Annotated in this window: 109 protein-coding genes, 1 tRNA gene and 3 pseudogenes (2 of these 113 only partly in view); 52 read left to right on the top strand and 61 right to left on the bottom strand. The window is 50.6% G+C overall.

The genetic code is table 11. From position 1 onward, the window contains the following. Window positions 1–114 carry the 5' portion of a ribonuclease PH gene (rph, locus tag BCM14_RS02160; RefSeq protein WP_106226359.1) on the bottom strand. It extends 633 nt beyond the left edge of the window, so the window shows 114 of its 747 coding nt (coding positions 1–114); it begins with the start codon at window positions 112–114; its stop codon lies beyond the left edge, outside the window. A 33-nt stretch (window positions 115–147) separates the two neighbouring features. Here rph and ggt point away from each other — a divergent pair, with 33 nt between their 5' ends. Together ggt and BCM14_RS02170 are read left to right on the top strand one after the other, a co-directional pair. Beyond that, a complete protein-coding gene (gene ggt / locus BCM14_RS02165) occupies window positions 148–1,950 on the top strand; it encodes a gamma-glutamyltransferase (protein ID WP_106226360.1) in 1,803 nt (600 codons plus the stop codon). Then, window positions 1,947–2,888, top strand: a complete 942-nt coding sequence (locus tag BCM14_RS02170; RefSeq protein ID WP_106226361.1) for a YicC/YloC family endoribonuclease — start codon at window positions 1,947–1,949, stop codon at window positions 2,886–2,888. Before ggt ends, BCM14_RS02170 begins: the two co-directional genes overlap by 4 nt. A 12-nt stretch (window positions 2,889–2,900) precedes the next feature. Here the strand turns inward: BCM14_RS02170 and BCM14_RS02175 are convergent, their stop codons facing one another. After that, the gene (locus BCM14_RS02175) at window positions 2,901–3,656 is read right to left on the bottom strand and encodes an SDR family oxidoreductase (protein WP_106226362.1); all 756 of its coding nucleotides are present in this window, start codon (window positions 3,654–3,656) and stop codon (window positions 2,901–2,903) included. 59 nt (window positions 3,657–3,715) lie between these two features. Next, window positions 3,716–4,594, bottom strand: coding sequence for a sulfurtransferase (locus tag BCM14_RS02180; RefSeq protein ID WP_259673381.1), 879 nt, complete (start codon window positions 4,592–4,594; stop codon window positions 3,716–3,718). Between the two features lie 49 nt (window positions 4,595–4,643). On the opposite strand from BCM14_RS02180, the gene gmk reads away from it, so the two are divergent. From gmk to BCM14_RS02195, 3 genes are all read left to right on the top strand, one after another. After that, window positions 4,644–5,270, top strand: coding sequence for a guanylate kinase (gene gmk, locus BCM14_RS02185; RefSeq protein WP_106226363.1), 627 nt, complete (start codon window positions 4,644–4,646; stop codon window positions 5,268–5,270). Between the two features lie 97 nt (window positions 5,271–5,367). Beyond that, a complete protein-coding gene (rpoZ, locus tag BCM14_RS02190) occupies window positions 5,368–5,571 on the top strand; it encodes a DNA-directed RNA polymerase subunit omega (RefSeq protein ID WP_106226364.1) in 204 nt (67 codons plus the stop codon). A 13-nt stretch (window positions 5,572–5,584) separates the two neighbouring features. Continuing rightward, window positions 5,585–7,873: a RelA/SpoT family protein gene (locus BCM14_RS02195; protein WP_106226365.1), complete on the top strand. Its 2,289-nt coding sequence runs from the start codon at window positions 5,585–5,587 to the stop codon at window positions 7,871–7,873. A gap of 15 nt (window positions 7,874–7,888) precedes the next feature. On the opposite strand, the gene dctP is transcribed toward BCM14_RS02195, so the two are convergent. Both dctP and BCM14_RS02205 read right to left on the bottom strand, forming a co-directional pair. After that, window positions 7,889–8,929 (bottom strand): TRAP transporter substrate-binding protein DctP, encoded by a 1,041-nt coding sequence (gene dctP / locus BCM14_RS02200; protein WP_106226366.1) that lies wholly within the window; start codon window positions 8,927–8,929, stop codon window positions 7,889–7,891. Between the two features lie 83 nt (window positions 8,930–9,012). After that, entirely contained in the window at window positions 9,013–9,735 is a 723-nt protein-coding gene (locus BCM14_RS02205; RefSeq protein WP_106226367.1) for an ABC transporter ATP-binding protein, read from the bottom strand. Window positions 9,736–9,811: 76 nt separating this feature from the next. On the opposite strand from BCM14_RS02205, the gene BCM14_RS02210 reads away from it, so the two are divergent. Then, a complete protein-coding gene (locus tag BCM14_RS02210) occupies window positions 9,812–10,450 on the top strand; it encodes an arylesterase (protein ID WP_106226368.1) in 639 nt (212 codons plus the stop codon). Here the strand turns inward: BCM14_RS02210 and BCM14_RS02215 are convergent. Next, window positions 10,419–12,386 carry a SurA N-terminal domain-containing protein gene (locus BCM14_RS02215; RefSeq protein WP_106226369.1) on the bottom strand — a complete coding sequence of 656 codons (1,968 nt, stop codon included), beginning with the start codon at window positions 12,384–12,386 and terminating at the stop codon, window positions 10,419–10,421. The genes BCM14_RS02210 and BCM14_RS02215 overlap by 32 nt on opposite strands. Window positions 12,387–12,445: 59 nt before the next feature. Between BCM14_RS02215 and ugpQ the strand changes: the two genes are divergently transcribed. Beyond that, window positions 12,446–13,189 carry a glycerophosphodiester phosphodiesterase gene (ugpQ, locus tag BCM14_RS02220; protein WP_106226370.1) on the top strand — a complete coding sequence of 248 codons (744 nt, stop codon included), beginning with the start codon at window positions 12,446–12,448 and terminating at the stop codon, window positions 13,187–13,189. A 38-nt stretch (window positions 13,190–13,227) separates the two neighbouring features. Continuing rightward, window positions 13,228–14,085, top strand: a complete 858-nt coding sequence (locus tag BCM14_RS02225; RefSeq protein WP_106226371.1) for a 23S rRNA (adenine(2030)-N(6))-methyltransferase RlmJ — start codon at window positions 13,228–13,230, stop codon at window positions 14,083–14,085. 20 nt (window positions 14,086–14,105) lie between these two features. On the opposite strand, the gene BCM14_RS02230 is transcribed toward BCM14_RS02225, so the two are convergent. Next, a complete protein-coding gene (locus BCM14_RS02230) occupies window positions 14,106–14,834 on the bottom strand; it encodes a pseudouridine synthase (RefSeq protein ID WP_106226372.1) in 729 nt (242 codons plus the stop codon). A gap of 42 nt (window positions 14,835–14,876) precedes the next feature. Between BCM14_RS02230 and BCM14_RS02235 the strand changes: the two genes are divergently transcribed. Beyond that, a complete protein-coding gene (locus BCM14_RS02235) occupies window positions 14,877–15,419 on the top strand; it encodes a chorismate--pyruvate lyase family protein (protein ID WP_106226373.1) in 543 nt (180 codons plus the stop codon). A 23-nt stretch (window positions 15,420–15,442) separates the two neighbouring features. Here BCM14_RS02235 and BCM14_RS02240 read toward each other — a convergent pair whose 3' ends face one another. Together BCM14_RS02240 and BCM14_RS02245 are read right to left on the bottom strand one after the other, a co-directional pair. Continuing rightward, a complete protein-coding gene (locus BCM14_RS02240) occupies window positions 15,443–15,781 on the bottom strand; it encodes a P-II family nitrogen regulator (RefSeq protein ID WP_106226374.1) in 339 nt (112 codons plus the stop codon). Window positions 15,782–15,836: 55 nt separating this feature from the next. Then, window positions 15,837–17,483, bottom strand: coding sequence for an NAD+ synthase (locus tag BCM14_RS02245; RefSeq protein ID WP_106226375.1), 1,647 nt, complete (start codon window positions 17,481–17,483; stop codon window positions 15,837–15,839). A gap of 84 nt (window positions 17,484–17,567) precedes the next feature. On the opposite strand from BCM14_RS02245, the gene argH reads away from it, so the two are divergent. Continuing rightward, complete coding sequence (gene argH / locus BCM14_RS02250; RefSeq protein ID WP_106226376.1) at window positions 17,568–18,995, top strand: argininosuccinate lyase; 1,428 nt, start codon at window positions 17,568–17,570, stop codon at window positions 18,993–18,995. Window positions 18,996–19,002: 7 nt separating this feature from the next. Here the strand turns inward: argH and BCM14_RS02255 are convergent, their stop codons facing one another. Further along, entirely contained in the window at window positions 19,003–19,914 is a 912-nt protein-coding gene (locus BCM14_RS02255) for a DMT family transporter (protein ID WP_106226377.1), read from the bottom strand. Between the two features lie 24 nt (window positions 19,915–19,938). On the opposite strand from BCM14_RS02255, the gene BCM14_RS02260 reads away from it, so the two are divergent. Further along, complete coding sequence (locus BCM14_RS02260) at window positions 19,939–20,391, top strand: histidine kinase (RefSeq protein WP_106226378.1); 453 nt, start codon at window positions 19,939–19,941, stop codon at window positions 20,389–20,391. A gap of 53 nt (window positions 20,392–20,444) precedes the next feature. Here the strand turns inward: BCM14_RS02260 and BCM14_RS02265 are convergent, their stop codons facing one another. Genes BCM14_RS02265 through surE form a run of 6 tightly spaced genes read right to left on the bottom strand, consistent with a single transcriptional unit; the run spans window position 20,445 to window position 25,357 of the window. Beyond that, window positions 20,445–21,062 carry a response regulator transcription factor gene (locus BCM14_RS02265; protein ID WP_106226379.1) on the bottom strand — a complete coding sequence of 206 codons (618 nt, stop codon included), beginning with the start codon at window positions 21,060–21,062 and terminating at the stop codon, window positions 20,445–20,447. 37 nt (window positions 21,063–21,099) lie between these two features. Then, window positions 21,100–22,422 (bottom strand): 23S rRNA (uracil(1939)-C(5))-methyltransferase RlmD, encoded by a 1,323-nt coding sequence (rlmD, locus tag BCM14_RS02270; protein ID WP_106226380.1) that lies wholly within the window; start codon window positions 22,420–22,422, stop codon window positions 21,100–21,102. Between the two features lie 10 nt (window positions 22,423–22,432). Further along, a complete protein-coding gene (locus BCM14_RS02275) occupies window positions 22,433–22,930 on the bottom strand; it encodes a Spy/CpxP family protein refolding chaperone (RefSeq protein ID WP_106226381.1) in 498 nt (165 codons plus the stop codon). Between the two features lie 17 nt (window positions 22,931–22,947). Continuing rightward, on the bottom strand, window positions 22,948–23,790 hold the full coding sequence (locus BCM14_RS02280) for a peptidoglycan DD-metalloendopeptidase family protein (protein WP_106226997.1): 843 nt from the start codon (window positions 23,788–23,790) through the stop codon (window positions 22,948–22,950). 17 nt (window positions 23,791–23,807) lie between these two features. After that, window positions 23,808–24,587: a protein-L-isoaspartate(D-aspartate) O-methyltransferase gene (locus BCM14_RS02285; protein ID WP_106226998.1), complete on the bottom strand. Its 780-nt coding sequence runs from the start codon at window positions 24,585–24,587 to the stop codon at window positions 23,808–23,810. Window positions 24,588–24,610: 23 nt separating this feature from the next. Further along, window positions 24,611–25,357 carry a 5'/3'-nucleotidase SurE gene (surE, locus tag BCM14_RS02290; RefSeq protein ID WP_106226382.1) on the bottom strand — a complete coding sequence of 249 codons (747 nt, stop codon included), beginning with the start codon at window positions 25,355–25,357 and terminating at the stop codon, window positions 24,611–24,613. Between the two features lie 155 nt (window positions 25,358–25,512). On the opposite strand from surE, the gene plsY reads away from it, so the two are divergent. After that, window positions 25,513–26,142 (top strand): glycerol-3-phosphate 1-O-acyltransferase PlsY, encoded by a 630-nt coding sequence (gene plsY / locus BCM14_RS02295; RefSeq protein WP_106226383.1) that lies wholly within the window; start codon window positions 25,513–25,515, stop codon window positions 26,140–26,142. A gap of 33 nt (window positions 26,143–26,175) precedes the next feature. Here plsY and tsaD read toward each other — a convergent pair whose 3' ends face one another. Together tsaD and BCM14_RS02305 are read right to left on the bottom strand one after the other, a co-directional pair. Then, entirely contained in the window at window positions 26,176–27,252 is a 1,077-nt protein-coding gene (gene tsaD / locus BCM14_RS02300; protein ID WP_106226384.1) for a tRNA (adenosine(37)-N6)-threonylcarbamoyltransferase complex transferase subunit TsaD, read from the bottom strand. 16 nt (window positions 27,253–27,268) lie between these two features. Then, complete coding sequence (locus tag BCM14_RS02305) at window positions 27,269–28,873, bottom strand: ABC-F family ATPase (RefSeq protein ID WP_106226385.1); 1,605 nt, start codon at window positions 28,871–28,873, stop codon at window positions 27,269–27,271. A gap of 151 nt (window positions 28,874–29,024) precedes the next feature. Between BCM14_RS02305 and BCM14_RS02310 the strand changes: the two genes are divergently transcribed. The 5 genes from BCM14_RS02310 to BCM14_RS02330 all read left to right on the top strand — a co-directional run bounded on the left by BCM14_RS02310 (window position 29,025) and on the right by BCM14_RS02330 (window position 35,376). Further along, window positions 29,025–30,362 carry an alanine/glycine:cation symporter family protein gene (locus tag BCM14_RS02310; protein ID WP_259673382.1) on the top strand — a complete coding sequence of 446 codons (1,338 nt, stop codon included), beginning with the start codon at window positions 29,025–29,027 and terminating at the stop codon, window positions 30,360–30,362. 115 nt (window positions 30,363–30,477) lie between these two features. Then, window positions 30,478–31,677: an ABC transporter substrate-binding protein gene (locus tag BCM14_RS02315; protein ID WP_106226387.1), complete on the top strand. Its 1,200-nt coding sequence runs from the start codon at window positions 30,478–30,480 to the stop codon at window positions 31,675–31,677. Between the two features lie 124 nt (window positions 31,678–31,801). Further along, the gene (locus BCM14_RS02320) at window positions 31,802–32,680 is read left to right on the top strand and encodes a branched-chain amino acid ABC transporter permease (RefSeq protein ID WP_106226388.1); all 879 of its coding nucleotides are present in this window, start codon (window positions 31,802–31,804) and stop codon (window positions 32,678–32,680) included. Between the two features lie 4 nt (window positions 32,681–32,684). Further along, window positions 32,685–34,625 (top strand): branched-chain amino acid ABC transporter ATP-binding protein/permease, encoded by a 1,941-nt coding sequence (locus tag BCM14_RS02325; RefSeq protein ID WP_106226389.1) that lies wholly within the window; start codon window positions 32,685–32,687, stop codon window positions 34,623–34,625. A 28-nt stretch (window positions 34,626–34,653) separates the two neighbouring features. Beyond that, on the top strand, window positions 34,654–35,376 hold the full coding sequence (locus BCM14_RS02330) for an ABC transporter ATP-binding protein (protein ID WP_106226390.1): 723 nt from the start codon (window positions 34,654–34,656) through the stop codon (window positions 35,374–35,376). 31 nt (window positions 35,377–35,407) lie between these two features. On the opposite strand, the gene BCM14_RS02335 is transcribed toward BCM14_RS02330, so the two are convergent. The 3 genes from BCM14_RS02335 to BCM14_RS02345 form a co-directional block, all read right to left on the bottom strand. Next, entirely contained in the window at window positions 35,408–36,322 is a 915-nt protein-coding gene (locus tag BCM14_RS02335; protein ID WP_106226391.1) for an LD-carboxypeptidase, read from the bottom strand. A gap of 71 nt (window positions 36,323–36,393) precedes the next feature. Continuing rightward, the gene (gene tadA, locus BCM14_RS02340; RefSeq protein ID WP_106226392.1) at window positions 36,394–36,861 is read right to left on the bottom strand and encodes a tRNA adenosine(34) deaminase TadA; all 468 of its coding nucleotides are present in this window, start codon (window positions 36,859–36,861) and stop codon (window positions 36,394–36,396) included. 45 nt (window positions 36,862–36,906) lie between these two features. After that, window positions 36,907–37,767 carry an HAD family hydrolase gene (locus tag BCM14_RS02345; protein ID WP_106226393.1) on the bottom strand — a complete coding sequence of 287 codons (861 nt, stop codon included), beginning with the start codon at window positions 37,765–37,767 and terminating at the stop codon, window positions 36,907–36,909. 113 nt (window positions 37,768–37,880) lie between these two features. Between BCM14_RS02345 and BCM14_RS02350 the strand changes: the two genes are divergently transcribed. Together BCM14_RS02350 and BCM14_RS02355 are read left to right on the top strand one after the other, a co-directional pair. After that, window positions 37,881–38,735, top strand: coding sequence for a class I SAM-dependent methyltransferase (locus BCM14_RS02350; RefSeq protein WP_106226394.1), 855 nt, complete (start codon window positions 37,881–37,883; stop codon window positions 38,733–38,735). A gap of 14 nt (window positions 38,736–38,749) precedes the next feature. Beyond that, window positions 38,750–39,628: an NAD-dependent epimerase/dehydratase family protein gene (locus tag BCM14_RS02355; protein ID WP_106226395.1), complete on the top strand. Its 879-nt coding sequence runs from the start codon at window positions 38,750–38,752 to the stop codon at window positions 39,626–39,628. Window positions 39,629–39,698: 70 nt separating this feature from the next. Here the strand turns inward: BCM14_RS02355 and greB are convergent, their stop codons facing one another. The 7 genes from greB to BCM14_RS02390 form a co-directional block, all read right to left on the bottom strand. Beyond that, window positions 39,699–40,250: a transcription elongation factor GreB gene (greB, locus tag BCM14_RS02360; protein ID WP_106226396.1), complete on the bottom strand. Its 552-nt coding sequence runs from the start codon at window positions 40,248–40,250 to the stop codon at window positions 39,699–39,701. 12 nt (window positions 40,251–40,262) lie between these two features. Next, window positions 40,263–41,120: a PHP domain-containing protein gene (locus tag BCM14_RS02365; protein ID WP_106226397.1), complete on the bottom strand. Its 858-nt coding sequence runs from the start codon at window positions 41,118–41,120 to the stop codon at window positions 40,263–40,265. Further along, complete coding sequence (locus BCM14_RS02370) at window positions 41,113–42,045, bottom strand: alpha/beta fold hydrolase (RefSeq protein ID WP_106226398.1); 933 nt, start codon at window positions 42,043–42,045, stop codon at window positions 41,113–41,115. Before BCM14_RS02370 ends, BCM14_RS02365 begins: the two co-directional genes overlap by 8 nt. A 58-nt stretch (window positions 42,046–42,103) precedes the next feature. Next, entirely contained in the window at window positions 42,104–44,608 is a 2,505-nt protein-coding gene (locus BCM14_RS02375; RefSeq protein WP_106226399.1) for a DNA internalization-related competence protein ComEC/Rec2, read from the bottom strand. A gap of 95 nt (window positions 44,609–44,703) precedes the next feature. Then, window positions 44,704–45,561 carry a TatD family hydrolase gene (locus BCM14_RS02380; RefSeq protein ID WP_106226400.1) on the bottom strand — a complete coding sequence of 286 codons (858 nt, stop codon included), beginning with the start codon at window positions 45,559–45,561 and terminating at the stop codon, window positions 44,704–44,706. 2 nt (window positions 45,562–45,563) lie between these two features. After that, entirely contained in the window at window positions 45,564–46,247 is a 684-nt protein-coding gene (locus tag BCM14_RS02385) for an ABC transporter ATP-binding protein (RefSeq protein ID WP_106226401.1), read from the bottom strand. After that, window positions 46,240–47,520 carry a lipoprotein-releasing ABC transporter permease subunit gene (locus BCM14_RS02390; RefSeq protein WP_106226402.1) on the bottom strand — a complete coding sequence of 427 codons (1,281 nt, stop codon included), beginning with the start codon at window positions 47,518–47,520 and terminating at the stop codon, window positions 46,240–46,242. Before BCM14_RS02390 ends, BCM14_RS02385 begins: the two co-directional genes overlap by 8 nt. A 77-nt stretch (window positions 47,521–47,597) precedes the next feature. Between BCM14_RS02390 and BCM14_RS02395 the strand changes: the two genes are divergently transcribed. The 6 genes from BCM14_RS02395 to BCM14_RS02420 all read left to right on the top strand — a co-directional run bounded on the left by BCM14_RS02395 (window position 47,598) and on the right by BCM14_RS02420 (window position 54,492). Then, entirely contained in the window at window positions 47,598–48,575 is a 978-nt protein-coding gene (locus BCM14_RS02395; protein WP_106226403.1) for a hypothetical protein, read from the top strand. Then, entirely contained in the window at window positions 48,557–50,266 is a 1,710-nt protein-coding gene (gene recJ, locus BCM14_RS02400) for a single-stranded-DNA-specific exonuclease RecJ (RefSeq protein ID WP_106226404.1), read from the top strand. Before BCM14_RS02395 ends, recJ begins: the two co-directional genes overlap by 19 nt. Window positions 50,267–50,312: 46 nt before the next feature. After that, a protein-coding gene (gene prfB, locus BCM14_RS02405) for a peptide chain release factor 2 (RefSeq protein ID WP_106226405.1) occupies window positions 50,313–51,417 on the top strand; the annotation gives its coding sequence in 2 pieces (ribosomal slippage) (window positions 50,313–50,393 and window positions 50,395–51,417; 1,104 coding nt in all). A 2-nt stretch (window positions 51,418–51,419) separates the two neighbouring features. Beyond that, window positions 51,420–52,187 carry an SDR family NAD(P)-dependent oxidoreductase gene (locus tag BCM14_RS02410; protein ID WP_106226406.1) on the top strand — a complete coding sequence of 256 codons (768 nt, stop codon included), beginning with the start codon at window positions 51,420–51,422 and terminating at the stop codon, window positions 52,185–52,187. 3 nt (window positions 52,188–52,190) lie between these two features. Continuing rightward, window positions 52,191–53,705: a lysine--tRNA ligase gene (gene lysS / locus BCM14_RS02415; RefSeq protein WP_106226407.1), complete on the top strand. Its 1,515-nt coding sequence runs from the start codon at window positions 52,191–52,193 to the stop codon at window positions 53,703–53,705. A 424-nt stretch (window positions 53,706–54,129) separates the two neighbouring features. Further along, complete coding sequence (locus tag BCM14_RS02420; RefSeq protein ID WP_146129713.1) at window positions 54,130–54,492, top strand: COG4705 family protein; 363 nt, start codon at window positions 54,130–54,132, stop codon at window positions 54,490–54,492. Between the two features lie 6 nt (window positions 54,493–54,498). On the opposite strand, the gene BCM14_RS02425 is transcribed toward BCM14_RS02420, so the two are convergent. The 11 genes and pseudogenes from BCM14_RS02425 to uvrB form a co-directional block, all read right to left on the bottom strand. After that, the gene (locus BCM14_RS02425; protein ID WP_106226409.1) at window positions 54,499–55,335 is read right to left on the bottom strand and encodes a TauD/TfdA dioxygenase family protein; all 837 of its coding nucleotides are present in this window, start codon (window positions 55,333–55,335) and stop codon (window positions 54,499–54,501) included. An 88-nt stretch (window positions 55,336–55,423) separates the two neighbouring features. Continuing rightward, window positions 55,424–56,203: a hydroxypyruvate isomerase family protein gene (locus BCM14_RS02430; protein ID WP_106226410.1), complete on the bottom strand. Its 780-nt coding sequence runs from the start codon at window positions 56,201–56,203 to the stop codon at window positions 55,424–55,426. Between the two features lie 17 nt (window positions 56,204–56,220). Further along, window positions 56,221–56,559, bottom strand: a complete 339-nt coding sequence (gene fdx, locus BCM14_RS02435; protein WP_106226411.1) for an ISC system 2Fe-2S type ferredoxin — start codon at window positions 56,557–56,559, stop codon at window positions 56,221–56,223. Between the two features lie 2 nt (window positions 56,560–56,561). Beyond that, window positions 56,562–58,421, bottom strand: coding sequence for a Fe-S protein assembly chaperone HscA (gene hscA / locus BCM14_RS02440; RefSeq protein ID WP_106226412.1), 1,860 nt, complete (start codon window positions 58,419–58,421; stop codon window positions 56,562–56,564). A 32-nt stretch (window positions 58,422–58,453) separates the two neighbouring features. Next, on the bottom strand, window positions 58,454–58,972 hold the full coding sequence (gene hscB / locus BCM14_RS02445) for a Fe-S protein assembly co-chaperone HscB (protein ID WP_106226413.1): 519 nt from the start codon (window positions 58,970–58,972) through the stop codon (window positions 58,454–58,456). A 3-nt stretch (window positions 58,973–58,975) separates the two neighbouring features. Further along, on the bottom strand, window positions 58,976–59,299 hold the full coding sequence (gene iscA / locus BCM14_RS02450) for an iron-sulfur cluster assembly protein IscA (protein WP_106226414.1): 324 nt from the start codon (window positions 59,297–59,299) through the stop codon (window positions 58,976–58,978). Between the two features lies 1 nt (window position 59,300). Beyond that, a complete protein-coding gene (gene iscU, locus BCM14_RS02455) occupies window positions 59,301–59,684 on the bottom strand; it encodes a Fe-S cluster assembly scaffold IscU (protein ID WP_106226415.1) in 384 nt (127 codons plus the stop codon). Window positions 59,685–59,723: 39 nt separating this feature from the next. After that, on the bottom strand, window positions 59,724–60,935 hold the full coding sequence (locus tag BCM14_RS02460; protein ID WP_106226416.1) for an IscS subfamily cysteine desulfurase: 1,212 nt from the start codon (window positions 60,933–60,935) through the stop codon (window positions 59,724–59,726). Window positions 60,936–61,096: 161 nt separating this feature from the next. Then, window positions 61,097–61,522: pseudogene (locus tag BCM14_RS02465) on the bottom strand (Fe-S cluster assembly transcription factor); the annotation flags it as partial. A gap of 160 nt (window positions 61,523–61,682) precedes the next feature. Then, a complete protein-coding gene (locus tag BCM14_RS02470; protein ID WP_106226418.1) occupies window positions 61,683–62,174 on the bottom strand; it encodes a low molecular weight protein-tyrosine-phosphatase in 492 nt (163 codons plus the stop codon). A gap of 233 nt (window positions 62,175–62,407) precedes the next feature. Further along, complete coding sequence (gene uvrB / locus BCM14_RS02475; RefSeq protein ID WP_106226999.1) at window positions 62,408–64,516, bottom strand: excinuclease ABC subunit UvrB; 2,109 nt, start codon at window positions 64,514–64,516, stop codon at window positions 62,408–62,410. A gap of 163 nt (window positions 64,517–64,679) precedes the next feature. Here uvrB and BCM14_RS02480 point away from each other — a divergent pair, with 163 nt between their 5' ends. Together BCM14_RS02480 and lexA are read left to right on the top strand one after the other, a co-directional pair. Continuing rightward, window positions 64,680–65,879: an amino acid aminotransferase gene (locus tag BCM14_RS02480; protein WP_106226419.1), complete on the top strand. Its 1,200-nt coding sequence runs from the start codon at window positions 64,680–64,682 to the stop codon at window positions 65,877–65,879. 179 nt (window positions 65,880–66,058) lie between these two features. Then, entirely contained in the window at window positions 66,059–66,754 is a 696-nt protein-coding gene (gene lexA, locus BCM14_RS02485; RefSeq protein ID WP_106226420.1) for a transcriptional repressor LexA, read from the top strand. A gap of 48 nt (window positions 66,755–66,802) precedes the next feature. Here lexA and BCM14_RS02490 read toward each other — a convergent pair whose 3' ends face one another. From BCM14_RS02490 to BCM14_RS02515, 6 genes are all read right to left on the bottom strand, one after another. Further along, entirely contained in the window at window positions 66,803–67,189 is a 387-nt protein-coding gene (locus BCM14_RS02490) for an Hsp15 family ribosome-associated heat shock protein (protein ID WP_106227000.1), read from the bottom strand. Window positions 67,190–67,215: 26 nt separating this feature from the next. Further along, window positions 67,216–69,669 (bottom strand): endopeptidase La, encoded by a 2,454-nt coding sequence (gene lon, locus BCM14_RS02495; RefSeq protein WP_106226421.1) that lies wholly within the window; start codon window positions 69,667–69,669, stop codon window positions 67,216–67,218. A gap of 183 nt (window positions 69,670–69,852) precedes the next feature. Further along, window positions 69,853–71,157 carry an ATP-dependent Clp protease ATP-binding subunit ClpX gene (gene clpX, locus BCM14_RS02500; protein WP_106226422.1) on the bottom strand — a complete coding sequence of 435 codons (1,305 nt, stop codon included), beginning with the start codon at window positions 71,155–71,157 and terminating at the stop codon, window positions 69,853–69,855. A gap of 53 nt (window positions 71,158–71,210) precedes the next feature. Then, on the bottom strand, window positions 71,211–71,879 hold the full coding sequence (gene clpP, locus BCM14_RS02505) for an ATP-dependent Clp endopeptidase proteolytic subunit ClpP (protein WP_106226423.1): 669 nt from the start codon (window positions 71,877–71,879) through the stop codon (window positions 71,211–71,213). Further along, entirely contained in the window at window positions 71,880–73,190 is a 1,311-nt protein-coding gene (gene tig / locus BCM14_RS02510; protein ID WP_106226424.1) for a trigger factor, read from the bottom strand. A gap of 82 nt (window positions 73,191–73,272) precedes the next feature. After that, window positions 73,273–73,359 (bottom strand) — tRNA-Leu (locus BCM14_RS02515). An 86-nt stretch (window positions 73,360–73,445) separates the two neighbouring features. On the opposite strand from BCM14_RS02515, the gene dapC reads away from it, so the two are divergent. From dapC to BCM14_RS02545, 6 genes are all read left to right on the top strand, one after another. After that, window positions 73,446–74,645, top strand: a complete 1,200-nt coding sequence (gene dapC / locus BCM14_RS02520) for a succinyldiaminopimelate transaminase (RefSeq protein WP_106227001.1) — start codon at window positions 73,446–73,448, stop codon at window positions 74,643–74,645. A gap of 85 nt (window positions 74,646–74,730) precedes the next feature. Beyond that, the gene (gene dapD, locus BCM14_RS02525; RefSeq protein WP_106226425.1) at window positions 74,731–75,552 is read left to right on the top strand and encodes a 2,3,4,5-tetrahydropyridine-2,6-dicarboxylate N-succinyltransferase; all 822 of its coding nucleotides are present in this window, start codon (window positions 74,731–74,733) and stop codon (window positions 75,550–75,552) included. A gap of 33 nt (window positions 75,553–75,585) precedes the next feature. Continuing rightward, on the top strand, window positions 75,586–76,494 hold the full coding sequence (gene prmB / locus BCM14_RS02530) for a 50S ribosomal protein L3 N(5)-glutamine methyltransferase (protein WP_106226426.1): 909 nt from the start codon (window positions 75,586–75,588) through the stop codon (window positions 76,492–76,494). Beyond that, window positions 76,491–78,446, top strand: a complete 1,956-nt coding sequence (locus BCM14_RS02535; protein ID WP_106226427.1) for an ATP-binding cassette domain-containing protein — start codon at window positions 76,491–76,493, stop codon at window positions 78,444–78,446. The genes prmB and BCM14_RS02535 overlap by 4 nt, the downstream gene beginning before the upstream one ends. Window positions 78,447–78,525: 79 nt before the next feature. Further along, window positions 78,526–79,782: a dicarboxylate/amino acid:cation symporter gene (locus tag BCM14_RS02540; RefSeq protein ID WP_106226428.1), complete on the top strand. Its 1,257-nt coding sequence runs from the start codon at window positions 78,526–78,528 to the stop codon at window positions 79,780–79,782. Then, the gene (locus tag BCM14_RS02545) at window positions 79,782–80,231 is read left to right on the top strand and encodes an acyl-CoA thioesterase (RefSeq protein ID WP_106226429.1); all 450 of its coding nucleotides are present in this window, start codon (window positions 79,782–79,784) and stop codon (window positions 80,229–80,231) included. The genes BCM14_RS02540 and BCM14_RS02545 overlap by 1 nt, the downstream gene beginning before the upstream one ends. Here BCM14_RS02545 and BCM14_RS15400 read toward each other — a convergent pair. From BCM14_RS15400 to purN, 5 genes and pseudogenes are all read right to left on the bottom strand, one after another. Then, window positions 80,228–80,413, bottom strand: a pseudogene (locus BCM14_RS15400) (hypothetical protein); the annotation flags it as partial. The gene BCM14_RS02545 and the pseudogene BCM14_RS15400 overlap by 4 nt on opposite strands. Window positions 80,414–80,520: 107 nt before the next feature. Then, window positions 80,521–82,495: pseudogene (locus BCM14_RS02550) on the bottom strand (UvrD-helicase domain-containing protein); the annotation flags it as partial. Beyond that, the gene (locus BCM14_RS02555; protein WP_106226431.1) at window positions 82,492–83,712 is read right to left on the bottom strand and encodes a DesA family fatty acid desaturase; all 1,221 of its coding nucleotides are present in this window, start codon (window positions 83,710–83,712) and stop codon (window positions 82,492–82,494) included. The pseudogene BCM14_RS02550 and the gene BCM14_RS02555, both read right to left, overlap by 4 nt. Before the next feature lie 95 nt (window positions 83,713–83,807). Further along, the gene (locus tag BCM14_RS02560; RefSeq protein ID WP_375318463.1) at window positions 83,808–85,118 is read right to left on the bottom strand and encodes an RsmB/NOP family class I SAM-dependent RNA methyltransferase; all 1,311 of its coding nucleotides are present in this window, start codon (window positions 85,116–85,118) and stop codon (window positions 83,808–83,810) included. Window positions 85,119–85,227: 109 nt separating this feature from the next. Continuing rightward, a complete protein-coding gene (gene purN, locus BCM14_RS02565; RefSeq protein WP_106226433.1) occupies window positions 85,228–85,887 on the bottom strand; it encodes a phosphoribosylglycinamide formyltransferase in 660 nt (219 codons plus the stop codon). A 107-nt stretch (window positions 85,888–85,994) separates the two neighbouring features. On the opposite strand from purN, the gene BCM14_RS02570 reads away from it, so the two are divergent. The 6 genes from BCM14_RS02570 to dut all read left to right on the top strand — a co-directional run bounded on the left by BCM14_RS02570 (window position 85,995) and on the right by dut (window position 92,510). Further along, the gene (locus BCM14_RS02570) at window positions 85,995–86,933 is read left to right on the top strand and encodes a bifunctional riboflavin kinase/FAD synthetase (RefSeq protein ID WP_106226434.1); all 939 of its coding nucleotides are present in this window, start codon (window positions 85,995–85,997) and stop codon (window positions 86,931–86,933) included. After that, on the top strand, window positions 86,923–89,772 hold the full coding sequence (gene ileS / locus BCM14_RS02575) for an isoleucine--tRNA ligase (protein ID WP_106226435.1): 2,850 nt from the start codon (window positions 86,923–86,925) through the stop codon (window positions 89,770–89,772). The genes BCM14_RS02570 and ileS overlap by 11 nt, the downstream gene beginning before the upstream one ends. Next, window positions 89,769–90,242 (top strand): signal peptidase II, encoded by a 474-nt coding sequence (lspA, locus tag BCM14_RS02580; RefSeq protein WP_106226436.1) that lies wholly within the window; start codon window positions 89,769–89,771, stop codon window positions 90,240–90,242. Before ileS ends, lspA begins: the two co-directional genes overlap by 4 nt. After that, entirely contained in the window at window positions 90,223–91,422 is a 1,200-nt protein-coding gene (gene coaBC / locus BCM14_RS02585) for a bifunctional phosphopantothenoylcysteine decarboxylase/phosphopantothenate--cysteine ligase CoaBC (RefSeq protein ID WP_106226437.1), read from the top strand. Before lspA ends, coaBC begins: the two co-directional genes overlap by 20 nt. 32 nt (window positions 91,423–91,454) lie before the next feature. After that, complete coding sequence (locus tag BCM14_RS02590) at window positions 91,455–91,997, top strand: DedA family protein (protein ID WP_106226438.1); 543 nt, start codon at window positions 91,455–91,457, stop codon at window positions 91,995–91,997. A 63-nt stretch (window positions 91,998–92,060) separates the two neighbouring features. Next, window positions 92,061–92,510 carry a dUTP diphosphatase gene (gene dut, locus BCM14_RS02595; protein ID WP_106226439.1) on the top strand — a complete coding sequence of 150 codons (450 nt, stop codon included), beginning with the start codon at window positions 92,061–92,063 and terminating at the stop codon, window positions 92,508–92,510. Window positions 92,511–92,524: 14 nt separating this feature from the next. On the opposite strand, the gene BCM14_RS02600 is transcribed toward dut, so the two are convergent. The 5 genes from BCM14_RS02600 to clpS all read right to left on the bottom strand — a co-directional run bounded on the left by BCM14_RS02600 (window position 92,525) and on the right by clpS (window position 98,696). Continuing rightward, the gene (locus tag BCM14_RS02600) at window positions 92,525–93,136 is read right to left on the bottom strand and encodes a PqiC family protein (RefSeq protein WP_106226440.1); all 612 of its coding nucleotides are present in this window, start codon (window positions 93,134–93,136) and stop codon (window positions 92,525–92,527) included. Next, a complete protein-coding gene (locus BCM14_RS02605) occupies window positions 93,133–94,695 on the bottom strand; it encodes a PqiB family protein (RefSeq protein ID WP_259673383.1) in 1,563 nt (520 codons plus the stop codon). Before BCM14_RS02605 ends, BCM14_RS02600 begins: the two co-directional genes overlap by 4 nt. A gap of 98 nt (window positions 94,696–94,793) precedes the next feature. Then, on the bottom strand, window positions 94,794–95,936 hold the full coding sequence (locus BCM14_RS02610) for a paraquat-inducible protein A (RefSeq protein WP_106226442.1): 1,143 nt from the start codon (window positions 95,934–95,936) through the stop codon (window positions 94,794–94,796). 15 nt (window positions 95,937–95,951) lie between these two features. Continuing rightward, the gene (clpA, locus tag BCM14_RS02615) at window positions 95,952–98,267 is read right to left on the bottom strand and encodes an ATP-dependent Clp protease ATP-binding subunit ClpA (RefSeq protein WP_106226443.1); all 2,316 of its coding nucleotides are present in this window, start codon (window positions 98,265–98,267) and stop codon (window positions 95,952–95,954) included. Window positions 98,268–98,372: 105 nt separating this feature from the next. Continuing rightward, a complete protein-coding gene (gene clpS, locus BCM14_RS02620; protein ID WP_106226444.1) occupies window positions 98,373–98,696 on the bottom strand; it encodes an ATP-dependent Clp protease adapter ClpS in 324 nt (107 codons plus the stop codon). A 264-nt stretch (window positions 98,697–98,960) separates the two neighbouring features. On the opposite strand from clpS, the gene BCM14_RS02625 reads away from it, so the two are divergent. Both BCM14_RS02625 and BCM14_RS02630 read left to right on the top strand, forming a co-directional pair. Next, window positions 98,961–99,200, top strand: coding sequence for a cold-shock protein (locus BCM14_RS02625; protein WP_106226445.1), 240 nt, complete (start codon window positions 98,961–98,963; stop codon window positions 99,198–99,200). A gap of 36 nt (window positions 99,201–99,236) precedes the next feature. Next, window positions 99,237–99,701: a DUF192 domain-containing protein gene (locus BCM14_RS02630; protein ID WP_106226446.1), complete on the top strand. Its 465-nt coding sequence runs from the start codon at window positions 99,237–99,239 to the stop codon at window positions 99,699–99,701. Between the two features lie 112 nt (window positions 99,702–99,813). Here BCM14_RS02630 and sodB read toward each other — a convergent pair whose 3' ends face one another. Both sodB and xseA read right to left on the bottom strand, forming a co-directional pair. Continuing rightward, window positions 99,814–100,392, bottom strand: a complete 579-nt coding sequence (sodB, locus tag BCM14_RS02635; protein ID WP_106226447.1) for a superoxide dismutase [Fe] — start codon at window positions 100,390–100,392, stop codon at window positions 99,814–99,816. A gap of 82 nt (window positions 100,393–100,474) precedes the next feature. Next, window positions 100,475–101,818, bottom strand: a complete 1,344-nt coding sequence (gene xseA / locus BCM14_RS02640) for an exodeoxyribonuclease VII large subunit (RefSeq protein WP_259673384.1) — start codon at window positions 101,816–101,818, stop codon at window positions 100,475–100,477. Between the two features lie 332 nt (window positions 101,819–102,150). On the opposite strand from xseA, the gene BCM14_RS02650 reads away from it, so the two are divergent. From BCM14_RS02650 to BCM14_RS02690, 9 genes are all read left to right on the top strand, one after another. Continuing rightward, window positions 102,151–102,759 (top strand): MotA/TolQ/ExbB proton channel family protein, encoded by a 609-nt coding sequence (locus tag BCM14_RS02650; protein WP_106226449.1) that lies wholly within the window; start codon window positions 102,151–102,153, stop codon window positions 102,757–102,759. A gap of 4 nt (window positions 102,760–102,763) precedes the next feature. After that, window positions 102,764–103,174 carry an ExbD/TolR family protein gene (locus BCM14_RS02655; protein WP_106227003.1) on the top strand — a complete coding sequence of 137 codons (411 nt, stop codon included), beginning with the start codon at window positions 102,764–102,766 and terminating at the stop codon, window positions 103,172–103,174. Next, the gene (gene lpxK / locus BCM14_RS02660) at window positions 103,171–104,262 is read left to right on the top strand and encodes a tetraacyldisaccharide 4'-kinase (RefSeq protein ID WP_106226450.1); all 1,092 of its coding nucleotides are present in this window, start codon (window positions 103,171–103,173) and stop codon (window positions 104,260–104,262) included. Before BCM14_RS02655 ends, lpxK begins: the two co-directional genes overlap by 4 nt. Before the next feature lie 5 nt (window positions 104,263–104,267). Beyond that, window positions 104,268–104,465: a Trm112 family protein gene (locus BCM14_RS02665; protein WP_106226451.1), complete on the top strand. Its 198-nt coding sequence runs from the start codon at window positions 104,268–104,270 to the stop codon at window positions 104,463–104,465. A 1-nt stretch (window position 104,466) separates the two neighbouring features. Then, entirely contained in the window at window positions 104,467–105,237 is a 771-nt protein-coding gene (kdsB, locus tag BCM14_RS02670) for a 3-deoxy-manno-octulosonate cytidylyltransferase (RefSeq protein WP_106226452.1), read from the top strand. Between the two features lie 81 nt (window positions 105,238–105,318). After that, complete coding sequence (gene adk / locus BCM14_RS02675) at window positions 105,319–105,972, top strand: adenylate kinase (protein WP_106226453.1); 654 nt, start codon at window positions 105,319–105,321, stop codon at window positions 105,970–105,972. A 19-nt stretch (window positions 105,973–105,991) separates the two neighbouring features. Further along, the gene (murJ, locus tag BCM14_RS02680; RefSeq protein WP_106226454.1) at window positions 105,992–107,551 is read left to right on the top strand and encodes a murein biosynthesis integral membrane protein MurJ; all 1,560 of its coding nucleotides are present in this window, start codon (window positions 105,992–105,994) and stop codon (window positions 107,549–107,551) included. 187 nt (window positions 107,552–107,738) lie between these two features. Continuing rightward, the gene (gene rpsT, locus BCM14_RS02685) at window positions 107,739–108,002 is read left to right on the top strand and encodes a 30S ribosomal protein S20 (protein ID WP_106226455.1); all 264 of its coding nucleotides are present in this window, start codon (window positions 107,739–107,741) and stop codon (window positions 108,000–108,002) included. A 101-nt stretch (window positions 108,003–108,103) separates the two neighbouring features. Then, window positions 108,104–109,054, top strand: a complete 951-nt coding sequence (locus BCM14_RS02690) for a 2-hydroxyacid dehydrogenase (protein WP_106226456.1) — start codon at window positions 108,104–108,106, stop codon at window positions 109,052–109,054. A gap of 12 nt (window positions 109,055–109,066) precedes the next feature. Here BCM14_RS02690 and BCM14_RS02695 read toward each other — a convergent pair whose 3' ends face one another. Continuing rightward, complete coding sequence (locus BCM14_RS02695) at window positions 109,067–109,369, bottom strand: DUF3579 domain-containing protein (RefSeq protein ID WP_106227004.1); 303 nt, start codon at window positions 109,367–109,369, stop codon at window positions 109,067–109,069. Between the two features lie 134 nt (window positions 109,370–109,503). Here BCM14_RS02695 and argF point away from each other — a divergent pair, with 134 nt between their 5' ends. Both argF and BCM14_RS02705 read left to right on the top strand, forming a co-directional pair. Beyond that, on the top strand, window positions 109,504–110,445 hold the full coding sequence (gene argF, locus BCM14_RS02700; RefSeq protein ID WP_106226457.1) for an ornithine carbamoyltransferase: 942 nt from the start codon (window positions 109,504–109,506) through the stop codon (window positions 110,443–110,445). 60 nt (window positions 110,446–110,505) lie between these two features. Next, the gene (locus BCM14_RS02705) at window positions 110,506–111,726 is read left to right on the top strand and encodes an argininosuccinate synthase (RefSeq protein ID WP_106226458.1); all 1,221 of its coding nucleotides are present in this window, start codon (window positions 110,506–110,508) and stop codon (window positions 111,724–111,726) included. 73 nt (window positions 111,727–111,799) lie between these two features. Here BCM14_RS02705 and BCM14_RS02710 read toward each other — a convergent pair whose 3' ends face one another. The 3 genes in view from BCM14_RS02710 to BCM14_RS02720 are tightly spaced (each overlapping or abutting the next) and all read right to left on the bottom strand, a layout consistent with a single transcriptional unit that may run on beyond the window. Continuing rightward, window positions 111,800–113,695 carry a potassium transporter Kup gene (locus BCM14_RS02710; protein WP_106226459.1) on the bottom strand — a complete coding sequence of 632 codons (1,896 nt, stop codon included), beginning with the start codon at window positions 113,693–113,695 and terminating at the stop codon, window positions 111,800–111,802. Then, complete coding sequence (locus BCM14_RS02715) at window positions 113,682–114,800, bottom strand: sensor histidine kinase (protein WP_106226460.1); 1,119 nt, start codon at window positions 114,798–114,800, stop codon at window positions 113,682–113,684. Before BCM14_RS02715 ends, BCM14_RS02710 begins: the two co-directional genes overlap by 14 nt. Further along, a protein-coding gene (locus BCM14_RS02720; RefSeq protein ID WP_106226461.1) for a response regulator transcription factor crosses the window boundary here: on the bottom strand, window positions 114,775–115,343 show its 3' portion. It continues 112 nt past the right edge of the window; only the last 569 of its 681 coding nucleotides appear in the window; its start codon lies beyond the right edge, outside the window; it ends in the stop codon at window positions 114,775–114,777. The genes BCM14_RS02715 and BCM14_RS02720 overlap by 26 nt, the downstream gene beginning before the upstream one ends.

Raw genomic sequence — 115,343 nt, forward strand, 5'->3', positions numbered from 1 at the left:
AACAGAGCCCTCGGCGTGTTTAGTGAAATGCCGCTCGATCCTCACCTCACGCAATTGGTCGAATGCGCGACCCGAAGGACGCAAAATATCGAGTGGCTGATTGTGATTAGTCAATTTTGATACCTTTAAAACGTTGGAGTCGCCTCAATGCAAGTAGTGAAATCTTACAACCCCTTGCTACTTTCAGTCTTGTTAATTGGCTGTACTCCCTTGCATGCCCAAGGTGTCCCTAACTCCGCTGTTTCAATATACGATAATTCTTACGAGATATTTCAGCCAGTTGTATCCAGTCACGGCATGGTAGCTACCGAACAACGCCTGGCAAGCCAAGTTGGCGCAGACATCTTAAAACAAGGCGGAAACGCCACTGATGCGGCCGTGGCAATTGGATTCACGCTTGCGGTTGTCCTGCCCAACGCAGGAAACCTTGGCGGTGGCGGGTTTATGCTGGTTCACGACGCAAAAGCTACTCAGACTGAAACAATCGATTTTCGAGAGACGGCACCGTCGGCGGCGAGCCGTGACATGTATTTGGATGCATCCGGCAAAGTCATCGCCGGCAAATCGACGATTACCCGTTTTGCTGTTGGTGTGCCTGGCACCGTCGCGGGATTGACTTACGCGCTTGAGAAACACGGCAGCATGCCCATTGCACGCGTCGTTGCTCCAGCGATCCAGTTGGCGGAGGAAGGCTTCATCGTGAGTCCGGTACTCGCTGAACAGTTCAAATTGCAACGCGATCATCTCGGGCGTTGGCCTGGTAGCCGAGGTGTTTTTTTTAAAGCAAAATCAACTCATCAAGCTTGTCAGCCCGATGCCTGTGATCTAAATCAAGTAGAACCGCTGCAGGCTGGCGACCGCCTTAAACAACCTGACCTCGCCAAAACACTTGGACTTATCGCCGATAAAGGAGCCGCCGCGTTTTATCAGGGCGATATTGCGCAAAAAATTGTGACTGAAGTGAACCAAGACGGCAACGTGATGAGCTTAGACGATCTCGCTCATTATCAAATTCAGAGTCGACAGCCAGTAAGGGGAAGCTATCGTGGTGTCGATGTACTTTCTATGCCAGCTCCAAGTTCTGGCGGTATCCATTTGATCGAAATGCTGAATCTGCTGGAATATTTTCAGCTCAGTGAAAGCGGTTTTGGTAGTGCACAAAGCATTCATCTGCTGACCGAAGCCGCTCGCCTCGCCTACGCCGATCGATCAGAATACCTGGGTGATCCTGCTTTTTACAAAGTGCCACAAATCGGTCTGACATCCAAGGGCTATGCGCAGAGTTTGATTAAAAAAATCAATCCTAACAAAGCAACGGCAAGCAAAGACACCAAACCCGGCCTACCACTACCTTATGAAAGTGATCAAACCACCCACTTCTCGGTCATGGATAAAAATGGCAACGTAGTCAGCACGACTTACACCTTGAACTTGAATTTTGGATCCGGAATGGTGGCTCGGGGTACAGGGGTTTTATTGAATAATGAAATGGATGATTTTTCAGTCAAACCAGGTGTGCCGAATGCATTTGGGCTCGTGGGTGGTCAAGCGAATGCGATAGAAGCAGGCAAACGTCCTTTAAGTTCTATGACTCCTGTGATTGCCTTCAAAAATGGCAAGCCCTGGATCGCCACGGGATCACCAGGCGGATCGCGAATCATCACAACTGTTCTGCAAAACCTGGTCAATGTGATCGATTACCAGATGAACATTGCGGAAGCTGCAGCAATGCCGAGGATGCATCATCAGTGGGTACCCGACGTTTTGCGGCTTGAGCGTGGTTTCAGCCCTGACACAATCAAAATATTGAAAGGCATGGGCCACGATGTGAAAGTCCAGCCCACCATGGGCCGTATCCAAACTGTTCAATTCGAAAACGGCATGTACTGGGGTTCCTCGGATCCAAGAAATCCTGATGGCGCGGCAATCGGCGTGGAGGTGCAGCAATGATTGCAAGCATGACGGCTTTCGGTAGCGGTAAAGCGACCAACGATTTCGGCACAGTCGTCGTGGAATTAAAAAGCGTCAACAGTCGATTTCTTGACTTACAGTTTCGAATACCTGATGAGCTTCGGCTAACAGAGCAGCCCATACGCGAGAGACTGTCTCAGATGATCAAACGTGGCAAAGTGGAAGTTCGCGCGAGTTTTACCAAGCCCAACAAAGAACTCACTGATCGTTTAAGTGAACAACACCTCGCTCGAATTGCCGAACAATTGGCAGCTGCCAGACTCATCTTGCCCGAAACCGCATCGCCCAAAATAACTGAGCTACTGAATTGGCCTTCAGAGTCTCTGGCTCACGTGGCACCAACTGATTGGAACGACCTGTGCATGGCGGCACTCGAAGTCGCTTTGGCAGAAATGAAATCTAGTCGACAGCGCGAGGGATCAAGGCTCGCCGATGCAATGAAAACGTCGGCTGCAGAAATAGACAACATTATCGACGAAATGGGTAAGCACCTGCCAGCTCTGATGTTGAGCCATCAAGAACGGATGGCTCAAAAACTGCACGATACGCTGAACAAAGCATTTCCCAATGGCTTGAGCCATATCTCTGGCCAGGAGACGTTTGAAAGAATTGCAGCAGAATCAAGCCTGTTTTCAATGCGCATCGACGTTGCCGAAGAGTTAGCCCGTTTGAAGTCTCATTTGAGCGAATTGGTCTATCTACTCAGCCACGGTCAGGCTCCCAAGCAAGCCAAGGCCAACTCCACTAAAACGGAAGCTGGCAGTATCGGTAAACGTTTAGATTTCCTGTTTCAGGAAATGAATCGTGAAGCCAACACGCTCGGATCGAAATCGGCGAGCATTGAAATGACTCGCGCATCGATGGATCTCAAATTATTGATCGAACAGATGCGCGAGCAGGCTCAAAATATTGAGTGAGGAAGACCGCTCTTAGCCTCGTCCAATGAAAGGCATTGTTCTGGCCATGATGGTCATGAACTGCACATTGGTATCAAGTGGAAACCCAACCATCTGCACAATTGATTCTGCGACGTGATTAACGTCCATACGTGGTTCGGCACGCGTTGACCCATCAGGTTGGAGAACGCCTTTTGTCATCCTTTCTGTCATCGGTGTTTCAGCGTTGCCAATATCAATCTGACCACAGGCAATATTGTATTGACGAGTATCCAGTGAAATGGACTTGGTTAAGCCAGTCACGGCGTGCTTGGTCGATGTGTAGCCGATAGAGAATGGTCTCGGCGCGTGCGCAGAGATCGAACCATTATTGATAATTCTGCCGCCTTGTGGCGTTTGCGCTTTCATCATCCGAATGGCGCCCTGCGCGCATAAAAACATGCCAGTGAGATTGATGTTGACGATGTCGCGCCAAACATCGGTGGGCAAATCCTCGATCGGGACAGGCGGACCACCTCGCCCCGCATTATTGAAAAGTACGTCAAGACGACCGAACTTCTGTTTAATTTGTTCAAAAGTCGCGTTGACCGATCCTTCATCAGCGACATCGGTTGGCATAGGATGCAGATGCTGAGCCAAATCGCCACCGAGAGCTTGTGTCTCGTTCAGCATTTCAATCCGGCGTCCGGCCAAGCAGACGTCGTAGCCGGCTTTTGCCAGATGAAGCGAGACGGCACGGCCAATACCAGTCCCTGCGCCTGTCACTAATGCGACTTTCAATGATGACATTTTTTGTCCTTTTTAAGTTTTAAGTTTATTAAAATCTTTACTTATTAGTTTTTTAATGATCAAACCTCAACAGGCGCACCGGGTTGAGTGCTCCATTCGCTCCAGGAGCCGCCGTAGAGCGCCGCCCCTGTCAAGCCAGCAAGTTCCATTGCGATGAGATTGTTGCAGGCAGTGACACCCGACCCACAACTTGACACCACTTGCTCAGGGGTAAAACCATCTAGCAACTGCTCAAATTCGTTACGCAAACTCGCTGCATCTTTAAACTTACCATCCTCACGCAGATTTTGTCCGCAAGGGCGATTGCGAGCGCCGGGAATATGCCCAGCAAGTTTGTCGATGGTTTCGTTTTGACCGTGAAACCGGTCATTTGCCCGAGCATCAATCACAACGCGATCAGGGTGTCCAAGCCCTGCTTTCATATTGTCAAGATCCACCAGTTTGACACGCTCAGGTCCCAGAACAAAGTTGCCTTTTGGTCTTGCGTCAGGTGTGTCAGCACTGAGTTCGTAACCGGCGCTCTGCCAGGCTTTGATCCCTCCATCCAACACCACCACTCTGGTATGCCCAACCCAGCGTGCCATCCACCAAAGTCGCGCAGCGTAGGTACTCCCGTTGCCGTCGTAGGCCACTAGCAAGGTGTCCTGGTTCAAGCCCATAGAAGCGAGAAGCTGGGCGAAAGTCTCTCTCCGTGGCAGCGGATGTCGTCCGTTAAGACCCGTTTTCGCAGCGCTCAGCTCGCTTCCAAGGTTGACATACCGTGCTCCGGGTATGTGAGCTGCCTGATATTGCTTAGCACCCAGCTCATGGTCAACAAGGTCGTAGCGACAATCACAAATCAACAGCTTCTTGCCAGCATCGGGTCTCGCTGCTATCTCTTGTAGCGCTTCGGCGGTCATAATCGGGCGTGCGGTCATTTCTTCATCCTCATCAGGCATAACGGTCTGCTATGCTTTTACCTTCACATCGAAGAGTGTATTGTGACTCATGTCTGAGCCAGTCGGAAACGTTTTTGTCATCGCCGCACCCAGTGGTGCAGGCAAATCGAGCCTAGTAAACGCTTTATTGGCAGATGATCCCTCCTTGGCCTTGTCTGTATCCTGCACGACTCGAAAACCTCGTACAGGTGAGATCGAAGGCAAAGACTATCGTTTTGTCAGTATGGAAGCCTTTGAGAGCTTACAACGCGAGAATAAATTACTTGAATGGGCTCAAGTGCACGAGAACTATTACGGGACACCCCGAGACAAAATAGACCAAGCCGTCCTAAACGGGCAAGATATTCTGCTTGAAATCGACTGGCAAGGTGCTTTACAAGTGCGCAAGGCGCTTCCGAGCGTGGTTGGTATCTTTATTTTGCCCCCGTCAATTGATGCCTTGCTTGAGCGTCTGCAAAAACGAGCAACAGATACTGACGAAGTGATCGCCAAACGAATTCAGGCTGCGAACAGTGAGATCTCGCACGCACCAGAATTCGAATATGTTATTATTAATCAAGTATTTACTGACGCTTTAGCCGAATTGAAAACCATTATCTCAAGTGTGCGTTTGCGTTATGCCAAGCAACAGACTCGGCACAGATCGCTTTTTAATCAGTTCGGGTTAGACGCATAGACCTCAAATCGCGACATGACTCAGAGGCAGTCAGTCGTCATGAACCGCGCGGCAGACTATACTCACACTTGAGCAACTTTGTACGACAAGGATTATTATGGCCCGCATCACCGTTGACGAATGTCTGGATTTCATCCCTAACCGCTTCAAATTGACTTTGGCTGCGACGTATAGGGCCCGTGAATTGGCCCAAGGCCACGCCGCCCGCATTGAATCCAAAGACAAGCCAACCGTTACCGCTTTGCGTGAAATCGCGGCTGGGGTGACCGGTGTCGAAATGATGCGCAAGGTTCCGACCTGATTGGTTGGTCAGCATGGGCAACCCCGGTTTACCATCTACTGTGTCCGGGGAAGCCACGATTGTTAAAAGTGAACAATCTTTAGGTAAGCGCTCAAAAAGTACTGGTAGTAAGCGCCCTACCGCACACTCAGCCAAGCCTGTTGAAACCAAAATTGAACCAGCCATTGCAACGCTGGCTCACCTGCAAACCGTGCTCGAGGATTATCTTGAGCCAAAAGACATCAACAAAGTTAAAGATGCTTACCGGTTCGCGGATCAGGCACACTTGGGTCAATTCCGCTCAAGCGGTTCTCCGTATATCACTCATCCCATTTCAGTTGCCGAGATTTGCGCTGGCTGGAAGCTTGACGTAGACGCACTTCGTGCGGCGTTACTGCACGATGTGATGGAAGATCAAGGTGTCAGCAAACAAGAACTCATTGAGCGCTTTGGTGACGAAGTTGCCACGCTCGTCGATGGTCTCTCCAAGCTAGATCGACTTGAATTTGAAACCAAAGCCCAGCAGCAGGCAGAAAGCTTTCGCAAAATGTTGCTTGCAATGGCTAGGGACATCCGGGTCATCTTAATCAAGCTTGCAGATCGACTCCACAACATGCGGACGCTGGACGCGGTTAGCCCAGCAAAGCGTCGACGCGTCGCTCAAGAAACGCTTGAGATTTATGCACCAATTGCTCATCGCTTGGGTCTGAATGCTCTGTTTCGCGAACTACAAGACATGTGTTTTGCCGCCATTTATCCAAACCGCTATCGAGTCTTGAATAAAGCGGTCATGACAGCTCGGGGCAATCGGCGTGAAGTTTTATCGAAAATATCCGACACGGTAAAAGCGGCGCTGCCTGCAGCGGGCATCGAAGCCGATGTAGCAGGTCGCGAAAAGACCTTGTTTGGCATCTATCACAAGATGATCGAGCAAAAAAAATCTTTCACCAACGTGTTGGATATATATGGCTTTAGGGTGATTGTGCACACCCTGCCAGAATGTTATCTAGCGCTTGGGATAGTCCATCAGCTCTATCGACCTGTGCCTGGCAAGTTCAAAGATTACATTGCGATCCCTAAGGTGAATGGCTATCAGTCTTTGCATACAACGCTCGTCGGCCCATACGGCACCCCAATCGAGTTTCAGTTCCGCACGCATGACATGCATCAGGTGGCCGAAGAAGGTGTCGCGGCGCACTGGCTATATAAATCTGACGATAGCCAACTTAATGATCTTCAGAGGAAAACGCATCAATCCTTGCAATCCTTGCTTGATATCCAAAACCAAACGGGTGATTCGCACGAGTTTCTTGAACATGTGAAAGTCGATCTGTTTCCCGATGCGGTTTATGTTTTCACACCGAAAGGCAAGATCGTGTCTTTACCCAGAGGTGCAACGCCTCTGGACTTTGCGTATTCGATCCATACCGATGTTGGAAACCGGGCATCGAGCTGCAAAGTCAATGGCGACATCGTCCCGCTGCGCACCCCCTTGTCAAGCGGTGATCATGTCGAAATCATCACTGCGGCAACAGCGCAACCAACTGCTCAATGGCTAAACTACGCGAGAACTGGACGTGCGCGGTCCGAGATTCGATACTACTTGCGCAATATGCAATATGTCGAATCAGTCGCGTTTGGCGAGCGAATGCTTGATCAGGCACTGCAGGATCTGGGTTTGGAATTACCACCAGAAAATCATCCAGCTTGGGACAAGTTAGTCCGTTCAAGTGGTGCAAAATCACGAACCGATGTGCTGGCAGATATTGGCCTCGGTAAGCGTTTAGCAGCGGTTGTCGCTCGACGCTTTGCACCTGATCATCCTCTCGTGGCAACGACGGCTGCTGCAGTTGACGAGATGACAAACGCACGCTCGAACACAATCCTGATTCATGGTAACGAAGGACTTGCGGTGCAACTCGCACCTTGTTGCGGACCGCTCCCGGGTGACGCCATTGTTGCAGTCATCCGCGAAGGTCACGGCTTGGTCGTGCATACAAGTGAATGCTCTAGTGCTATGCGAACCCGGTCAAAAGAACCGGAAAGATGGATTAATGTTGCCTGGGCTTCGGAAACATCTCAGCACTTTGCCGCGCGAATTGAAATCGTTGCGCGCAATGAAAGAGGTGTACTTGGCAGAATTGCTGCAGAAATTGCACAAGCCGATTCAAACATCGTGCATGTAACCATGCATGAGGATTCGGTCGACACGATTTGGGTAAACATGACAGTGCAAGTCGATAGCCGAAAGCATCTTGCCCACGTTTTCCGTGCTATCCGACATGTCAGTCAAGTTGAAAAGATCGTTCGCGTAAAAAATTAATTCGTTTGTTTTAAGCTACCGTTTTACCGATATCCCAATCGCTTTACCGATCGTCGAATTAAAGTCTTCAACGCATGACTCGTTGCACTGTTTTGCCCAACGCGGCAATACTTTTTGTTTCGAGAGGTTTTTTGCGAACGCGTAATCGGCTTGAGAAGGATTAACCAAGATCATTTTGGCCTTCGTCGCGACGGGGCAACTCTTGCTGCCTACTAAGCAGGCAATCCCTTTTTGATTATCGGTCGCTGAGTAGTCCCAGAGCTGGTCAACAAGACGCTTTAACTCAAGGCTGATAAAAACCTGAACTTGAGGATCAAACTTATCCCAGACAGCCTGATTGACCACGTAGACTTGATTGTTCCACCCCAGCGGCATGGCAAAAACGGTACGAGTCCATTTGTACCACCCTGCCTTAAATGCAGACATACTTGAAGAAATCGCGCAATCTATCGACTTATCCTGAAACGCCTTGGTTGCTTCGCTCATTGACAGAACTGTCGACTTGGCACCGAGCGCCTGCATAAATGTCGCCTGCGAACCAGTACTGGTTCTAACCTTACGCCCCTTTAGCTGTGCGAGTTCCTGAATCGGGGTGCGACAAAATAAAAGTTGCGGTGAGCTGACCGCCACGCCGAGTAGTTTGACACCATAGGCACCGCGATAGGTTTCAGCTAGTACTGGCTCAAACGCCAGCGTAATCGCCTTGGCTGACTTGGCATCGGTAGCGAGCCCGGCAATATTAATTGCTTCATTGATTGGCTGATCGGTCAGGTAGTAAGACAGTGGTACGGAAGCGAACTGCGCGATGCCCTTGCCAGTTAATTTCAATAAATCCGGTCCTTTGATCCCGACATCGTCAAAGGCCTTTATTTCTGCGGTAATACGACCTTTCGAGTCATTCCCTAGGGTTTTAGTCCAAAAGGGGACTTCAATATCTTGATAGATAGATCGTGTACTCAGGCTACCCAGCACTTTTAATTGTGTCTGCGGCAAATCCTGTGCAGACGACAGGCCAACCGCTATCATCGCTGCGAACCAAAAGACAGCACGTCTCATTTGTCTTGCCCCACGATTATTATGCTTCAATTTTAACAACCCCTGCGGCTACTGCCTATTGCTGGCTTGTTAACGCAGTTGAATCACTGACTGACAAGCCGGCCATTTTCGAGCATTAACTGCCTGCCACAACGCTTGGCCAAGTGTAAATCATGCGTCACAAGGATCAATGTGCTGGCTCTTGACTGATGCATCTCAAACATAAGTTCGATAATCCGTTCACCCGTTGCTGTATCGAGGCTACCGGTGGGCTCGTCGGCGAGAATCAGGGACGGGTTTTGTACAAAAGCACGAGCAATACAAACTCTTTGCTGTTCGCCACCTGACAAGGTAGCGGGAAAATGCCTCAATCGGCTGCTCAGACCGACTTTGTCAAGCATCTGTTCAGCGGGCTCGCGTGCCGCTTTATTTTGTAATTCAAGCGGCAGCATCACGTTTTCAAGCGCAGTTAAGTTGGGCAGCAACTCAAAGGATTGAAAAACGAAGCCGACTTTGGCCGCGCGTAATCTAGCTCGCCCATCCTCATCGAGATCAAAAAGAGCAGTACCATCAATCATCACTTTGCCGATGGTGGGCTTATCAAGCCCGGCAAGCAAGCCTAACAAGGTAGACTTGCCAGAGCCAGAGGGCCCGGTGATGGCAACAGATTCACCGGACTTAATCGTAAAATAGAGGTCGTCGATGATTTTTATTACCCCCTGTGCATCTTCAACCTCTTTGCTCAGGCCCGAAACTTCCACCGAAAAATCATTGATATCCTGCTCGTCACAATCGTTTGTCACTTCGTCCGCCACTTTACTTGTCATGTCACGACACTCTAACCGTTTTAAGCATCACACCATAGCGATCATAAGGCTTTTAATTGCTTCATTTAGTCTTTCGATGACACTGGATGTATTGACGCCATCACTAGTGAATGCAGCTCAGAACGTGGTCGATAAAGGCATTGTGGTGATGGGCGACAGTCTGGCAGCAGAATATGGACTACCGCGCGACACCGGCTGGGTCAAACTGTTGGATAGGGAAATTAATCAATCGGGTGAAAACGCTGGCATCCATTTCACGATCCACAATGCCAGTATCAGCGGAGAAACGACCAGCGGTGGTATCAAACGACTGCCTGAGCAACTCGCACAATACAAACCATATCTTGTCATCATCGAATTGGGCGCCAACGACGCCTTACGTGGCCTGTCCTTGACGGCAACACGAGAGAACTTAAGAAATATGATTACTACCTCTCAAGCCAGTGGGGCTAAAGTGCTCTTGCTTGGCATGCAAATACCGCCGAACTATGGTCAAGACTACAGTCGAAAATTCAAACAACTTTTTCAAGATCTTGGTCGAGAAACAGGATGCACAACGATTGCATTTTTTTTAGAGGCCATTGCAGCCAACAAAGAAATGTTTCAAGCAGATGGGTTACACCCTACAAGTGCTGCGCAACCCATCCTGATGCAAACCGTGAAGGCAGCTTTAGCACCCATGATTACTTTTGTTCGTCCAGCTCACCAGAAATAACTTTGGCAGCGGCGGGTAACATTTCAACTTTATAAGTTTGGCGTAAAACAGCAAGCGCTGCACGTTCTTCAGCCCCACCAAGCGCCTGAGCCAACTCTTGCCGAAGCTGAGCCAATTGACCAGGCTCGGCCTGGGGTGCCGCCTCAACTTTGCTGAGTTCAATCACATCGTAGCCAGTGGCGGCAGGCATAGAAACAAACTGAGGCAAGACTTTTGCGTCAAGGACCATAACTCTGTCTACTTGCTCTTTGGTTAACGAGCCGCGGTTCTGACGTGAAATAGTCAGAGGCGCATCGAAACCTTTTAGCTTGCTCGCAGCCTGACCGGACTTTAATTCTTCTACACGCTTATCAGCAGCGAGTTTAGCCAGTTCAAGGGCTTTCTCGACTGTCAATTTGCTATTAATTACTTCGGATACGTCTTTTAAGGGCGGTACGTGAGTCCCATTGACTTTGGATACACGCAACGCCAACATTGTGTCTGGGGATAATGTGATCACACCTGAATTCAAACGGCTTTTAAAGACATCTGCTGAAAACGCAGTTTGAGCAACTTTGGGGTTGTTCAGAACCACCGCTTCGGGAGATGACTCCTCAAGTTTGCTACCGCCTTGGTTAACAGGCAGAAGTCCCGTTCTCGACAAGCCTTGTGCAGTCAAAACAGGTAAGCCTAACGCGTCGGCGACAGGCTTGAGGCTGTCACGCTGATCGTAGATCAGCTTGGTCATTTTGTCAGACATTGTGGCAAAACGATCAGATGAAATTTGTTTGCGAATCTCCGTGACGATATCGGCTTTGACTTCACCTAGGGGCTTGACGGTAATCGGCTGGATATCTGCGACATGAATGACGTGATAACCGAAGGGGCTCTCGACTGGTCCCGAAATCGTCCCTTTATCAACTGCGAAAATTTCGGACTCTACTTGAGGCACGAGCATGCCCTTCGTGATCCAACCTAAATCACCACCTGAGTCTTTTGAACCCGTATCTTGCGAAAACTTTTTCGCGAGATCACTAAAACCTGGCGGATGTGCATTTGCCTGTTTTGTCAGGTCAGTCGCAAGTTCTTGCGCTTTCTTTTTAAGTTCAGGGGTTGCGTCTGGCGCGACTTCAATCAGAATATGACTTACCCGACGACGTTCAGGCTGACTATAACGAGCCTGATTTTGTTTATAGAAAGCGTCGATGTCAGCATCTGATACGGTGATATCTTTCGACGCAGCGCTTTCGTTAACTAGCAAATACTCAATGTCGACACTTTCAGGGATCTGCAAGCTAGCTTGGTTCGATTCGTACCACGCATTAATCTGTTCAGGCGTGACAATGACCGATTTCTTGTAACCATCGGCATTAAAGGACTGAACTGCGACCACACGCTTCTCACCTAGCAGTGCGGCAAATTTTTGTACGACTGCGTCAGGCACTAACACACTACTGGATACTGGACTCAAAACCTGTGCAAGCGCGAGATCTCGTCTTAAGCTGTTTTCAAAGCCCGTGGCAGTCATGCCTTGCGATGCCAGAATTTGGTGGTATCTCTCAGGTGAAAACTGCCCGTCTTGCTGAACCGCTGGAATAGATGCAATGGTGCGACGCAGTGTCTCATCAGAGACCGTGAAACGTCCTTTCTCAGCGGCAAGCGCCACCGTTTTTTGATCAATTACGTTATTCAAAACCTGCTTACGCATCTCGGCGGTGTCAAGCGTAGCCGGATCAAACTGACCACCCAACACTGACTGGTATTGATCAAGTTGCGCCTTACGTGCGCGGTTGAAGTCACTAAGCGTAATCCCGCTACCGTCAACCGTCGCTAGCTCGGGTTCACGATTCATGAAACTTGTGTAGCTTTGCACGCCAAAAAAGGCAAAGGATGGGAGGATGAGCAGGATTAAAATGCCCTGCATCCAACGCTGATGCTGACGAATGAAATCAAACATGGATGAATTTTCGAGCCTAAAATAAGGTTGCGAGTTTACCACCCGCGGAGCCTCTTGCGATGAAACAGCTTTCCCCCTGGCCCTACCCGAAACTAATCGCCCATCGCGGCGCTGGCAAACTTGCCCCTGAAAACACCTTAGCAGCGCTGCGACTTGGTCAGCATTTCGGCTACTCCGCCTTTGAATTTGACGTCAAGCTCACTCGTGATCGGATTGCCATCCTGCTTCACGACGCCGATCTGGCAAGAACGACCAACGGACTGGGACGGGCGGAGGACTGGCTGTTCAGCGACCTCGCTCAACTAAATGCCGGGGGTTGGCATAGTAAGGAGTACTCGGGCGAGCCCATCCCCACTCTGCAAAATATCGCACAATATCTGATCAGTAACGGCTTGGGATGCAATATAGAAATAAAGCCAACTCCGGGGCTTGAAACAATCACAGGTGAAATGGTGGCGAAGTGCGCTCAACAGTACTGGGCATCTGTCCAAGTAAAGCCGGTCTTGTCCTCGTTTTCTTACGATAGCCTGGCAGCAGCTAAAACGATTTGCCCAGCCATGCCCAGAGGGTTTTTAACTAATGAACTGCCAGAAAACTGGCTCCAGATTTTAACCGACCTCGATTGTGCATCGATTCACCTATCCCATAAAACGCTGACACAAACGACTGTAGACGCCATCAAACGCGCTGGCTTTCGAGTGTGCGCGTGGACGGTGAACGATCCCAAGATGGCGCAGGACATGCTGCAATGGGGGGTTGATTCGGTTATCACGGACTGCGTCGACACCATTGCTCCTTTTTGAAGTCTCATTTAAGCCGTCTACCGGCACCGGAGTAAACATTGTTCAGTTACCGCCACGCTTTTCATGCAGGCAATCACGCAGACGTGCTCAAGCATCTGGTGCTGGTTCATATTCTTGACTACTACAACCAGAAAGATGCACCCTACTGGTTTATTGATCTGCACGCCGGCGCGGGGTTGTATGACCTAGAGGGCAAATGGGCGCAAACCAAAGGCGAGTTCGTCGACGGGATCGCCCGAATCTGGGATAAGCCCGATGCACCGCAAGCAGTAAAAGCCTATTTAGAACAAGTCGCGGCACTTAATCCTGATAGTAATTTGCGTTACTACCCTGGGTCGCCCTGGATTGCTCAGCAGATGCTTCGTCCGACAGATAAACTCAGACTGTTTGAATTGCATCCAAGTGAGGTAGAGATCCTGAACTTAAACCTCGAGGCGCAAGGTAAGCGCATCCCTCGCCAAACGACCGTTTTCGATACAGATGGATTTGCTGGTTTGAAAGGCCAGTTGCCACCTCCTCCACGCAGAGCAGTTGTACTAATCGACCCATCATACGAAGACAAGCAAGACTATCGCCGAACCATGGATACGTTAAAGGATGCTGTGCAACGCTTCGCAACTGGTTGCTATGTCGTTTGGTACCCACAGATACAAAGATTAGAAGCTCAACAGATGGTGCGGCAATTAGACCGGTTAGATGTGAAATCGTGGCTTCACGTCAGCTTGACCGTTAAAAAATCAAGCCCTGATGGCGTGGGCTTAAACGGCAGTGGCATGTTTATTGTCAATCCGCCCTACACGCTCAAAGAAGCGCTCAAGCCAGCTATGCCCTGGATGGTGAAAATGCTAGGGCAGGATGACCGGGCGCTGTACAAACTAGACGACAAGAGCGCTTAGTCACTGCGTCGCTGTTCATCTCAGAAGTGCTCTGTCGACCTCAAGTAGCGCCATTGGCCAGGCGGTAGGTCGCCAAGCCTGACATTACCCACCCTCACCCGTTTTAGGCCAATTACTTGCAACCCGACCAATTCGCACATTCGTCTGATTTGGCGTTTTTTGCCTTCCTTCAGGATGAATTGCAATTGGTCATCGTTTTGCCAGCGGACCTGCGCGGGTTTCAAGGCCTTACCGTCTAACGACAAACCGACATTTAGCAAAGCAAGTCCGCGCTCCGATAATTTACCGCTTACCCGAACCAAGTACTCTTTTTCAACGTCTGATGTCTCTCCGATCAGGTGGCGTGCAACGCGTCCGTCTTGCGTCAGAACAAGCAAACCAGTCGAATCGATGTCGAGACGTCCTGCCACCGCAATGCCTCTTAAATGTGCACGCTCGAATCGGATATTAGATCTGTCATCAACCCATTGCGTTCTCGGCTCGATGAGGGCAACAGCAGGTGTATAGCCGTCCTCAGCCTGACCAGATACATATCCCATTGGCTTATGGATCAAAATCGTGACGGACTGAGCTTGTTGTTTTGCGGCAGAACGATCGAGTGTAATGGTTTGATCCGGGAAGGCCCGCTCCCCCAGGACAGCGATTTGACCGTCAACTTTGACCCAGCCTTTTTCTATATAGGCGTCTGCCTCGCGGCGTGAACATAAACCTTGCTCCGCCATGAGCTTTGAAATTCTTACTTTCTCCATACTTGAGATAATACAACCTCCGTGAGCTATTTTTGAGTCGAAATGAACTGGTTATCCCGTCCTTCTCCTATTGTTTCTCGATCAAAACGGACCTGGATGATGCGCCCTGGCGCCTTGACGAAAGGCTTGCGAGACATAGGAAGGGTAGAGTTAAAGATTCTCAAACAAGACATTGGCGCTCTTCAAAGGGAAGAAGCCAAGCTGCTTAACTTACCAGTCCGCAGTCTGGTTTGGACACGCCAAATCAGCATGTGGATTGACGGTGAATTATGTGTGGTCGCTCGAAGTGTGGCACCTTTAAGAGATACTCACGGGGTATGGAGAGGTGTGAAAGGTCTGAATACCCGACCGCTCGCAGATATTCTTTATCAAGACCCATCAATTAACCGATCAAGTTTTGAGGTATCTCGGGTCAGATGCGCAGCACCGCTGTATTTAATCGCAAAAAAAACGCTAAGATCCGCGTGCCCAAACGCTCTCTACGCGAGACGCTCGGTATTCTGGCGCACCGGAAAACCGCTGATGGTGTCCGAGTGTTTCTTGCCCGCATTCTGGCGCCTGCTTGCGCGCCAGAACAACCACTAATCCATGAAGCTCAACGCAAGTTATTAGAGCGCTTCGTCGCCCTGTTCACTCGTCCGGATACGGATAGCTTGCTCGACGGGCATGACAAAAATCTTGCCGTCACCGATTTTTCCGGTACGCGCGGATTTGAGCAGTGCTTCGATAACGCTATCAACCATGGTATCCGCAACAACCATCTCGATACGGATTTTGGGTAAAAAATCAACAACATATTCAGCGCCGCGGTATAGCTCCGTATGACCTTTCTGACGACCAAAGCCTTTAACTTCCGTCACGGTTAGGCCATTAACGCCCACTTCTGCCAACGCCTCGCGGACTTCGTCCAGTTTGAATGGTTTGATAATCGCGGTAACTTGTTTCATCTTGGATCCTGTTGGAAAAACGTTATCTAAATTGTAGTCATCGCTGCAATGCCGGCTACTCTCTGAAGCCGTTCACTAAAGGATACCGCCAATCGCGGCCGAATGCTCTCGAGGTGATTCTCGGCCCTGGAGGGCTTTGGCGCCTTTTATACTCGTTGATCCTGATCAAACGCACAATCTGATTGATATCCTCAGCCTTGTATCCGGAGTCGAGCAGGTTTTTGATGGGCTCGTTTCCTTCGATATATCGTTCAATGATACCGTCAATGATCTCATAGGGTGGCAGACTATCCTGATCCGTCTGATCAGGGCGCAACTCCGCTGAGGGAGGACGCGTAATAATTCTGTCAGGGATGACTTCTACGTGAAGGTTCCGCCAGCGGGCAAGGCGGTAGACAAGCGTTTTTGCGACGTCTTTAAGTACTGCAAACCCTCCCGCCATATCGCCATAAAGTGTGCAATAGCCAGTTGAAAGTTCGCTTTTGTTGCCGGTCGTGAGAACCAAGTGACCAAACTTGTTGGATAAGGCCATCAAAAGCGTGCCGCGAATGCGCGCTTGAATGTTTTCCTCTGTGGTGTCTGGATCGCGACCTTGCATCAAGGGTGACAGACCAGCATCAAACGCTTGGGTCAAATCTGATATCGCAATGACGTCATACTTGACGCCCAAGCGCTTCGCCATATCTTCCGCGTCGATTTGCGAAATATCTGCTGTATAACGTGAAGGCATCATGACTGCGTTCACACGCTCGGCACCCAGTGCATCAACCGCTACCGCCATAACAACTGCCGAATCAATACCGCCTGATAGACCAAGTATGATCGATTTGAAACCGGATTTACCGACGTAATCACGAACACCCAGGGTGAGCGCGCCCCATATCTGGCGGTCGAGATTCGTTACTTCAGCATCCAGGGTTTGATTTCTGGTGGGCTCTGCCATCAAACCGACAAGATCACCCGAATCAGTCACTTTCACATAGGTCAGGTCAGGCACGAAGTCTGACGAACGCGCAATGAAATGACCCGCACGATTCATGGCAAAGGACGCGCCATCGAATACGAGCTCATCTTGCCCGCCCACCATGTTCGCATAGACAATTGGACAGCCCGATGTCTTTACCGCTTTTTGACAAATTTCGGCCCGCTCGGCTTGTTTACCAATATTGAAGGGTGATGCATTCGGCACCAGTAATACTTGCGCGCCGGCATCGGACGCAGCTTTAGGGGCATCTGAGAACCAGATATCTTCACAGATATTGACACCAAAACGTACGCCATCAATCTCAAAAACCAACGAGTGGTTGTCGCCAGCAAAATGCCGCTTCTCATCAAAAACCGAATAGTTCGGCAGCTCGCGTTTAAAGTAAACACCCAAGACTTCGCCGTTAACCAATACCGACGCAGCGTTGCGCAAGCCCCCTGCTGCAACCACCGGATGGCCCAAAACAACGTGCAAACCCTGTAATTCAGCGAGTTCTTTACACAAGCTGTCTGCGACCGTTTGAGCCTGCTCAATAAAGGCTGGTCGCAATAACAAATCTTCGGGGGGATAGCCACAGAGGACAAGTTCTGGCGTCAGCAACAGCCGTGCACCCGCTGCATGCGCGGTTCGAGCGGCATCCATAACTTTTTTGGCGTTGCCGGCCAGATCGCCCACACAGGCATTTATCTGTGCGATGCCAATTTTTATCGCTGCCATCTTGATCTCTGCTAGGATTTGTTTTCTTGATCAAAATTATCGCACGATGACTAGGCATCTGCCCGGCTCTATAATCGTTTCACCATGAAAAACCCAAATCAATCCAACGAAGACCAGTTCGCCAAAAAATCGCAGGCGTGGTCTGCCCGCTTCTCTGAACCTGTCTCAGACCTCGTCAAACGCTACACGGCCTCAGTCAGTTTTGACAAACGGATGGCTCAAGTCGACATTCAAGGCTCGATTGCTCACGCGACCATGTTACGAACAGTCGGGGTGCTTGGGCAGGACGACTTGAGCAGTATTGAACGCGGTATGGCTCAAATTTCAACCGAAATAGCCGAAGGTCGGTTTGAGTGGTTATTGGATCTTGAGGATGTGCATCTCAACATCGAGAAACGTCTGGTTGACTTGATTGGTGATGCAGGCAAACGATTGCATACCGGTCGCTCTCGCAACGACCAAGTTGCCACGGACATCCGTCTTTGGGTCAGAACCGAGATCGATCATCAGATCGCTTTACTCGGGCAAATCAGGCGCGCGCTAGCCACTGTCGCCCTTGAACATGCCGAGACGATCATGCCCGGTTTTACCCACATGCAAGTTGCGCAGCCGGTGACCTTTGGTCATCATCTGCTGGCGTATGCAGAAATGTTTGGTCGTGATGGGTCCAGACTAACTGATTGCCGAAAACGAGTTAACCAGTTACCGCTTGGCGCAGCTGCCTTGGCAGGCACGAGCTATCCCATTGATCGTCAACAAGTTGCGGATTTACTGGGTTTCGAAGGCATTTGTGCCAATTCGCTCGATGCTGTGTCTGACCGGGATTTTGCTATCGAATTTTGTGCTGCTGCGGCGTTGATCATGACGCATATCTCGCGCTTATCTGAAGAACTTGTGATTTGGATGAGCCCGCGCGTTGGTTTTATCGACCTGGCAGATCGTTTCTGCACGGGCAGCTCAATCATGCCTCAGAAAAAAAATCCAGATGTGCCAGAGCTGGCCCGTGGCAAGACCGGTCGCGTCAACGGCCATTTGGTGGCACTGCTGACACTTATGAAAGGCCAGCCACTGGCCTACAACAAAGATAATCAAGAGGATAAAGAAGGTTTGTTCGATACTGCCGACACAGTGCGCGACACGCTCACCATTTTTGTCGATTTGATCAGTGGCATCAAAGTGAAGGCCGACGCGATGCGGGCTGCCGCGCTACAAGGCTACGCAACAGCCACTGATCTGGCTGATTATCTGGTCAAGAAAGGCCTTCCTTTCAGAGATGCGCATGAGACGGTTGCCCATGCAGTCCGGCATTGCGAGCAAAAGGCTTGTGATCTCGCTGATTTATCGCTAGCTGATCTCAAGCAGTTTAATGCGTCAATAGACCAGGACGTATTTACGGTATTGACCCTGGAGGGTTCAGTTGCCGCTCGATCACATATCGGTGGGACTGCACCGGTTCGGGTCAGAGAGGCCGCTCAGAAAATACTCGCTGAGCCATCCTCATCAGTCCTCTGATTTGGGATCATCTCCGTAGCCCCAAAAAAATGACAGTACCCACGACAATGAAAGCACCAATTAGCTGACTCAGCGACACGGATTGATTAAGAATCAGCCAACCAAGTCCGAGGGCACAGATGGGCTCAACGTTCATGATCGCTGAATTTCCCACTGCGCCAATTTTCGGCAAAATGGTGAACATGATGGTGAAGCCTGTCCCATAGAAAAGGGTTAACCCGGCTAGGCCTCCCCAACCTGCCAATTCGTGAGGCCACTGCAAGCCACCTGTTGCCTCGACGCCGATTAAGGTAAACGTACCTACCATTGTCATGACAAGACCAGTGCGAACTCGGCCATCAATCTCTTTTGTTTCGTTCTGAGTCAGTACCATGGCGATCCCAAAGGTTGTCGCCGATGTCAGTGCAAAAGCAACCCCCGCGCCAATTTCCATCCATTGGCCTTTTATCCCTAAACCAGACGACGTGCCAAAAACGTCGAGGGCCAGCGCCAAACCGACCAACAGCACTGGCATCGCTCTGAGCATGGTGACCGGCGTTTTTTCACCGTAGATTACTTTCGCCCAAAACGTAATCCACAAAGGATAGGTATTAAACGCAAGCAAGGCTAAGGAAACGGGTAATCGAGCAACTGCTGAGTACAAACAATAGCCCTGCACAGTCATCAACACACCGATCAACGGCATCATTCTGACCTGTTGTTTTGTCAACGCGACTGGCACCTTCTGCAAGTACACGAGCAAAGCCATCACCATCACGATCGCAACACTGCGCACCACGACCGCTGTACCGACACTCAACCCATGATTAAAAGCAATTCGCGCAGAAACATGGTTTGAACCCATAATTAAACCAACCAGCAACAAGGTCATAAAAGCAGTGCCAGTTAGTGAATTTTTTCTATTGCTCTGATTCGTCATACAGACCTTTGATCAGGGTTGCCGATGATAGAATCTGGCAACTATTTGTTTTTATGTCTGACCATCTTACGCACTGGCTGCCACACATTGCAAGACTTTCAAACAATCGAATCGCTGAAAGCAGAGCTCGCACAAGTGGTGAGTGATAAGAATCGACTGCTTGAAATGCTCTCTGCTTTACTCAAATCTGACAGCACAGCGCCTTTTATCGCGTCGCTTGTACACGAACTTGCGCAACCCCTCGCGGCAACTCGTATCAATATTTATACGCAGAGTGCGACGCCAATGCCACAACAAACGATTCAGTCTTATCAGGAGACGTTGCAAAGAATAGACTCGGATACCGAGCGAGCAATCTATCTGGTTAATAAACTTCGCGATCTTTTTACTGCATCCCCAGCGGCCTCAAGTTTGTTTTCTCGTGACACGATGCTCGAGGAACTAACGTCGATTTTTCAGCACGAACCAAGGTGGTGACAAAACTCAGTCCGGCACGGATAGATATGCGAGCGCCATCTTTCAGTAGTGACTTAATCAAAGGCGTTTTTCTTAGTGCCTTTAAACATTTCCATTAAGTCGGCGAGCGATTGAGCACCCATTTTGTCTAACACTCGGGAACGGTGCAACTTGATCGTGGAAGCCACTGTCCCACTCTGTTCAGCAATCTGTTTATTGGTTTTACCGTCTAGCATCTCACGACAAATTTGTTTCTCGCGGGGGGTTAACCCATTAAACGCTTTGCCTAAACGATCGTATCTTGCGATGAGCTCTTGCTGCCGAGCATCCTTATCCAGTGCTTGATTCAGAACGCCCAACAACTGTTCGATTGAAAACGGCTTTATCAGAAAATCAAAAGCCCCCTGCCGCATTGCAGTAATAATCTCAGTTGATTCCGCCGACCCACTCATAAAAACGATGGGGGTTTCACACTTCATCTGCTTAAGCGTAGCCTGAACAGCTACCCCGCTGCTATCTGGCAGGCGCATATCCAAAAGAATGACGGCAGGCGACCTGCTAGGTGGTTGATTAAAAAAAGATTTGGCATCTTCAAAGCAATCCACGTTGTACCCCAGTTGAACTAAGGCGTTGAACAAAGACGCTCTTATCGACTCATCATCGTCAACTAGATATATTTGTCCCAAGCTCATCGTGATTGATCCGTCTCTGCGCTAATAGGATACTAAACTAATCTGAAGATAACAAATCAAAAACAGCAATTGACTCAACGTGTCCCGTATGTGGAAACATATTAATCACACCGGCAGTTTTTAAAACGTAACCACCGTCATTGACCAAGACAGCAGCATCTCGCGCCAGTGTCGCTGGATTACAAGAGACATAAACGATTCGGCTTGGTTTGGCTGACTGCGTCAAACCAGCAATCGCGTGCGAAACAGCCACGGCGCCTTCACGGGGCGGATCAAGCAACATTCGATCAAATTTACCTAAACCCTCTAGCCAATGGCTATCGACTTCGAACAAATTCAAAGTAGTGAAACTGGCGTTATTAAGACCTGCCAAGCTTGCTGCCTCGCCAGCTCTTTGTGTAAGCATCGCACTTCCCTCAATCCCAACGACAAATTGAGCTTTAGTCGCAAGAGGTAAGGTGAAATTACCCAACCCACAAAACATGTCTGCAACACGGTCCGTATCTTTTACAGCGAGCAGTTTGACCGCTTTAGAGACGAGCGCCTGATTAATATATTGATTGACTTGCGTAAAGTCGGTGGGTCGATAGGGCATACGCAGACCGAACTCGGGGAGCACATAAGCCAGATCACCCTCTTGAGACGGATCAAGTAATACGACCGTGTCAGGCCCCTTACTCTGCAACCACCACTGTATCTGATGCTCTTGGGCAAAAGCACGCAACAAGACAACATCATCCTCACTCAGTGGCATCAAATGACGCAATACCAGAGCAGTAACACGATCCCCAACGCTCACTTCAATTTGAGGGATGCGATCAGGCATAGACAAACCCATCACCAGCTGACGCAAAGGCATAAGCAACGCCGATACGTGCGGTGGCAAAATTTGACAGCTCTGCATATCGGCGACGAAGCTGCTTTTTCTCTCGTGAAAGCCGACGAGTACACCGCCTTTTTTCGTGACGTGGCGAACACTGAACCGGGCACGATATCGATAGCCCCAAGAGGGACCATGTAACGCCGGCAACATGCTTTCTGCCTTGAGAGCACCAATGTGAGCCAAACTATCTTCTAGCGCTCGCTGCTTCACTGCCACTTGCGCGGCTGGGTCCAGGTGTTGCATCATGCAGCCACCACAGATGCCGGCATAAATGCATTTTGGCGTGACGCGCTGGCTGGACTGCCGGGCAATGACTTCAACCTTGCCAATCTCGAACGAAGGTTTTTTACGAAAAACGTTAGCCGTGACAAGCTCGCCGGGGAGCGCACCTTCGATAAAAACGACTTTACCTTCGCGGCGGGCAATACCACGCGCCTCGAGATCCAAGGACTCGACCGTTAAAAGCTCTGTAGACATGAAAGATTTTCTATTTGCTGCGTTGCTTTGCGAGCGCGGCGTGCTGCTCTCGCATATATTGGACGAGAGTATTACGCTGGGTCTGGCTCAAGCTGTCCCAAAACAGTAGCCACTTTTGCTGCACAGCGTCTACTCGAGCGTCCATTGCGACACGCGCCTGTTCGCGCTGCTTAATAACGGCTCTTGGATCGAATCTGTCAGAAGACAACTGCTCAGTGAGTGATTGATAGGCTGCATCACGCGAAGCAAGATTAGCTGACTGTGACGCTTTGCGCGCGGCCGTGGCACTATCCATCAAGGACTTTTGCCCAGCAGTCAAGCCCAACTGATCAACAACTTTACCAGGCAAGGGGCCGCCAACCGGATCTGCTTGGCGAGCACTCATCGTCGAGGCAGGTTTCTCAGCGCTCTTAGCATCAGCCTCAACTGTCGCTGTTTGCGCACAAGCGACTGCAGTGGCCATACTAAGAGACAGCGCCGTCAAAGCATTTTTTAAAATTAGTTTCATCGTGGCTCAACTCAAATCTATTTAACAGGCAAATACTGCATGGGGTCTACGGGCGAATTTTGACGTCTCACTTCAAAATGTAAGCGGGGCGACGTGGCATCACTTTGGCCCAATTCAGCAATCTTGCTACCCTGTTTGACGCTTTGCTCAGTCTTGACTAACAGTGTTTTGTTGTGCGCGTAGGCAGTGATAAAACCGTTGTCATGCTGCAAAATCACTAGATTGCCTAAACCTCGGATACCGTTGCCCGCATAAACGACTTTCCCATTAGCAGCCGCGACAACGGGATCACCCACGTTGCCAGAAATATCGATGCCTTTGGTCGTCGCAGAATAGCCTTGAATCACTGCTCCATTCGCAGGCCACGTCAAATTGACTGCAGCCGCATCAGGTGCGCGCGTGACCGAGCCATCTGTAGCCTTGCTGGCGCCAGCGTCCGATGATGCTGGGGAATCAAGTGGTCGCGCAACTGGCTTACTGGAACTTGCAATAGGCGCAGCACCGACGTTGCTATCCCCTTTATCCGACAGGCGCAAAACCTGCCCCACCTTGATATTGTTTGGATTAGATATGTTGTTTAATCTAATAATGGTGTTTTCATCGACGCCTGTCGCTGTTGCAATCTTGCGCAAAGAATCGCCCGGCTTGACGGTATAGGTCTGCCCACCGCCTAAACTTGATGCGTTTGAAGAACCTGACTCATTGAGGTTTCTTACGGGAGCAGGTGACCCTGAATTGTTTGTGCAAGCTGCCAACAAAACAGCTATCAGACCTAGTCCTAAAACTCGCATCATCTTTTTACTATAGACCGAGTCGCTAAACCCACTTGGGCTCGATTGCGACGCTTGTCCTGAAAGCATATAAATCTCCTGTTTGATCACGGTTGCACTCCGGCACGCAAAGGCACAAACCTGACTGCTTCGAGTTCGACCCGTTCAAAACTGTCTTGACCAGTTCGAGTAATTTTTACCAGCTTTTGCGATGTCCCGCCTTCAGGTGCAATCAGCACTCCGCTTTCGGCTAACTGTAACAAAAGTGCGTTAGGTATCTTGACACCCGCTGCAGCAACGATAATCGCATCAAACGGTGCCGATACCGCCCAACCATCCATACCGTCGGCATGGGTGAGCCTAATTTTAGTGAGTTTTAGATCGCGCAATTTCTCTTTGGCAATATCGTACAACGCCCGTATCCGTTCGATAGAATAGACCTGCGGAAACAACTGCGCCATCACCGCTGCCTGGTAGCCACAACCCGTACCGACCTCAAGTACTCGCTTAGGGCTGCTCTGTTCGCAAACAGCAGCAATCATTCGTGCCACAACCCAGGGTTGTGAGATGGTCTGACCGTAGCCAATCGGCAAGGCTGCGTCGTCATAAGCTCTGCTCGCCAAAGCCTCATCAACAAACACGTGACGAGGTACTTTCTGCATTGCCGCCAGGACATATTCATTGGTAATGCCCTGCACTCTTAGCCGTTTGACCATTGCTTCACGCAGACGCTCTGAGTTCAACCCGAGGTTACTGGGTGCCCCCGTGACAACAGTCGTATTCACCTTAGACGGCAAGCGTGAAGCTGAAATCTTGGTGTTACTGTTGGTCGGAGTAATACCCTGCAAACCCTTGGAGGCCCCGGATCGAGTGTCTCGAGCCGCCATCAGTAAGCACGATCGCTTGCTCATCATAGGGACTGCGCCCAAGCGGATAGAGAGGGCAATTGATCGTAATGGGTCAGATCAAGTCGCAAAGGAGTAATAGACACGTAGCCGTCTGCTATGGCTGCAAAATCAGTTCCCTCGCTTGCATCGACAGCCTCACCTGCCGGCCCTATCCAATAAACAGGCTCGCCATACGGAGTCTGTGCCGCCATCACTGGTTGCGATGGGTGACGCTTACCCAGCCGCGTTACTTTCGTGCCTTTGATTTGCCCCCCCGCCAAACTGGGGATGTTAACGTTCAATAAGACTGGCGCTTGAATTGGCTGGGCAATCTGTTGCTTGACGATCTGGACAGCGATTTCTGCCGCCTGATCCAACCCAAACCAAGCGCGTCCGGTTAACGAAAAAGCAATAGCTGGAATCCCAAATAGATAGGCTTCAGTCGCGGCAGCAACCGTACCTGAGTAGAGGGTATCGTCGCCCATATTTGCACCATTGTTGATGCCTGAAACGACCAGATCGGGTCTCTGTTTGAGCACACCGGTCAGCGCAACGTGAACACAATCTGAAGGCGTGCCATTGACGTACACAAAACCATTTGCCGCCTCTTTTACCATCAAGGGCCGGTTTAGGGTAAGCGAATTGGAGGCACCACTGTGATTGACCTCGGGCGCAAACACCGTCACATCTGCAAATTTGCTCAACGATGCAGCGAGTACCTCAAGACCTGGGGCTGTATAACCGTCATCGTTCGAAATTAATATGTGCATCTAATCAATAAGCCAAGCATGAGAGTTTTACGCGCCATTTTGTAGCCGCTTTGGCTGATTGTACCCTTGCGTCCCAGAGAAAATGCGGACTTTAGCTTGCAATTGAACACAAGCTAGAATACAGCTCATCTTAATCATCCGACTGAACCGAATTTATGCTGGCACCTGACAGTTTTTTATTTATTTTGCAAGCAGTCGTGCTGGCTTATTTGCTCGGATCGATCCCCTTTGCGGTGGTGGTCAGTAAGGCCATGGGTCTGAAGGATCCCCGTTCTTATGGATCTGGTAACCCAGGCGCCACCAACGTATTACGCTCCGGAAACAAACCCGCTGCTGCCTTGACTTTACTGGGGGATGCCTTAAAAGGTTGGCTGGCAATGTGGTTCGCCATGCGTGCAGGTCTGGACGTAACGGGTTTGGCCTGGGTCGCATTAGCCGTCTTCCTCGGCCACCTGTACCCAGTATTCTTATCATTTAAAGGTGGCAAGGGCGTTGCGACAGCGCTAGGGGTGGTCGCAGCCATCGCCCCCCTTCTGGCCCTCGGTTTAGTCATTGTTTGGATTGTTGTGGTGTTGCTATCGAGATTCTCGTCTCTAGGCGCAATCTCTGCCGCAATCTTAGCCCCGGTATTCTATGTGCTCGGTGGCCACGACAGCTTGTGGCCCACTCACGATGAACTAGCGGTCGTTATCGCGGTCATCGGTGCACTGCTACTCTACCGGCACCGAGCGAATATAGGGCGGCTGATCAAAGGGCTCGAGCCCAAATTAGGCAAAAAGAGCTGAGCACTGCTTTTACCTGTCTAGGGCCAATGATTATCAAATTGAAGCTAAATCCCAGCGTGGTGTGACGTTAAACGAATAATCACGTGGGTTATTCAAATCGACCAGACCGTGCTTGACTCGCTCTGCCGCAGCAAACGCAATCATCGCGCCATTATCGGTACATAATTCTAGCGGCGGGAAAAACACCTCTGCCTGAAGGCGTTCGAGCTTCTTGGCCAGCTGTCGCCGCAAATCGCTATTGGCGCCCACGCCTCCAGCTACCACCAAGCGCCTCAGACCTGTTTGCTTCAGCGCGGAGACCGATTTAGCAACAAGGACTTCAACAATGGCGCTCTGCGTTGCAGCGGCGAGATCAGCTGCCAAAACCATCGATTTTGCAGGGGAGTCAGCCGCAAGCTCTGCATCGATCAACGCGGTTTCCGTTAATTTAGCCGTCGCTTCTTTGAGCCGAGTCATCACAGCTGTTTTCAAGCCACTGAAACTAAAGTCCAAGTCCTGGCTATGCAGCATAGGCCTGGGCAAACTAATTTTGCTGGCATCACCCTGTGTCGCCAACTGCGCCAGGGCGGGACCACCGGGGTAGCCCAAGCCGAGCAATTTCGCGGTTTTATCGAATGCTTCGCCAGCCGCATCATCAAGCGTCTCACCCAGCAGGGTGTACCGCGCGACACCATCTACGCGCATCAATTGCGTGTGCCCGCCCGAAACGAGTAAAGCAACAAAGGGAAAGTCTGGACAGGGGTCCGCCATACGGGGCGATAACAGGTGCCCTTCCAGGTGATGGACCGGTATAGTTGGCAGGTCGAGCGACCACGCCATCGCAACGGCAGCACTTGCGCCGACCAATAGAGCACCTGCCAACCCAGGACCAGCGGTATAGGCAATTGCACCCACTTGATGCAAATCAATGCCAGCTTGTTTCAAGACGGTACGGGTCAACGGGACGATACGGCGTATGTGGTCACGGGAGGCTAACTCTGGCACAACCCCGCCGTAAGCAGCATGCATCGCAACTTGCGTGTGCAGTGCGTGCGCTAACAAACCACGTTCGGTGCAAACTGCCGCAACGCCGGTCTCATCGCACGAGCTTTCAAATCCCAGAATAATCATGTTGGGATTGTAATAGTTAGCTCTCAATGCCCTTGGATACTAAGTACTCTTCGTAAGGACCACGATAGTCAACCACCTCACCATCTGGTTGGATTTCCCAAATACGTGTGGCCAGGCCAGACACAAACTCGCGGTCATGCGACACAAAAAATAACGTACCGGCGAATTTTTCGAGTGCGAATTGCAAAGATTCGATGGATTCCATATCCAGATGATTGGTTGGCTCATCCATCAGCAAAACATTATGGCGTCCGAGCATCAAACGACCAAAAGTCATGCGATTCTTTTCGCCACCAGATAACACCTTAGGTGCTTTAGGTAAATCATCGGCTGAAAACAGCAGACGCCCCAAGATAGAGCGAATTGACTGATCATCGTCACCTTGTTGACGGTAATACGTCATCCAGTCAAACAGATTGATATCGGTTTGTGTGAACAGATCGGATACATCCTGCGCCATGTAACCAATATCAGCATTCTCTGACCATTTGAGTGTGCCGCGATCTGGCGCAAGATCGCCAGCCAACATCCTGAGTAATGTCGTCTTACCCACGCCGTTGGCGCCGATGATCGCAATCTTGTCACCCGCTTCAATCATGGACGAGAAAGGTTTAATAACCGGTGTGTCGTAAGCTTTTTGTATGTGTTCAATTGTTACAGCGAGTCGGTGCAGCGGTTTATTTTGCTCAAAACGGATAAAAGGGTTTTGGCGTGATGAAGGTTTAACTTCGATTTGAGCGGCCTTAATCCGGTCAATCTGCTTCAACCGCGAAGTTGCCTGGCGCGCTTTAGATTTATTCGCAGAAAATCGCCGCACGAAGTCCTGAAGCTCAACAACCCGCTCTTTCGCCTTAGCGTTCGATGACTGCACCCGTTCGCGCGCTTGAGTCGATGCGAGCATGTACTCGTCGTAATTACCCGGATATAAACGCAACTCACCGAAATCGAGATCAGCCATGTGTGAACACACTTGATTCAAGAAATGTCGGTCATGGCTAATGATGATCATGGTGCTTTGATACGCGTTCAGCACATCTTCTAACCAGCGAATGGTATTGATATCCAGATTATTGGTTGGTTCGTCAAGCAACATGACATCAGGTGCTGAGAACAACGCCTGGGCAAGCAAGACGCGCAGTTTCCATCCCGGGGCAATCTCACGCATCGGCAACTGATGTTGCTCGACCGGGAAGTCCAGACCTAACAACAACTCGCCAGCCCTTGCCTCAGCGGTATAGCCATCGTACTCAGCGAACTTGGCCTCGAGATCAGCCGCACGCATGTAATCGTCGTCAGTCGCCTCTGGGTTTGCGTAGATGGCATCACGAGCCGACATTGCTTCCCACATTTCCGTGTGCCCCATTAGTACGACATCGAGCACTCTCACGTCTTCGAAGGCAAACTGATCTTGCCGTAATTTACCAAGGCGAAGTCCAGGTTCCAGTGAAACGTTGCCTGCGGTTGAATCAAGGTCGCCGCCGATGATTTTCATCAAAGTCGACTTGCCGGATCCGTTCGCCCCAATAAGGCCGTAACGATTTCCTTCGCCAAATTTGACATTGACATTTTCGAATAGAGGCTTGGGGCCGAACTGTATGGTGAGATTGGATGCTGTTATCACGGGGGACCGATTGAGTAAATACTTTGGTTACATCTAGCAATATAAGTTTTCAGTGTAACAACTGTGCGACAGTCTGATTGACGCACCTATGATCCGCAGCGGCTTTGCAACAAAAAGCAAAGCCGTATTTCAGACATAGAGGAGCACGACATTGGAAACAACATTGCATTTTTTTCATACCCTGGGTGGATATATCTGGGGTCCCACGATGATTATTTTGTTGGTTGGAACAGGCGCTTACCTGACCGTCAGACTCGGGTTTCTACAATTTTCCTTATTACCTTATGCATTACGCATGGCATTTAGCCGTAAGCAAGACCAATCGTCGCCGGGTGATATCTCGCAATTTCAAGCCTTAATGACGGCCCTGGCGGGCACCATCGGGACCGGCAATATTGCTGGGGTTGCAACCGCTGTCGTCATGGGCGGTCCCGGGGCTATTTTCTGGATGTGGATGACGGCACTGGTAGGCATGGCTACCAAGTACGCCGAGGGTCTACTTGCCGTGAAGTATCGCGTGAGGGACGAACTGGGCAATATGTCTGGTGGGCCGATGTATTACATCGAAAAGGGCCTGAACATGAAGTGGCTCGCCATGCTCTTTGCGTTTTTTGGAATGATCGCGTCGTTGGGGACTGGCTCTTCAGTGCAATCGAACTCCGTCGCGGAGTCCATACAAAGCAGTTTTGGCATCCCGGGCTGGCTTACTGGAGTCGTGCTAACTGCCATGACAGCTTTGGTGCTGATTGGGGGTATCAGATCGATCGGCAAGGTGGCCTCGGTGATCGTGCCATTCATGGCCGTCTTCTACGTCTTAGGTGGCTTGGGCATCATATTGACCCACTATCAACAGGTACTACCCGCTCTGGGGCTGATTTTTCAAGATGCGTTCACCGGTCAAGCCGTTGCTGGTGGCGCGCTAGGCACGGTCATCCGCTTTGGCGTAGCGAGGGGACTCTTTTCGAACGAAGCGGGTTTAGGCACGGCACCGATTGCAGCCGCAGCAGCTAAGACGGATGTGCCAGCAAAACAGGCCTTGGTATCCATGACCGGTACTTTTATCGACACCATTGTTGTTTGCTCAATCACTGGCTTGGCGCTGGTGATAGGTGGCTTATACACGGGTCAAGGCGGGCTAACCGGTGCCGCACTTACCACTCAAACCTTCGAACAAATGTTGCCTGGTCCCGGTGGTTGGGTTGTCACGATTGGTCTGGTGTTTTTCTCTTTCTCGACCATTCTGGGCTGGAGTTACTACGGCGAAAAATGCACGCAGTACCTTTTCGGGACAGCTGCCGTCAAGCCTTATCGAACGATATATACAGCTTTTGTGATGCTCGGCGCCGTCGCCTCCCTTGATATCGTCTGGGCATTATCAGACATCTTCAATGGGCTAATGGCCTTCCCTAATTTAGTCGGTATCCTGCTGTTATCCGGCGTTGTAATCACCGAAACTAAGCTATTCATTGCATCAAACAGGAAAGGATAAAAAATACTAAGGCTTTTACCGTGAAAACCCCTAGTGAAACTCAACTGCAACATTAGAGGTTTTCGCTAAAATCTGCTTACTTCTGCTCGAGAGCAAAGACTAAGGAGATTTCTTGATGAAACTACAACACAAATTATTAACCGTTGCTGCCGCTTGCCTGTTGACAGGCGCAGCCTTCGCCCAGGATACGATCAAAATTGGTGTAATCGGCCCCTTCACTGGCGGCTCATCTTCGATGGGCGTCAGTATGCGTGACGGCGTTACCCTCGCAGCCAACCAAATCAACGCCGCTGGCGGCGTGCTTGGCAAAAAAATTGAACTCGTGCTGCGGGATGACGAAGCCAAGAACGAGCGTGGTGTAGAAATCGCTCAAGAATTCATCAACAACACAAAAGTTGTCGCAGCCGTCGGCTATATCAATACTGGGGTTGCCTTGGCATCACAGCGCTTCTTTCAGGAAGCCAAGATCCCGGTTATTAATAACGTTGCAACTGGCACGCTGGTGACCCATCAGTTTGATAAAGAACCAGATAACTTTGTTTTTCGTAACGCGGCACCTGATGTGATTCAGGCTCCCATGATTGTTGAAGAAGCTGTGACTCGTCGCGGTTTCAAGAAAGTGGCAATCCTGGCTGACTCGACGGCCTATGGTGACTTGGGCCGGAAAGATTTGACCGCAGCACTGGAAGCCAAAGGGGTGGCGCCTGTAGCGAGCGAAAAATTCAACATCAAAGACACTGACATGACAGCTCAATTGCTCAAAGCAAAAGAAGCCGGTGCAGAAGTGATTTTGACCTATGCAATTGGCCCTGAGCTTGCATCAATTGCGAACAGCATGGCAAAGATTGGCTGGAAAAAACCAATGATCGGCAGCTGGACCCTGTCGATGGCTAACTTTATCGATACAGCTGGTAAAAACGGTAATGGGGCGACGATGCCACAGACTTTTATTCAAGATCCCAACACCCCAACCCGTAAAGCCTTCATCGACGACTACCTGAAAGAGTTCAAACCTAAAAAAGGTCGGATCGACTCACCAGTGTCGGCCGCTCAAGGCTATGACTCGATTTACTTGCTCGCTGCCGCGATCAAGCAAGCAGGCGGCACAGACGGTGTGAAAATCAAAGAGGCTCTCGAAAATCTCTCTACACCTGTGAATGGCGTTGTAACGGTGTACAACAAACCCTTCACCAAAACGGACCACGAAGCCATCACTGCCAACATCCCGCTCATGGGCGAAGTGAAAGAAGGCCGTGTGACTTACGCAAGCGAAGCAGACGCAAAAGCTAACCCAGTACGCGTCAAAAACCCTTAAGCCATACCAGCGAAATATGAAAAACGCCGCGCAAGTTGTGCGGCGGTTTTTTTTGTAGTACGAAATTTATTCAGTGCCTGAATAGGCCTATTGGCCTCACTTATCGCCTCGTTGAGAACGACTCATGGAAAACCTTTTACAACTTGTTTATAGCGGTATCTCTTACGGGATGATCTATGCGTTAATCGCATTCGGCTATCAACTGACTTTCGCCACCTCAGGCACGCTGAATTTTGGTCAAGGCGAGGCGTTAATGTTGGGATCACTGGTTGGCTTGACGCTCTGCGACACTTTCGAAATTAATTACTGGTTGATGATCCCCATTGTCTGTCTGTTTGGTGCGTTGCAGGGCTCGTTTGTCGAATTTTTAGGCGTCAGACCGGCAATCAGGATCAAGTCCGAGTTTGGCTGGATCATGTCAACGATCGCACTGGGAATCATCTTCAAAAATGTCGCCGAGAACGTCTGGGGTAGAGATGACCTGCCTTTCCCCTCACCCATGGACGACGAGCCGATTAAAGTTTTGGGAGCCAACGTCTTACCCATGGAACTCGTCGTGATTGGCGGTGCTTTCACGATGATGCTGCTCGTTGAATTGTTCAACCGCAAAAGTATTTACGGTAAAGCAGTCGTTGCCACATCCAATGATCGAGACGCTGCAGGTTTGATGGGCATCAACACGGGCCTGGTCATCACTTTTTCTTATGCTTTGTCTTCCTTGACTGCCTCTTTTGCCGGGGTATTGGTTTCGCCCCTGACACTAACGGGTGCGACCATGGGCGCGTCCTTAGGTTTAAAAGCTTTCGCTGTCGCCATTATCGGTGGGTTATCCAGTGGCATGGGTATTGTTGTCGGTGGCCTGATTCTGGGGATCGCTGAGACCGTCACTGGCTTTTACCTATCCACTGGGTATAAAGATGTGCCGGGTCTCGTGTTGTTGTTATTGGTTCTTGCGATGAAGCCGTCTGGTCTTTTTGGCAAAACAGCCATCAAGAAGGTGTAACAAAATGAAACTAAAAACACTACTGTTAGTCGCAGCGATCGCGCTGTTGTTTGCTTTCCCCTTGCTTGTGCCCAATCCCTATTACGTACACATGATTGAACGTATCCTGATTTACAGCATTTTGCTCTTTGGCTTGGATATTGTTGTGGGTTACACGGGGCAAGTTTCTCTGGGCCATGCGGGTCTGTTTGGCATCGGTGCTTATACAGCTGGGATTTTGTTTTTTAAACTGCACTTGCCATTTGTGTTGACCGTACCTCTGTCGATTGCGGTGACCGCAGCTTTTGGTGGTTTGCTGGCATTGCCCGCCCTGAAAGTCATCGGCCCTTATCTTGCCATGGTCACGCTGGCATTCGGTACGATCATTCAAATTTTGATTAACGAGATGAGTTTTTTGACCGAAGGCCCAGTTGGGATCAAATTAACCAAGCCAAGTCTTGGATCCTATGTCGTCACAGAGCGCGAGTACTTCTGGATCGTTGCCGCACTGATGCTTATCGCTTTACTCGTTGCGCACCGGACGTTGAAGTCTCACCTGGGACGTGCCTTTGAAGCCTTGCGCGATAGCCCGATTGCCTGCGATTGCATGGGTGTCTCTGTTTACCGTTACAAAGTCTACGCCTTTGTAATCAGTGCCGGTTTTGCGGGTTTAGCCGGTAATTTGTATGCCTATTCAGAGCAATACATCTCGCCCAATACCTACGTGATCGAGCTGAGCATCCTGTTCTTGCTCGCCGTGATTATGGGTGGTCGCAAGTCGCGCATTGGATCAATTCTAGGCGCAGCAATCATCGTCCTTTTGCCTAAATTGCTGGATGACGTTGTACTCTTTCGACAAGTGATGGTGGTGCTATCGGTCTTGATGGTGCTCTTGTCAGGCTTATCATTAGTCAAAGGATTAACGACCATCAAAAAACTGTTGGTTCCCGTGATCGGTACGATAGGGTTAACAGTATTCTCGTTTTTCCTCAAAAACATTACCGACTGGCGTTTGACGATTTTTGGTTGCATGATTTTGCTGGTCGTGTATTACCTTCAAGATGGCATTGTTGGCTTTGTACGCAACTACTACGCTGCCGTGATGGGTAAGCAATCGGTGCACGAACACACTTTAGTTGCCGATACAGTCGTGCATTCTGACAAAGATGTGATCAGTGCTGCCCAGCAACGTGTGCAGTCCGGGCCCTTGCTCTCTGTCCAATCAATCTTGATGCAATTCGGTGGTTTGAAAGCCTTGAATAACGTTGACCTGACGGTCGAGCGTGGCACCATACACGGCTTGATCGGCCCGAATGGGTCAGGTAAGAGCACCATGATGAACGTATTGACAGGCATCTATGTCCCAACCGCAGGTGATGTGGTCTACGCGAGTAATAGCGTGGTGGGCAAAACTTCCTCTGAAATTGCTCTATCAGGCATTGCAAGGACGTTTCAAAACGTACAGTTGTTTGGTGAGATGACTGCCCTTGAAAACATACTGGTTGGCTTGCACCACACCTTTGACTCGAGCTTGCTGGACGTCGCTCTGCATCTACCCAAATACACGAATGAAGAATCTGACGCACGTGTACGTGCGCTGGGACTGCTTGACTTTGTTGGCTTGGCAGCGGAGGCCAATGAGGAAGCACGCAACCTGCCCTACGGCAAACAACGTGTGCTAGAAATCGCACGAGCGCTCGCGCTCGATCCGACCTTATTGCTACTTGACGAACCTGCCGCGGGTCTCACAGCACCCGATATCAAAGATTTACTGGCAATCATTCAGAAGATCCGCGAGCACGGCATCACGATTATTTTGATCGAACATCATATGGACGTCGTCTCAGCCGCTTGCGACACCGTTTCAGTTTTGGACTTCGGCCAAAAGATCGCTGAAGGGAAGCCTGCAGAGGTTCAATCCAACGAAAAAGTCATCGAAGCCTATCTGGGCGGACAAGCGACCTAAAGCGTAAGCGCACAGACAAGGAATTCATATGCTATCTATCAAAAATCTCGAAGCAGGCTATGGCAAAGTCAAAGTCTTGCATGGCATCACGATTGAAGTACCCAAAGGCCAAGTGATCACCTTGATTGGCTCGAATGGTGCTGGCAAAACCACCACGATGCGTGCCATTACTGGCATGATTAAACCGACTGCAGGCGACATCGAACTGGATGGTAAAAAAATAGCTGGCTTTGAATCGTACAAAATTGCTAAGCTGGGATTAGCCCACTCACCTGAGGGCCGCCGGGTGTTTTCAACGATGTCGGTGACAGACAATCTTTTGCTGGGTGCCTTCCCCCGTCTGACAGGCAGTCGCCCCAAGGGCGATGTCAAGCATGACCTGGATAGGGCCATGGACCTCTTCCCTCGCCTAAAAGAGCGTCGCAATCAACTTGCTGGTACGTTGTCAGGTGGTGAGCAGCAAATGCTTGCTATGGCTCGCGCCATCATGCTTAATCCAGAGGTGATTTTGCTTGACGAGCCTTCGATGGGTTTGGCACCGATCCTGGTGGATGAAGTGTTTCGCATTATTTCTCGCCTAAAAAGCGAAGGCATGACCATGCTGCTGGTCGAACAGTTCGCCGCTGCGGCATTAAACGTTGCTGACTATGGTTACGTACTCGAGAATGGTCGTATCAGTGCCCAAGGCGCTGCAGAGAGCCTTAAGAACGATCCGGCAGTGAAGGCAGCCTATTTGGGCGGTGGGCACTAGGTAGTCAGAGCGGTGTCCTTAGTGCACCGGTTCAGTGTTCATGTTCATCCAGCACCAAATGGACCAGGCCTCGTTCAGTCGCGAGCCCTACTTTCGCCCCAACCGGAAGTGTTACTTTCATCGGCGTGTGACCAAAGGGTAAGCCTGTGATCACAGGAATCCCATAGGTTTTTCTCACGTATTTGATGACCGCTGGTAAGTCATAGCCTTGATCATGCGGGGCCAGCCGATAGTCGGTAAACTGCCCCAAAATCAGCGCTTTCTGTTTGCCAAGAATCCCAGCCTGATAGAGCTGATTGAGCATGCGCTCAACGCGATAAGGATGCTCGTTAACGTCTTCGACGAACAATATTCCGCCACTGATCTTAGGCATGTAAGGTGTGCCGATTAGCGTGCACAAAGTCGCAAGATTACCGCCCCATAAGGTGCCACGGCAATCGATAGAATCGGCATCCCTGGTCTCAAAACTCAGGATTTCAAGCTCACCGCGCATTGCCTCGCCAAAGACCTCTGCTGTTAAGAGGTCTAGTTTGTTTGCTCCAAAGTCAGCACAGGCTGTTGGGCCTACATAGCTCACTGCCCCTGTCTTAGCCAGTAAAGCAAGATTGAAAGCGGTGAAGTCACTCTGTCCGATAAAACGTTTGCCTGAGTCAGCAATCGCTTTGAAATCAAGCTGAGGCAATAAGCGGGTTAATCCGTAACCACCGCGACTTGCCATCACGATCGGTAGCTTTTGTTTTATCGCTCGGGAAAAAGCACTTAAGCGCTGCGCATCAGTGCCAGCAAAACGCTGATTCACCGCCAGCGCCTGACGATCAATGGCCACTTTATAACCTAGCTTAGTGAGCCGAACTGAAGCACGCTCAAGCGTCTTTGGATCTGCTATAGCGCTTGATGGCGAAATGACATAAATGCCGTGAGCGTCTGGCGTTGCGTATTCAGTCATGAAGTTATTTTCTCGTGTTCAATCAATTCGAAGTCGACCGTATCATAGGACATATCGGTGTGACAAAAAGCTTAATTTTTTTGACGCTTTCGTTGAAAAAAATCTGTTAGTGTTTCACCACAAATTTGACTCATGATGCCACCAATTACTTCAGCGTGATGGTTGAGCCTAGGCTCGGCGGGCAGGTCAATCACACTGCCGCAGACACCTGTTTTAGCGTCTCGCGCGCCAAATACCACCCGTTTAATACGCGCATGCATGATGGCGCCCATGCACATTGCACAGGGCTCGAGGGTCACATATAAAGAGGCTCCAGTCAGCCGATAATTTTGCAGCGTCAATGCCGCATTTCTTAGCGCCACGACTTCTGCGTGCGCAGTCGGGTCATGCGTGGTGATCGTCTGATTGAACCCTTCGCCAATGACCTCACCCACTTCGTTAACGACAATGGCGCCAACTGGCACCTCACCGCTCAACTCGGCCTGTTTGGCTTGCCTGAGCGCTAAACCCATATAGTGTTCGTCAACCGAAGCAATCATTGACCAGAACGCCCCAACAAGGGATAAGGACTCGCTACGAGCTGACTATCCACGATATTGTCGCGACTTCAAGGCCACCCGACTAGCAAGGCTTGTCAATGCCTCTTCAAGCCATTGATACAGCTCTGCATCTTCGTCATAGCGCGCTTGATTCAAGTTCGATACCCTGCCATCTTCAATAAATCCCCATGCTCGACTGCGCTTGTCGCGATGCTTGGGATCCCAGACCCCAAAGGCATAACCGCCCCCTCGCTTAACGACTGAAAAGCACGGAATGTCTGTATAGCCATCGCCGACAAAAACCATTTGATCAAAAGGGACTCTCAAGCGATCCTCGGCTACTTTACGATTCACTTCAAAGGGCTTGCCGACATAGGCTGGCCCGACAATACCCTTTTGAATATGGAACAAATAGCGAGTTTTATCAGTAAAGCTCACAATCCGCCTTGGGAAGCTGATCCCGCCCGTTTCATCGTAAATAAACTCAGATGCCCAGATATCGGTGAACTCTTTGGCAATCGGTGTGTTACGAACCACATCGCCAATTCCGCTTGAAATCAGATAGAACTCAAGCTGCACTTGTGGATGCCTTTTACGTACCTGCTCGCGCAAACGAGTAAAGAGCGTAGCAACGCCGACATGAAGGGGTAAACGCTGCCCCCAGTTGACAAGATCCGCCTGCTTAATGGCCTCAGCACCACCAGAGCTTGCCGCTCGAGATTTAGACAATTCAATCATCTCGTGCAAATAAGCCGGCACTGGATCCCAATCCTGATTGAGCAGAGGATCGACCCTACCCGACCAGAACTGTTGCGTGTCTACGCCAATTGACTCGAGAAAGCCAGACGTGCTGTCAGGCGCCAGGGTATCGTCAAAATCAAAAATCAAGGCAATGACATCAGACATACTTTTGCTTTCCGTGACAGGAGTTGATTACGCTTCGACTGGCAAAGCAGCAATATTTGCCCCTGAGTTGACCGTGAATGCAATATTATTCGCTTTTAGACGAGCGCTAAGCCATGAGCAATACAGAAATCCGTCCTGACCAATCAATTGAACTGCTGAAAGCGCTACACATTCTGACCCGCGACGGTAAACTCAATCAGGATAGTCGGCGCAAACTCAAGCAAGTCAATCATCTTTACCAGTTCATCGAACCCTTATTACAAGAACTGGCATCCTCTCGTGACACCTTTACAGTCGTCGACCACGGCGCAGGCAAATCGTATCTGGGATTTATTCTGACCGATCTGTTTCTGCGACATCACGCACTCAATGCAACGATGGTGGGGATTGAAACCAGACCAGAATTGGTGGCAAGCTCTGAGGGGCTCGCGAAAAACCTGGGATTTAAACAAATGCGGTTTTTGAATTTGTCTGCAGCTGAGTCAATTACCTCGGCGTTATTGCCGCCAAAAATTGAACTAGTCACAGCCTTACATGCTTGCAATACAGCAACAGACGATGCGATCCGTTTTGGCTTGGAAAAACAGGCCGACCACATGGTTCTCGTGCCCTGCTGTCAGGCAGAGGTCGCCTCGGTACTCAAAAAGCACAAAGCGCGGCAACTCAAAGACCCATTAGCTGAAATTTGGCGACATCCTATCCATACCCGCGAATTCGGTAGCCACGTGACGAATGCGCTGCGCTGTTTACAGCTTGAAGCAAATGGCTATCAAGTGACGGTAACTGAATTAGTGGGATGGGAGCACTCGATGAAAAACGAACTGATCATTGCGACGCGTAAAGGTTCGCACAATCAACAGGCGGCCAAGCGTTTGCAAGCGTTGCTCGACCGCCTTGGCTTGGAAGAATTGACTGCACGTTTTCTGACACAACCCGTCAACCCACCCGGGCACGAGGCTCACGTTTGAACCGAGCAGAAAAGATGTCAACTCAAAAAGTTTTGATTGCTGGGTGTGGTGATCTGGGCTTGCGCATCGCAAGGCTTCTGCTTATGCATACGGGAACCGAGGTGTGGGCGCTGCGTCGCCAAATACCAGCGATCTCCGAAGAGACGTTGCCTGATCCAGTACAAGCTCACATTCACTGGATTGAAGCAGATCTGACTAAGATAGAGACGCTAGATCAGATCCCGTCTGGGGTTACGCACATTATTTACGCCGCCTCTGCTGATGGCCGAAACGAAGCTTCATACCGCGCTATCTATTTAAACGGTTTAGAAAACATCATCACAGCCTGTAAAACCAAGCAACTTAAGCAAGTTATCTTTATCTCGTCTACCGCTGTGTATGAGGACCACGAAGGTAGCTTAGTCGATGAAATGACCATCAGCACACCACAATCGTTTAATGGTCGCATCATGCTTGAAGCCGAAACTTGGCTGGCAGCACAAACAGATATCGCCAGCACGGTCAGTCTGAGGCTTTCTGGGATCTACGGGCCGGGCCGACAATTTCTCATTAATCGTCTCAGAGCAGGTTTAGTCACTGCACCGCCATCCAACCAGCATTGGGTTAATCGTATCCATATCGATGACGCAGCTAGAGCAGTCGCACACATCATGGGCATGTCGGAACCTCAAAAGCTTTACCTGGTGACCGACAGCACCCCTTTACCGATGCGTGTGCTTTATGAAGCCATTGCACTCATGGTGGGTGGCCCTGTGCCTGCGATGGGGCCCGCCCCTTTATCGGTGGGCAGTAAGAGATTATCGAATGCCCGTCTATTATCGACAGGCTTTGCTTTTGATTGGCCTGATAGTCGACTGGGACACGCAGCCTTACTGCAAAACGAAGATAGCTAACAAAGCAATATCCGAGTGCGCGTTTCAGCGGTGCTTCAAACGCAGTCTCGCATTGCCTTTCAAGCGTAATTTACGCGGGATAAGTAATCTCAAGGATATCGAGCTCATCGATCCCCGCAGGGGTTCGTAAGATCACGGTATCGCCTTCTTTTGCCTTGTTCAATGCCCGCGCAACGGGCGAGATCCAGCTGATCTTGCCGTTGAGTGGTTCTGCCTCATCAACACCCACAATCGTGACGCGATACGTTTGACCTGCCTTGTCTACATAATGCACCGTTGCGCCAAAGAACACTTGATCACGATTCGTCTGCAGCGCAGGATCAACGACCTCGGCGATTCCGAGTCGTTTCGTTAAAAAACGCATGCGCCGATCAATTTCTCGCAGGCGTTTTTTACCGTACAGGTAATCACCGTTTTCGGATCGATCGCCGTTAGAGGCAGCCCAAGAGACAACCTGCACCATGGCAGGACGCTCTTCATTCATCAGATGCTGCAACTCATTACGCATCGCAGCATACCCCCCGGGAGTCAGGTAGTTTTTTGTTCCTGCGGGCAGCGTTAAACCAACCGGGATGTCTTCATCCTCATCTTGCGATGTTTCTTTTACAAATGCTTTGTTCATGTCAGACTTTAATCAAACTGCGAGATGTTGCCACACCGGCGTGAGGTCAGCGGGAAGCGCTGGTAAGCTACCCAGATCATGCTGGCTCTCCTGTGGGCTATGGAAATCTGATCCGCAAGACGCGAGAAAGCCGTAGTTTCTGGCAACTGCTGCGAACTCGGTATATTGGGCGGGGGTGTGACTTCCAGTTACGACCTCGATACCAAGCCCGCCCGCCTCTTTAAAGCTGTTGAATAAACCATCGAATTGCGTCTCGTCGTAGCGGTAGCGACCAGGATGAGCAATCACCGCGACCCCCCCAGCACCATTAATCCAACCGACCGCATCTTCAAGCTTGGCCCAATGCATGGGAACGTAGGCCGGGCCACCGTCGTGAAGATATTGGTTAAACACGGCCTGCACATCTTTAAATTTTTCAGGATAGGCCTGCGCCAGATACCGAGCAAAATGAGTACGGCTAATGAGCTCTGGGTTGCCGACAAAGGGCAATGAGCCATCAAAAGCACCTGGCATGCCTAGGTGCGCCAATTTATCACTCATCGCACGAGCCCGAGCCGAACGGCCATGACGCGTGCGCTCGAGCCCTTGAATTAAATCCACGTTCTCGATATCAACCCCCAGACCCACGATATGAACGGTCTGGTTGGCCCAAGTCACAGAAATCTCAACACCGCTCAGATACGTCATCCCCAAAGCTTCTGCCGTCTGACGGGCAATAACTTGACCGCCTAATTCATCATGATCGGTCAAGGACCAGAGGGTGACACCACGGTCTGCAGCACGTCTTGCCACAACAGCCGGAGCCAGACTGCCGTCAGAGACAGTCGAGTGACAATGCAAATCGGCGCGAATGAGGTCGTCGTTAATCATGTAGAAACTCTGTTATTACCGCAATTTGATCGGTCTGCATCAACGTGGGGGCATGCCCCACACCTGCAAACTCTGCAGCGCGAGCCAAAGGGTTAATTGACAACATTTTCGACAAAGTGGTGCCAGATAGCAAATCTGACTCGGCGCCTCGTGTAATCAGCACAGGGCGTTTGTGTGAGGCGTAGGACGACCACAGCATCATTTCACCTTGCGCGACCAATGCCGGCGTCATTGACTTAAAGGGAATGGCAATATCCAAATCATAGTGCTTGATCCAGTGCCCACTGTCTTCGACAAAATAGTGACGGGCAAGCGCTTGCCATTGCTCGTCAGTGTGAGGACCAAAAGATTGCGAAACGATTTTAAGGTAATTAACGGCTTCGTTGAAACTCGACAAAGCGACCTGAGCGCCCACGTATTCACCGATACGAGCAAGAGACTCGGGCTCGATATGAGGCCCTACGTCATTCAAAACTAGCTTATTCACAAGATAGTTAGACTCTGGGACAAGGGAATTGGCTGCCGGGCCTACCCTTTGCTTAGATTGCGAGACACGTGAGGCTTCGATGGCCCCCACATAGGCCATGCCAATCAAACCGCCCATTGAGGTGCCAACCCAGTTAAGTTGTTTGGGCTGGACTTTATTTAATAGGCTGACCATATCAGCCACATATTGCCCCACCGCATAAAGCGAGGGGTTCAACAAGCGATCAGATAATCCCCTGCCAGCTACATCTGGGCAAATGACTCGATACTCTTTGGATAGTTCAGCCGCCAAGGCATCAAAATCACGTCCGCTTCGAGTCAAACCATGTACGCAAAGCACAACCCGAGGATTGTCAACAGCGCCCCATTCGCAATACGCCATGCGATGCAAGCCCATCGGACTTGAACACGTGACTGCGTTGAGGCGAGGACTGGTCATTTTTTTTCCCGTTGTTGGCGCGCGATCAGATGAGCTTATTGTAAGGGTTCTCGGCGACCTAGCGGTGATGCCAGTAGCGTCCGTTTGTCTGTCTGCTTTTGCTCACAAACAAGCTTAACCCTTGTGATTTTGCAGTCACGGCCCCGTCACGATCGGTTCGCCACACGTTGGATCCCGAACTTAGCCAGCGTGCGACGACTTCAGGATGAGGATGATTAAAACGATTATGCCTACCCATCTGCGCAATCGCATGCTTTGCTGACACTTGCTGAACAAACTCCCATGAAGATGACGTTCTGGAGCCATGGTGAGGCACGATGACGACGTCTGCTTGTACGGTGTAGCGCTCAACGATGGATCGCTCTTCAGCAGCGCCAATATCGCCAGAAAGAAGCGCCGAGTGCTTTGCCCCTTGAATGTAAAGAACACAGCTCAGCGCGTTGGCTTTGACAGCATTCTGTTGGATGCGAGCGAAGCGGGCTGGATCTGGGTGTAAAAATCGAAACTCAACCCCATCAATGCGCCACATTTGCTCAGCTCGGCACAAATCAATATTATCCGGATCAAGACTGAGTGTGGTTTTGGTATCGTGCTTGTTGATATAACTAATCAGATCGAAAGAGCTCGATATCCTTCTAACCGACATACCCTTAAACAAACTGACTAAGCCACCTGCGTGATCATTGTCACTGTGCGAAACAACTAAATGATCAAGCTCTGTAATTCCCAACGCTCGCAGCAGCGGTAGCAGCACTCTCTGGGCTGAATCGTTATTGCCCAGTTTCAAGCCAGTGTCGAACAGAATATTTTGACGATGCGTTTGAATCAAAACAGCACCAGCCTGACCGACATCGACAGCGATTAATGTCCAATCACCTAGTCCAGGACGTGGTGGTTTGTACAGAAATAGTGGAAGAAAGCACACCCAAGCAGCGACCTTAGCCGGAGTGCCTTGAGGTGCGAGTCCCAACGCCAAGGCGACCGTAGCCAACACAACCGTCCAAACTGGTACGGCGGAAAAATTAAAGAGTAACCATTCGAGATCTGCCAACGCTTGCACAGGCAACATCATCCAGTTGAAACAGTGATGAGCAATTTTTAGACACCAATACGCAAGGTAAGAACCGCCGGGTACTAAAACCAGCACGGCACCTGCCAAGGCTAACGGGGTAACGACGAGACTAATAGTTGGGATGGCGACGGCGTTTGCAAGCAATGAGCTTGCTGAAAATTGCTGAAAGAGAAAAATCAGGATCGGACATAACGCAACTGAGATCAACCACTGCAATTTGCATGCTTCATAAAGGAAAGAAGCACCTCGTTTGCAAGTATCTCGGAATTTATTGCCATGTCCTTTGCTACTGCTGCGCCCAGAGCCGGAATTTGCTCCGAGATAAAACAGCACCGCGACCGCAGCAAACGACAGCCAAAACCCCGTCGTGATTGTTGACCATGGATCGATCACAGAGACGGCCACCGCAGCGATGCACAACACACGAGCTAGGCTGGGCGGAAAATTGCTCAACTGAAAACAAGCCATCGCGCACAACATATAGAAAGTTCTCTGAGCTGGTACGCCCCACCCGGCTAGTAAGCAATAGAGCCATGCAAGGATTAGTGCGCAGAGGGTCGCGATTTTTCTGGCGGGCATAAAATCGCAGAGTGAGTGATCTTTTAGCTTGATCCGTTTAACCAGCCACAGCACCAGACCAGCACCGACCGCGGCCATCATGGTGACATGCGATCCGCTAATACTCACAAGATGCGTGATTCCAGTCAAATTAAAAACACGCCAGTCATCGGCTGAAACACTATTCTGATCACCAATCGCTAAAGCAATCAATACGGGACCATAGCGAGCAGCTTCTAATGCAACACGCATCCGCTCTCTTATCTTCTGTCGAATTTTCTCGACAAAGATCAACCAGTTCAAGGTGGCAGGCTTAGCTAATAAAACAGGCTTCCCTCTGACCTTGCCAAGTGCTCGAACCCCCCGTTGAAACATCAACGACTCATAATCAAAACCATGCGGGTTCATCAGACCATGTGGTCGTTTAAGTAATAGGGCGACCCTCCAGACTTGGCCCGGTTCCAAATCAGGCGTCGCCTTCGTCACTTTAGGCCTCACTTCATCTGCCGTCGCATCGGGTGTCTGATAAGACACCTCGGTTGCGCGAGGCCAGTTGACTTGTATGCGAGCTGGCACACCAGCGGGCCGTTCATTGAGCACGTTGGCATCAAAACGCATACTAAGACCATCATCCTGAATCATGGATGTGATCTGTATATTTAGTCGAGTGACGAAGTTCTCAAGAGACTCAGCGAGCTGGTCATCCAGACGGATTTGAGCCCGGTAGCTTGACCATGCCATCCCGAGGACAAACGCCGCCACCAAGGCTAGCACCAGCTTGATGAGATGAATCTTGGTCAGTAACCCCGTCACAACCGCAGCGGATAATAAGACCAAGCCTGCACCAAGCAAATGCTGCCAAGGTACTAGCGATGACAACAGGTGTGTACAAGCAATGCCGGCGGTGATGCCGAACGCAAAAAGTCGGCCCATGATCGCCAGAAAAATAGCTATCTTGCTTATTCAATGCTTGAAACTCAAGGGCTCAGTGACCCTTTTGCCGCGCGTTTGTGTCAGTCAAGCATGGTTCAACGATCGCGTTCAGTTGCAGCGCAAGCTTGCTCGTGTCTGTTGCCCCGCCCTGTCGAAAAAGCAAGGGCTAATTTCGGACACACACGCGTTGCCGTCTGGCCCGTGGTTTCAATGATGTCTTCAAGCTTTTGACCTCTGAGTTCCGCCAAATGCCTCGCGACGCCCAAGACTTGCGCAGGGGTATTTCGGCGATCAGTTTTTTGCCATGCTGGGGCGATGTCTGGTGAATCTGTCTCAAGCACTAATGACTCCAGGGGTATCGTCTGAGCGATCCGTTGAATCTGCAAGGCCCTTGAATAGGTCATCGCGCCCCCCATCCCCAAAGCAAAACCCAAGTCAACGAACTGGTGCGCCTGTTGCAAGCTGCCGTTAAACGCGTGCGCAAAACCCCCTATCGAGCTACGTCTGCGAAGGTATTTCAGTAAAGTATCTTGAGATCGACGCACGTGCAACAAGACCGGCAATTTAAACTCCACGGCTAAATCAAGCTGCGCTTCGTAGAAATATTCTTGTCGCTGACGAGCATCCTTAGTCGATAGCTCAGGGATAAAAAAATCTAAACCGATTTCACCAATGGCGATGAGTTTTGGGTCATTTTGATGGGTCTCTAGAGCAAGCTTTAACTGGTCGAGTGCATCCGTCTGCGCCTGCTGTACATATAGGGGGTGTATCCCAAGGGCGTAACACCCCTGATCGAACGAATGCGCGAGCTCTCGCACCGTGTCAAAATTATTTGCTTCGACTGAGGGGATGAGAATCGCATGCACACCAGCAGCGACAGCCTGACCAATTACCTCATCTCGATCTGCCGCCAGCTCTGGTGCGTCGAGATGGCAATGCGTGTCAATCAACATGGCTATGCCAGTTGGCCGTTACTGACAAAAAGTTGACGGTCGGCTAGCGAGGCCAGTTCGTTATCATGAGTCACGATAACCAAAGCCGTGCCCGAGTCACGATTGACTTGTTTGAGCAAATCAAACATTTGCACGGCAGTGTGACGATCAAGATTGCCTGTCGGCTCATCCGCCAGGACACACGCGGGTTTAGTCACCAAGGCTCTGGCCAGGGCAACACGCTGGCGTTCACCACCCGAGAGCTGTCCGGGAAAATGCGTTAAGCGAGCAGCCAACCCCACTTGCTCAAGTACTGCTTTGGCGGCCTCACGCGCTTGTTGCGGATCGACCCGCCTGACTATCAATGGCATGGCGACATTATCAAGCGCCGAGAACTCAGGTAGCAGGTGATGAAACTGATAAACAAAACCTAGTGATCGATTGCGCAGTCGACTTCGTTCAGTTTCGGATAAGCCTGTTGCGACTACCCCGTCAATCGTGATCTCACCAAAGTTAGGTGTATCGAGCAAACCGAGTATGTGCAGCAAAGTGCTTTTACCTGAACCTGAGGCACCCAAAATGGCAACCATTTCGCCTCTGAGGATGGACAAGCTCACGTCGAGCAGGACATCAATGCGATCGACCCCATCGTCGTAATGCTTAGAAAGATGTTGAGCAGAGATGGCAACAGCGTTTGGATTAGTCATGACGCAACACCTGTGCAGGTTGCAATCTCGACGCCCGCCAGCTCGGATACAAAGTCGCCAGCAGCGACATCACCAACGACGTGATGCCAATCGTTGCGATATCAGTGATCCGCGGGTCCGAGGGTAGCCGACTGATAAAGTAGACCTCTCTGGGCAGGAACTGAACCCCTGCCATGCGCTCAAGCGCTGGGATGATGACGTCAATATTGAACGCAATCAGGCACCCAAGACCAACCCCTAACAGGGTACCAATCACTCCGATCAAAGCCCCTTGAACAAGAAAGATTTTCGCAATCTCACCTGGTGTTGAGCCAAAGCTTCTTAAAATAGCGATATCCGATTGTTTATCCTTGACTGCCATCACGAGAGACGACAAAAGGTTAAATGCTGCGACGGCCACGATCAATGCCAGGATCAGGAACATCATGCGTTTTTCGGTCTGAACAGCGTCGAACCAAGTCTTGTTATTGCGTGACCAGTCGGCTACCAGCACGTTTCGGGGCATCAGACTGGCCAAAGCGAGTGCAACGTCTGGCGCGCGATACATGTCCTTGACCTTGAGTCTGACCCCAGCGGTGCCGCTGTCGCGAAACATCTTGGCGGTATCCTCAACATGGGTAAACACCAGTGAAGAATCGTATTCGTAGTGACCCGACCGAAAAATCCCAACTACCGCAAATTGCCGCATGCGTGGCGCAAAACCTGCCGGGCTAATGCTGCCCTGGGGCGCCAGCATCATCAAGGTATCCCCCTGTTTTAACGATAAGGCATCAGCTAATTCTGCGCCGATCACAACCCCGAAGCCTCCTGCTTTCAGATCGGTGAGTTTGCCAACCACCATCTGCCGACCAACATCAGACACCGCAGCCTCAGCAGTAGGTTCGATTCCCCGCACCTGAACACCTCGCAAAGACTGCCCACGCATCACCATGGCTTGGGCCGCCACAAAAGGCGCTTCGCCCAGCACTTCAGGCGACTGTTTGGCACGCAACATCAAATCGGGGGTTTGTTGCAAGACTTGCTCAGGATCCATGCCTGGCAAATAAAGCTCAACATGCGGTAAAACCGACAACATGCGATCACGGACTTCTTTTTGAAAGCCGTTCATGACCGAAAGCACGACAATCAATGCAGCAACACCCAGTGCAATGCCTACCATCGAAGTCGCCGCAACAAACGAGACGAACTTATCCCGCCCACCGCGTTGACCGCGCAGGCTCACCAACCCAGCGTAGCGGGCCCCAATCCACAATTCATAAGGTAGTTTGATCACAGGTGGATTATCGCATTAACTTTACGACGATTAGCGCACGGCTGACGAGTCGGGAATCGAGATCTACAATCAGCCTCATGAATATCGTCCTCGCTGGTATCTTGCCACCCGCCAACCTCGCGCCAGAGCTCTTCGCTTATGTCGAAAAAGATTGTCCTGCCCTAGTAACAAGGATGCAGACAGCGGTTATTGAAACGACCTTTCTTGAACCCGCCGAGCTGGGTTGCACACCTCTTGAATGGATACAACTGCGACAAGCTGGCTATGAACAACAGCCAGGTCAGACAGTCGGGGCCAACATGGCTTTGAGGGTCGCTGAGGTAAAAGACGGTTTAGATCCTGTATACGTTGCAGAGCTGACCAGTGTGAACATCGGACGCGACCGGATGTCAATGATTCAGCCGAGTTTGCTTGAGGTGACACAAGCCGAATGCGACGAGTTATTTGAGTCTGTTTCGATGTTGTGGGATGGCACAGGCCTGTCAGCATTACCAATCAACGCAAGACAATGGCGCGTTTGGTTGCCCGAACCAGCAGTGATGGACTCCATCACCCCGGCAGCGGCTTCAAACTACAACATCACAGATTGGTGGCCACAAGACCCTAGTTTGAAAAACTGGCGCAAACTGGTCAACGAAATTCAAATGGTATGGCACGATCACCCTGTTAACGAACGGCGGGCTGAGCTGGGCCAACCACCGATCAACAGTGTGTGGTTGTTCGGGGGTGCGATCCCTCGAGCAACAACGTCAGCAAGTAAAGAAGCGATCGTCGCAGACCTAGGCAATGCCACCAATGGCGCACGGACGCTCAGACAATCAGACCAACTCATCGATATACTCGCCAGCGCTCATGCCACCCATGAATGGGCAGCGTGGATCGCCGGCCTGACCGAACTCAACAGAAAAATACAATCGGTGCCGAGGGACAGCACGCTCAACTTGCTCGGCTACAACCGAATCATCACTTTGACCCCCAGCACACCGCGCTGGTGGCACAAAGTGATCAGACCACGCCCGACTGACTGGAAATCCTGGTGGATCAACCAAAACTAAGCGTTCGACCAAACAATCCCGCTGCTGCCGAGCACCTGGCCGCAAGCGGCATTCATCCCTTATTAGCAAGACTATGGGCAGCTCGAGGTGTTCAACGGGCAGATGACGTGCGCCTTGAATGGCCAGCGATGTTACCGCCAACCGAACTCACTCATGCTCAGTACGCGGCCACCTTAATCGCCGACGCCATCGCAGCAGGCAAAAAACTGCTAATCGTTGCGGATTATGATTGCGACGGGGCAACCGCCTGCGCCGTGGGAATCAGGGGTTTACGTGCCATGGGTGCTGTTGTAGATTTTCTTGTGCCTAATCGGTTTGAAACGGGTTACGGCCTGTCACCTGCGGTGATCGACCTTGCGCTTGTACACAAATCAGGAAAGCCCGATCTGATCATTACCGTTGATAACGGCATTGCCAGCGTTGAAGGGATCGCCTGTGCCAATGAACACGGCATTGGTGTCATCGTGACCGACCATCACTTGCCGGGTGACCAGATACCCGCGGCGCTGGCGATCGTCAATCCCAATCAGCATGGCTGTGGCTTCCCCTCAAAAAATCTTGCCGGTGTGGGGGTCATTTTTTATTTGTTACTCGCTCTCCGCGCCGAATTACGACGCCGCGGTGTTCTACCTGCGACAGGCGGTCCCCGACTTGATGCACTGGCTGATTTAGTCGCCTTGGGTACCGTTGCGGATGTCGTCAAGCTGGACGCAAACAATCGTTTACTTGTCACTCGGGGTCTGGATAGGATACGCAAAGGTCTGATGCAACCGGGCATCCGTGCGCTCTTCGCGGTCGCATCCCGTGACCCCCAGGCAGCGAGTGCCTTTGACTTCGGCTTTGCGCTGGGGCCACGGATCAATGCTGCTGGTCGTCTGGCCGACATGAGCCTGGGTATCCAATGCCTGATTACTGATGACGACATGCAGGCGCTCGATTGCGCCCGTCAACTCGATTCAATCAATAAGGAACGCCGTCAGATCGAAAACGTCATGAAAGAGCAGGCGCTCGCAGCGAGCGAGCAAATACATGGCGCGGGGGTCGGTGCCAGCGTTTGCGTCTTTCACCCAGAATGGCATCAGGGTGTGGTGGGCTTAGTGGCATCAAGGCTGAAAGAAAAGTTTTTTAGGCCAACGCTGGCCTTTGCGCTCGCCTCTGACGATGAAATCAGAGGGTCTGGGCGATCTATCCCAGACGTTCATCTCAGGGATGCACTTGATCTTGTCTCCAAAAGACATCCAGCTCTAATCAGGAAATTTGGTGGCCACGCCATGGCGGCAGGACTGACATTGGCACGTCATGATTTTGACGCTTTCGTCCCAGCGTTTGATGCTGCAGTAATCGAACTAACAGGCAAAAGCAGTTTTGAGCCCAATATCGAGACTGATGGATCGCTGGAATCTGGTTTCACCAATGCGCATGTTGCAGGCTTGCTGGCTCAAGAAGTCTGGGGGGCTGGGTTTGCTGCCCCGCTCTTTTTAGATGAGTTCATCGTGCGCAGCCAGAAGCTTGTGGGTGAAAAGCATCTGAAACTAAACCTGCAGCGTGGCATCCAGCGCTTTGATGCCATTTGGTTTGGTCAAACCGACAGTTTGCCCGAGCGAATTCAAGCTGCTTATAAGCTAGAACAGAATATCTGGAATGGCATGGTGAACGTCCAGCTCATCATCGAATACGCTCGCCCTGCCTGAGCTAAAATAGCGGGTTACTTGCACAAATAGCCGGATGTAGAAAGAAATGGAAGCAGAACGTCAGAATTTGATCGCCAGCCGCCTGGCCGATTACGCCGCCCGTGAAGTCGCACTTCGGGGGTATCTTTGACTACGAAGCAAAAGCTGAACGCCTGCACGTCGTCAACGCTGAGCTAGAAGATCCAGCAGTATGGGGCGACCCTAAACATGCTCAAGAGCTGGGACGAGAAAAAAAGAACATCGAAGGCGTTGTTGAAACCCTCACGCAGCTAGCTCAATCCATTGCAGACTCAACCGAGCTATTTGAACTGGCTGCGGCTGACGGGGATGACTCAACCCTGGAGGCAATTGAACAAGATGCCGATCAATATCAGGTCAGCCTCGAAGGGATGGAGTTCCGTCGGATGTTCTCAAATCCGGCTGATCCACTTAATTGCTTTTTGGACATCCAGGCGGGTGCTGGCGGGACCGAAGCGCAAGACTGGGCGTCGATGCTATTGCGTCAGTATCTTAAATATGGCGAGCGCAAAGGCTTCAAAACCGAACTGCTGGAAGAATCTGAAGGCGAAGTTGCCGGTATCAAATCTGCCACCATCAAGATTGAAGGGGAATACGCGTTTGGGTTTTTAAGAACCGAATCTGGCGTGCATCGTCTGGTACGCAAAAGCCCCTTTGATTCCTCGGGTGGTCGCCACACCTCTTTTGCTAGTGTGTTTGTGTATCCCGAGGTTGATGATTCGATTGAAATCGATATCAATCCAGCTGATCTGCGTGTCGACACGTATCGCGCGAGCGGCGCTGGTGGGCAGCACATTAACAAAACTGATTCAGCTGTTCGTATTACCCATATTCCCACCAATATCGTTGTGCAATGCCAGAACGACCGGTCTCAACATCGCAATCGCGCCGAAGCCATGCAGATGCTTAAGTCGCGTTTGTTCGAGCTTGAAATGCGCAATCGCATGGCTGAGCAGCAAAAGATGGAGGATGCCAAAACCGACGTGGGCTGGGGCCATCAAATCCGCTCGTACGTGCTCGATCAAAGCCGCATTAAGGATTTAAGAACCAACGTTGAGATATCCAACACGCAAAAAGTGCTTGACGGCGATCTCGATCCATTTATTCAAGCAAGTCTAAAACAAGGGGTGTAAAGATGGGCGTTCTGTTTATCCTGACTGGGACTACAAAAGGTTTAGGCGAAGCACTGGCAAAGCAAATTCTGACAAGCGCTTCAACTGAAGAACGCCATCTTGTCACGCTATCACGTAAGCCCACGCAAGAGCTAATGGACCTCGCGGCCAAACAGTCAATCAAGCTGACGCACCTTAACGTCGACTTGCAGGACGGCGCAGCTGTAGCAAAGACTGCCAAACAACTCAGCGAGATCATTGCTTCGACGCCTAGCGACTGGAAACTGCGCGTTATTCAAAACGCGGGGGTTGTCGCACCTGTGCTCGCTGCAAGCCGGTTAACCGAGCTGGACGCAATCAACGCAGCCTTTCAAATTAACATCACAGCGCCGATCGTGTTGAACGGTCATATTCTGGCTGCTGCGCAAGCAATGCAAGACAAGCGCATTATGTTGATTTCTTCAGGTGCAGGCCGCTCTCCGACTGCCGGTTGGGGTGTCTACTGTGCGACGAAGGCAGCGATGGATCGCTACGTGGAAGTTGTTGCACTTGAACAAGGTGAGAAAGTACGCATTACTTCTATGGCGCCCGGTATTATTGATACAGCCATGCAAGTACAAATCCGTGCAAGCGATCCCGCAGACTTCCCCGCCATTGATCGCTTTAAAGGGTTTCATGAGCAAGGTCAACTTGGTTCAGCAGAGACCATCGCTAGTCGTCTGCTCACAGCCTTTGAATTAGCCGACTATGGCTCAAAACCAATCGACGATATTCGTCAATACACTTTCTAAATCATGACCGAACAAACTGCCCCACAACAAGACGAAAACCATTTAATCGCAGAACGTCGCAGCAAGCTTGCTGCCTTGCGCGCGACCGGTGTGGCTTTTCCGAATGATTTTGTCCCCTCTGATCGGGCACAACCATTGCAAGACCAGTATGGCAACGAAGAGAAAGCAACGCTAGATGAAGCGAAACATCCCGCTTCGGTGGCAGGTCGGATGATGCTCAAACGTGTCATGGGCAAGGCCAGCTTTGCAACATTACAAGACAGCACGGGCCGCATCCAAATCTATCTGGATCGCAACTCGTTAGGCGAAGAGGTCTACGACAGTTTCAAACAGTGGGATATCGGTGACATCATTGCTGTGACTGGGTTTGTGTTTAAAACAAACAAAGGCGAGTTATCCATTCATGCAGCAAGCGCCAAGATTTTGTCCAAGTCTTTGCGTCCTCTGCCTGATAAATTTCATGGGGTGTCGGATCAAGAGATCCGCTACCGACAGCGCTACGTCGACTTGATCATGACTGAGCAAACGCGCCAAACCTTCCTGGCACGCAGTAAGGCCGTCAGCTCGATTCGTCAGATCATGACGGATGCGAAGTTTCTCGAAGTTGAAACGCCCATGCTGCATCCCATCCCAGGTGGCGCAGCTGCCAAGCCTTTCGAGACTCACCATAACGCGCTCGACATGCAGATGTTTTTGCGTATCGCGCCCGAGCTTTATCTGAAGCGCTTGATCGTTGGTGGTTTTGAACGAGTCTTTGAAATCAACCGTAACTTTCGCAACGAGGGTGTGAGCCCCAGACACAATCCCGAATTCACCATGATGGAGTTCTATGCGGCTTATGCAGACTATCAATGGTTGATGGATTTCACAGAAAACCTGATTCGTGCCACAGCCATTCAAACATGCGGTACCGCAACGCTGACCTATCAAGGTAAAACCTTGGATCTGTCGCTACCCTTCCATAGACTGACGATCGTGCAAGCAATCCTCCAGCATGCCCCGCATTACAGTGAGGCTCAGTTAAACGACATCGACTTCATCAAACCTGAACTTAAAAAACTCGGTGCTGACATTCATGCCCCTAACCTTGTCAATGCCGGTCTGGGTGCGCTGCAACTTGCCCTATTTGAAGAGACAGCCGAGTCACAGTTGTGGCATCCAACCTACATCATTGACTACCCGATTGAAGTGTCGCCTTTAGCACGCGAATCAGATACCCGGCCAGGAATCACCGAGCGCTTTGAGCTCTTCATCACGGGCCGCGAGATTGCTAACGGTTTTTCAGAGTTGAACGACCCTGAAGATCAGGCTGCTCGGTTTCAAGCACAAGTTCAAGCCAAGGATGCGGGCGACGAAGAAGCCATGTATTACGACGCCGATTACATCCGTGCGCTCGAGTACGGGATGCCACCCACTGGTGGCTGCGGTATTGGCATTGACCGACTAGTCATGTTGTTATCTGACAGTCCCAGTATTAGAGACGTGATACTCTTCCCGCACTTACGTAAAGAGGACTAACACGGCCAAACAAGGCAAACAGTCTTTTATGCAAAAGTTACATAACCCACAGATAGACCTACGCTATTGGATCTTGATCAGTCTAGCCAGTATTTTTGGCACGAATACCGGTGACTTGACCGTTCGCTTATTTAATCTGACCGGGCAGTCTTAGTTTGGTTTAAAGCACTTAGGTCCTTTACCGCTGCTCATCTTAGCTTTCGCAGCCGTCTATCTGATCGAGAAAAAAGATCAGCGCTCAGGCGAAGCTTATTTCTGGACTGCGATCATTTTGATTCGCACAGCGGCCACTCAAATTGCTGACACGGTCAATGGCGATCTGGGTGTAGATCTTATCTTTTTGATAGGTGGACTAGCTTTTGTACTAGTTGTTTTAACCCTTCAATGGCAATCAAAGCGCACAAAACCCCTAGACCTCGTGCTAGTGCCTGATACGACCCAGATGTATTGGCTCACCATGCTGATTGCAGGCGTCTTAGGCACAGTGATTGGAGACGAGCTCTGGCATATTATGGGTTTAGCGTCATCTTCGCTGGTCTTAAGTATAAGCATGGGTATCCTGGTCTTTCTGGGACACAAAAGCTTTTTGAAACTAACCGCCCTTTATTGGTTTGGAGTGCTGTTTGCGCGGATCGCCGGCACGGCGGTCGGCGACTGGCTAGCCAAAACAATCGCAAGAGGTGGCGCGGGCCTTACCTTAGAAGGTGCCACGTTGCTTAGTGGCTTGGTTTTTATCGGCGTTTGCTATTTTTGGAAATGGCAACAGCGCGATCAAGACAATCGCTAATCTTACTCAAACCGGTATTTGCCCCGCCAGCGTGATTCTATGTAAGAGCCGCTTATGACCGTGATAATCATTAATCGGATTGTGCAGCACGCAACGGTTATCCCACAAAGCGATTGAATTTGGTTGCCACACGAAGCGGCAGGTGAATTCAGGCCTGATTTGATGAGCAAACAAGTAGTCCAACAGACCTTGGCTCTCTTCTTCGGTCCAGCCGACGAACTTCGTTGTGTGCCCTGGATTCAGATAGAGAGACAAACGGCCAGTCTCAGGATGAATTCGTAACACGGGATGTTCAGAATTAAACTCGGACTTTGCAGGTTTACCGGGCGCATCGGCCATTCTGTCCTCGCGCGAATGTGTGACTACTGCCTTGGCAGACGAATTCACGGCCTTCAAGCCTTTTAAGGTCTGTTTTAGACCTTCGGACAATCTTTCATAGGCGGCATAGCCGCTTGCAAATAAAGTATCTCCACCGACTGGAGGCAATTCACGTGCGATCAGCATGGTCGCTGCTGGTGGGACATCCAGATAAGTCGTATCGCTGTGCCAAACCCCGCCAAAATTGTGCGTCTCATGAGGCAACTTCAAGACTGGGATAATCAGAGGATGATCCGGCAGACCCTTCACGAACGGGTATTCGACAATGTCGCCAAAGCGCCTGGCAAATGCCAGGAAACCGTCCGAATCAAGCGGCTGATCTCTAAAAAAGATTACCCCGTGTTTTAGCCAGATTTGGCGAATCTCGGCCACCACTGCATCGCTCAACGGTTCGAGCAGGTTAACGCCAAGAACTTCTGCACCGACTGCTGTGCTCAGCGGTTTGACTTCAAGGGTATATGTCATATTAGGCTATTGTCTCTTGATCTGTTTATTCTTTGAAGCTTATCAACATAGAATAAATCAAAACCTGACCGAACAAAACACCCGCAGACTAGTGCCGAGTGTAAGGCTTGAGCCACTCAAGGCCCTCTTCAACGCCTGCGCGGGGTTTGTACTCAGCCCCGATCCAGCCCTTGTAACCAAGCGCATCAATATGCTCAATCACGACTTCGTACCTGACTTCGCCTTCGTCCGGCTCTGCACGACTAGGCACAGCTGCTATCTGGATATGCCCGATATGAGGCAGAAACTGCTCAAGCTTCTTGAGAATATCACCCTCTGATACGCCGACATGGTAGACGTCAAACATCAACTTGACGTTGTCACGTTGGCAGGCAGCTCGGATAGCATTGGCTTGGGATTGACGGGAATACAGGTAAGCAGGCTTGTCACGTTCATTAATCGCCTCAAGCAAAATCGTGATGTTGTGCTCAGCAGCCAAATCCGCGGCCCACTTAACGTTCTCGATCATCATGAGAATGCCTTTATCGATCAAATTAGTTGGGACAACACCCGCCATTACATGAATCGAGTTTGCGCCACTCTCTGTGCACCATTGCAAGGTTTGCTGAAAACCTTTGCGAAAATCCTTCTGTCTGCCTGGCAATCCGGCCAAGCCAGACTCGCCCTGACTGGTATCACCAAGATGGGTATTGATTCCCAATAAAGTCAGACCCAATTTTTTACAGGCTGCTTTAACGTCAGCTGCTGGAGTGTCGTACGGCCAGTGTAGTTCTATCGCTTTAAAGCCAGCTGCAGCAGCTTTTTCTATCCGCTCAAGCAAGGGCAAGTTCGCCCATAGAAATCCTAAATTAGCTGAAAAACGAGCCATCAGTGATACCTTTTTTATTAGTGACTTTCTTTGGCGTGATTGATTGTGTAGCGGGGGATTTCAACCACGAGGTCTATCGCGGCCAGCTTCGCCTGGCACGCCAATCGCGAGGTCGTTGATAAACCCCAGGCCCGATCGAGCAAATCTTCTTCTGCGTCACTCGCCTCTTCTAAGGAGGCATAGCCCTCTCTAATGATCACATGACAGGTGGTGCAAGCGCACGATAATTCACATGCATGCTCAATCTCAATGTGATGATTGAGCAAGATACGACAGATCGACTCACCAGAGGCAGACTCTATGATTGCGCCATCTGGACAAATGTCGGGATGAGGAAGAACCGTTATTTTAGGCATGATTAACTAATGTCATTAAGAGATTTACCGGTCAGTACCGCTCGGATACTGCGATCCATTCTTTTTGCGGCAAAATCATCAGTCGCCTCTGAGAGCGATTTAATCGCTGAGCGGATCGCCTCGACATCAGCAACGTCGCAAGCTGCTTTCGCAGCAGCAATACGCTGATCGATTCGGGCGTTTTCGTCAACCGATAACAAATCGCCATCACTGGCTATCGCAGCAAGAATCGACTCAATCAACCCCGCGGCGTCGACTTGTTGCTCACGCAACATACGTGCTTTAGCGTCGTCATCGGCTTTTGACATCGAATCTGAAAGCATTCGAGCCACTTCATCATCGGTCAATCCATAGGATGGTTTAACTGTCACGGACGCTTCGACACCAGAAACCTGCTCTCTGGCGGTCACGCTCAGTAGACCATCCGCATCAACTTGAAAAGTCACGCGGATGCGAGCCGCGCCTGCAACCATGGGGGGAATCCCTCGTAACTCAAATTTCGCAAGCGATCGGCAGTCAGACACGAGGTCGCGTTCGCCCTGCACGATATGCAGGGACAGCGCAGTCTGGCCGTCTTTGAAAGTCGTGAACTCTTGAGCACGAGCAACCGGAATGGTGCTATTGCGGGGAATAATCTGTTCAACTAAACCACCCATGGTCTCTAGACCAAGGGTCAACGGGGTGACATCGAGTAATAGCCAATCATCATCTGCACTGCGATTGCCTGCAAGCAAATTAGCCTGCAAAGCAGCCCCCAAAGCCACGACTTGATCAGGATCTTGATCGATCAGCGGCTCTGAGCCAAACAGCTCTTTGACCTTGGCCCTTACGATAGGCATGCGAGTCGCACCTCCCACCATGACCACGCCTTTCACATCCGAGACAGTCAAACCGGCATCATTTAACGCGCGTCTCGCACTAGATAGGGTACGGTCAAGCAAGGGTTGGGCCAGTTGCTCAAAGTGAGACCGATCCAGCGTCAGTGTCAAGTTGCGACCTGTAAGGAAGACACTCTCGGCTGCTGTGGCGTGATCACTGATAAATTCACGCAAGCGTTGAGCGGCCGATAACAGGACTCGACGATCCTGCAATGACAAATCGCTCAACGCGTGTTGCCTGATCAAGTCGCTAGCAATTAATTGATCAAAATCATCGCCGCCCAGTGCTGTATCGCCGCCTGTGGCAATCACTTCAAACACACCTCGCGCGAGTCTCAGCAGCGAGATATCAAAGGTACCACCACCCAAATCGTAGACGGCATAAATACCCTCTGATCCATGATCCAAACCATAGGCAATCGCAGCAGCAGTCGGCTCGTTGAGCAAGCGCAAGACGTTTAATCCTGCCAATCTCGCGGCATCTCGCGTAGCCTGGCGCTGCGCATCATCAAAATACGCTGGTACGGTAATCACTGCACCGACCAGATCATTGCCGAGGGTTAGTTCAGCCAGTCGCCTGAGTTTTTCAAGAACTTTGGCTGCAACTTCGACCGGCGAGATAGATTCGTGAGTGGTCTTGATACGAACCGATTGGCCATCCTCACTAAACTCGTAGGGCAACTGGGTTTGAATAGCGTCTGCGTAGGACCGCCCCATGATCCGCTTGATAGACATCAAGGTATCGGTGGGCATCGTGCCTAGGTGTGAAAGCGCCTCAACACCAATTTTGTACTGTTGACCTGCACCGACAAAGACAACCGAGGGGATCAGCAACTGCCCTGTTTCATCAGCCAAAACCTCAGCAACGCTGCTGCGCACTGAAGCAACCAGAGAATGGGTCGTGCCTAAATCAATCCCTATCGCTAAACGCCTTTGATGCGGTGCAGGAGATTGCCCTGGTTCAGAAATTTGCAATAAGCTCATTGTTCAACTTTATGGATATCGGCACGGACTGATCAGTACCCTTGAGGTAGCGTGGTACGCACTTGAGACATCATTTTTTCAAGAAACATCCATTCGCGAATTTTAATTGATGCGCCTTGATAATCCGCAACACGAAGCAAAATGGCACATTGTTCGATGAGGTCGGAGAGAACCTCAGTCAATTCGGATTCGAACCGTTCTTTTGCAGCACTATCTTCCGCAGCAGAGATTTCGTCGAGTTGCTCATGCCACTGCATTTGCTGCATTAAAAAGTCCGGGCTCATCGCCGTATTGGTCTCCGTTTGCAGATCAATCCCAGCGAGTTCACAAAGGTACCTCGCCCGGGACAAAGGCTGGCGCAGGATCCTATAGGCTTCGTTGGCGCGCGAGCTCCATTGCATGGCTACTCGGCGCTCGGCTGCAGAGGCTGTTGCAAATTTGTCTGGATGGACTGCGAGTGCAACCCGCTTCCAAGCATGCTCCAGCTCGCCCGCATCCAAATCAAACGATCGCACCAAACCAAACAATGCAAAGTAATCAGAATCGTTCACAGCTTAGACAGTGAACGATTCACCGCAGCCGCAGGTCGCTTTCTCGTTTGGGTTACGAAATTTAAAACCTTCGTTCAGACCTTCGCGCGCATAGTCAAGCTCGGTTCCGTCAAGGTAAGACAAGCTTTTGGGATCAATAAAAACTTTGACACCAAAACTCTCGAACACCTGATCTTGCTCGACCGGCTCGTCGACATACTCGAGCTTGTAGGCCATGCCAGAGCAGCCGGTCGTGCGCACGCCCAAGCGTAAGCCAATACCCTTGCCACGCTTTTGCAGGTATTTGCCGATGTGATCAGCAGCTTGTGAGGTGAGTGTGACAGCCATATCAACCTGCGTGCTTTTCTTTGTAATCTTGGACGGCGGCCTTGATTGCATCTTCTGCCAAAATTGAACAATGAATTTTGACAGGCGGCAAAGCAAGTTCTTGAGCGATTTCAGTATTACGGATGGTAAGTGCCTGATCCAGCGTTTTACCCTTGACCCACTCAGTCACCAACGAACTCGATGCGATGGCTGAACCACAGCCATAGGTCTTAAAACGAGCGTCTTCAATGATGCCCGCGTCGTTAACTCGGATTTGCAATTTCATGACATCGCCGCAAGCAGGTGCGCCAACCATCCCTGTGCCAACGCTCGCATCGCCTTTATCGAAGGTGCCCACGTTGCGGGGGTTTTCATAATGATCTAGTACTTTATCGCTATAAGCCATGGTGGTTCTCCAGTCTGTATATTCGGTTGAGCGGTCTGATTAGTGAGCTGCCCACTGAACGGAATTCAAATCGATACCCTCTTGTGCCATTTCCCATAGAGGAGACATATCTCGTAATTTGCCTACCCGAGTCTTGAGGAGATCAACCGCAAAATCGATCTCTTTCTCGGTCGTATAGCGGCCAATTGTGAAACGAATCGAGCTGTGAGCCAACTCGTCATTACGCCCCAAGGCACGCAAAACATACGAGGGCTCAAGACTTGCCGACGTACAGGCCGAGCCACTAGAAACTGCAATCTCTTTGATCGCCATAATCAGAGACTCGCCCTCGACGTAGTTGAAGCTCACGTTTAAGTTATGCGGGACACGGTGCTCAAGGTCACCGTTGAGATAGACCTCTTCAATCTGTGACAAGCCAGCCCAGAGCCGGTCACGCAGCATACGGATTCGCTCGTTTTCTTTACCCATTTCAAGCTTGGCCAGGTGGAAGCACTCGCCCATACCGACGATTTGATGGGTGGCAAGTGTGCCTGAGCGAAAACCTCTTTCATGACCACCGCCGTGCATCTGGGCTTCAATTCGAATACGTGGTTTGCGACGCACATATAAAGCACCGATACCCTTAGGCCCATATGTCTTATGGGCACAGAAAGACATCAAATCGACCTTCAGCTTTTGAAGATCAATCTCGACTTTTCCTGTCGCTTGAGCAGCATCGACGTGAAAAATCGTATTGTTAGCGCGACACAACTCACCGATCGCTGGGATATCTTGAATCACGCCAATTTCATTATTGACGAACATAACCGACACCAGAACCGTATCGGGCCTTAGCGCAGCTTTGAAAACATCCAGATCAATCAAACCGTTTTCTTTAACGTCTAGATAAGTTACCTCAAAGCCATGGCGTTCAAGCTCACGGCAAGGATCAAGCACTGCCTTGTGCTCAGTTTTGACGGTGATAATGTGCTTGCCGCGCTCAGCGTAAAAGCCCGCAGCGCCTTTTATCGCAAGATTATTTGACTCAGTTGCGCCTGAAGTCCAGATAATTTCTCTGGGATCGGCATTGACCAACTCTGCCACCTGGATACGTGCATGCTCTACCGCTGCTTCGGCCTCCCAGCCATAGGCGTGACTGCGCGACGCGGGGTTGCCTGCATGCTCATACAACCAGGGCACCATTTTATCGACCACTCGGGGATCGACAGGGGTCGTTGCAGAGTAATCAAAGTAAATTGGAAGCGTTGACATCAGGACTCCGATAACGAATGTTATTAAGCTACTGCGTGCGGTACACGCTTGGCAGGACTTGCAGGGTTCGAGGGACTGGCATCCCCGGATGCGTTAGCTGGATCAGCGTGACTGATAGCACTTACCATGACACCAACGCCTTTACCTGTACTTTCTGTCAATTGACGCATGCGCTGTTGATCAACCAGGTCTTGTACTGAGACCGAATCAAGAAAGTCGACCATTTTGCGATTCAAAGCAGACCACAACTCGTGCGTCATGCAAATGCCGGGCTTACCGTCAGTGCCACTATTGCAATCAGTTTTACCTGCACAATTCGTGGCATCCAGTGGCTCATCCACTGCAAAAATAATATCGGCGACGGTGATTTCACGGGCTAGTCTAGCCAAGTTATAGCCACCACCAGGGCCTCGCACGCTTTCAACTAGCTCGTGGCGACGTAACTTACCGAACAATTGTTCAAGATAAGATAATGAAATATTTTGTCGTTGGCTGATCGCAGATAAGGTCACAGGACCACTCTGCTGGCGCAGGGCCAAGTCGATCATCGCGGTAACCGCAAACCTGCCTTTCGTGGTGAGCCTCATCACAGCATCCTTAAGATGGTTTTATTACCTTAGTAATATAGTCAAGTATAGCAAATTCCCGACTAAATTGCTAGGCTATTAGACCCAACCCCAGAACGTTCTGACAAAAAAATACCGCGAGTCAATTTAACGCGCGGTATTTTTAGACAGAATTGCGAAACTAAGCAGCTTGGTACTGTGTCGCACGCTTGCGCACAAGCTCAAGCACGCCCTGACAAGCATCTTCAAGGTAATCGAGTACTTTGCTAAAGCCTTCTGGGCCGCCGTAGTAAGGATCGGGAACCGTTGCTTCTTCAAACTCGTTGGCAAAGCGCATCATCAACATCAACTTGTGCTGATGCAACTTTGGACATTGCTGCTGAAGTGCCGATAAATTTTCCCAATCCATCGCCAGAATCAAATCGTATTCGCGGAAATCTTCAGCAGTAATCTGCCGAGCGTGACCATGACCGATCTCATAGCCGCGTTTACGTGCAGCGGCGATCGCCCGAGCATCGGGTGCCTCGCCAACGTGGAAATTGTGTGTCCCTGCCGAATCAATGCCCACCACGTCGGCCAAACCGGCCTCGTTGAGCAGATGGCGGAACACACCTTCAGCCGAGGGCGACCGGCAAATATTGCCCATGCATACGAATAGAACTTTTGTCATCATGGTGCATATTGTGAGGGGAAACCCGTAAATTGTCTAGTTTTTTTTGCAAAAAAATTATGCTAAGTATAATAACCATTAAATTTTATATTATTTTATATATCAATAAGTTAAAAGAATTAATTAATTTTTTACATTAATATAATTATCGATAAATAAACATTTAGAAACAGTTGGAAACATCTAATGACCCGCTTATTTCCTCGCAACGCACCAATGTGACCCGAAAAAATGTGTTAAGCACCATAACGAAGCACTTGATCTTGGAGGGTTCTTAAGCTGTCCCGTACTGCGGCAGCCTGTTCAAATTCGAGATTTTTGGCATGGTCAAACATCAGCCTTTCCAGGCGCTTAATCTCGCGAGCGACCGCTTTTTCATCTTTTAGTAATTCAATAGGAATTGCTTCGATTTCCTCATCCTGCGAGCTAGGTACCACAATACCGTCGATGAGTTCACGCACCGCTTTTCTGACGCTTCGAGCTTCTATGCCGTGCTCGATATTGAACGCTAGTTGCTTGTCCCGACGCCGTTGTGTCTCGTTGATGGCACGATGCATTGAATCGGTCATCTTGTCAGCGTAGAGAATGGCTTTCCCGTTCAAGTTTCGCGCCGCGCGACCAATTGTCTGAATCAGACTCCTCTCAGATCGCAAGAACCCTTCCTTGTCGGCATCCAGAATTGCCACGAGGGAAACTTCCGGGATATCTAAGCCCTCGCGCAGAAGGTTAATCCCCACCAGCACGTCAAAAACACCCAACCTCAAGTCGCGCAGAATCTCAACTCGTTCAACCGTGTCAATATCAGAGTGCAGGTACCGCACTCGCACGCCATGCTCGGTCAGATAATCTGTCAAGTCTTCCGCCATGCGCTTGGTCAGAGTCGTCACCAGTACGCGTTCTTCAAGCGCGACGCGCAACTTAATCTCACCAAGCAAATCATCGACCTGAGTACGTGCCGGACGAATTTCTACCACCGGATCAACTAGCCCAGTCGGGCGCACAACCTGTTCTACGACATTGTCGCTATGCTCTTTCTCATAATTACTTGGGGTGGCCGAAACAAATACGCATTGGCGCATTCTGACCTCGAACTCCTCCATTTTGAGTGGACGATTATCCATTGCCGAGGGTAACCTGAACCCATAGGTCACCAGTGTTTCTTTCCGTGCCCGGTCACCTCGATACATGCCCCCAAGCTGTCCGATCGTGACATGACTCTCATCAATAAACATCAAAGCGTCAGCCGGCAAATAGTCGATCAATGTTGGCGGAGGATCACCGGGTGCCGCACCAGACAAATGCCGAGAATAATTTTCAATCCCTTTACAAAAGCCAAGCTCAACCAGCATTTCCAAATCGAATTTGGTCCGCTGTTCAATCCGTTGTGCTTCAACTAAGTGCCCAGAGTCAACGAAGTATTTAACTCTCTCACGCAACTCTTCTTTGATGGTTTCAATTGCACGCAAGACTGTATCTCGAGGCGTAACATAATGTGAACCTGGATAAACGGTAAAGCGTGGAACCTTGTGCCGGATCTTTCCAGTCAGCGGATCAAATAGCTCAAGCGACTCGACTTCATCATCGAACAAAGATACTCGCAAGGCAAGCTCAGCGCTTTCTGCGGGAAAAATATCGATCGTCTCGCCCCGCGCCCGAAAGATCCCTCGCGTGAACTCCAGATCATTACGCTCATACTGCATCGCAACCAGACGCGCAAGAATTTCGCGTCTGTCGATCCGATCACCAACCCTTAAAATAAGCACCATTGCGTGATAATCGCTTGGGTTGCCGATACCGTAGATACAGGACACCGTCCCGACAATAATGGTGTCACGGCGCTCTAACAGGCTTTTTGTGGCGGACAGGCGCATTTGCTCGATGTGCTCATTGATCGAAGAATCCTTTTCAATAAACAAATCACGTGTCGGGACGTAAGCCTCTGGCTGATAATAATCGTAGTATGAGACAAAATACTCGACCGCATTCTTGGGAAAAAACTCTCGCATCTCAGCATAAAGCTGGGCAGCCAGCGTTTTATTGGGAGCCAAAACGATAGCAGGACGACCTGTTCTGGCGATCAAATTGGCCATGGTAAAAGTCTTGCCAGATCCGGTAACACCGAGCAAGGTTTGATTCATCAAACCATCTCTAATGCCCTGCTCCAGTTGATCGATCGCGCGGGGCTGATCGCCCGCCGGCGGATAAGGCTGAAAAAGGTGAAATGGGCTGTCGGGATAATCAACAAACCGTGGCCCGACACTACCTGCCACAATCGGCTTGTAGGTGTCGTCGTGAATGTCGTTTTCGCCTTGCGCGAGCGGGATGGGTTTATCTTCGGTGGTCATGCTAGACTTGTTAAAGCGCTCCTGAAACAGAGAGCAGCTATCCATTATGTTCTGACTGGATCAAAGCGTCCACTCCCACGTTGCAGGCGCCCAATCAGAATCAGTTTTTTGACTTTGAACTCAGCAACGCGCTCCACTTTCACATATCACTCTTACAACACTCATGAGCACCTTATTTCAGTCTGTCGAACTAGCCCCCCGTGACCCTATCCTGGGTCTGACCGAACAGTACAACGCTGACCAAAATCCAGCCAAAGTCAATCTTGGCGTCGGTGTTTACTATGATGATCAAGGGCGTATACCTGTACTCAAAGCCGTCGCCCAAGCGGAAGCTCTGCGTGCGCAAGCTGGCGCCGCTCGCGGTTACCTGCCCATTGAGGGCCTCACAGGTTATAACCAGGCAGCTCAGAAATTACTGCTGGGTAAAGACTCTCCGCTCCTCGCTGCCGGACGCACGCTCACTTTTCAGAGTCTCGGCGGGACGGGTGCCTTGAAGATTGGTGCCGATTTCATCAAACAGCTCGTTCCTGGCGCCAAAGTTGCGATCAGTAATCCAAGCTGGGAAAACCACCGCGCACTATTTGAGCGCGCAGGTTTCGAGGTCGTGAATTATCCATACTATGACCCCGCCACTCACGGAGTCGATTTTGCTGCAATGACCGCCTTCCTCAAAACGCTGCCTGCGCAAAGCGTTGTGGTCTTGCATGCTTGTTGCCATAACCCGACAGGCGCTGATCTGACTACTGATCAATGGCGTGAGGTTGCTCAAATCGTTCAGGCCGGCAATTTGATCCCATTTCTCGATATTGCTTATCAAGGGTTTGGCGACAGCGTCGACGGTGACGCGGCTGCCGTCAGGCTATTCGCAGACATGGACATGACCATGTTCATCAGTTCATCATTTTCGAAATCATTTTCGTTTTATGGTGAGCGCGTAGGAGCATTGACGATTGTTACCGGCAGTAAAGACGAATCAAACCGTGTCTTGAGTCAAGTCAAGCGGGTCATCCGGTCAAATTACTCCAACCCACCCACTCACGGCGGTACGATCGTCGCCATGGTGCTCAATACGCCTGAACTTGCAGCCATGTGGGACCAGGAACTCGGAGCAATGCGTGACCGTATCCGTCTGATGCGCCAGCAGTTGGTGGATAAACTCAAAGCCAAAGGTGTAAAAAAGGACTTTGACTTTGTGCTCAAACAGCGCGGCATGTTCTCCTACTCAGGATTGACCTCAGCTCAAGTTGATCGTATGCGAGAAGAACATGGCGTCTATGCCATTAGCAGCGGCCGCATTTGTGTCGCAGCACTCAACAGCGGTAACATCGACCGCGTCGTAGACGCCATCGCGGCCGTTCTGTAAACGCTCGGCACCACCACCTCGCTCGGCAATTAACGCCGGCGAGGTCAAAACTTGCTTAAAACTTGCATTTATTGGTAATTGCGTTCAAAATACAGGCTGTATATAAAAACAGCACTGTATAAAATTCAGCCATCTCTTTTGACTGAAGTAATCAGCAAGACCACCAGCGAGGCAAACATATGGCAAGCTTACTGACCGAGCGACAACAGCAGGTTCTGGATCTTATCCGACAGGCGTTAGCGAATACCGGGTTTCCACCTACGCGGGCTGAGATTGCGCAAACGCTCGGTTTCAAGTCTGCTAACGCAGCTGAAGACCATCTCAGGGCACTTGCCAAGAAAGGCGTGATTGAACTGACAGCCGGTGCATCCCGCGGTATCAAGTTAACTGATGCGGCTCGTCTGTTTGATAGTGAAGCCGAGCTTGACCAGAATGAATATCAGGCTAAGGAGTCAAAATTTTTACTCACGGCTGCTGGCTTGGGCCAGCTAATTTTGCCCGTTATTGGCCGTGTCGCGGCAGGTAACCCTGTCCTTGCTGTCGAAAATATTGAACGGGAAATCAATGTCGATCCTGCCTTATTTACTCAAACACCCGATTATCTGCTCAGAGTGAAAGGGCTTAGCATGCGCGATGCAGGCATACTAGACGGAGACCTACTGGCTGTAAAACGAGCAAGCGAAGCAAGAAATGGGCAAATTGTTGTAGCCAGAATTAACGACGAAGTAACCGTCAAACGGTATAACAAACGAGGCTCAAAAATTGAATTACTCCCAGAGAATCCGGATTTTGAGCCCATCGTGATCTCAGCTGATCAAGACTTTTCCCTCGAAGGCATCGCGACTGGCTTGATCAGAACGTCCGCTCTGCATTGAAGGCACCTAACAAGCCTGGCTGGATCAAGCAAAGCTGTCACTGATTGCTTAAAGATCCCGCCAACTATCCAGATTTCGTCTATCTCTCTTGGTCGGCCTGCCCTCAATGGTATTGGCAGGTTCTCGATAAAAACGGCGGTTTTCGGTCGTTTGTTGTCGCCTCAGCAGGCTCTCAGCCGTCTCATCAAACAATAACCGCGCTAAGGCAGCCCCGCGCCTCACGTCAGTAATGCCCTTGATCACAATTTCAGTCTTATCCTGCTCTCGGACAATTAAAAGCCTGTCCCCCACCTTAACACCGCGGGCAGGCTTGGCCCGATCGCCGTTGATATGGACTCGGCCAGCTTCGATTGAGGCAGTGGCTAAGGACCGCGATTTAAAAAACCTCGCTGCCCAGAGCCACTTGTCCACACGGACCGAATCTGAAAGTTCCATGACCAACATTAAGCAACCAAAGCGGATTAGTGCTTGAGAACAGGATCCTCGCCTTCCACTGCGTCCGGTTTAACAGCGACCACAGTCTCTGGCACAGGCGTCTCATCCGGCAAGGGCTGAGGTGCACGTTCAAGAGCGACTTCAAGCACTTTATCAATCCAGCGGACTGGCACGATCTCAAGATGATTTTTGACATTATCAGGGATCTCTGCGAGGTCTTTGACGTTCTCTTCTGGGATCAAAACAGTCTTAATCCCACCGCGATGTGCTGCCAACAGCTTCTCTTTTAGGCCGCCAATCGCAAGCACTTCGCCACGCAAAGTAATCTCTCCAGTCATTGCTACATCAGCACGCACGGGGATGTGGGTCAAGGCAGAAACAATCGCTGTCGTAATCGCAATACCAGCGGAAGGACCGTCTTTTGGCGTCGCCCCTTCTGGGAAGTGGACATGAATATCACGCTTCTCAAAAAGGCTATCGGCAATACCAAGTCGTCTGGATCTCGCCCGCACCACTGAACGTGCTGCTTCAACGGACTCCTTCATGACATCGCCAATCGAACCAGTGCGCTGAATAACACCTTTACCTGGCATGTCAGCCACTTCAATCGTCAGGAGATCGCCACCCACCTCAGTCCAGGCCAACCCTGTTACCTGACCGATTTGATTGTCCTTTTCGGCCATACCAAAGGTGTATTTACGCACACCAAGATAATCATTCAGGTTGTCGGAATTGACTAACACTTGAGGCAATGGATCTTTACTCTTCGCAAGCTTGCTCACTTCAGCATCGGCAAGCAACTTCTTCACAACTTTACGACAAATCTTACCCACCTCGCGCTCAAGCGAACGGACACCAGCCTCGCGCGTGTAGTAGCGCACGATATCGCGAACAGCTGATTCATCGACCAACAATTCTTCTGGCTTGACGCCATTATTTTTCATGACCTTGGGCAACAAGTGATCGGTTGCAATGTGAATCTTTTCGTCTTCGGTGTAGCCAGACAAACGAATCACTTCCATCCGGTCAAGCAAAGCTGGCGGAATATTCAAGGTGTTACTCGTCGCGACAAACATCACATCCGACAAGTCAAAGTCAACTTCAATATAGTGATCCTGAAACGTGTGGTTTTGCTCGGGATCAAGCACCTCAAGCAAAGCAGACGCTGGATCGCCCCGAAAATCCATACCAAGCTTGTCGATTTCGTCAAGCAAGAACAAAGGATTACGAACTGCAACTTTTGTCATGTTCTGAAGAATCTTGCCTGGCATCGATCCAATGTAAGTGCGGCGATGACCACGAATCTCCGCTTCATCACGGACACCGCCGAGTGCCATCCTGACAAACTTACGGTTCGTCGCCTTAGCGATGGACTGACCCAGAGAAGTTTTACCCACACCTGGTGGCCCAACTAAACACAAGATTGGCGCCTTAACCTTGTCTACCCGTTGCTGAACAGCAAGATATTCAAGAATGCGCTCCTTAACTTTTTCAAGGCCATAGTGGTCATTATCCAAAACCGTTTCTGCGTTCGGAATTGAGTTATTAACCTTGCTCTTCTTGCGCCAAGGTAAGTTGATGACTGTGTCGATGTAGTTACGAACGACAGTTGCTTCAGCTGACATGGGTGACATCAGTTTGAGTTTTTTCAACTCACTGTCTACTTTTTTACGAGCATCTTTAGGCAGCTGCGCGGCTTGGATTTTTTTCTCAAGCTCTTCAATATCCGCGCCCTCTTCGCCTTCGCCGAGCTCTTTCTGAATCGCCTTTACTTGCTCATTCAAATAGTAATCGCGCTGGCTTTTTTCCATCTGCTTCTTAACGCGACCACGAATGCGTTTTTCAACTTGCAGGATATCAATTTCTGTTTCAAGTTGTGAAAGTAAGGCCTCGAGACGCTCAGACGTAGTGACAATCTCGAGCATTTTCTGCTTTTGCTCAAGTTTCAATGGTAGGTGCGCGGCGATTGTGTCTGCGAGTCTGCCTGCGTCGTCGATACCACCCAAGGAAGTCAAAATCTCAGGGGGAATTTTCTTATTGAGTTTCACATACTGTTCAAACTGAGCAACGATAGCCCGACGCAAGGCCTCAACCTCTGAACCTGCAGATACATCAGGCGCAATCGGTAACACTTCAGCACTGAAATGAGTTTCGGAATCTTGAATCGAAGCGACGCGAGCCCGCTGAGAACCCTCAACAAGCACTTTAACGGTACCGTCAGGCAACTTGAGCATCTGCAAAATGACTGCCACGCAACCAATCTCATAGACATCATCGGGAGTCGGATCGTCTTTACCAGCTGATTTCTGGGCAGCTAGCATGATGCTCTTGCCTGCTTCCATCGCGGCTTCAAGCGCACGAATTGAGCGCGGACGACCAACGAACAAAGGGATAACCATGTGGGGGAAGACCACCACATCGCGAAGAGGCAACAAGGGTAAGTTAATTAACTCGGAAGGAAGGGTCTGATTTCCAGACATAAGTAGATCCTAATCAATTCTCGGCAAATCCGAACAGGGCAAAGCAGCCGGCGCGATACCCGTAATAGCACTACCATTCTGTTATGTAGACGATAGCCTAAATTTCAAGCTTTTTTTCATTAGGGTAAAAAAAAAGCCCCCAAACACGCTGAAGGCTATTTTTGAACAAATGAACCGTACAAATCAAGCGGCTGCGTCTTGAATATTTTTGGTCACGTGAGCACCGTCGACTGGCTTCTTCGTATCGTCTCCGTAAACTAAAAGTGGCTTGCTCTTGCCATCGATGCAAGCATCGTCCACCACCACACGCTTGACGTTGCCATGAGTGGGCAACTCGTACATGGTGTCGAGTAATGCCGCCTCAAGAATTGATCTTAATCCTCGAGCCCCTGTTTTGCGTTTGATTGCCTTGAGTGCGATCGCTTTCAAGGCAGTGGGCCGAATATCGAGTTCAGCACCTTCCATGGAAAACAACTTCTGAAACTGTTTAACCACGGCGTTTTTCGGTTCAGTCAAAATTTGAACCAACGCCTCTTCGTCTAGTTCTTGGAGCGTTGCGACAACAGGCAAGCGGCCCACTAACTCAGGAATAATCCCGAACTTGACCAAATCCTCGGGCTCAACTTCAAGAAAGGTTGCGCCAGTGGATTTCTCGGACTTGGCATCGACCGAAGCCCCAAAACCAATACCTGAGCGCTCAGTGCGATTGCGGATAACTTTCTCAAGGCCATCAAAAGCGCCACCCACAATAAACAAAATATTGGTCGTGTCGACTTGAACAAAATCCTGATTAGGATGTTTGCGACCACCTTGAGGAGGCACTGAAGCGACAGTTCCCTCAATCAGTTTAAGCAGCGCTTGCTGCACGCCCTCGCCAGAAACGTCACGAGTAATAGACGGATTGTCAGACTTACGCGAAATCTTGTCAATTTCATCAATATAGACAATCGCTTGCTGTGCTTTTTCGACTTCGTAATTGCAATTTTGCAGCAATTTCTGGATGATATTTTCGACGTCTTCACCGACATAGCCCGCTTCGGTCAAGGTGGTTGCATCGGCCATCACAAACGGCACGTTAAGCTGACGGGCAAGCGTCTGGGCAAGTAGCGTTTTACCAGAGCCTGTAGGGCCAATCAGCAAGATATTGCTTTTCGAGAGCTCAACGTCGTCGCCTTTGATATCCCCATGGCGCAAACGCTTGTAATGGTTGTAAACAGCAACAGCCAAAACACGTTTGGGACCTTCCTGGCCGATAACATACTGATCAAGAAATGACTTGATCACTGCTGGAGTTGGCAGATCTGACTTAATGGATGCGCGCGCGCTAGCTTGTGCTTCTTCGCGAATAATTTCGTTGCACAGGTCGATGCACTCGTCGCACACAAAAACAGACGGTCCAGCGATTAATTTTTTGACTTCCTGTTGCGTTTTGTTACAGAACGAACAGTGCAAGGTTTTTGTCGAGGCTGAACCTTTCTTTTCTGTCATATCAATCCGTCACCACTTTTTGAGAAAATCACTGTAATGAGAAGACTTCAAGGTCACTTTGCCTGCTCTGCCGCTTCAGCTCGTGAAACCAATACTTTGTCGATTAACCCATAAGATACAGCGTCTTCGGCAGACATGAAGTTATCACGTTCGGTGTCTTGCGAGATCCGTTCTACTGATTGCCCTGTCTTCTCTGCAAGAATTTTATCCAACCGAGCCCGTAAATCGAGGATTTCGCGCGCTTGAATTTGAATATCAGTCGACTGCCCTTGAGCACCGCCCGAAGGTTGGTGAATCATGATGCGAGAGTTTGGCAGAGAGAAGCGCTTGTCTTTGGCACCAGCAGCCAATAAAAATGCGCCCATGCTTGCCGCCAAACCGGTGCAAAGGGTTGACACATCAGGCTTGACGAAATTCATCGTATCAAAAATAGCCATGCCGGCATAAACAGAACCGCCAGGGGAGTTAATGTAGAGAGCGATGTCTTTATCTGGGTTCTCAGACTCGAGAAACAACAACTGAGCAACAACAAGATTTGCCGTCTGATCATTAACTGGCCCGACCATAAAGATCACTCGCTCTTTCAGCAAACGAGAGAAAATATCGTAAGACCGCTCACCACGACCTGACTGTTCGATCACCATTGGGATGTAACCGAGCCCAGTCGGCGTCACTGACGAACCACCATGCACAGAGGCGTAAAAATCAGTGAATCGTTGCATTTAACGGTTTCCCATGATGTCTTCAAATGGAACTTCTTGTTCCGTGACCTTAGCTTTGCCTAAAACAAACTGTACAACGTTATCTTCTAACACGATGCCTTCGACTTCAGCACGTCGCGCACGGTCAGTCAGATAATAGCTCACGACTTGAGCGGGTTGCTCGTAGCTGGCGGCGAACTCTTCGATGCGTGCACGGACTTGTTCAGGTTTAGCTTGCAACTGTTCTTTGGCGATTAACTCGGACACTAAAAGGCCGAGTTTGACCCGACGTTCTGCTTCCGCAACAAATTCTTCTTCCGGAATCGGCATTTTGTCTGCGTTCGGGAACCCGCGCTCTTTCAGCGACTCACGTGCGGCGGCAATGCGATCCTGTACTTCACTATCGACCAGGGCTTTTGGTACCTCAAAGCTTGCAGCCTGAGCCAATGCATCCATCACACTGGTTTTGGTACGTGCAGCGGTGCGCGCCTTACTTTCTCGGTCAATATTGCCACGAATGTCGGCGGCAAGCTTATCAATATTGCCATCTGGCTCACCCAAGGTTTTGGCGAACTCCGCATCGAACTCAGGTAAAACCGGCTCAGCCACTTCTTTTACTGTTGACGTGAATTCAGCCTTCTTGCCAGCAACATCTTTGCCCGCATAGTCTTCAGGAAAGTGTACTGGGAACACTTTAACGTCGCCTGCTTTCATGCCACGCGCAGCCTCTTCAAACTCAGGCAGCATACGGCCTTCGCCGAGCACGAAAGAGAAGTCATCAGCCTGGCCGCCCTCAAAGGGCACGCCGTCAATTTTACCTAGAAAATCAAGCGTCACTTTATCCTGATCGACGGCTGCGCGACCATCGCGTGCGACGTAGTTTGCACGCTGCTTACGCAGAATGTCGACGGTACGCTGAAACTCTGTATCGCCGACCGAAGTCACAATACGGCTGACTTCAAGTGCGCTGATGTCAGGCACTTCAACGACGGGATAGACCTCGAATGTCGCAAGAAAAGTCATTGTTTCATCAGAAGCCGAGTCGGCTTTGGGCTCAAGCTTTGGCGTGCCAGCAATCCGTAACTGGGCCGCAGCAATGGTTTCTTGGAGTTTGTCACTGACCTGCTGGTTGATGACGTCATAGCGGATGCCGGGGCCATGCGTGCGCTCAAGCATGGACACGGGGACCTTGCCTGGACGGAACCCTGCTACTTTGGCCGTGCGGGAGACACGCTTTAACTCGGCCTGAACAGCCTGTTCAATCTGAGCCATGGCAACAGACAATTCAACTCGGCGCTCAAGGCCGGAAAGAGTTTCAACCACTGATTGCATGTAGAGACCTACCAAACAAGATAAAAGAAGAATCACAATCAAGCGCAGAAACAACACCCACGCCTGATTGCACAGACAGTATTGGTGCGAAGGGGGGGACTCGAACCCCCACACCTGTTACGGCGTCAGGACCTAAACCTGGTGCGTCTACCAATTTCGCCACCTTCGCGGTAGCAGAACATTGTAACGCACCCTGAGAGGATCAATACGTCTAGCAAAAACCCTAAATGCATCTGGATGGTTAAAATACCCTTCATGAACCCAAGACTGCAAGCGCTACAGCCCTATCCATTCGAAAAATTGCGTGCACTGATCGCAAGTGCAGGTCAAGCCCCTTCGACCCTGAAACCGATCAATCTATCGATTGGCGAGCCCAAACACGAGGCTCCACAGTGCGTTAAGGATGCCATCACGGGTGGCTTAGATGGGCTGTCGGTGTACCCGGCTTCGAAGGGTGAGCCCAGACTGCGGCAGGCGATTGCAAACTGGATTTCGCGCCGCTACCAGATACCGGCCCCGGACGCAGAAACACAAGTACTGCCCGCTTTGGGCTCTCGCGAAGCACTATTTGCGTTTGCTCAAACCATTTTGAACCCAATTGAAGGGGCGACAGTTGTGTGTCCCAACCCTTTCTATCAGATTTACGAAGGCGCTGCCTTATTAGCAGGTGCGAAGCCCTATTACGTCAATAGCGATCCCAAACAAAACTTTCGCACCACTTGGGATGCTGTACCTGAGGATGTTTGGGCTAAAACTCAGTTGGTGTTCGTTTGTTCACCGGGCAATCCGGCAGGCAACGTCATGACTCTGGCGGACTGGAAGTATCTGTTTGACCTGTCAGATCGGTTTGGTTTTGCTATCGCTTCAGACGAGTGCTACTCGGAAATATACTTGGATGAAACAACACCTCCGTTGGGTGGTATGCAGGCCGCCTATCAACTCGGTCGTCACGACTACAAAAATCTGATCAGTTTTTCAAGTCTGTCAAAGCGCTCAAATGTCCCGGGGATGCGTTCTGGTTTTGTTGCTGGCGATGCGTCCTTCATTGCAAAATTTTTACTCTATAGAACCTATCACGGTAGCGCCATGTCACCTGTCGTGTCTGCCGCCAGCATTGCCGCCTGGCAGGACGAAGACCACGTTATTGACAATCGCAAGCAATATCGGGACAAATTTGACGCCGTCTTGCCGATTCTGGAACCTGTCCTTGACGTGCGTCGCCCCGATGCATCGTTTTATCTGTGGGCTGGCACACCCGGTTCGGATACGGAATTCGCTCGAGACTTACTCGGCGCGACTGCGGTGACTGTGTTGCCAGGCAGCTTTGTTGGTCGCGACAATCACGGGATTAACCCAGGGCAGAACCGGATCCGCATTGCCTTAGTTGCACCAATTGCCGAGTGCATCGAAGCAGCCCAGCGAATCGCTGACTTTGCCCGGCAACGTAACCGATAACGCGAAACCATAGCAAACAGCATATAAGTACGTAACTTGCACTGACCACCCACCTTCTCCTCAACCGCCACATACAGAACTCAACATGACTCTCGACCTTCAAACCACGATCGAACAGGGCTGGGAAGCCCGTAGCACCCTTACCCCAAGAGACGCTGATGCAAACCTCAGAGAAGCGGTCGAACACGCCATCGATGCGCTGGATACGGGCAGATTGCGGGTAGCAGAAAAAATCGGTGCCGACTGGGTTGTCCATCAATGGCTAAAGAAAGCTGTTTTGTTGTCTTTCCGTCTGAACGATAACGAGATCATGGGGCAGGCACCCATGCAGTTTTATGACAAGGTACCCTTGAAATTTGCAGAATATGGGCACAATGCCTTTGCAATGGGCGGCTATCGCGTGGTGCCACCAGCGGTCGCTCGCCGCGGCTGCTTCATCGGAAAGAACGTGGTGCTAATGCCCTCCTACGTCAACATCGGTGCCTACGTCGACGAGGGCACGATGGTTGACACCTGGGCGACTGTCGGTTCATGCGCCCAGATCGGTAAAAACGTGCACTTGTCGGGTGGCGTAGGTATTGGCGGCGTGCTCGAGCCCTTGCAAGCCAATCCAACCATCATCGAAGATAACTGCTTCATTGGCGCTCGTTCGGAAGTCGTAGAGGGCGTCATCGTCGAAGAAAATTCAGTTTTGTCGATGGGTGTCTTTATTTCACAAAGCACGCGTATCTACAACCGTGAAACCAAAGAGATTACCTATGGGCGTGTGCCATCAGGATCTGTGGTGGTGCCGGGCTCGTTGCCTTCGGATGATGGCACACACAGCCTGAGTTGTGCGGTGATTGTCAAACGTGTTGACGCGCAAACGCGTGCGAAAACAAGTATCAACGATTTGTTGCGCGCCTGATGAAGAAGACTGTATTGATCGACGCTGCTCGCCATGTCTGACGGGCACAGCTCGGCTCGCGACGTTCTTGTCACAGTGAGAGATCTTATCCGCTTTGGGGTCTCTCGCTTCAACGGTCACAAACTGTTCTTTGGCCATGGGTCGGACAACAGCTGGGATGAAGCAGTTTATCTCGTGCTACATGCGCTGCACCTTCCACCAGATCAACTCGATCCGTTCATGGACGCACATGTCTTGCCAGACGAAAAAGAACGAGTGCTCGACTTGATTGACAGACGCTGTATAGACCGGCTACCCGCCGCCTATTTGACAAATGAAGCCTGGTTACAAGGGTATCGTTTCTTTGTCGATCAAAGAGTGATCGTGCCACGTTCGCCGATAGCAGAGCTGTTGACGGCTCACCTGAGCCCCTGGATCCCGTACCCGGACGATATTTCAAATATCCTAGACTTGTGCACAGGATCAGGTTGCCTAGCAATCGTGGCTGCGCATGAGTTCCCTGATGCTGTCGTTGATGCGACAGACCTCTCCAGCGATGCCCTTGCAGTGGCGAAAATAAACGTTCAAGACCACGGCCTCAATGAGCGTCTCAGCCTGTATCACGGTAGTCTGTTCGAGCCGCTGAACGTCAATCGTCGATACGACCTCATTATCTGCAATCCACCCTACGTCAATAGTTCCTCAATGGATAAGCTGCCCGCAGAGTATCTGCACGAGCCTCGCATGGCGCTTGCGGGTGGTTTGGATGGAATGGATCTGATCAGAAAAATTATCGAGCAGGCTCCACAGCATTTATCTGAGCAAGGCATGCTGTTGCTCGAACTGGGTCATGAACGAGCCTATTTCGAAGCGGCTTTCCCTGAACTTGAGCCCATGTGGCTTGACACAACCGAGTCTAGCGATCAGATTTTGTTGCTGACTCGAGAGCAAATCATCACGTGATTCGAGCAACCGGCCTTACCATTCGTCGAGGCGCCAAGGTGCTACTCGACACCACTGATTTTGTCGTGCACCCTGGAGAACGGGTTGGGATTGTCGGTCGCAATGGCGCGGGCAAAACCACGCTGTTTGCGCTCTTACAAAAAGAAATGGATGCGGATGCAGGCCAACTTGATATACCAAGCGGTTGGCGAGTAGCAAGCGTCAAACAAGAGATTGCGGCCTCAGCGGCTCCTGCTCGCGAGTTCGTCATTGATGGCGACACGCGCCTACGACAACTGCAAGCAGAGCGTGCTCATATCGACTCCTCTGAACACGCTGGTCATAGAATCGCCGAGCTCGAGACCGAGTTAATCGAAGCCGGTGCCTGGAGCGCAACATCACGTGCAGAGCAGCTATTGGCAGGTCTGGGTTTCACGCCAGCTCAATGGTCAGCCCCCGTCGACAGTTTCTCTGGGGGATGGCGCATGCGCCTCGCGCTCGCCCGGGCGTTGATGGCGCCCTCAGAACTATTGTTACTGGACGAACCCACTAACCATCTCGATCTTGATGCCATGCTGTGGCTAGAGCGTTGGTTAACTGCTTATGAAGGAACCGTGCTTCTTATTTCGCACGATACCGAGTTTCTCGACGCTGTCGCGCAAACCATTTTGCACATCGATCAAGCCAAGCTGGTTCGATATAAGGGTGGCTACAACGACTTCATTATCCAGCGAGCTGAACGTCTGCGCCTAAACCGCATCGCACACGAGCGACAAGGCCGTGAAACGGCTCGTCTCCAAGGCTTTATCGATCGTTTTAAAGCAAAGGCATCCAAAGCAAAGCAAGCGCAAAGCCGTGTTAAAGCACTGGCAAGGATGGAGCTACTCGCCCCCATCTATGCGGAAGCAGGTATTGATATCCGCATCCCCTCGCCTGTTGAGATGCCCGACCCCTTGCTGGTCATGGACAACATGGAGACTGGCTACCCGCAAGCAGACGGCCAACCGCCAATCAGTATCTTAAAAAACATCAAATTGATGATACGTGGCGGAGACCGGATCGGTATATTAGGCGTGAATGGCGCGGGTAAAAGTACTTTAGTCAAAACGCTAGCGGGCGAACTGACGCCTATCAGTGGTGAGCGCAGAGCTTCTCGCGGTTTAGAGATTGGCTATTTTGCGCAACATCAACTCGATATGCTGGATCTCGATAGCAGCCCGCTTGAACATCTCGCCCGACTTGCGCCGCAAACGAGAGAACAAGAATTACGCAATTATCTGGGCGGTTTCGGCTTTGGCGGCGCCCGCGTCACCGACCAAGTCCGGCCGATGTCAGGGGGTGAAAAAGCTCGTCTGGCGCTCTCACTCATCGTTTGGCAAAAGCCAAACTTACTCCTGTTGGATGAGCCCAGTAACCATCTTGACGTTGAAACTCGCGAAGCCTTGACTCAGGCATTGGCGGAATTCGGTGGCAGCATGCTGCTGGTCTCGCACGATCGCCACTTACTGCGCACAACAGTGGACAGCTTCTGGATCGTGGCCCAAGGGGCTGTGCAAGCCTTTGATGGCGACCTGGAGGACTACAAAGACTGGTTAGCCGATCACCAGAACACTGAGAAAAAAAGACAAGCGCAAGATGAGGCGTCGTTGTTAAATAGTCGTGACTCCGCTGATCCGACACCAGATCGAAAACAACAAAAGCGGATAGAGGCAGAATCCAGACAAAAGCTCGCCGCGTTGCGCAAGCCACTCGAAAAGAAAATGGCAGTCGTTGATAAGAGCTTACAAACAACCCAAGAAGAACTGGTTATTCTCGACAGACTTATTGCTGATCCGGCATTGTATGAGGACTCACGCAAGCAAGAATGTCTCACCGCTCTGGCTCGCCACGGTGAACTATCGAAACAGAGAGATATGCTTGAGGAGCAATGGCTTGAGTTGCAGGAAGCTATCGACACTATGGTTTACCCGTAGTCCTAATGGACTAATTAATCTCAAAAAACTGCAATAATCCCGCAACATCAAATTAGTCGTTACCGTTGCCCGGATCCTCATGAAAATCAATTGGTTTAAGTCGCTTTACGTCCAAGTTCTTGTAGCAGTGCTTATCGGCATTTTGCTAGGTCATTTTTATCCACAAGTGGGTGAAAGCATGAAACCGTTGGGCGACGGTTTCATCAAACTGATCAAAATGCTGATTGCCCCGATTATCTTCTGCACCGTCGTCTCTGGCATTGCTGGCATGGAAAGCATGAAGTCGGTGGGTAGAACAGGTGGTTATGCACTGCTCTACTTTGAAATTGTCAGCACTTTCGCCTTAGTTATTGGTTTGGTCGTTGTCAACGTGCTGACCCCAGGGTCAGGCATGAATATTGATATCAGCACGCTGAATACCAAAGCTATTGCGGCCTATACGGGCCCAGGCAAGATGCAGACCACCACTGATTTTCTGCTCAATGTCATCCCGAATACCGTCTTCGATGCTTTTGCCAAAGGCGAAATTCTACAAGTGCTGCTAATCGCTATTCTGTTTGGCTTCGCACTTCACAAGCTTGGCGATACGGGCAAAATGGTGTTTGACCTCAACGAGAAGATTGCCAAAGTCTTCTTTGTCATCGTCGGATTCGTCATGAAACTTGCGCCTATCGGTGCCTTCGGCGCCATGGCCTTCACGATTGGTAAGTTCGGGTTAGGAACCTTGCTATCACTCGGTAAGCTGATGGGAACCTTTTACCTGACTTGCCTGTTATTTGTGTTTTTGGTGCTTGGCTTGATCGCAAAGTTCCACGGCTTCAGTATCTGGAAGTTCGTTAAGTACATTAAGGAAGAATTGCTTATTGTGCTGGGCACATCATCGTCTGAGGCGGCACTGCCCGGCATGATCGCCAAAATGGAAAAGCTCGGCGTCAAAAAGTCTGTCGTTGGCTTGGTGATCCCCGCAGGCTATTCGTTCAACCTGGACGGCACGTCTATCTATCTCACCATGGCTGCCGTGTTTATTGCCCAAGCGACCAATACCCACCTTGACCTAATTCATCAACTGACCTTACTCGCCGTTCTTTTGCTCACGTCCAAAGGCGCCTCAGGGGTTACTGGCAGTGGCTTTATCGTTTTGGCGGCGACCTTGGCATCGGTTGGTCATGTCCCAGTCGAAGGTCTCGCTTTGATACTGGGTATTGACCGGTTCATGTCTGAAGCGCGCGCCTTGACCAATCTGGTTGGCAATGGAGTTGCCACAGTCGTCGTCGGTAAATGGTGCGGGGACGTGGATGAAGAACAACTTCAAGCGGGCCTGAATCCCAAACTGTAATGAGCTCAGCACCTTCAGATTCAAAACGCTCGACACCGTGGTTGAAGACTGATTTTGAATTTTTTGAATCTGTCACATTACGGTGGGCAGACAACGATAGCTATGGGCATATCAATAATGCTCACTATTATTCGTTTTTTGATACAGCCGTTGATGCTTTTCTGCTTGACCGTGACTACAGAAAATACCTGAGCGGGGACAGACAGACCTTGGTTGTCGCCTCAGAGTGCCGTTATTTCACTCAAGTATCGGCACCTGGCTGGATCCGAGTAGGCGTACGAATTGGCAAAATCGGCAGAAGCTCTGTGACCTACGACGTCGCTGTGTTTACTGACGAGTCAGATTTAGCTGCAGCGCAAGGCTTGTTTGTGCATGTTTGTGTGAACCGAGAAACCCAACGCCCGGTTGAAGTCCCTGCAGATTTTCGCTTGGCTGCTAAGTTGACTTAGCCATGAGTGATATCCAGCTTGGCGATGCCTAGTGCCAACGTTTTAGTCCCTGCATCTCTGAACTGAATCTGAGCCTGAGCTTCCAGCCCGCTACCTGATAGGCCGATGATGGTGCCTTCCCCAAAACGACCATGGCTGACGCCTTGACCAATCCTGAAGTGTTGCGATCCGACTAGGACGCCAGTTGTAGGGCTTCGCGGTGCAACGGATGGACGATTGGGGATGGATGCGCGAGAGGCACCCGCCCAGCGCGGCTCACTGCCGTGGCCATCAAATGCCACCTGCTGCTTCGGTGTTAACCATTTGAGGTGTTGATCTGGGACTTCAGAGAGAAAGCGAGATCGCATGGGGTAACGCGTCTGACCATGCAACATTCGGCTTTGAGCGAGACTAAAATACAAGCGCTCTCGAGCGCGAGTAATCGCCACGTACATCAGCCGGCGTTCTTCCTCGAGGCCAGACGGCTCAAGCACGCTATTCTCATGAGGAAACAGTCCTTCTTCCATCCCCGTGATAAATACAGCATCGAACTCGAGGCCTTTAGCCGCGTGGACAGTCATCAATTGAACTGCTTGTTGGCCAGCTTGCGCTTGATTGTCGCCTGCCTCTAAGGCCGCGTGCGACAAAAATGAAGCCAGAGGCGAGATGTTCTCGGCTGGCGTAAGACTATCGCCCATGGAGTCTGTAGCACTGCTAACCCATTGCACGGACTCGCCCGCGGGCAAGCCATCAAAATGTTCTTCTATGGCAAAGACAGTCGCTGCTGTCACCAACTCATTCAAATTCTCTATTCGGTCAGCGCCTTCTTTATCAAGCTTATAGTGAGCAATCAGCCCACTATGCTCAATGACGTGTTCGACAAGCTCTGGCAGTGGCAAACCACGCGTCGCTTCGGCCATTTGACTGATAGACACAAGAAACTGTGCCAGATTGCTGCCTGCCTTGCCAGGCACTCTTGCGACAGAGGCCGCCAGCGATGTGTCGTAGGTTCTTGCCTGATCCATCAAGGATTCAATGGTTCGTGCCCCTATCCCTCGGGGTGGAAAATTAACCACTCGAACCCAAGAGGTATCGTCATCAGGATTACTGATCAATCGCAGGTATGCCAGGGCATGTTTAATTTCCTGGCGTTCGAAAAAGCGCAAGCCACCGTATACCTTGTAGGGGATAGCACTCGAAAACAGAGCGTGTTCGATGACCCTGGACTGGGCGTTGCTGCGATAAAGGATCGCGATTTCATGCCTTGATCGCCCTTCGGCAACGAGACTACGAATTTCATCCACGATCCACTGTGCTTCGGCAAAATCAGTCGGTTGTTCAACCACCCGAATCTGCTCACCAGCGCCTTGCTCGGTCCAGAGGTTTTTACCCAATCGGCCAGTGTTATGGCTGATCAGCGCATTAGCCGCATCGAGAATATGACCGTAAGATCGATAATTTTGCTCAAGCCGGATGACTGCACCACGAGCAAAATCACGTTCAAAATCGGCCATGTTGCCAACGTTCGCCCCACGAAAAGCATAGATGGATTGATCATCATCGCCTACTGCAAAGACCGAAGCCCCATCACCTGCCAACAGGGTTAGCCAGCGATACTGAAGATTATTGGTATCTTGAAACTCGTCGACTAGTATGTGTCTAAATCTGCGCTGGTAATGATTTCGGATCGGCTCGTTACGGCTGAGCAATTCGAAAGCCCGGAGCAGTAACTCGGGGAAATCCACCACCCCTTCTCTCTGGCACTGTGCCTCGTAAAGCGTGTAAATTTCTATCATGCGACGACGGAAGCTATCGTATGCCTCAACATCACCAGGACGCTGCCCTTCTTCTTTTGCACAATTGATAAACCGTTGAACATCGCGAGGCGGGTATTTTTCGTCGTCGATATTATTGGCTTTGAGCAAGCGTTTAATCGCTGCAAACTGATCTGCGGTATCGAGAATCTGAAACGCCTGTGGCAGCCCAGCGTCCCTGAAATGGGCACGCAGCAGGCGATTACACAAACCATGAAAAGTACCGATCCACATACCTCGTGTATCGATTGGCATGATTGCACTGATTCGTGCAAGCATTTCCCGTGCGGCTTTGTTGGTAAACGTGACAGCCAGAATACCGAGCGGGCTAGACTGTCTAGTCTGAATTAACCAAGCCATCCGTGTGGTCAACACACGGGTTTTACCGCTACCTGCACCTGCTAACACCAGCGCATGCCCCGGGGGCAGGGTTACAGCCTCGCGCTGGGGATCATTAAGCTTATCGATCATGCCGCATAGCGGCGTAAACGCAAAGCGAACTCCTCTAGGCTGGCAATGCCACTTTGTTGCGCACGCAGACACCAGGCCTGTAGCTCATGCAAAAGTTGATCACTCGTGGCCGTCGAACTATCCCACAGCTTAGTCAGATCGTTTCTCATCTGCATAAGCAACGCCAGAAGCTGCGTCTGCGACAATGCTGTGTCGATACGCTCGCGCTCAGCAGCTGAGAGCGTTTCGTCACCTCGCCCAATCCACTGCGTCGCAGCGACCAGGGCTTGAGTGTTGTGTTCCGTCGATCCGTTCGTGCCTGCCGCCTGAATCCGCAGACGCTTGATCTCTGCGCTGCAAGCTTTTTTCATGATGCCCGAATAACGAGCCAGGATCTCGTACCGATGGGCAATCACGCCTTGTAAAGTGCTCAGGTCAACAATTGCCTTGCTCCCATCCGATTCAAGTTTGAGCCTTGGGGCAACTTTTTTGATCGTAACTAAGCCGAAGGCTTTGAGGCAACAAATGTAAAACCAGCCAATGTCGAACTCGTACCATTTACTGGAGAATTTAGCTGAGGAACCGTAAGCGTGGTGATTGTTATGCAACTCTTCACCGCCGATGATAATGCCCCAGGGTGAAACGTTGGTGCTCGTGTCAGGACTGGCAAAATTGCGGTAACCCCAAAAGTGCCCTATCCCGTTGACGACACCTGCCGCCCAGAAAGGGATCCATGCCATTTGCACAGCCCAGACAGTCAAACCGATCGCGCCAAACAACGCCAAATCAATCGCCAGCATAATTAATATGCCAGTCGCGCTGTAGCGTGTATACACGTTACGCTCGACCCAGTCGTCTGGGGTCCCGTGACCAAATTTGCCAATCGTCTCTTGGTTTTTCGACTCACCGCGGTAGAGCTCGGCACCGGCAAACAGAACCTTGTTAATCCCGTAAATCATGGGTGAATGAGGATCACCTTCGCGTTCGCAGCGCGCATGATGCTTGCGGTGAATTGCAACCCATTCTTTTGTGACCATGCCAGTCGTGAGCCATAGCCAGGCGCGAAAAAAATGCGCGACGGCCGGGTGAAGATCAAGACCCCGGTGGGCTTGGCAACGATGTAAAAAAATTGTCACACAAATAATAGTGATGTGAGTGACTACCAGCGTGAATAGGGTGATTTGCCACCAACTGGCTTGCATTAGACCACCCGCCACAAAATCTAAAATAGCTTGCATATAGTTTGAGATTTCTCAATTAAACTGTGTTGGACATAATTTTAGCTGATTTAAGCATGTCCGGGCAGATTTATTTCAAGACATTTACCCTAAAATCAATCATCTGTCGTTATTTGAGCAACAATTTCTGGCATTTCACTCACATCTTCGATTGAGAGCTTTTTTCTTTCGAGAATAGCGGCAAAAAAACCATCGGTGCCGTGCACATCAGGACGAAGCTTCAAATAAGGCCCCTGAATGTGCAAATCGGCTCTGGCAGCCATAATGGGTGCCGCATCGACTAATTCAAAGTCTGGATGAGTCGACAAAAAGCCCTCTACTTGCGCTTCGTTTTCTTCGGTCAGAATGCTGCAAGTGGCATACACCAGTCGTCCACCCGGAGCCACGCAACGGGCAGCACTCGCCAATATTTTAGTTTGCAAGGCCATTAACTCTTGCAAACTCTGAGCAGACTGACGCCATTTCAGATCGGGATTACGTCTAAGCGTGCCCATACCGCTGCATGGCGCATCAACCAGCACTCTGTGTGCTTTACCAGCAAGGCGACGGACCCGACTATCATTTTCATGGTCGATGACCACCGGCACAATATTTGACAAGCCGCTACGAGCGAAGCGGGGCTTGGCCTTGGCGAGTCGAGTCGCCGAAACATCGAAGGCGTATAAGCGACCAGTCGATCGCATCAGAGCACCCAACAACAAGGTTTTGCCGCCAGCGCCAGCGCAGAAATCGATCACCATTTCACCGCGCTTGGGGCCAACTAATAAAGCCAGTAACTGACTGCCTTCATCCTGCACCTCAATCAACCCATGCTCAAACTGATGCCATTTGTTCATCGACGGACGACCTGCAAGACGTATCCCCCAAGGTGAATAAGGCGTCGCAACAGGCGAATGTCGAACGGCATTGCCCTTCGTTAAATCGGCAAGCATGTCGTCGCGGTCGGCTTTCATCGGATTGACACGAATATCAAGCGATGCGGGCTGATTCAGTGCGTGCACAAGCGAAGGTAAATCATCAAAAGCCTTGATCCGCTCAAACAACCAGTCTGGCAGGCTTTCTCTGACAGCCAAGGGCAAGGAGACAGGATCAATCTGATCGATTCGATCCAGCCATGCCTGCTCGCCTGGATCAAGCACTTCATAGATATTCTGTCGGACTTTCGTTGCAGCCAAGCCCTGGATAGCCAGGCGACGAACCGCTGGCCCCACGCCACTTTCACCCAGCTGCCGGTAACGCCTTAAATGACGCAGGACATCATAAACAGCCTCTGCGACGTCCGCCCGATCTCTTATCCCGAGACCAGGATGTGCTCTGAACCAATGCGAGACGACCGAATCGGCAGCAAACTGCCATGTCAGGACTTCATCCAGTACCTGCCTGACTTGTTCAATACGAACGGCCATCAAAGGCAACCTGACATAGGGCTTGGCAGGCGCACTGTCAGCGGAGCGCTCGACCGAGCGACTCGCCGATCTGCCAGTTGGGCGGGCTTTAAAATCTTTAAAACTTGAACTACTCATGATGACCACCAAAAAAAATCCGTTGCGCCACACCACTAACATTCACTCGCTGATCTTCAGTCAAACTGACTAAGCCTTTTGACAACCACTCAGCAACCTGACCGTACACATAGTGCTCGACAGCGAGCACTTTTGCAGCCAAGGATTGAGGCGTATCAGAATCAGCAACCGCTACGACGCCTTGAGCGATAATTGGCCCGTGATCTAGTAATGCTGTTACAAAATGTACTGTGCAGCCATGAACCCTTACCCCGCGTACCAAAGCCTGCTGATGCGTATGCAACCCGGGGAAGGCCGGCAATAGCGACGGGTGAATATTAATGAGCCGACCCTGATAATGCTTAACAAAACCCGGCGTCAGTACACGCATGAACCCTGCAAGCAAGACATAATCAGGTGCAAATTTATCGATACTGGCTGCCAAAGCCTCGTCAAACGACTCGCGAGATGAATAATCCGCCGAAACAACGATCTCTGTCGGGATCCCCTGACTAACAGCCCAATCGATCCCCGGGGCGTTCATCCGGCTCGACACAACGGCTACCACGTCGGCACACAGGGACTCACTGCAGCAATGATTGACGATCGCCTGCATGTTAGTACCCTGACCCGAAATCAGCACCACAAAGCGACGGCGAACTCCAACAGACATATAGATCTCAAGACAAATCAGCTTGAGATTGTAAACTGTCAGGTGTGGAAACCTCTAACCCCCAAATCTCCCCTGCGATTTCGACCACCCTGCTCGCCATCCCGCGGATGCCGCGTCAAGGTCATGCTCAGCAACAAACTGCCCTATCCATCGGCAACTTTGATGGCGTTCATCTAGGTCATCAAAGTATGCTGCAACGCTTACGCGAAGCTGCGACAGCAGAGCAGCTGCAGTCTGCCGTCCTGACTTTTTCACCGCATCCGCGCGAATATTTTGCAGAAATAGCAAGACGTCCTGAACTAACGCCCACCCACATCACCGGCTTGCGCGACAAAGTGCAAACTATTCTGGGTTGCGGCATTGACCGGGTCTGGGTCGCGCGCTTTAACCGGCACCTCGCAGAAATGTCTGCCTTGGCATTTATCGAAGACTTGCTCATTGCTAAGCTGAATGTCAGGTGGCTGCTGGTTGGTGAAGATTTTCGTTTCGGATCTAAACGGGCTGGCGATATTGCCCTCTTGCGTCAAGTCGGCGCAGCGCGTGGTGTCTCCGTGCAGACCCATGCAGATATTGTTGATGGCAGAGGTCATAGAATTTCAAGCTCAGAGGTCAGAGCAGCGCTCGCGCTTGGCGATTTGATTCGAGCCAGAGCCCTGCTTGGCCGCCATTTTGCGCTAACAGGACACGTCATTCACGGGCAAAAACTAGGTAGAACGCTCGGATTTCCAACCATGAATATGCGAGTGACAGATCGTTGCGCTGCCCGGTCTGGCATTTATGTGGTTGCCGTGCACGGGCTAGGCGACAAACCGCTGCCAGGCATCGCAAGCCTTGGTGTTCGACCCACGGTGCTGGATAACGGACAGATTCTGCTTGAAACTCATGTGCTCGATGCCCAAATAGACGCATACGGTAAACTTGTCAGGGTGGAATTCCTGCAACATGTTCGGGATGAAGAGAAGTTTCCCGATTTAACAACCTTGACCGCCGCCATGAATGCCGACAGGCAGCATGCGCGTGCCTATTTTGCGCTTCATGGACTATAAAAACACCCTCAATCTGACTGATACCCCTTTCCCTATGCGCGGTGACCTCGCAAAACGCGAGCCTGCCTGGGTCGAACAATGGCGAGAAAAAGGCGTGTATCAGGCGATACGTGAAGCGAGTAAAGACAGACCGAAGTTTGTCCTGCACGATGGGCCACCCTATGCTAACGGTGATATTCATATTGGCCACGCAGTCAACAAGATTCTGAAAGACATTATTGTCAAAAGTCGCAACATGGCTGGCTTTGATGCCAACTATGTACCGGGCTGGGATTGCCATGGTATGCCGATTGAAATTCAGATTGAAAAAAAGTTCGGCAAGCACTTACCCGTCGCTGAGGTCCAAGCAAAAGCTCGCGCCTATGCGCTAGAGCAGATCAGCCGACAGAAAAAAGATTTTGCCCGTCTTGGCGTGATCGGCGACTGGGATCACCCCTATATGACCATGGCTTTTGGCAACGAAGCTGATGAAATTCGCGCGCTAGGTCGTATTCTAGAAAAAGGTTATGTTTTCCGCGGTTTGAAACCAGTCAACTGGTGTTTTGATTGCGGTTCTGCCTTAGCTGAAGCAGAGGTTGAGTATGCGGACCGCACAGATCCGGCCGTGCATATCGCCTTCCCGTTTGCCGATCGTGCCGCGCTTGCCCAGGCATTTGGGTTGCCTGAGGTCGGCACCGGTGCTCTGGTTATTTGGACCACCACACCCTGGACGATCCCGTCTAACCAGGCCATCAATATTCACCCCGACTTTGACTATTCGCTGGTCAAGCTCAGTACCGCATTGCCAACGGGTGAATTATTGTTGCTCGCAAAAGATCGTGTTGATACTTGTTTGAAAGAGTGGGGATTTGAAGGTGAAGTCATTGCAACTTGCAAAGGACAGGCCCTATCCTTAATCAACTTTCACCATCCGCTTGCTGGCTTTGATTCAGCCTACGATCGCTTGTCACCGATTTATCTTGGGGACTATGTCACCCTGGAGACAGGCACGGGTGTCGTTCACTCTGCGCCCGCCTACGGTATTGAGGATTTCTTGTCATGCAAAGCGCACGGCGTGAAAGATAGCGACATGATTAGCCCTGTGATGGGTGATGGCAAGTATGCGTCAACGCTGGCAGGATTCGGTGGCTTGAGCATCTGGGACGCCAACCCTAAAATCGTCGAAGCCCTTCAGCAAGCCGGCACCTTGATCAAACAAGAGCCGCATCGCCATAGTTACATGCACTGCTGGCGCCACAAGACGCCAATCATCTATCGCGCGACCAGCCAATGGTTCGCCGGTATGGATGTGACGCCCAAAGATGGTGGTCATACGCTGCGAGAAACGGCACTCGATGCAATCGAGGCGACTGCTTTCTATCCGGCGTGGGGCCGCGCCAGACTTCACGCCATGATTGCCAATCGACCTGACTGGACGCTGTCCAGACAACGGCAATGGGGCGTGCCAATGGCGTTTTTTATCCACCGCGAAACGGGTGCATTACACCCTGAGACACCCAGATTACTTGAAGAAGTCGCAAAGCGCGTTGAACTCGGCGGCATTGAAGCCTGGCAGGCGCTCGACCCAGCAGAACTGCTGGGTAGTGAGGCCGCTTTGTATGAGAAAAATCGTGACACACTCGACGTCTGGTTCGACTCTGGCAGTACTCATGCAACCGTTTTAGGTGGTCCCGGCAATGGCAGCAGTGGCTCACATGGCAAGAGCCTCAGTTGGCCTGCTGATCTGTATTTAGAAGGCTCAGACCAGCATCGTGGCTGGTTTCACTCATCACTGCTAACCGGTTGCATGCTTAACGGGCGAGCACCTTACAAAAGCTTGTTGACTCACGGCTTTGTTGTAGACGGCCAAGGTCGCAAGATGAGCAAGTCCGTTGGTAATGTGATCGCGCCACAAAAAGTATCCGATAGCCTTGGCGCAGAAATTTTGCGCCTTTGGGTCGCGAGCACCGATTACTCTGGCGAGTTGACCATCTCAGATGAGATTTTAAAAAGAGTCGTTGAGGGTTATCGCCGTATTAGAAACACGCTTCGTTTTCTGATGGCTAACCTGTCGGATTTCGACGCATCAACCGATCTCGTCAGTGTAGAGAAGCTCTTGGACATCGATCGTTATGCCATCAGCATGACTGCGACGATGCAGGCAGATCTTCTGGCTCATTACGATGCTTACGATTTTCATCCAGCCATGGCGCGATTACAGACTTTTTGCTCTGAGGATCTTGGCGCTTTTTATCTGGATGTACTGAAAGATCGCTTGTACACCTCAGCACCCAAGAGTGTCGCCCGCCGATCAGCTCAGACCGCCCTACTACACATCACGCAAACGCTGCTTAAATTGATGGCGCCGATCTTATCGTTTACCGCTGAAGAAGCTTGGGGCATTCTCGGTCAGACAACGTTAAAAAATCAGCCGGCTCAAGCTAGCGTCACGATTTTTACCCATACGTATCATGCCTTACCGGACATCGACAACGCGACTTCACTCCAAAGTCGCTGGGCGCGTCTGCGAGAAATTCGAGCACAAGTTACCCGCAAACTGGAAGACTTGCGCACAGCCGGCGGGATCGGTTCGTCTCTGCAAGGCGAGGTTGATATTTCGGCTACCGGCGACGATCTTGATTTACTCCTGAGTGTTGCCGATTCCTTGAAATTCATTTTGATCGTCTCGCGCGCAACGGTGGCAAGTGGATCAGGTGAGCTGCAGATCAACGTCTCGGCCAGCACTCATACTAAATGCGAACGCTGCTGGCATCTAACCCCTGATGTTGGGGTCGATCCTTCAAGACCCACCATTTGCAAGCGCTGTGTTGATAATCTCGATGAGGGAGCGCTGGCTTGACTGGCTGGCTGGCGCTATCGGGCGGATTGATTCTGCTTGACCAGTTATCGAAGTCCTATATTCAAAGCTTGCTGAGGTTCGGTGAACGAATCAACGTGTTGACGATCTTCGACCTCACCCTGCTATACAACGAGGGGGCGGCATGGAGCTTTCTGGCTGATTCTGGTGGTTGGCAAAAATGGTTATTCATCTCGATTGGCATCCTTGCAGCGGTCGTTATTATCTGGCTCATGAAGCGGCATGGGCACCAAAAGCGCTTCATGCTGTCACTCGCGCTCATTCTTGCTGGTGCGGTCGGCAACGTCATTGATCGCATCCTGCATGGCCATGTGATAGATTTCCTACTGTTCTATTGGCGGGACTGGTATTACCCCGCCTTTAATGTGGCGGATATTGCGATTAGCTGCGGCGCAATTCTCCTGGTACTCGATGAAATCCTGCGAGGCTTTTATGCAAAATCTGCAAAATAAACGGATAGTGCTCGGTTTGACGGGTGGCATTGCCTGCTACAAGAGTGCGGATTTCGTGAGACGCTTGGTTGAGCGTGGCGCAACGGTTGATGTAGTGATGACCGAGGCAGCCACGCAATTCATTACGCCACTAACAATGCAAGCGCTCTCTGGCAGACCTGTTTTTACCAGCGTATGGGATGCCCGCATCCCGAACAATATGGCGCACATTGACTTGAGTCGGGGCGCGGATGCCATCATCATTGCACCCACCTCGACAGACTTTATAGCCAAATTAGCACATGGGTTTGCTGACGATTTGCTTTCGACGCTCTGCATCGCTCGCAATTGTCCGCTTCTGATCGCCCCCGCAATGAATCGCGAGATGTGGGCAGCACAGGCGACCCAGAGAAATGTAAAACAGTTACGCGAGGATGGCGTGTTCATACTCGGACCTGGCTCAGGCGCTCAGGCTTGCGGTGAAACGGGTGACGGAAGAATGCTTGAATCAGATCAGTTACTGGCTGAGATTTTGTCTTTTTTTACGCCAAAAAGCTTACTTGGTAAACGCGTACTCATTACCGCAGGTCCAACCTCTGAACCGATCGATCCAGTGCGCGTGTTGACCAATCGGTCATCTGGCAAGACAGGCTATGCAATCGCGCTGGCAGCCAAACAGGCTGGCGCAGAAGTAAGTTTGATCTCTGGTCCGACTGCACTGCCCTGCCCTTACGGAGTAAACCGTGTTCAGGTACAGACTGCTCAGCAGATGTTTGATCAAGTCATGCTAGTTGCCAAGCATAGCGATGTATTCATCAGCGTGGCAGCTGTGGCCGATTGGCATGTCGTCAATGCACAAACAAACAAAATTAAAAAAACTGAGCAAGCCAGCGACGCGCCTCTACTTGAGTTTGCTGCCAATCCCGACATTCTCGCCACGGTTGCAGCGCTTCCGCAAGGCCCCTGGTGTGTTGGGTTTGCGGCAGAAACGGAAAACCTATCGCAATATGCTCATGAAAAACGAGTTCGTAAAAACATACCCATGCTGATTGGCAATCTTGCACATGAAGTCATGGACACCGATCACACGACCGTTGCAATTTTTGATGAGCAAGGCGAACACGCTTTGCCGTCGGGCAATAAAGCTCAGGTGGCAGAACTGATTGTGCAGGCAATTGCAGATCGCCTCCCGACTCCTTGATGAGCCACTTCGTCAAGTGAGCTACTGACGTGATGGATACGCTGACACACCAAGCAGTCCTTCTGATTCAAGATCATCACGACTGGGCAATCTGGATTATTTTCTTAGCCACATTTGCTGAATCTGTGCTTTTGCTGGGGATACTCATCCCAGGAACAACGCTCTTGCTAATCTGCGGCGGACTCCTGGGTAGCGGGGCCTTACCACTGGCTCCCGTCCTGTTAGCTGGATTAGCTGGTGCAATTTCAGGCGATGCTTTATCGTATTGGATTGGTCGCTGGTGGGGTACGCCCTTACTGAGGATCAAGCCACTCAAAAGACACCGACGAAAGGTCGCGCAAGCCCGATTGTTTTTCTTGCGCTATGGATTTATCTCAATTGTCGCTGGGCGCTTTATGGGGCCGATTCGCTGCACGATTCCCACTGTAGCTGGCGCGTTAGGCATGGCTCACTGGCGCTTTCAAATGGCTAACATTCTCTCGGCTGTCATTTGGGTCCCCGTGTTGTTAGCACCCGGCTATTTGGCTGCCGAGGCTGGGGATGCACTGTTACTTAACTTGACTCGGTCGCGCTAATATTCAACGCGACCGCAGAAAATTCTCAACCAACAACGTTCATTGCAACAGACGATACATACGATGAAAACGATCGACGTAAAAGTACTTGATGCACGCATGCGAGACCAATTACCCGCTTACGCGACGAAAGGGTCGGCAGGCCTTGATTTAAGAGCTTGTCTCGACGAACCGTTGACCATTGAGCCAGGGGTTACGCATTTGATACCAACGGGACTGGCTATTCATATTGCCGATCCAGGATATGCTGCAGTCATTTTGCCGCGCTCTGGGCTTGGCCACAAACACGGCATCGTTCTCGGCAATCTTGTGGGTTTGATTGATTCGGACTATCAAGGGCCATTGATGGTGTCTGCCTGGAATCGTAGCCAGACAACCTACACCTTACAACCCTTAGAGCGCTTGGCACAGCTAGTTATTGTGCCGATCCTGCAAGTACAGTTCAATCTGGTCGACGACTTCACAAGCTCTGAGCGCGGTACCGGTGGCTTTGGTAGTACTGGTAGCGCTTAACCCGCAAAAGCAGCCTACATCGCCTGACAAACCGGAGAGTGGGTGGCGGATTTGGCCTTCACAACTGTTGAAATCAAGTCAGCCAATTTATTGACATTTTTTTTCTGCGCAGCAACCAATTCCGATACCCCAGGATTAACCGGTTCTCGCAACTGAGCAAAACAACTTATCGTTTTGTCAGTTCCTGCAAAGCTTATTTGCCACGCAGCCGATAATTCAGCGTAACGCCCTGCGAGCAAGTCAAACGAGTGCACCGCAACTCGGATACGCGTGTTGCGTTTGTCATTTATCGCCACGTTCAAATTATGGACGGGTGGGAAACCCAGCTTTTGCGTCAAACTCTTTGACAGCGCATTTTGCAATTGTGCAGACACAGGTGCTACCCAACGATCATACTCAAGCATCAGCAAACGGCCATCGCTGTCCTGAACAACGAGCGATGTTTGATCGATATCTGCGGGGACTGCAACCTCACCCAAAACGTAAGGACCCACATTGTTCGAGGTCAAAGTCATCGGCTCATCTATGCTCAAAGGCACCAAGGTGTAATAGTTGGATGGTGTCGAAGCACAACCCGCAAGGACAAGCAGACCCGTCAAACATAAGATTTTCAAAGCGTGTTTCATCGGTTCGGTGCTCCAAGCGTTTCACGCGAGTAGATTTTGGTATTGCGACCACGAATAAGCGATTCAGGTTGCGTTTGTAACGAGTCAGTAAGGTTTCGAATCGAATGCAAACCTCTCGTTAATTCCTCAAGCATGATGGTCATGTTTTGGGGTAGCTCGCTGCCTGGTGCGGTGAGGCCATCAAAGTTTTCAAGCACTTTGGTTAAAGTCTTTAGCGTCCGGGTCAGTTCGGGCGTCACACTCATGTCCACGTTACTCGTCAATTTATTGAACTGCTTGAGAGCGAGATTTAAGTTAGCACCAATCTCTTCGTAAGGAATTTTGTCTAGTTTGGCAACTATGCTGCCAACCTGCGACTGCAACTCTTCAATGCTGTCAGAAGGCCGGGTCGGCATCGCGAAGGGCAACGCGGGTTTAACATTCAGTTTTTTCACATCGGGAAACATGGCAAGCGTGATGTAGAGTTGCCCTGACAGGATATTACCCACCCGCAACTGCCCTCGCATACCCGCACTCACAAGCCCGGACATGGTTTTTGTCACATCCTCGACGGTACTTTTCTGCTCAAGCATGCGTTCATACTCTTTACCCATACGTTCAAAGTACAGATTAGCGGTTACGACGGTTGTGAACGACGAGGTGGCTTTATCAAATTCAATCTGAACATCTTCGACTTTACCTAAATCGACACCTCTGAAGTCGATTGGGGCGCCTTTTTCAAGACCTCTCGTTGATTGTGAAAAGCGCATCACAATTGGGAAAACAAGCCCCTCAGGCAAACTTCTCGCCTCTTTGATGCCAGAATAAAGTTTGAATGGAACGTTTTTATCAGCTGGTGCTCCCTCAATTGCACCGAAATTCTCAAACGCCAGTCCGCCCGCCAGAATAGACATAAGAGATTCAGTTGTGACCTCTACGCCTTGCATGCCGACTGTCACGTCTACGCCGCTTGCGTTCCAGAAGCGCGTTCTGGTGGTGACAAATTTGTCGTAAGGTGCATTCACAAACACTTTGACTAGAACTGCATCGCCAGAGCTATCAAGCGAATAATCAGTAACCAACCCGACTTGAATCCGCTTGTAGTAAACGGGAGAACCCGGCTCCAAGGAGCCTAGATCCTTCGTCTTGATGGAAAATAAAGTGCCAGGCTGATCGTTAAAAATAGGTGGCGGAATCTCCAAACCAACAAAGCTATTGACGCTGGGCATCTCAGTCATCGGAGAGACGGCGTCTGCTGCAATGTAAGACCCACTCAACAAGGTGTTCAAGCCTGAAATACCACCAACACCGAATCGAGGTCTGACCACCCAGAATTTGGTTCCTTCTTGAGCAAAGCCCTGTGCCCACTTTTGCAACTCAACGACAACCAGCACTGAATCTCGTTCACCCGTCAATTGGATTTGCTTAACAATACCAATATTGACATCGCGAAACCGCACGTGGGTTTTACCCACTTCGAGTCCTGTTGCAGCACCAAATTTAATGGTGATCGTTGGTCCTCGTTTGTTGTAAGAGCTCCAGACGATGGAAATACCAATTAGCAAGGCAACAATTGGCACGAGCCATATCCAAGCGAGATTACGTTTTGATCTACGAGAAATTGCGGGCTTAGGAAGCCCTTTTTCAGAATTGCTATGCATATCCGGCATGCCGGTCCTCACTGTTTTAAAAAGCCTTTATGCCCTGCCCGGCGCCACGCCAGCCTCGGGTCAAATCCCATCGCTGCGAGCATCGTCAAAACAACAACTGCACCGAAAGCGGCGGCGCCAGCTGAAGGTTGAATGCTCATCAACGAGCCAAATTGCACGAGAGCGCTCATCAGCAGAACGACAAACACATCAAGCATGGACCACTGTCCGATAATTTCAACGAAGACATACAAGCGAGTGCGTTGCTCCAACTGATTCACGTGCCCCTGTTGAGTCTGCCACACCAGCAGCGCCAGCGCTACAAGTTTGAATATTGGCACGACCATGCTGGCAATAAATACGACCGCTGCAACGTCCCATGAACCCATTTCACACAGCTCGATGATACCGCCCATGATGGTGTGAGAAGAGTCACCCGTCACACCACTTGTGCTCATGATTGGAAGCAAGTTCGCCGGGATGTACATCACGGCAGCTGCGCAAAGTAATGCCCAAGTTCGTGAAACCATCGCCGGAGAGGGGGGCTTGACTGCTTTTTGCTCGCCCAACGGCAGGCCGAGATCCAAAATCATCAATGAAATTTTGTGACTGTCCAGGGTACCGATGGCAGTCAGCAGGAGCGTTGAAAAAATGAGTGAATGCAACCCGGGCTGTAGACTCAACGAGGCGAAATCCGCCATTTTAAAAGCCGAGACAAGAATCCCGGTCAGTAAAACGGGGACCATACACCAACGCCGTAAATGATCGACCGCCAGTAACGCCAATTCTATGTGCCCCGGGATCTTCATGACTGCCAAAGGAATGAAAATCCATAGCAAGATCAACAGATGCAACAAAGGAAAAAAGAAGCCAACCGCAAAAGTCATGACTGCGACGGGTTCGTACCCGGCTGACCACGTAATTCGAATCGCATCCAGAAAGCCCGCGCTTTGTTCGAGCCCCTGGAAGTCTAGAATTGCCAAAGGAAAAGCGTTGGCGAAAATCAACCCGATCAGTGCTGATAGGCAGAGTGCCAACCAGGAGTCAGGTCGCAACACTGAATAGGTCTCAAGAACTGTTCCGCAACGGGAGCAACGAGCCCATTCGTCTGATCGAAGCTTTTTACGTTCATAGCGGGCACCGCAACCATGGCAGTGTAGATGAAACGCCATTAAACGCCTTTAACTTTAATGAACCAACTCTGTTTCCTGATCAGAACCAGTTGGAGTTTTTGACGCCTTACCGGGCGCTTCTCCGAAAGAGAGTTGCACTTTACCATCGTCGTCTGCATCAATTGTGACAATACCGCCATCGACGAGTTGACCAAAAAGCAGCTCATCCGCCAACGCTCTTCTGATCGTATCTTGTATCAGTCGCTGCATGGGCCGTGCGCCCATCAATGGATCAAAACCAGTCTTGGCGAGATGCTGTCGTAATGCATCAGTGAATGTCACCTCAACACGTTTGTCGTGCAGCTGATCTTCGAGTTGCATTAAGAACTTGTCTACGACGCGCAGAATGACCTCTTTTGACAAAGGTGCGAAGTGCACGATAGAGTCGAGCCGGTTACGAAACTCTGGCGAAAACAGCCGCTTGATATCCGCCATTTCATCGCCAGCAACTCGCGTATTTGAGAAACCGATATTTGGTTTACTCATTGCCTCTGCACCAGCATTCGTTGTCATGATGAGGATGACATTTCTAAAATCTGATTTACGTCCGTTGTTATCCGTAAGCGTGCCATGATCCATGACTTGGAGCAGGATATTAAATACCTCTGGATGCGCTTTTTCTATTTCGTCGAGCAACAACACGCAGTGCGGTTGCTTGTGGATAGCTTCAGTCAGTAAGCCGCCTTGATCAAACCCAACGTATCCTGGCGGGGCACCAATCAGGCGCGAGACGGTGTGACGCTCCATGTACTCTGACATGTCGAAGCGCAACAATTCAATGCCGAGCGTAAAAGCCAGCTGTTTTGCAACCTCTGTTTTACCTACTCCAGTCGGCCCTGATAAAAGAAATGCGCCAATTGGTTTTTCAGGTCGGCCCAAACCGGATCTCGCCATTTTGATAGCGGCCGAGAGTGCCTCAATGGCCACATCCTGGCCAAATACCACTGTGCGCAAATCCCGGTCGAGGGTGGCGAGCTTGCTGCGGTCGTCACTAGAGACAGTCTGAGGTGGGATGCGGGCAATCTTGGAGATAATTCCTTCGATTTCGACTTTTCCTATTACTTTTTTCTGCTTGGATTTTGGTAATAAGCGCTGAGCGGCACCCGCTTCGTCAATGACATCTATGGCCTTGTCGGGCAAATGACGGTCATTGATATGTCTCGCGGACAATTCAGCAGCTGCTGTCAAGGCAGCCGAAGAGTATTTCACGCCGTGATGGCTCTCAAAGCGCCCCTTTAGGCCTCGCAATATCTGTATCGTCTGTTCAACACTTGGCTCAGCGACATCGATCTTCTGGAAGCGACGCGAGAGCGCTGCATCTTTTTCGAATACCCCTCGAAACTCGGTGTAAGTTGTCGCACCAATGCAACGCAACTGTCCTGAGGAGAGAGCGGGTTTTAGCAAGTTCGAGGCATCAAGCGTGCCACCCGAGGCAGAGCCTGCTCCGATCAAGGTGTGGATTTCATCGATAAACAAAATAGCATTTGGATTATTTTTTAGCTGCTTCAAGACGGCTTTCAAACGTTGCTCAAAGTCACCGCGATATTTAGTGCCGGCCAGCAACGAGCCCATATCCAGCGAAAACACCTGAGCATCTTGCAAAATTTCGGGCACTTCGTGCTGGGTAATGCGGTACGCTAAACCTTCTGCGATTGCGGTCTTCCCCACACCCGCCTCGCCAACGAGCAGAGGGTTATTTTTGCGACGACGGCACAGAATCTGGATCACTCGCTCAACTTCGTGCTCACGACCGATCAAGGGATCAATTCGACCAGCAATAGCGGCAGCATTAAGATCCTGAGCGTACTGATCAAGTGGTGATTGTTTGACATCGGTAGCCTCCTCGCCTATTGACTGAGGATCTTTAGAGGACGGAGCTGATTCAGCAGCGGCTTGTTTACTGATCCCGTGGGAAATATAGTTCACCACGTCCAAACGCGATATACCTTGCTGCTGCAGGTAATAAACAGCGTGCGAATCTTTTTCACCAAAAATGGCTACCAGCACATTGGCGCCAGTAACAGGTTTTTTCGATGCACCACCCGCTGAAACATGCATGATCGCGCGCTGAATCACTCGCTGAAAGCCCAGCGTCGGCTGGGTGTCGACTTCGGCACCTGACGGGATGACGGGTGTATTGTCAGTCACAAACTTGCGTAAGTTCTGACGCACGTCGTCCAAGTTACAGGAACAAGCTTTCAAGACTTCAATCGCAGCGGCATTATCAAGCAGGGCAAGCAACAGATGCTCAACCGTAATAAATTCATGCCGAGCAGAGCGGGCCTCTACAAACGCCATATGCAGGCTCACTTCAAGCTCTTGGGAAATCATGTTTCCTCCGTCCTTCTCGTCATAATTGCTTTCACGATTTCATTCTATGCCTTTCGAGCAATAAAATGAGACTTGCACACACAATTTGTAATGTTTTAAAAAAATTTACGTCGGATCGGCTCGTTCCATTACACATTGCAGGGGATGTTGCCGAGCTCTAGCGTATTGAGAAACTTGACTAATTCTTGTCGCAGCGATGTCTTCTGGGTAGATACCACAGACGCCTTTTCCTTCGTGGTGAACCTGCAACATAATGAGTGTGGCCTGTTCTTCATTTTTTGCAAAAAATTTCTGCAAAATATGCACCACAAACTCCATTGGCGTGTAATCGTCATTGAGCAGTAACACGTAATACATCGGCGGTGGCGCCGTGCGGGTAGTTTGCTTCTCTACAACTAAATCGGGAGGCAGATCAATTCTTGTAGCCATGTTTGATATAAGGGCAATCCATTACTCGCGAGAGATCACAAAATTCTGATTTTTTGTTACAAACGGTTTATCTGTCTATTTAGTAGTCGTACCAGAGACTTAAATTTTGGTAAGGCTTAATAAATCAGCACAGATGCATCTTACTCGTTCAGATAGAAACAAGATTTTGATAACAAGACTAAGCTTTACTTGTCCGTCTGAATGAGTGAGGGGCTGTAACAACTCAAGTATGTAGTTTATACAAAACGCAAAGAGGCAGTCGGTATGTCAGATGCAGATACAGGTTCAGGTTCAGGGGTCAAAGAAAGCGGCACCGTTAAATGGTTCAACGACGCGAAAGGTTTCGGCTTTGTTACACCCGATAATGGCGGCGAGGACTTGTTCGCACACTTTTCAGCGATCCAGATGAACGGTTTCAAAACGCTCAAAGAAGGCCAGAAAGTCCTGTTCGAAATCACACAGGGCCCTAAAGGTAAGCAAGCAACAAACATAACAGCCGCTTAAACTAAGGGGGTGTATCCCCCTTCGAGCGAGGTTGTTATGTTTTTTGAAAGGAAATTGACCAAACTTGGTAGTTTGGCTCAACTGAGTGCGCTTGCCTTGTGTCTGACGCTGCTGCTTACTGAAACACAGTCGGCTTCGGCACAAACATTGCCGGTCAAACGCCTCACTGCAGGCATGCATGTGATCACTGCCGAGATCGCTGCCACCGATGCGGCGCGAACCAAAGGCTTGATGTTTCGAGATTCGCTAGAACCAAATCACGGCATGGTATTCGTCTTCGAGCAAGCCAACGTGCAATGCTTCTGGATGAAAAACACAAAAATTGCGCTATCTATTGCTTTCATTAAAGCAAATGGTGTCATTACCAACATTGCAGAAATGGCACCGATGACTGAAACCTCACATTGTTCAACCGAACCCGTGCTGTACACGCTTGAAATGGAGGAAGGCTGGTTTGCCAAGCACGGTGTCTCAGCGGGCAAATCAATAGGCGGGCTTTAAATTTTTCATTAAAAAAAAAGGCCCGGTAAGACCGGGCCAATTTTGCACACTTTTTCTACGGACTCAGCGTCGAAACCGACAACTGCTCGCCTGAATACTTCAGATGAAGTAATTAAGCGAGATTTTGAGCGGCAAACGACCAGTTAGCCAAAGACCAGAAGCTTTCGAGGTACTTAGGGCGTGCATTGCGGTAATCGATGTAATAGGCGTGCTCCCAGACATCACAGGTCAGCAAAGCAACGTCAGTGGTGGTCAGTGGTGTGCCGGCATTGCTCGTGTTGACAATATCAAGCGAACCGTCTGCTTTCTTGACCAACCAAGTCCAACCAGAACCGAAATTGCCAGCGGCAGACTTATTAAAAGCCTCTTTGAACGCGGCAACCGAGCCCCATTTCGCAGTGATGCCATCAGCCAGTTTGCCTGTTGGTTCACCACCACCATTTGGTGATAGGCTGTTCCAGTAAAAGGTGTGATTCCAGATCTGGGCTGCGTTGTTGAACACACCACCAGAAGATTTTTTGACGATTTCTTCAAGAGAGGCTGATTCAAATTCTGTACCAGGAATCAGATTATTCAGGTTAGTCACATAGGTTTGATGATGCTTACCATAGTGAAACTCGAGTGTTTCTTTTGAAATCGTGGGTGCAAGTGCATCCATCGCATAAGGGAGGGGGGGGAGCGTGTGAGCCATCGCAGCAAAATCCTAAAGAGGTTTAAGACAAAACAAAAGGCATTTAAGGAAGTCTATTGTATCGGACGAATAGCGTTTGTGTTCAAGTTGAAACCTTGACTTCAAAGCCACCATCACCCACCAAGACAGATAATTGCTGACCTGATGAAATGGAGGTTGTCGAACGAACAACGCCACCACTTTGATCGAAGACAATCGCATAACCACGCGCTAGCGTATGGTCAGGGCTTAGCGCCCGGATTTGAGCATGAGCAGCCTCTAGCCGAGCCCGCCTCGTCGTTAATTGTTGCTGGCTCGCTGATTTGAGCGTTTCAAGCGCTCGCTCAACCTGAAGCGTTTTGGCCGAGACACTGGGTCGAGCATAGATCAAGGCACGCCTTGCCGTGTCAACACGAACCCTTACCGAGTACTGGTTTTTCTGCACCGCAGAAATCAGGCGCTGCATCAACGACTTGATTCGCTCAGATTGAAGTTGCAGTCTTTGCGCCGGCGAAACCAGCGTCGCACCTGCCCGATCAAGCCGTTGCCAATAGCGCTCCGTCAGGCGCTGATGAGTCCTAGAGATAGCTCGACTTGCCTCTCCAACTCGTGTCAAGAGCTCATCACGGGTTTCACAGACGAGCTCAGCCGCGGCAGTCGGTGTGGGGGCTCGCAAGTCAGCAACAAAATCAGCAATCGTGAAATCAGTCTCGTGCCCGACACCCGTAACCACTGGTATCACACTAGAGGCAATATCTCGCGCCAGCGCCTCGTCGTTAAAAGCCCATAAATCCTCGATACTACCGCCTCCTCTGACAATTAAAAGGGTATCGACCTCGGATCGCTCACACGCAGCTGCCAGAGCCTGACGCAATTGCAGCGGTGCGTCGCTGCCTTGAACCAAGGCCGGATAGATAATCAAGGGTATGTGGGGAGCTCTTCGCTTAAGAGCGGTCAACACATCTTGCAGCGCAGCAGCAGACAACGAAGTAATAATCCCGATGGCGCGCGGACGCCCCAGCAATGGGCGCTTGTTCTCGGGATCAAACAGCCCTTCCTTTTGTAACCGATCTTTCAACGCCAAAAACGCCTCAAAGAGACCGCCCTGGCCTGCTTTGCGCATTTGTTCGACCTGCAATTGGAACTCGCCCTTCGCCTCATACAAGGTGGGTCGGCACCTGACTTCAACAGCATCACCCGCTCGTGGCATGAAACCGGTCGCGATAGCTCTAGTTCGAAACATCACGGCCCTAACAGATGCCAAGTTATCCTTTAGTGTGAAATACCAATGTCCAGAAGCTGCGGGCGTGAAATTCGAAATTTCGCCAGAAACCCACACGTTATCGAAGTCAGTCTCAAGAATTTCTCGCACTACTTTATTTAGTCTTGAAACTGTCATAATTTCCGGCGTTAAATCACGTCCGTTTACTTGACTTCCAATTGTCATAAGCGTTCCAGAGCTAAATGTGTCCACAGAGCTTGCCAAATGACGGTAAGTCATTAAGCTACTTGATATTTTTTTGCAAATTTCCAAATACTTATCGTCATAAAAATACAAGTAATTGATATATATAACAAATTTAAAAATAGCAGTTGATTGCGTATTTTTTGATCAACCTCAGCAAGAGCCACAAAGATCCACGTTTGCGGGGGATACGCACAGAATTATCCACAGGTTCTGTGGATAATCTTTGATCAAGAACAACACTTGCCAGATTGGTGCTCCCGCCCTTACGATAGCGGTCGGCTAAGTGCCATTTCAACACGTCGAGGTTCGCTTTGCAGTCAATTGTTTCACAGGCAGGTTGGCCAATTTGGTTTTTGATCATTCTATCGGTCGCGATGGTCGCGATCAGCATCGAGAGGTTCCTGAGCTTACGCACCCAGCGGGTCGTTCCGACAGGACTGGCAGCCACCCTGTTGCAGTCCTTGCGCTCTAGTCATGATCATTCCGCTGCCCTCGCAAAAATTGCTGCCGCCTCCCCGCTCGGGGCAATCTTGGTTGAAACCTACAAAAGAAGTGACCTACCCCCCGCGCAGCGCCGACTGGCTATTGAAGATGCTGGTCGCGAGCAGGCTCATTACCTCAACCGCTATCTGCCATTGCTGAGTTTGATAGCCAGCATCGCGCCTCTTATGGGGCTGTTTGGTACAGTCGTCGGCATGATTGAAATATTTGGATCCTATCGTCCGGACGGAACGGATCCAACACAATTGGCACGAGGTATCTCGACTGCCTTGTACAACACAGGCTTTGGGATAGTGATTGCAGTTCCGGCGATGATGGCGCATCGGTACTTCAAATCGAGAGTGGCGAACCTGCTGATTTTGATGGAGCAAGCCTCTCGTCAGCTCAACGATGCCCTCTCGAGCGGATCGCGAGGCTAAAGCGATGCGATTTTCGTCAGAGCACGACACGGACGGACCGGACATTAATCTGATCCCGCTCATTGATATTTTGCTGGTCATGCTAATTTTTTTGGCCGCAACGACCACCTTCACGCCACAGGTCGCACTCAAAGTCGCTTTGCCCAAAGCAAATACTACTGAAAAAGCGCCTACCGAACTCATTCTCGCCATCAACCAAAGCGGTCAGTACGCGTTGGGGGGCGAACTCCTTGCCGGTGGTCTGTTAGAAGAGATAGCAGCTGCCTTAAAAGTAGCGAATCCTAAGCCAGAAGACGCCACACTGGTCATTTACGCAGACGCGATGACACCTCATCAGTATGTTGTGACAGCAATGCAAGCGGCCAAACGTGCAGGAATTGGACATGTCAATTTCGCGACGCAGGCGCACGATTGAAGTCCAGTAGTTTTACTGCTTCAACTCACCAATTGGTGCACCGACTTTGGCTCACTCGTAACGCTATTTCCCGTATTTTGGTCCCACTGGCCTGGCTCGTTGAGGTGCTGCTCTCAGTCAGGCGTTGGTATTACACACATGTTCACGCCCCGAGGTTCAAAAGCTCGTTACCCGTTGTGGTGATCGGCAACCTGTACGCAGGCGGTACGGGTAAAACACCAGCAACGATTGGACTGATCAAACTATTGCAAGCCAAAGGGTGGCGTCCCGGTGTAATCAGTCGCGGTTACGCAGCGCGTCCCTCGCGCGAGCCTCAATGCGGTGTCGGTGACCTCAGTTCAGACATTTTTGGAGACGAGCCCGCCTTGATCGCTCGGCTGACTCAGGTCCCTGTTTGCGTTTTTCACAAGCGTGAAACTGCCGCAACCAAGCTGCTCGCTGTGCATCCCAATATCGACGTCGTGATTTGTGATGATGGCCTGCAGCACCTGGCACTTGCCCGGGATCTGGAAATCATTGTGCAAGACCACCGGGGGGTTGGCAATGGGTGGGTTCAACCGGCTGGGCCTTTGCGAGAAGGCGTTCACCGCTTGGCTGTTGCCGACGTCGTGATCACCAACTACCGAGGTAACGCCTCGGGGGTCGCTGGCCAGATACCCGGCAGTGCACTGACTCACCGCCAGCTAGCGATGTATCAGGACATCGTGGGGATACGCCATTTAGCCTCACAAGAACGACTCACGCTCGAAGCATTTTTGGCTCAACACGGGCAGAACAGCATCTGCGCTGCTGCCGCAATTGGTGAACCAGAACAGTTTTTCCAGGGACTCCGGCAACTTGGCGTGAGGCTCGTGGCCACGTCCGCCCTCACCGACCACCGTGCGCTTGACTACCGGTTTTTAGCCTCAATCGACTGTTCAGTTATTCTCATCACCGCCAAAGATGCAATCAAATGCGATCCGCAGCTTGATCAACGTCTCTGGTCGGTCGAGGTAGACACCCGCTTCGGGGATCCAACGTTCGCCGCTTGGTTGGATAGCAGATTGACCCAAATTCAGCGCAACAAAAAAAGCTTGGGATTACAATAGCCTTTATGGATACTCGCTTGTTTGACATTCTTGTTTGCCCGCTTTGCAAAGGTCGCCTTAAACTGAATCGGGCTTTGGGGCAGCTTATTTGCAAAGCGGATCGATTGGCCTATCCAATACGTGACGGGATTCCCATCATGCTCGAAAACGAGGCTAAAAAGCTCGACGATACGGTCGAACTAAGCGAGACTGAAGCAAACTGAAATGATCAGTCCGTTCAGCGTCATTATCCCCGCTCGACATGCCTCGACCAGACTACCGGGCAAAATGTTGGCGGATCTGGCCGGCGTGCCGATGGTCGTCAGGGTGGCACAGCGTGCGCTGTTGTCCAACGCGGGACAAGTCGTCATTGCAACTGACCATCCCGATATTGTTGCAGCGGCAGCGAAGTTTGACATCACGGCGCTGCTAACCTCGACAACACACCTGACTGGCACAGACAGGCTGGCGCAAGCGGCAGAGAGCTTAGGTTTAGGCGACCACGATATCGTTGTGAACGTGCAGGGCGATGAACCCCTGATCGAACCCGCCATGATCAATGCAGTGGCGCAATGTCTGGCCGATCACCCCAACGCCCACATCGCGACCTGCGCCGCGCCCATTCAAGATGCAGAGGCACTGTTTAACCCTAACGTTGTCAAAGTTGTTTGTGACGCGAAGCAGCAGGCTCTCTATTTTTCGCGCGCACCTATTCCCTGGCATCGTGATGTCCTTGCCAACGGCGCTAAGGTGCTGGCTCCCGATTTGCCTGCTCTGCACCACATTGGTCTGTACGCTTATCGCTGTGGTTTTCTGAGCCGATTTCCGACACTGAGTCCGGGTATCCTTGAAACCATCGAGTCTCTAGAGCAACTCAGGGCGCTCGAAAATGGCTACCAGATAGCTGTCAAAATCCTGTCAACCCGACCATTCGCTGGTGTTGACACGGAAGAAGATCTTGTTCGTGTTCGCTCGATACTTGAGCGCTCAGTGTAAGCTTGGCTAAGTAGCCTCAGCAGTCGCCGTTTTGTTGCGGCATAATGCCAGTATTAATCAATATAAGAATCAGGAGTTTTCATGCGCCTCATCCTGCTCGGACCGCCTGGTGCCGGTAAAGGCACACAAGCCGCATTCATTACGCAAAAGTTCGGTATTCCACAGATATCGACTGGGGATATGCTGCGTGCGGCAGTTAAAGCCGGCACACCCCTGGGGATACAAGCCAAGAAAATCATGGACAGCGGTGCCTTGGTGTCCGATGACCTGATTATTGGTCTGGTTAAAGATCGATTGCAGCAAGCCGACTGTGCAAAAGGGTATCTGTTTGACGGCTTCCCCCGTACGATTCCTCAAGCTGACGCGCTCAAGTTCGCCGATGTCGCGCTGGACTTTGTCGTGGAAATCGCAGTACCGGAGGAAGATATTGTTGAACGGATGAGTGGGCGGCGTTCTCATGTAGCCAGCGGGCGAACCTATCACCTCAAATTCAACCCCCCTAAGGTGGAGGGACTGGATGACGTCACGGGTGAACCTCTTGTCCAGCGTGAAGATGATAAAGAAGAAACCGTCAAACACAGACTGGCGGTTTATCGCGATCAGACACGTCCTCTGGTGGACTACTACTCAAGCTGGGCTGCGGCTGACGCCGCGACGGCACCCCGCTATCGTAAAGTCGAAGGCTTAGGTTCCGTTGAACAAATCAAAGCACGAATTTTTGACGCGTTAGTTTGAAGCAACACGTTTTCAGACCATGAGCCTGTTGAGAACGACCGCTCTTGTTAGCGGCTTTACGCTGTTATCCAGAATAGCGGGCCTTGGTCGGGATGTGGTGATTGCCCGTGCTTTTGGTGCGGGACCATTGACAGATGCTTTCTGGGTCGCCTTCCGCATCCCCAACCTGCTGAGACGTCTGTTCGCTGAGGGTGCATTCTCGCAAGCGTTTGTGCCAATCCTGGGCGAGGCAAAAAATCGACACGACGACCAGCAAGTAAAAATATTGTTGGATCGTGTGGCGTTAGCTCTGTTTAGTATCTTGTTGCTCATTACCCTGATCGGTGTCATTGCTGCCCCTATCTTGCTAGGTGTGATGGCCAGTGGTCTTAACACATCAGGCAGAGAAGCGACTTTCAGTGCTGCCGTCACGATGACACGCATTATGTTCCCTTACATTCTATGCATGTCCATGGTGGCCTTGGCGTCCGGCATACTCAACACGTGGCGTAAATTCGCGATCCCGGCTTTTACCCCAGTATTGCTCAATCTATCCATGATTGGCGCCGCTTTCGGCTTATCGCCCTACCTCGAAAACCCGATTTACGCGCTGGCAATTGGCGTGATGATAGGCGGGGTCATGCAATTAGTCATACAGTGGGTCGCCCTCAGCAAAATCGGGTTACGCCCTCGCCTGTCCATACACGTCAGCGAAGCCTTAGGTGACCCCACAGTCAAACGAATTATGCGACAAATGCTGCCAGCAATTGTTGGGGTCTCGGTGGCTCAAATATCGCTGTTGATCAACATGAATATTGCCACCTGGTTGACGCCAGGCAGTGTGACTTGGCTGTCATTCGGTGATCGCTTGATGGAGTTTCCCACCGCAATGATAGGGGTCGCGCTGGGCACCGTGCTGCTGCCGTCGCTTTCAAAAGCAAGTGCGGATATGTCGAATGGCCACTACAGCAATCTGCTGGACTGGGGCTTGAAGCTTGTTCTCCTGCTCGGGCTACCCGCTGCCGTGACGATGATGCTAATCCCGCGTGCATTAGTTTCAGTGCTATTTCACTACGGCGCTTATCAGGCAGCTGATGTCGAGCAAACAGAAATTGCTGTCGTCGCTTACTCTGTCGGTCTGATTGGGCTGCTTGCAGTCAAAGTATTGGCACCTGGATATTATGCTCAACAAAATATCCGTACCCCGGTAAAAATTGCGATCTATGTTTTGCTCGCAACACAAATCATGAATCTGATTTTTGTACCACGCTTTGCGCATGCTGGACTCGCGCTGTCTATCAGCGTGGCGGCGACGCTCAATGCAATCGCACTGCTGGTTGGATTGATGCGCAAACAGGTTTACAGACCTCAACGTGGCTGGCTAATATTTACAGCGCGGATCTTGACAGCTCTGACGGCCATGGGCGTCTGTTTGCACCTACTGTCAACACAAGTAGACTGGTTTAGCCTGCAATCTGTGCCGCTCATGAGGATTGGTGCACTTGCCTTGGTGCTGACAATCTCGGGATCAGTTTATCTAGTAGTGCTCTGGTTGGTCGGCATCAAAGCCCAAGACTTCAGACGCGCGTCAAGCATTTAGCTATCTAGGTTTTGCTTAGGGCTCGGGCAGTCATCTGTTGGAAAACTGCAAGATTCAATCGCGAACACCGCAAAACAACGGCAAAATCCAGAATAATGGTTTGCAATTCATGGGCTTAATGCTATAGTAGAAGGCTTCACAGGGTATCCCCCTGCCAACCTAACTAACAGTAAGATATCGCAATCTCATGGCAAATACCGCCCAAGCCCGTAAACGCGCCCGCCAATCGGTAGCGCTGAACAAGCACAATTCAAGTCTGCGCTCAATGTTGCGGACGTCGATCAAACGTGTGCGTGAAGCCATTGAGGCTGGTGACAAAGCTGCCGCCAATCTGGTTTTGCAAAAGACGACAAGTATCATCGATCGCGTCGCTGACAAAAACATCATTCACAAAAACAAAGCTGCTCGTCATAAGAGCCGGTTGTCAGCTGCAATTAAATCGCTGGCCTAATCACGTCAAGTCGGGCCCACTGGTAACTTTCTGCCGCTGGGCCTTAATTGGATGTAAAGTAGTGCGCTGGTCAATCTCAACGCATAAAACTTACAGCCAATATGAGCAAACCCCGCATACTTCAAATCGGTTCTCTTTCTGGATCACCTGTCGCCAACGCAGCAGTTGAAGAAAGGTACGACGTACTAGCACTCTGGAAATCCCCTGATCAAGCTGCTTTTCTTCGTGAGCAAGCGCAAGATATTGAGATAGCGGTCACCTCTGCTGTCACCGGCATATCAGCCGAGATCATCAATGCCTTACCAAATCTGAAAGCCATCTGTAGTTGGGGCGTCGGTTACGACACACTAGACATTGCTGCCGCGCACGCAAGAAACATTCAAGTCAGTAATACCCCCGAGGTTTTAGATGACTGTGTTGCGGATATCGCCTGGGGCCTGTTGCTTGCTTGTCCTCGTCAAATTGCTCTGGGCGATCGCTTTGTCCGGGCAAATCACTGGGAAAATAAAACAGCCAGCCTGCCCCTCGGCATGCGCGTCAGTGGAAAAAAGCTTGGTATTGTCGGCCTGGGCAACATCGGCTTAGCTATCGCTAAGCGTGGTCTTGGTTTCGATATGCAAGTGGCGTATCACAATAGACGTAAGCGCGATGATGTCACCTACGACTACTTCGACTCGCTAATCGAGCTGGCCAAATGGAGTGATTTCTTGATGATTGCAACGGTGGGGGGCGCCAGCACCAGACACCTGATCAACGAAGAGGTCATGCGGGCGTTGGGGCCTCAGTCTGTTTTGGTTAACATTGCGCGTGGCTCGGTCATCGACGAACAAGCCCTGGTCAAAGTCCTTGCTGAAGGCGCCCTAGGTGGTGCTGCACTTGATGTTTTTGACAAGGAACCCAAAGTACCCGATGCATTAAAAACCATGGACAACGTCGTTTTACTGCCGCACATTGCCAGTGCGACTGTTGAAACAAGAAAAGCAATGTTAGATCTGATGCTTGAAAACATCGATGCCTTTCTTAAAACAGGTCAGGTCGTTACACCCGTTTAAGCAATACCAGAACTAATGAGACTGGGGGTGCGGGCCAAAATTTGTTTTTAGCCCGTTATCTTTTGCAAAATCGTGAACGAATTTCCAAGCCAAAGGCTCAAGCTCTCGAAGGCGCTCGTCAACAATGACAGCCTTGATACCCTCTAGACTGGTCGGCGTCACGTAGGGTGAATAGCTAATGTGGTTTTTTGTGAAGTTTGCGGGACGATAAGGGGCAAGTACCCCCGCCAGTCGTTCTGCCCAATCACTGGGTCTAAACGTGGCACCTGATTCTGTCACACCATATAAAACGAAAAACTGCACTTCTGTTGTCATGCACAACCCATCTGGTCGCATTCAGGCACCGTGTTTAACAATAAACACGACGCTGTTGCCTGAATTGTATATGATTGAAGTTTTTCCTTTGCGCGCGTGACTGTGCCGTTGCGGATTAGCCCCGGAGTCTAGGTATGACCGATAGTAGTGCACCAACAAAACCTTTGAAACATTTTCTTCAGTTTGCAGACCTGAGCGTGACCGAACTGAACTATGTACTCGATCGTGCGCGAATCATTAAGGGCAAATTTAAGCGCTACGAGCCACACCAGCCTCTGCACGATCGGACGCTCGCGATGGTCTTTGAGAAAGCCAGCACTCGAACGCGCGTGTCCTTTGAGGCCGGCATGTATCAAATGGGTGGGTCGGTGATCCATTTAACGACCACCGACTCGCAGCTCGGTCGGTCCGAGCCGATTGAAGATACCGCGCGGATTGTCTCGCGCATGGTTGATTTGGTCATGATCAGAACATTTGAGCAGACTCGCATTGAGCGCTTTGCCGAATACTCTCGCGTACCTGTGATCAACGGATTAACGAATGAGTTTCACCCTTGCCAGGTCTTTGCGGATATTTTTACCTTTATTGAACACCGGGAAAGCATTGCCGGCAAAGTCGTCGCGTGGGTAGGCGATGCCAACAATATGGCTTACACCTGGATACAAGCCGCACAAATACTGGGTTTTACGCTTCACGTCAGTGCCCCGACTGGCTACAAACTAGATCCAGCACGCATTGTCGGGGTTGGCCCTGAGGTCTTAAAAGAATTCGCAGATCCAATGGAGGCCTGCCAGGGGGCGCACCTGGTGACAACCGATGTCTGGACCAGCATGGGTTACGAGGCTGAGAACGAAGATCGTCGCAAAGCGTTTGCAGACTGGTGCGTTGATCAGGAAATGATGGCTGCCGCCGCGGGCGATGCGCTTTTCATGCACTGCCTGCCTGCACATCGGGGCGAAGAAGTGACTGCTGAGGTCATTGATGGTCCGCAAAGCGTCGTATGGGATGAGGGAGAGAACCGCTTACACGTCCAAAAGGCCCTTATGGAGTTCTTGCTTCTAGGACATTTGGACTAGCGTAACGATACTCCCTGCTTAGGGTTAAAATCATATGCTGGCATCTACACAGAGTTACTCATGAGCGATATCAAAAAAGTAGTCTTGGCCTATTCCGGTGGCTTGGATACATCCGTCATTCTTAAATGGTTGCAAGATACCTATCAATGCGAAGTCGTCACGTTTACAGCGGACATTGGTCAGGGCGAAGAGCTTGAACCGGCTCGCGCAAAAGCAATCAAATTCGGCATTAAGCCTGAGCAAATTTTCATTGATGATTTGCGTGAAGAATTCGTGCGTGATTTTGTTTTCCCGATGTTTCGCTGCAACGCTGTATACGAAGGCGAATACCTGCTGGGCACCTCGATCGCTCGCCCCTTGATCGCCAAACGCCAAATTGAAATTGCCCGTCAGGTCGGCGCACAGGCTGTCTCTCACGGCGCTACCGGCAAGGGTAATGATCAGGTCCGTTTCGAGCTTGGCTACTATGCATTAGAGCCAGGCATCAAGGTCATTGCGCCTTGGCGCGAATGGGATTTGGTCTCGCGCGAGAAACTGCTTGCCTACGCAGAAGAGGCCGGTATTGCTATCGACATGAAGCACAAAAATGGCGGCGCGCCCTACTCGATGGACGCGAACCTTCTGCATATTAGTTTTGAAGGCCGTCACCTGGAAGATCCAAAGGCAGAAGCCGAAGAGTCGATGTGGCGCTGGACGGTCTCGCCTGAAGCTGCACCTGATCAGGCAGAGTATCTTGACATGGAATTCGAAAACGGGGATCCCGTTGCCTTGAATGGTGTCCGTTTATCACCCGCACAGCTATTGACCAAACTGAATGAATTGGGTGGTAAACACGGCATCGGCCGACTGGATTTGGTTGAAAATCGTTATGTCGGCATGAAATCGCGCGGATGCTATGAGACACCTGGTGGCACCATCTTACTCAAAGGTCACCGCGCAATCGAATCAATCACCTTAGATCGCGAAGTAGCTCACCTGAAAGACGATTTAATGCCGCGCTATGCCTCGCTGATTTATAACGGTTACTGGTGGTCGCCCGAACGACGCGCGCTTCAGGCGTTGATTGACACCACGCAGCAAGCAGTAAACGGCTGGGTTCGACTAAAGCTCTATAAAGGCAACGTTTACACCGTCGCACGCGACTCGAAAGACACACTGTTTGATCAAACCATTGCTACCTTTGATGACGATGGTGGCGCCTACAACCAAGCGGATGCCGCAGGCTTCATCAAGTTGAATGCCTTGCGTATGCGTATCGAAGCCAAGGCAGGTCGAAAATAAATCAGTAAATCTTTTTTATAAAAAAACCGTGTTGACTAATAATCAACACGGTTTTTTTTACGCTAAGTCGATTCTAGATTTCTATTTGAGTACCCATTTCTACCACTCGATTGGGTGGAATTCTAAAGAATCTGGTGCTACGCGTTGCATTGCGCATCATGAGCGAGAACAGGCGATTGCGCACCGAAATAAAAGAGAACTTCTTAATAACCACTAAAGTTTCACGCGACAAGAAGTATGAGGTGCGCATCGGTTCGAGGTTAACCTCAGTGTGCAACTGACCCAGTTGTTCAAGCGCATGAGGGACATCAGGCTCTTCTTTAAAACCGTAAGTGACCGTCGCTTCCCAACTGCTTGCGCTCAGGGGGTTGAATTTAAATTTATTCTCGATCTGCACGAACGGCGTATCAGCTACCTTGATGTGCATAAATAAATTTTGCTGATGCAATACTTTGTTATGTTTCAAGTTATGCAAGAAAGCCGGTGGAACAACACCAATCGCTTCAGATAGAAAAATGGCGGTCCCATCAACACGAGCGGGGGGGTGATTTTCGAGCATCACCATGAACTCGCCCAGCGGCTGGCGGTCACGCAACTGAATCTCAGCAAGCAAGGCTCGACCGTTACGCCAGGTCATCATAAAGCAGAAGACGACTACACCAACCAGCAAGGGCAACCAACCCCCTTCGATAAACTTCAGCGAGTTAGACGCAAAAAGTAAGGCATCCACCGCAATCAATACGGACAGGCAAGAGAACATCAATATTTTCTGAAGGCGAGAGATGTTGCGCAACAAGACTTCGAAGGCCAGTATGGTGGTAACCAGCATCGTACCCGTGACAGCGAGGCCATAGGCGTTCGCCAGATTATCGGACTTCTGAAAGATCAGGACGAGGGCAATCACTGCCAGACAAAGAAACCAGTTAACCCGCGGCAAATAGATTTGCCCTTCTTCGCGTTCGGATGTGTGTTGCACATCCATACGAGGCCAGAATCCGAGCTGTACTGCTTGACGAGTCACCGAAAAAGCACCTGAAATGACAGCCTGAGAGGCAATCACCGTTGCAATACTGGCGAAGATGACGAGGGGGATTAAACCTGCGGCGGGTGCCATGAGATAGAACGGGTTTTCAATCGCAGCCGGATTGCGCAGCAACAGAGCACCCTGCCCGAAGTAGCAAAGTGTCAAAGCGGGTAGCACAAGCGCAAACCAAGCCTTGCGGATCGCGCCACGACCGAAATGCCCCATATCGGCGTAAAGTGCTTCAGCGCCAGTCAAAGCCAGGACCACAGAACCCAACAGAACAAAGGTGCGATAAGGTGCTGCTTGAATAATATTAAATGCGTAAACAGGATTCAGCGCTTTCAATATTTCGGGTGTTTGAGCGATCTGCCAGATACCCATTGCGCCCAGGACAAGAAACCAAACAACCATGACTGGACCAAATAACTTGCCAACAACTGCCGTGCCACGCGACTGAATCACAAATAAGGCAATGATAATCACCAGGCAAATGGGGATCACCCATTGCTCAAAACTGTGAGAGATCAGACTGATCCCTTCTACGGCTGACAGCACCGAAATCGCTGGCGTAATCATGCTGTCTCCGTAGAACAGCGCCGTACCAAAGGTGCCAAGCGCAATCAACAGTGCCTTCTGCCAGGCGGGTCGGCCTCGAACAGCGAGTCCCATCAGGGCCATTGTTCCGCCCTCGCCTTTGTTATCGGCTCGCAAAATGAACAGAACATATTTTATTGAGACGACAACCATCAACATCCAAAACAGCAGAGATAAGGTCCCAAACACCTGCTCTTGCGAGAAATGTTCATAACCTTCCAGGCACTGCTTAAGCGTGTAAAGCGGACTCGTACCAATGTCGCCGTAAACGACACCGATTGCGCCGACGATCAGCGCTGAAGCTGGTGTGGACGCACCAGAATTGCCTGAGGAAGATTTATCGGATGACATTAATTTTTACCAATCTGTTTAATTGCGCCCCAATACGTGGCCCAGGGAACACCACTGTCAATCGAGTCCCAGCAAACTGCGGCCGACTGACGATGTTCCACCAAGCGCCGTGCGCGCGGGCGATTTCGCGCACGATTGCTAACCCTAATCCTGTCCCCTCACCGGCAACCTCTGGCGACCGGTAGAAGGCTTCGAAGACTCGGCCCTGCTCTTTCGAACTAACCCCGCAACCATCATCTTCGACGGCTAAAGTGGGTGGAGTCTCAGTTATGTGCAAACGCACATAACTGGCACCCGAAGCATACCGCAAAGCATTGTCGATCAGGTTACCTAATAATTCATTCAGTAGAACCGGGTCTCCGTCTATCCATAATGGTTGCTCTGGGGCATCAATCAATAAATTAATCTTGCTTTCTTTAGCCTTATGCCACCATTGAGAGCCGGCGCTGCGCAACCATTCGCAAAGATCCAATCTTACAAAGTGATCCTGCGGGCCTGCCTGGACATCAACACGCGCCAAGACGAGAAGTTGTTGTCCCATCCTTATCATTCGGTCACTGACTGATTTGATGCGCTCAGCACGCTCCCTGATATCCGGCGCAAGCTCTTTTGCCAACATGAGCTCTGATTCAAGTCGAAGTCCTGCAAGTGGTGTTCTTAATTGATGGGCCGCGTTGCCTATAAAGCGCTTTTGAGCGGCAATCGAATCATCCAAGCGGTCAAGCAAGTCGTTGGTGTGACGAATCAAGGGGCCAAGTTCGCTTGGCAAGCTCTCAACTTTTAAGCGACTTAAATCGTCTGCCGAGCGCAATGCGATCTGCGCGGATATCTGGTTGACTGCTTGTAACCCGGATCTGACGCCCCGCAGTATGACCCATGCCAAAGAGGTAATTAACGCAAGTTGTCCAGCTAGCATCAACCAGAAAAGGTCTTGTAGTGCCCATTCTTCAATTTCAAACTTGTGCGTAATCAACCAGGTGGCACAAAGACCGAGTGTGCCCAGCAAAACAACGGGTGGCAACAAACGCCATACCAAGTGCCGGGCCAAGGAACCCGAGCGCAAAAAAGAAATGCTCGCGTCACTCGGTGGTCTGGGATTCGACATCTAGGCTGTAACCAAAGCCGCGAATTGTTTGGATCAGCACGCCAGTACCTTCCAAGCGTTTCCGCAGTCTGTATATATAAACCTCAACTGCATTTTCACTAAAATCGGCATCAATCGCGGATAAAGCTTGAACAATTTGCTGCTTAGTCACGACCTTGCCGGACTGATTGAGCAGCATTTCCAAAACGGATAGCTCTCTCACTGATAACGCAAGACGATTACCCGCTACACGTAATTCGCGGTTAGAAAGATCAAACGACAAGCCACCGAACTCAATCACCGAATGAGTCAAACCGATGCGTCGGCGAATGACCGCACGCACTCTGGCAGCGAACTCAATCAGCTCGAATGGTTTAGTCAGATAGTCATCTGCCCCAGCATCTAAGCCTGTTACACGATCGTGCAAACCATCTCGAGCGGTCAAGATAAGGACTGGCGTGTTGTTGCCCTGATCACGCAGGGTCTTCAGGATGTGGAGCCCATCAATGCTTGGCAAACTGAGATCAAGAACAGACAAATCGTATTGATGATGGTGAAGCATAT

It is taken from the genome of Jezberella montanilacus, assembly GCF_003003055.1.
Lineage (GTDB): Bacteria > Pseudomonadota > Gammaproteobacteria > Burkholderiales > Burkholderiaceae_B > Zwartia > Zwartia montanilacus.

Excerpts from the sequence above, each read along its gene's own strand:
- BCM14_RS02375 (WP_106226399.1), bottom strand. The coding sequence starts at position 44,608 with ATGGGCCGACTTTTTGCGTTCGGCATCACCGCCGGCATTGCTTGTACA.
- clpP (WP_106226423.1), bottom strand. The coding sequence starts at position 71,879 with ATGCAACGATTCACTGATTTTTACGCCTCTGTGCATGGTGGTTCGTCA.
- tsaD (WP_106226384.1), bottom strand. The coding sequence starts at position 27,252 with ATGATTATTCTGGGATTTGAAAGCTCGTGCGATGAGACCGGCGTTGCG.
- BCM14_RS02710 (WP_106226459.1), bottom strand. The coding sequence starts at position 113,695 with ATGTCATCCGATAAATCTTCCTCAGGCAATTCTGGTGCGTCCACACCA.
- BCM14_RS02610 (WP_106226442.1), bottom strand. The coding sequence starts at position 95,936 with ATGGCGTTTCATCTACACTGCCATGGTTGCGGTGCCCGCTATGAACGT.
- BCM14_RS02690 (WP_106226456.1), top strand. The coding sequence starts at position 108,104 with ATGAGCAAACCCCGCATACTTCAAATCGGTTCTCTTTCTGGATCACCT.
- BCM14_RS02345 (WP_106226393.1), bottom strand. The coding sequence starts at position 37,767 with ATGTCTGATGTCATTGCCTTGATTTTTGATTTTGACGATACCCTGGCG.
- BCM14_RS02280 (WP_106226997.1), bottom strand. The coding sequence starts at position 23,790 with ATGCTTTCAGGACAAGCGTCGCAATCGAGCCCAAGTGGGTTTAGCGAC.
- BCM14_RS02590 (WP_106226438.1), top strand. The coding sequence starts at position 91,455 with ATGGATACGCTGACACACCAAGCAGTCCTTCTGATTCAAGATCATCAC.
- lexA (WP_106226420.1), top strand. The coding sequence starts at position 66,059 with ATGGCAAGCTTACTGACCGAGCGACAACAGCAGGTTCTGGATCTTATC.
- BCM14_RS02560 (WP_375318463.1), bottom strand. The coding sequence starts at position 85,118 with ATGGCCGTTCGTATTGAACAAGTCAGGCAGGTACTGGATGAAGTCCTG.
- hscA (WP_106226412.1), bottom strand. The coding sequence starts at position 58,421 with ATGAGCTTATTGCAAATTTCTGAACCAGGGCAATCTCCTGCACCGCAT.
- plsY (WP_106226383.1), top strand. The coding sequence starts at position 25,513 with ATGCTGGCACCTGACAGTTTTTTATTTATTTTGCAAGCAGTCGTGCTG.
- BCM14_RS02630 (WP_106226446.1), top strand. The coding sequence starts at position 99,237 with ATGTTTTTTGAAAGGAAATTGACCAAACTTGGTAGTTTGGCTCAACTG.
- BCM14_RS02215 (WP_106226369.1), bottom strand. The coding sequence starts at position 12,386 with ATGTTTGATTTCATTCGTCAGCATCAGCGTTGGATGCAGGGCATTTTA.
- dapC (WP_106227001.1), top strand. The coding sequence starts at position 73,446 with ATGAACCCAAGACTGCAAGCGCTACAGCCCTATCCATTCGAAAAATTG.
- gmk (WP_106226363.1), top strand. The coding sequence starts at position 4,644 with ATGTCTGAGCCAGTCGGAAACGTTTTTGTCATCGCCGCACCCAGTGGT.
- fdx (WP_106226411.1), bottom strand. The coding sequence starts at position 56,559 with ATGCCTAAAATAACGGTTCTTCCTCATCCCGACATTTGTCCAGATGGC.
- BCM14_RS02480 (WP_106226419.1), top strand. The coding sequence starts at position 64,680 with ATGAGCACCTTATTTCAGTCTGTCGAACTAGCCCCCCGTGACCCTATC.
- BCM14_RS02410 (WP_106226406.1), top strand. The coding sequence starts at position 51,420 with ATGGGCGTTCTGTTTATCCTGACTGGGACTACAAAAGGTTTAGGCGAA.
- BCM14_RS02460 (WP_106226416.1), bottom strand. The coding sequence starts at position 60,935 with ATGTCAACGCTTCCAATTTACTTTGATTACTCTGCAACGACCCCTGTC.
- BCM14_RS02695 (WP_106227004.1), bottom strand. The coding sequence starts at position 109,369 with ATGACAACAGAAGTGCAGTTTTTCGTTTTATATGGTGTGACAGAATCA.
- BCM14_RS02315 (WP_106226387.1), top strand. The coding sequence starts at position 30,478 with ATGAAACTACAACACAAATTATTAACCGTTGCTGCCGCTTGCCTGTTG.
- BCM14_RS02470 (WP_106226418.1), bottom strand. The coding sequence starts at position 62,174 with ATGATGACAAAAGTTCTATTCGTATGCATGGGCAATATTTGCCGGTCG.
- murJ (WP_106226454.1), top strand. The coding sequence starts at position 105,992 with ATGAGCCTGTTGAGAACGACCGCTCTTGTTAGCGGCTTTACGCTGTTA.
- xseA (WP_259673384.1), bottom strand. The coding sequence starts at position 101,818 with ATGACAATTGGAAGTCAAGTAAACGGACGTGATTTAACGCCGGAAATT.
- tadA (WP_106226392.1), bottom strand. The coding sequence starts at position 36,861 with ATGATTGCTTCGGTTGACGAACACTATATGGGTTTAGCGCTCAGGCAA.
- BCM14_RS02490 (WP_106227000.1), bottom strand. The coding sequence starts at position 67,189 with ATGGAACTTTCAGATTCGGTCCGTGTGGACAAGTGGCTCTGGGCAGCG.
- BCM14_RS02425 (WP_106226409.1), bottom strand. The coding sequence starts at position 55,335 with ATGACATATACCCTTGAAGTCAAACCGCTGAGCACAGCAGTCGGTGCA.
- dapD (WP_106226425.1), top strand. The coding sequence starts at position 74,731 with ATGACTCTCGACCTTCAAACCACGATCGAACAGGGCTGGGAAGCCCGT.
- clpA (WP_106226443.1), bottom strand. The coding sequence starts at position 98,267 with ATGATTTCCCAAGAGCTTGAAGTGAGCCTGCATATGGCGTTTGTAGAG.
- surE (WP_106226382.1), bottom strand. The coding sequence starts at position 25,357 with ATGCACATATTAATTTCGAACGATGACGGTTATACAGCCCCAGGTCTT.
- iscU (WP_106226415.1), bottom strand. The coding sequence starts at position 59,684 with ATGGCTTATAGCGATAAAGTACTAGATCATTATGAAAACCCCCGCAAC.
- rpoZ (WP_106226364.1), top strand. The coding sequence starts at position 5,368 with ATGGCCCGCATCACCGTTGACGAATGTCTGGATTTCATCCCTAACCGC.
- iscA (WP_106226414.1), bottom strand. The coding sequence starts at position 59,299 with ATGGCTGTCACACTCACCTCACAAGCTGCTGATCACATCGGCAAATAC.
- BCM14_RS02600 (WP_106226440.1), bottom strand. The coding sequence starts at position 93,136 with ATGAAACACGCTTTGAAAATCTTATGTTTGACGGGTCTGCTTGTCCTT.
- BCM14_RS02255 (WP_106226377.1), bottom strand. The coding sequence starts at position 19,914 with ATGACGAATCAGAGCAATAGAAAAAATTCACTAACTGGCACTGCTTTT.
- BCM14_RS02715 (WP_106226460.1), bottom strand. The coding sequence starts at position 114,800 with ATGTCGAATCCCAGACCACCGAGTGACGCGAGCATTTCTTTTTTGCGC.
- BCM14_RS02260 (WP_106226378.1), top strand. The coding sequence starts at position 19,939 with ATGATAGAATCTGGCAACTATTTGTTTTTATGTCTGACCATCTTACGC.
- purN (WP_106226433.1), bottom strand. The coding sequence starts at position 85,887 with ATGTCTGTTGGAGTTCGCCGTCGCTTTGTGGTGCTGATTTCGGGTCAG.
- BCM14_RS02355 (WP_106226395.1), top strand. The coding sequence starts at position 38,750 with ATGTCAACTCAAAAAGTTTTGATTGCTGGGTGTGGTGATCTGGGCTTG.
- uvrB (WP_106226999.1), bottom strand. The coding sequence starts at position 64,516 with ATGACCACCGAAGATAAACCCATCCCGCTCGCGCAAGGCGAAAACGAC.
- lon (WP_106226421.1), bottom strand. The coding sequence starts at position 69,669 with ATGTCTGGAAATCAGACCCTTCCTTCCGAGTTAATTAACTTACCCTTG.
- ugpQ (WP_106226370.1), top strand. The coding sequence starts at position 12,446 with ATGAAACAGCTTTCCCCCTGGCCCTACCCGAAACTAATCGCCCATCGC.
- BCM14_RS02330 (WP_106226390.1), top strand. The coding sequence starts at position 34,654 with ATGCTATCTATCAAAAATCTCGAAGCAGGCTATGGCAAAGTCAAAGTC.
- rlmD (WP_106226380.1), bottom strand. The coding sequence starts at position 22,422 with ATGTCTACAGAGCTTTTAACGGTCGAGTCCTTGGATCTCGAGGCGCGT.
- BCM14_RS02625 (WP_106226445.1), top strand. The coding sequence starts at position 98,961 with ATGTCAGATGCAGATACAGGTTCAGGTTCAGGGGTCAAAGAAAGCGGC.
- tig (WP_106226424.1), bottom strand. The coding sequence starts at position 73,190 with ATGCAATCAGTGGTTGAAACTCTTTCCGGCCTTGAGCGCCGAGTTGAA.
- BCM14_RS02665 (WP_106226451.1), top strand. The coding sequence starts at position 104,268 with ATGGATACTCGCTTGTTTGACATTCTTGTTTGCCCGCTTTGCAAAGGT.
- BCM14_RS02210 (WP_106226368.1), top strand. The coding sequence starts at position 9,812 with ATGACACTGGATGTATTGACGCCATCACTAGTGAATGCAGCTCAGAAC.
- ileS (WP_106226435.1), top strand. The coding sequence starts at position 86,923 with ATGGACTATAAAAACACCCTCAATCTGACTGATACCCCTTTCCCTATG.
- lysS (WP_106226407.1), top strand. The coding sequence starts at position 52,191 with ATGACCGAACAAACTGCCCCACAACAAGACGAAAACCATTTAATCGCA.
- BCM14_RS02655 (WP_106227003.1), top strand. The coding sequence starts at position 102,764 with ATGCGATTTTCGTCAGAGCACGACACGGACGGACCGGACATTAATCTG.
- BCM14_RS02320 (WP_106226388.1), top strand. The coding sequence starts at position 31,802 with ATGGAAAACCTTTTACAACTTGTTTATAGCGGTATCTCTTACGGGATG.
- kdsB (WP_106226452.1), top strand. The coding sequence starts at position 104,467 with ATGATCAGTCCGTTCAGCGTCATTATCCCCGCTCGACATGCCTCGACC.
- BCM14_RS02180 (WP_259673381.1), bottom strand. The coding sequence starts at position 4,594 with ATGCCTGATGAGGATGAAGAAATGACCGCACGCCCGATTATGACCGCC.
- dctP (WP_106226366.1), bottom strand. The coding sequence starts at position 8,929 with ATGAGACGTGCTGTCTTTTGGTTCGCAGCGATGATAGCGGTTGGCCTG.
- BCM14_RS02285 (WP_106226998.1), bottom strand. The coding sequence starts at position 24,587 with ATGGCGGCTCGAGACACTCGATCCGGGGCCTCCAAGGGTTTGCAGGGT.
- argH (WP_106226376.1), top strand. The coding sequence starts at position 17,568 with ATGAAAAACCCAAATCAATCCAACGAAGACCAGTTCGCCAAAAAATCG.
- rpsT (WP_106226455.1), top strand. The coding sequence starts at position 107,739 with ATGGCAAATACCGCCCAAGCCCGTAAACGCGCCCGCCAATCGGTAGCG.
- BCM14_RS02370 (WP_106226398.1), bottom strand. The coding sequence starts at position 42,045 with ATGACCAGTCCTCGCCTCAACGCAGTCACGTGTTCAAGTCCGATGGGC.
- BCM14_RS02325 (WP_106226389.1), top strand. The coding sequence starts at position 32,685 with ATGAAACTAAAAACACTACTGTTAGTCGCAGCGATCGCGCTGTTGTTT.
- adk (WP_106226453.1), top strand. The coding sequence starts at position 105,319 with ATGCGCCTCATCCTGCTCGGACCGCCTGGTGCCGGTAAAGGCACACAA.
- BCM14_RS02230 (WP_106226372.1), bottom strand. The coding sequence starts at position 14,834 with ATGGAGAAAGTAAGAATTTCAAAGCTCATGGCGGAGCAAGGTTTATGT.
- BCM14_RS02365 (WP_106226397.1), bottom strand. The coding sequence starts at position 41,120 with ATGATTAACGACGACCTCATTCGCGCCGATTTGCATTGTCACTCGACT.
- BCM14_RS02395 (WP_106226403.1), top strand. The coding sequence starts at position 47,598 with ATGAATATCGTCCTCGCTGGTATCTTGCCACCCGCCAACCTCGCGCCA.
- dut (WP_106226439.1), top strand. The coding sequence starts at position 92,061 with ATGAAAACGATCGACGTAAAAGTACTTGATGCACGCATGCGAGACCAA.
- BCM14_RS02430 (WP_106226410.1), bottom strand. The coding sequence starts at position 56,203 with ATGGCTCGTTTTTCAGCTAATTTAGGATTTCTATGGGCGAACTTGCCC.
- BCM14_RS02380 (WP_106226400.1), bottom strand. The coding sequence starts at position 45,561 with ATGTTGATTGACACGCATTGCCATCTCGACGCACCAGAGCTGGCGGCA.
- BCM14_RS02350 (WP_106226394.1), top strand. The coding sequence starts at position 37,881 with ATGAGCAATACAGAAATCCGTCCTGACCAATCAATTGAACTGCTGAAA.
- ggt (WP_106226360.1), top strand. The coding sequence starts at position 148 with ATGCAAGTAGTGAAATCTTACAACCCCTTGCTACTTTCAGTCTTGTTA.
- BCM14_RS02570 (WP_106226434.1), top strand. The coding sequence starts at position 85,995 with ATGCCGCGTCAAGGTCATGCTCAGCAACAAACTGCCCTATCCATCGGC.
- argF (WP_106226457.1), top strand. The coding sequence starts at position 109,504 with ATGACCGATAGTAGTGCACCAACAAAACCTTTGAAACATTTTCTTCAG.
- BCM14_RS02540 (WP_106226428.1), top strand. The coding sequence starts at position 78,526 with ATGAAAATCAATTGGTTTAAGTCGCTTTACGTCCAAGTTCTTGTAGCA.
- BCM14_RS02555 (WP_106226431.1), bottom strand. The coding sequence starts at position 83,712 with ATGCAAGCTATTTTAGATTTTGTGGCGGGTGGTCTAATGCAAGCCAGT.
- BCM14_RS02385 (WP_106226401.1), bottom strand. The coding sequence starts at position 46,247 with ATGACTAATCCAAACGCTGTTGCCATCTCTGCTCAACATCTTTCTAAG.
- BCM14_RS02205 (WP_106226367.1), bottom strand. The coding sequence starts at position 9,735 with ATGACAAGTAAAGTGGCGGACGAAGTGACAAACGATTGTGACGAGCAG.
- BCM14_RS02545 (WP_106226429.1), top strand. The coding sequence starts at position 79,782 with ATGAGCTCAGCACCTTCAGATTCAAAACGCTCGACACCGTGGTTGAAG.
- greB (WP_106226396.1), bottom strand. The coding sequence starts at position 40,250 with ATGAACAAAGCATTTGTAAAAGAAACATCGCAAGATGAGGATGAAGAC.
- BCM14_RS02275 (WP_106226381.1), bottom strand. The coding sequence starts at position 22,930 with ATGAAACTAATTTTAAAAAATGCTTTGACGGCGCTGTCTCTTAGTATG.
- BCM14_RS02235 (WP_106226373.1), top strand. The coding sequence starts at position 14,877 with ATGAACTGGTTATCCCGTCCTTCTCCTATTGTTTCTCGATCAAAACGG.
- BCM14_RS02705 (WP_106226458.1), top strand. The coding sequence starts at position 110,506 with ATGAGCGATATCAAAAAAGTAGTCTTGGCCTATTCCGGTGGCTTGGAT.
- BCM14_RS02170 (WP_106226361.1), top strand. The coding sequence starts at position 1,947 with ATGATTGCAAGCATGACGGCTTTCGGTAGCGGTAAAGCGACCAACGAT.
- BCM14_RS02195 (WP_106226365.1), top strand. The coding sequence starts at position 5,585 with ATGGGCAACCCCGGTTTACCATCTACTGTGTCCGGGGAAGCCACGATT.
- clpS (WP_106226444.1), bottom strand. The coding sequence starts at position 98,696 with ATGGCTACAAGAATTGATCTGCCTCCCGATTTAGTTGTAGAGAAGCAA.
- prmB (WP_106226426.1), top strand. The coding sequence starts at position 75,586 with ATGTCTGACGGGCACAGCTCGGCTCGCGACGTTCTTGTCACAGTGAGA.
- BCM14_RS02335 (WP_106226391.1), bottom strand. The coding sequence starts at position 36,322 with ATGACTGAATACGCAACGCCAGACGCTCACGGCATTTATGTCATTTCG.
- sodB (WP_106226447.1), bottom strand. The coding sequence starts at position 100,392 with ATGGCTCACACGCTCCCCCCCCTCCCTTATGCGATGGATGCACTTGCA.
- BCM14_RS02175 (WP_106226362.1), bottom strand. The coding sequence starts at position 3,656 with ATGTCATCATTGAAAGTCGCATTAGTGACAGGCGCAGGGACTGGTATT.
- coaBC (WP_106226437.1), top strand. The coding sequence starts at position 90,223 with ATGCAAAATCTGCAAAATAAACGGATAGTGCTCGGTTTGACGGGTGGC.
- BCM14_RS02265 (WP_106226379.1), bottom strand. The coding sequence starts at position 21,062 with ATGAGCTTGGGACAAATATATCTAGTTGACGATGATGAGTCGATAAGA.
- BCM14_RS02240 (WP_106226374.1), bottom strand. The coding sequence starts at position 15,781 with ATGAAACAAGTTACCGCGATTATCAAACCATTCAAACTGGACGAAGTC.
- clpX (WP_106226422.1), bottom strand. The coding sequence starts at position 71,157 with ATGACAGAAAAGAAAGGTTCAGCCTCGACAAAAACCTTGCACTGTTCG.
- BCM14_RS02245 (WP_106226375.1), bottom strand. The coding sequence starts at position 17,483 with ATGGCAGCGATAAAAATTGGCATCGCACAGATAAATGCCTGTGTGGGC.